This window comes from Halomonas sp. DP4Y7-1 (assembly GCF_019800705.1).
Classification (GTDB): Bacteria; Pseudomonadota; Gammaproteobacteria; order Pseudomonadales; family Halomonadaceae; genus Halomonas; species Halomonas litopenaei_A.
Genome location: NZ_JAHVKS010000004.1, coordinates 346,029 through 439,625, shown reverse-complemented (window position 1 = coordinate 439,625; position 93,597 = coordinate 346,029). Strand labels below are relative to the sequence as shown.

66 protein-coding genes and 1 pseudogene (1 of these 67 cut by a window edge) are annotated in these 93,597 nt (G+C 59.8%); 32 read left to right on the top strand and 35 right to left on the bottom strand.

Annotation, left to right across the window (positions count from 1 at the left end; genetic code table 11):
* Both KUV72_RS10805 and pyrC read right to left on the bottom strand, forming a co-directional pair.
* Window positions 1–8,231, bottom strand: an 8,231-nt coding sequence (locus KUV72_RS10805) for a retention module-containing protein (protein ID WP_222238329.1), incomplete at its 3' end; no start/stop codon positions are given.
* 517 nt (window positions 8,232–8,748) lie between these two features.
* On the bottom strand, window positions 8,749–9,789 hold the full coding sequence (gene pyrC / locus KUV72_RS10800; RefSeq protein ID WP_222238328.1) for a dihydroorotase: 1,041 nt from the start codon (window positions 9,787–9,789) through the stop codon (window positions 8,749–8,751).
* 302 nt (window positions 9,790–10,091) lie between these two features.
* Between pyrC and KUV72_RS10795 the strand changes: the two genes are divergently transcribed.
* Window positions 10,092–10,622: a hypothetical protein gene (locus KUV72_RS10795; RefSeq protein ID WP_315857883.1), complete on the top strand. Its 531-nt coding sequence runs from the start codon at window positions 10,092–10,094 to the stop codon at window positions 10,620–10,622.
* Between the two features lie 192 nt (window positions 10,623–10,814).
* Here the strand turns inward: KUV72_RS10795 and KUV72_RS10790 are convergent, their stop codons facing one another.
* The gene (locus KUV72_RS10790) at window positions 10,815–12,140 is read right to left on the bottom strand and encodes an NAD(P)/FAD-dependent oxidoreductase (RefSeq protein WP_222238327.1); all 1,326 of its coding nucleotides are present in this window, start codon (window positions 12,138–12,140) and stop codon (window positions 10,815–10,817) included.
* A 232-nt stretch (window positions 12,141–12,372) separates the two neighbouring features.
* Entirely contained in the window at window positions 12,373–12,834 is a 462-nt protein-coding gene (locus KUV72_RS10785) for a TerB family tellurite resistance protein (RefSeq protein ID WP_242520562.1), read from the bottom strand.
* Window positions 12,835–12,885: 51 nt separating this feature from the next.
* On the opposite strand from KUV72_RS10785, the gene KUV72_RS10780 reads away from it, so the two are divergent.
* On the top strand, window positions 12,886–13,353 hold the full coding sequence (locus KUV72_RS10780) for a DUF3592 domain-containing protein (protein ID WP_222238325.1): 468 nt from the start codon (window positions 12,886–12,888) through the stop codon (window positions 13,351–13,353).
* Window positions 13,354–13,390: 37 nt separating this feature from the next.
* Here the strand turns inward: KUV72_RS10780 and KUV72_RS10775 are convergent, their stop codons facing one another.
* Window positions 13,391–14,950, bottom strand: a complete 1,560-nt coding sequence (locus KUV72_RS10775; protein WP_315857882.1) for a DHA2 family efflux MFS transporter permease subunit — start codon at window positions 14,948–14,950, stop codon at window positions 13,391–13,393.
* Window positions 14,947–16,065, bottom strand: coding sequence for an HlyD family secretion protein (locus KUV72_RS10770; protein ID WP_222238323.1), 1,119 nt, complete (start codon window positions 16,063–16,065; stop codon window positions 14,947–14,949). The genes KUV72_RS10775 and KUV72_RS10770 overlap by 4 nt, the downstream gene beginning before the upstream one ends.
* A gap of 142 nt (window positions 16,066–16,207) precedes the next feature.
* Between KUV72_RS10770 and KUV72_RS10765 the strand changes: the two genes are divergently transcribed.
* Both KUV72_RS10765 and KUV72_RS10760 read left to right on the top strand, forming a co-directional pair.
* On the top strand, window positions 16,208–16,372 hold the full coding sequence (locus KUV72_RS10765) for a hypothetical protein (RefSeq protein WP_222238322.1): 165 nt from the start codon (window positions 16,208–16,210) through the stop codon (window positions 16,370–16,372).
* Window positions 16,373–16,492: 120 nt separating this feature from the next.
* Window positions 16,493–17,122 (top strand): TetR/AcrR family transcriptional regulator, encoded by a 630-nt coding sequence (locus tag KUV72_RS10760; protein WP_222238320.1) that lies wholly within the window; start codon window positions 16,493–16,495, stop codon window positions 17,120–17,122.
* Window positions 17,123–17,131: 9 nt separating this feature from the next.
* Here KUV72_RS10760 and KUV72_RS10755 read toward each other — a convergent pair whose 3' ends face one another.
* The 3 genes from KUV72_RS10755 to KUV72_RS10745 all read right to left on the bottom strand — a co-directional run bounded on the left by KUV72_RS10755 (window position 17,132) and on the right by KUV72_RS10745 (window position 20,128).
* Window positions 17,132–17,815, bottom strand: coding sequence for a lysozyme (locus tag KUV72_RS10755; RefSeq protein WP_222238319.1), 684 nt, complete (start codon window positions 17,813–17,815; stop codon window positions 17,132–17,134).
* Window positions 17,816–18,007: 192 nt separating this feature from the next.
* Window positions 18,008–19,273 (bottom strand): ArgE/DapE family deacylase, encoded by a 1,266-nt coding sequence (locus KUV72_RS10750; protein WP_222238318.1) that lies wholly within the window; start codon window positions 19,271–19,273, stop codon window positions 18,008–18,010.
* A 147-nt stretch (window positions 19,274–19,420) separates the two neighbouring features.
* The gene (locus KUV72_RS10745) at window positions 19,421–20,128 is read right to left on the bottom strand and encodes a GntR family transcriptional regulator (RefSeq protein ID WP_315857881.1); all 708 of its coding nucleotides are present in this window, start codon (window positions 20,126–20,128) and stop codon (window positions 19,421–19,423) included.
* Between the two features lie 194 nt (window positions 20,129–20,322).
* Between KUV72_RS10745 and KUV72_RS10740 the strand changes: the two genes are divergently transcribed.
* The 6 genes from KUV72_RS10740 (at window position 20,323) to KUV72_RS10715 (ending at window position 28,378) form a co-directional block, all read left to right on the top strand.
* Window positions 20,323–21,936, top strand: a complete 1,614-nt coding sequence (locus KUV72_RS10740; RefSeq protein ID WP_222238316.1) for an ABC transporter substrate-binding protein — start codon at window positions 20,323–20,325, stop codon at window positions 21,934–21,936.
* Between the two features lie 119 nt (window positions 21,937–22,055).
* Window positions 22,056–23,036, top strand: coding sequence for an ABC transporter permease (locus KUV72_RS10735; RefSeq protein WP_206938052.1), 981 nt, complete (start codon window positions 22,056–22,058; stop codon window positions 23,034–23,036).
* Window positions 23,033–23,866 carry an ABC transporter permease gene (locus KUV72_RS10730; protein WP_206938050.1) on the top strand — a complete coding sequence of 278 codons (834 nt, stop codon included), beginning with the start codon at window positions 23,033–23,035 and terminating at the stop codon, window positions 23,864–23,866. The genes KUV72_RS10735 and KUV72_RS10730 overlap by 4 nt, the downstream gene beginning before the upstream one ends.
* A gap of 3 nt (window positions 23,867–23,869) precedes the next feature.
* Window positions 23,870–25,594, top strand: a complete 1,725-nt coding sequence (locus tag KUV72_RS10725; protein WP_222238315.1) for an ABC transporter ATP-binding protein — start codon at window positions 23,870–23,872, stop codon at window positions 25,592–25,594.
* Complete coding sequence (locus tag KUV72_RS10720; protein WP_222238314.1) at window positions 25,591–27,099, top strand: FAD-binding oxidoreductase; 1,509 nt, start codon at window positions 25,591–25,593, stop codon at window positions 27,097–27,099. The genes KUV72_RS10725 and KUV72_RS10720 overlap by 4 nt, the downstream gene beginning before the upstream one ends.
* Window positions 27,100–27,259: 160 nt before the next feature.
* Entirely contained in the window at window positions 27,260–28,378 is a 1,119-nt protein-coding gene (locus tag KUV72_RS10715; RefSeq protein WP_222238312.1) for a pyridoxal phosphate-dependent aminotransferase, read from the top strand.
* A 186-nt stretch (window positions 28,379–28,564) separates the two neighbouring features.
* Here KUV72_RS10715 and KUV72_RS10710 read toward each other — a convergent pair whose 3' ends face one another.
* Complete coding sequence (locus KUV72_RS10710) at window positions 28,565–29,395, bottom strand: 2OG-Fe dioxygenase family protein (protein WP_261317441.1); 831 nt, start codon at window positions 29,393–29,395, stop codon at window positions 28,565–28,567.
* A gap of 346 nt (window positions 29,396–29,741) precedes the next feature.
* Between KUV72_RS10710 and KUV72_RS10705 the strand changes: the two genes are divergently transcribed.
* Entirely contained in the window at window positions 29,742–31,664 is a 1,923-nt protein-coding gene (locus tag KUV72_RS10705) for a putative bifunctional diguanylate cyclase/phosphodiesterase (protein WP_222238311.1), read from the top strand.
* Between the two features lie 207 nt (window positions 31,665–31,871).
* The gene (locus KUV72_RS10700) at window positions 31,872–32,675 is read left to right on the top strand and encodes a lipopolysaccharide biosynthesis protein (RefSeq protein ID WP_222238309.1); all 804 of its coding nucleotides are present in this window, start codon (window positions 31,872–31,874) and stop codon (window positions 32,673–32,675) included.
* Between the two features lie 181 nt (window positions 32,676–32,856).
* On the opposite strand, the gene KUV72_RS10695 is transcribed toward KUV72_RS10700, so the two are convergent.
* Window positions 32,857–34,200 carry a UDP-glucose dehydrogenase family protein gene (locus KUV72_RS10695; RefSeq protein ID WP_222238307.1) on the bottom strand — a complete coding sequence of 448 codons (1,344 nt, stop codon included), beginning with the start codon at window positions 34,198–34,200 and terminating at the stop codon, window positions 32,857–32,859.
* Window positions 34,201–34,498: 298 nt separating this feature from the next.
* The gene (locus tag KUV72_RS10690; RefSeq protein WP_222238306.1) at window positions 34,499–35,497 is read right to left on the bottom strand and encodes an NAD-dependent epimerase; all 999 of its coding nucleotides are present in this window, start codon (window positions 35,495–35,497) and stop codon (window positions 34,499–34,501) included.
* A 177-nt stretch (window positions 35,498–35,674) separates the two neighbouring features.
* Here KUV72_RS10690 and KUV72_RS20000 point away from each other — a divergent pair, with 177 nt between their 5' ends.
* A complete protein-coding gene (locus tag KUV72_RS20000; protein ID WP_222238305.1) occupies window positions 35,675–36,784 on the top strand; it encodes a glycosyltransferase in 1,110 nt (369 codons plus the stop codon).
* Window positions 36,785–36,788: 4 nt separating this feature from the next.
* On the top strand, window positions 36,789–37,523 hold the full coding sequence (locus KUV72_RS10680) for a lipopolysaccharide kinase InaA family protein (RefSeq protein WP_222238304.1): 735 nt from the start codon (window positions 36,789–36,791) through the stop codon (window positions 37,521–37,523).
* Between the two features lie 168 nt (window positions 37,524–37,691).
* Here KUV72_RS10680 and KUV72_RS10675 read toward each other — a convergent pair whose 3' ends face one another.
* Window positions 37,692–38,831, bottom strand: coding sequence for a glycosyltransferase (locus tag KUV72_RS10675; protein ID WP_222238302.1), 1,140 nt, complete (start codon window positions 38,829–38,831; stop codon window positions 37,692–37,694).
* A gap of 324 nt (window positions 38,832–39,155) precedes the next feature.
* On the opposite strand from KUV72_RS10675, the gene KUV72_RS10670 reads away from it, so the two are divergent.
* Window positions 39,156–40,343 carry a glycosyltransferase gene (locus KUV72_RS10670; RefSeq protein WP_222238301.1) on the top strand — a complete coding sequence of 396 codons (1,188 nt, stop codon included), beginning with the start codon at window positions 39,156–39,158 and terminating at the stop codon, window positions 40,341–40,343.
* Between the two features lie 127 nt (window positions 40,344–40,470).
* On the top strand, window positions 40,471–41,607 hold the full coding sequence (locus KUV72_RS10665; protein ID WP_222238299.1) for a PIG-L deacetylase family protein: 1,137 nt from the start codon (window positions 40,471–40,473) through the stop codon (window positions 41,605–41,607).
* Between the two features lie 57 nt (window positions 41,608–41,664).
* On the opposite strand, the gene KUV72_RS19995 is transcribed toward KUV72_RS10665, so the two are convergent.
* A complete protein-coding gene (locus tag KUV72_RS19995; protein WP_222238297.1) occupies window positions 41,665–43,044 on the bottom strand; it encodes an O-antigen ligase family protein in 1,380 nt (459 codons plus the stop codon).
* Window positions 43,041–44,315, bottom strand: a complete 1,275-nt coding sequence (locus tag KUV72_RS19990; RefSeq protein WP_315857880.1) for a sugar transferase — start codon at window positions 44,313–44,315, stop codon at window positions 43,041–43,043. The genes KUV72_RS19995 and KUV72_RS19990 overlap by 4 nt, the downstream gene beginning before the upstream one ends.
* 197 nt (window positions 44,316–44,512) lie before the next feature.
* On the opposite strand from KUV72_RS19990, the gene KUV72_RS20055 reads away from it, so the two are divergent.
* Window positions 44,513–44,740, top strand: a complete 228-nt coding sequence (locus KUV72_RS20055) for a helix-turn-helix domain-containing protein (protein ID WP_222238295.1) — start codon at window positions 44,513–44,515, stop codon at window positions 44,738–44,740.
* A gap of 1,114 nt (window positions 44,741–45,854) precedes the next feature.
* On the opposite strand, the gene KUV72_RS10645 is transcribed toward KUV72_RS20055, so the two are convergent.
* From KUV72_RS10645 to KUV72_RS19980, 8 genes and pseudogenes are all read right to left on the bottom strand, one after another.
* Window positions 45,855–46,961: a glycosyltransferase family 4 protein gene (locus KUV72_RS10645; protein ID WP_222238293.1), complete on the bottom strand. Its 1,107-nt coding sequence runs from the start codon at window positions 46,959–46,961 to the stop codon at window positions 45,855–45,857.
* A gap of 176 nt (window positions 46,962–47,137) precedes the next feature.
* Window positions 47,138–48,259 (bottom strand): annotated as a pseudogene (locus tag KUV72_RS10640) (IS3 family transposase).
* A gap of 549 nt (window positions 48,260–48,808) precedes the next feature.
* Window positions 48,809–50,011, bottom strand: a complete 1,203-nt coding sequence (locus KUV72_RS19985) for a glycosyltransferase (RefSeq protein ID WP_222238292.1) — start codon at window positions 50,009–50,011, stop codon at window positions 48,809–48,811.
* Between the two features lies 1 nt (window position 50,012).
* Complete coding sequence (locus tag KUV72_RS10630) at window positions 50,013–50,555, bottom strand: acyltransferase (RefSeq protein WP_222238291.1); 543 nt, start codon at window positions 50,553–50,555, stop codon at window positions 50,013–50,015.
* A gap of 964 nt (window positions 50,556–51,519) precedes the next feature.
* A complete protein-coding gene (locus tag KUV72_RS10625) occupies window positions 51,520–52,710 on the bottom strand; it encodes an O-antigen ligase family protein (protein ID WP_222238290.1) in 1,191 nt (396 codons plus the stop codon).
* 467 nt (window positions 52,711–53,177) lie between these two features.
* The gene (locus tag KUV72_RS10620; RefSeq protein ID WP_222238288.1) at window positions 53,178–54,770 is read right to left on the bottom strand and encodes a lipopolysaccharide biosynthesis protein; all 1,593 of its coding nucleotides are present in this window, start codon (window positions 54,768–54,770) and stop codon (window positions 53,178–53,180) included.
* A 37-nt stretch (window positions 54,771–54,807) separates the two neighbouring features.
* Complete coding sequence (locus KUV72_RS10615; protein WP_222238286.1) at window positions 54,808–56,256, bottom strand: MBL fold metallo-hydrolase; 1,449 nt, start codon at window positions 56,254–56,256, stop codon at window positions 54,808–54,810.
* 35 nt (window positions 56,257–56,291) lie between these two features.
* The gene (locus KUV72_RS19980; protein ID WP_315857879.1) at window positions 56,292–56,822 is read right to left on the bottom strand and encodes a prepilin-type N-terminal cleavage/methylation domain-containing protein; all 531 of its coding nucleotides are present in this window, start codon (window positions 56,820–56,822) and stop codon (window positions 56,292–56,294) included.
* Between the two features lie 228 nt (window positions 56,823–57,050).
* On the opposite strand from KUV72_RS19980, the gene pilB reads away from it, so the two are divergent.
* Entirely contained in the window at window positions 57,051–58,883 is a 1,833-nt protein-coding gene (gene pilB, locus KUV72_RS10605; RefSeq protein ID WP_315857878.1) for a type IV-A pilus assembly ATPase PilB, read from the top strand.
* Between the two features lie 429 nt (window positions 58,884–59,312).
* Complete coding sequence (locus KUV72_RS10600) at window positions 59,313–60,452, top strand: type II secretion system F family protein (protein ID WP_261317440.1); 1,140 nt, start codon at window positions 59,313–59,315, stop codon at window positions 60,450–60,452.
* A 108-nt stretch (window positions 60,453–60,560) separates the two neighbouring features.
* Here the strand turns inward: KUV72_RS10600 and KUV72_RS10595 are convergent, their stop codons facing one another.
* Window positions 60,561–61,079, bottom strand: coding sequence for a L,D-transpeptidase (locus tag KUV72_RS10595; RefSeq protein ID WP_222238284.1), 519 nt, complete (start codon window positions 61,077–61,079; stop codon window positions 60,561–60,563).
* Between the two features lie 178 nt (window positions 61,080–61,257).
* The gene (locus tag KUV72_RS10590) at window positions 61,258–61,920 is read right to left on the bottom strand and encodes a TetR/AcrR family transcriptional regulator (protein WP_222238283.1); all 663 of its coding nucleotides are present in this window, start codon (window positions 61,918–61,920) and stop codon (window positions 61,258–61,260) included.
* 313 nt (window positions 61,921–62,233) lie between these two features.
* Here KUV72_RS10590 and lexA point away from each other — a divergent pair, with 313 nt between their 5' ends.
* Both lexA and dinB read left to right on the top strand, forming a co-directional pair.
* Window positions 62,234–62,899, top strand: coding sequence for a transcriptional repressor LexA (gene lexA, locus KUV72_RS10585; RefSeq protein ID WP_222163118.1), 666 nt, complete (start codon window positions 62,234–62,236; stop codon window positions 62,897–62,899).
* A 135-nt stretch (window positions 62,900–63,034) separates the two neighbouring features.
* Entirely contained in the window at window positions 63,035–64,093 is a 1,059-nt protein-coding gene (gene dinB, locus KUV72_RS10580; RefSeq protein ID WP_222238282.1) for a DNA polymerase IV, read from the top strand.
* A 52-nt stretch (window positions 64,094–64,145) separates the two neighbouring features.
* Here the strand turns inward: dinB and KUV72_RS10575 are convergent, their stop codons facing one another.
* Complete coding sequence (locus tag KUV72_RS10575) at window positions 64,146–64,481, bottom strand: hypothetical protein (RefSeq protein ID WP_222238281.1); 336 nt, start codon at window positions 64,479–64,481, stop codon at window positions 64,146–64,148.
* Between the two features lie 358 nt (window positions 64,482–64,839).
* Window positions 64,840–65,142 (bottom strand): succinate dehydrogenase assembly factor 2, encoded by a 303-nt coding sequence (locus KUV72_RS10570; protein WP_206937970.1) that lies wholly within the window; start codon window positions 65,140–65,142, stop codon window positions 64,840–64,842.
* A 247-nt stretch (window positions 65,143–65,389) separates the two neighbouring features.
* Here KUV72_RS10570 and KUV72_RS10565 point away from each other — a divergent pair, with 247 nt between their 5' ends.
* The 3 genes from KUV72_RS10565 to lapB all read left to right on the top strand — a co-directional run bounded on the left by KUV72_RS10565 (window position 65,390) and on the right by lapB (window position 67,255).
* A complete protein-coding gene (locus KUV72_RS10565) occupies window positions 65,390–65,686 on the top strand; it encodes an integration host factor subunit beta (RefSeq protein ID WP_045994571.1) in 297 nt (98 codons plus the stop codon).
* An 84-nt stretch (window positions 65,687–65,770) separates the two neighbouring features.
* Window positions 65,771–66,076, top strand: a complete 306-nt coding sequence (locus KUV72_RS10560) for a lipopolysaccharide assembly LapA domain-containing protein (RefSeq protein ID WP_206937961.1) — start codon at window positions 65,771–65,773, stop codon at window positions 66,074–66,076.
* A complete protein-coding gene (gene lapB, locus KUV72_RS10555; RefSeq protein WP_222238280.1) occupies window positions 66,077–67,255 on the top strand; it encodes a lipopolysaccharide assembly protein LapB in 1,179 nt (392 codons plus the stop codon).
* A gap of 15 nt (window positions 67,256–67,270) precedes the next feature.
* On the opposite strand, the gene pyrF is transcribed toward lapB, so the two are convergent.
* Entirely contained in the window at window positions 67,271–67,969 is a 699-nt protein-coding gene (gene pyrF, locus KUV72_RS10550) for an orotidine-5'-phosphate decarboxylase (RefSeq protein ID WP_222238279.1), read from the bottom strand.
* Window positions 67,970–68,397: 428 nt separating this feature from the next.
* Here pyrF and KUV72_RS10545 point away from each other — a divergent pair, with 428 nt between their 5' ends.
* Window positions 68,398–68,778 (top strand): ComEA family DNA-binding protein, encoded by a 381-nt coding sequence (locus KUV72_RS10545; RefSeq protein ID WP_222238278.1) that lies wholly within the window; start codon window positions 68,398–68,400, stop codon window positions 68,776–68,778.
* A gap of 119 nt (window positions 68,779–68,897) precedes the next feature.
* Here KUV72_RS10545 and KUV72_RS10540 read toward each other — a convergent pair whose 3' ends face one another.
* On the bottom strand, window positions 68,898–69,659 hold the full coding sequence (locus KUV72_RS10540; protein ID WP_222238276.1) for an SDR family NAD(P)-dependent oxidoreductase: 762 nt from the start codon (window positions 69,657–69,659) through the stop codon (window positions 68,898–68,900).
* Between the two features lie 476 nt (window positions 69,660–70,135).
* On the opposite strand from KUV72_RS10540, the gene KUV72_RS10535 reads away from it, so the two are divergent.
* The 5 genes from KUV72_RS10535 to KUV72_RS10515 all read left to right on the top strand — a co-directional run bounded on the left by KUV72_RS10535 (window position 70,136) and on the right by KUV72_RS10515 (window position 75,325).
* Window positions 70,136–70,696 carry an FxsA family protein gene (locus KUV72_RS10535; protein ID WP_206937934.1) on the top strand — a complete coding sequence of 187 codons (561 nt, stop codon included), beginning with the start codon at window positions 70,136–70,138 and terminating at the stop codon, window positions 70,694–70,696.
* A gap of 534 nt (window positions 70,697–71,230) precedes the next feature.
* On the top strand, window positions 71,231–71,524 hold the full coding sequence (locus tag KUV72_RS10530) for a co-chaperone GroES (protein WP_045994577.1): 294 nt from the start codon (window positions 71,231–71,233) through the stop codon (window positions 71,522–71,524).
* A 68-nt stretch (window positions 71,525–71,592) separates the two neighbouring features.
* Complete coding sequence (groL, locus tag KUV72_RS10525; protein ID WP_206937932.1) at window positions 71,593–73,236, top strand: chaperonin GroEL; 1,644 nt, start codon at window positions 71,593–71,595, stop codon at window positions 73,234–73,236.
* A 309-nt stretch (window positions 73,237–73,545) separates the two neighbouring features.
* On the top strand, window positions 73,546–74,463 hold the full coding sequence (locus KUV72_RS10520; RefSeq protein WP_222238274.1) for a homocysteine S-methyltransferase family protein: 918 nt from the start codon (window positions 73,546–73,548) through the stop codon (window positions 74,461–74,463).
* Between the two features lie 121 nt (window positions 74,464–74,584).
* Window positions 74,585–75,325, top strand: a complete 741-nt coding sequence (locus KUV72_RS10515) for an RNA methyltransferase (protein ID WP_206937918.1) — start codon at window positions 74,585–74,587, stop codon at window positions 75,323–75,325.
* Between the two features lie 160 nt (window positions 75,326–75,485).
* Here KUV72_RS10515 and sodC read toward each other — a convergent pair whose 3' ends face one another.
* The 5 genes from sodC to KUV72_RS10490 form a co-directional block, all read right to left on the bottom strand.
* Complete coding sequence (gene sodC / locus KUV72_RS10510) at window positions 75,486–76,004, bottom strand: superoxide dismutase family protein (protein ID WP_222238273.1); 519 nt, start codon at window positions 76,002–76,004, stop codon at window positions 75,486–75,488.
* Window positions 76,005–76,420: 416 nt separating this feature from the next.
* The gene (locus KUV72_RS10505) at window positions 76,421–77,770 is read right to left on the bottom strand and encodes a Na+/H+ antiporter family protein (RefSeq protein ID WP_206937906.1); all 1,350 of its coding nucleotides are present in this window, start codon (window positions 77,768–77,770) and stop codon (window positions 76,421–76,423) included.
* Between the two features lie 480 nt (window positions 77,771–78,250).
* Entirely contained in the window at window positions 78,251–79,285 is a 1,035-nt protein-coding gene (locus tag KUV72_RS10500) for a histone deacetylase family protein (RefSeq protein WP_222163108.1), read from the bottom strand.
* Between the two features lie 431 nt (window positions 79,286–79,716).
* A complete protein-coding gene (locus tag KUV72_RS10495; protein WP_206939279.1) occupies window positions 79,717–79,905 on the bottom strand; it encodes a hypothetical protein in 189 nt (62 codons plus the stop codon).
* Between the two features lie 183 nt (window positions 79,906–80,088).
* Window positions 80,089–85,335 carry a hypothetical protein gene (locus KUV72_RS10490; protein ID WP_222238272.1) on the bottom strand — a complete coding sequence of 1,749 codons (5,247 nt, stop codon included), beginning with the start codon at window positions 85,333–85,335 and terminating at the stop codon, window positions 80,089–80,091.
* 691 nt (window positions 85,336–86,026) lie between these two features.
* On the opposite strand from KUV72_RS10490, the gene KUV72_RS10485 reads away from it, so the two are divergent.
* On the top strand, window positions 86,027–87,796 hold the full coding sequence (locus KUV72_RS10485) for a type I secretion system permease/ATPase (RefSeq protein WP_222238270.1): 1,770 nt from the start codon (window positions 86,027–86,029) through the stop codon (window positions 87,794–87,796).
* A gap of 173 nt (window positions 87,797–87,969) precedes the next feature.
* Window positions 87,970–89,226, top strand: coding sequence for an HlyD family type I secretion periplasmic adaptor subunit (locus KUV72_RS10480; RefSeq protein WP_222238268.1), 1,257 nt, complete (start codon window positions 87,970–87,972; stop codon window positions 89,224–89,226).
* A 308-nt stretch (window positions 89,227–89,534) separates the two neighbouring features.
* On the opposite strand, the gene KUV72_RS10475 is transcribed toward KUV72_RS10480, so the two are convergent.
* On the bottom strand, window positions 89,535–93,597 hold the final stretch of the coding sequence (locus KUV72_RS10475; RefSeq protein ID WP_222238266.1) for a carbohydrate-binding protein. Its footprint extends 10,301 nt past the window's final position; the window shows 4,063 of its 14,364 coding nt (coding positions 10,302–14,364); its start codon lies beyond the right edge, outside the window — the gene reads right to left on this strand; its stop codon occupies window positions 89,535–89,537.

Sequence of the window (93,597 nt, the reverse complement as noted above, 5' to 3'; positions counted from 1 at the left end):
GAGTCGCCGATCTGCAGCGTCGGCTGATCGTCGGCCACGCTGACCGAGACGCCTGCCTCGGTGCTGGTGCCGTCGGTGTCGGTGCCGACCACGGTGATTCCGCTGATGGTCAGTGCATCAACGCCATCGGCATGGGCCAGGCTGTCGGCCAGAGTCGCGGTCACGGTCACTACCGCGGACTGGCCAGCCGTGACCGAGCCATTGTTATTCAGCGTCAGGGTGATGGCCGGTTCGCCACCGGCTTCGGTACGCCCTTCCAGCTGACCGGCGGAGTTCAGCGTCCAGGTCAGGGTGCCATTAAGGCCATCGACGCTGATGGCACCGGTATCGCCAAAGCCGATGGTGGCAATGGCATCACTGCCCGCGGTAAAGGTCAGGCTGGCCACGTCTGTAGAGGAAGCGTCGCCTTCAGTGTCAGCATCATCCAGGGACACGGCGGCATTGGTGGTCGCCGGATCGCTGTCGGTAACGGTGACCGTCGGGCCAGTACCGTCGGTGATGGTGACGGTGTGGCTATCGGAGGCGGTGTCACCATCGCTATCAACGGTTTCGATAGTGAAGTCGATCGACGGAGTACCGGCGCTGTTCTGTACCTGGTTGGCACTGGCCTCGAAGGTCCAGTTGCCATCGCGGCCAACGGTCAACACGCCTTCGGCGGTATTGAAGGTCACGACGTCGGTGTCGGCGTCACCCAGTGTCAGCGTCTCGCTACCCACGCTGACGGTAACGGTGGCGCCATCGGCACCGGCATCGGTGGTCCAGCTGCCGTTGACGCTCTGGCCTTCCACGACTGTTTCGGGGGCATCGGTAATGGCGATTTCGGGCTGATCGTCCGCCACCGTCACGCCCACATTGGCGGACGTGCTGGTGCCGTCGGTGTCGGTGCCGACCACGGTGATCCCGCTGATGGTCAGTGCATCGACGCCATTGGCGTGGGCCAAGCTGTCGGCCAGCGTGGCCGTCACGGTCACTACCGCGGATTGGCCAGCGGCGACAGAGCCGTTGTTGTTCAGCGTCAGGGTGATGGCCGGTTCGCCACCGGCTTCGGTACGCCCTTCCAGCTGACCGGCGGAGTTCAGTGTCCAGATCAGGGTGCCATTAAGACCATCGACGCTGATGGCACCGGTATCGCCAAAGCCGATGCTGGCAATGGCATCACTGCCCGCGGTAAAGGTAAGGCTGGCCACGTCCGTAGAGGAAGCAGCGCCTTCGGTGTCGGCATCGTCCAAAGACACGGCGGCGTTGGTGGTCGCCGGATCGCTGTCGGTGACGGTGACCGTCGGGCCAGTACCGTCGGTGATGGTGACGGTGTGGCTGTCGGAGGCGGTATCACCATCGCTATCGACGGTCTCGATCGTGAAGTTGACCGACGGGCTCTCTGCCTGGTCGAGGTTGTTGTTCGCCTCGAAGGTCCAGCTGCCATCACGGCCAACGGTCAACACGCCTTCGGCGGTATTGAAGGTCACGACGTCGGTGTCGGCGTCGCCCAGTGTCAGTGTCTCGTTGCCCACGGTCACCGTAACAGTGGCGCCATCGGCACCGGCATCGGTGGTCCAGCTGCCGTTGACGCTCTGGCCTTCCACGACTGTCGCGGTACCCGGCTCAGTGGAGTCGCCGATCTGAAGCGACGGGCCATCATCGGTGATAGCAATACTGATACTGGCCTGACCACGGGTACCGTTATCGTCCGTCACCACCAGCCCCACCGTTTCAGTGAAGCCGCTATCGGTGGCGCCGTCCTGGCTATCGTTGTCGACGCGGGTATCCAGGGTGTAGCTGTAGCTCACCGTGCCGCCGGCAGCATCTCCGTCGAAGCCGGTCAGGGACAGGCTGCCATAGGCCGTATCGACTACCACCGGATTGGTCGCGGACAGCCCTTGCAGCTGGTTCAGCGTCAGTGACTGATCTCCTACCTGGACGCTGGCCACACCATCCACGCTGGTGAAGGTGAAGCTGCCGCCGAGGGTCAGCGCAGTGCTGTCTGCCGCGCTGCCATCCGCCAGGTTGGCTTCACTGACCTGGACGTCGCCACCATCGGCCGCCAAGCCGCTCAGGCTCACGCCATCATCGGTGGCGGTGACCGTGATGGTCAGCGTCGCCGGGGAGGTGTCGCCATCGGCATCGGTCAGGGTGTAGGCAAAGGTCTCGGTCAGCGTTTCATCGCCGCTAAGCGCCTGCACACGGGCATCGCTGTTGTTGAGCGTATAGCTCCAGCTGCCATCGCTGTTCAGGGTCAGGGTGCCAAACTCGCCTGTGGCGCTGGGGCTATCCAGGGCGACCGTCGCGGGCTGCGCAGTGGAACTGTCAGCACCGGTCGTGTCATTGGCCAGCACGTTGCCAGAGATGGCCTGTGCAGTGTCCTCGGCCACGCTGGCACTGTCATCGCTCGCCGACGGCGCATCATCCGTAATGGCAATACGAAGACTGCCGCTGGACGCGCTACCGTTATCATCCGTCACCACCAGCCCCACCGTTTCGGTGAAGCCGCTATCGGTGGCGCCGTCCTGACTATCGTTGTCGACGCGGGTATCCAGGGTGTAGCTGTAGCTCACCGTACCGCCGGCAGCATCTCCGTCGAAGCCGGTCAGGGACAGGCTGCCATAGGCCGTATCGACTACCACCGGATTGGTCGTGGACAGACCTTGCAGCTGGTTCAGCGTCAGTGACTGATCCCCTACCTGGACGCTGGCCACACCATCCACGCTGGTGAAGGTGAAGCTGCCGCCGCGGGTCAGCGCAGTGCTATCTGCCGCACTGCCATCCGCCAGGTTGGCTTCACTGACCTGGACGTCGCCACCTTCGGCCTTCAAGCCGCTCAGGCTCACGCCATCATCGGTGGCGGTGACCGTGATGGTCAAAGTCGCCGGGGAGGTGTCGCCGTCGGCATCGGTCAGGGTGTAGGCAAAGGTCTCGGTCAGCGTTTCGTCGCCGCTAAGCGCCTGCACACGGGCATCGCTGTTGTTGAGCGCATAGCTCCAGCTGCCATCGCTGTTCAGGGTCAGGGTGCCAAACTCGCCTGTGGCGCTGGGGCTATCCAGGGCGACCGTCGCGGGCTGCGCTGTGGAGCTGTCGGCACCGGTCGTGTCATTGGCCAGCACATTGCCAGAGATGGCCTGTGCAGTGTCCTCGGCCACGCTGGCACTGTCATTCACCGCCACCGGTACGTCGTCCTGCACCTGGATGGTCAGGTCGGTGGAGGCATCATCGCCGTCGCTGTCAGTGGCCGTGATGGCGAACTGATCCGCCAGGTCATCGCTTCCGGTGCCCTGGCTGGTGTGATCCTGGGTGCTGCCGTCGAGGGTGTAGCTCCAGCTGTAGTCGCCGGCGTCGGAGACGCTGACGGTCAGCGTGCCGAAGTCACCCACCACGGTGCCGCCAGCGGTGACGTTGACGCCGTTGATGACCAGTGAGGCCAGGCTGTCACCACCGGTGGTGATGGGCAGCGTGCCGCTGGTGGTCTGGCTACCGTCGCCCGCAGCGCTGCCGCCAGGCAGGCCCGCTTCGCTGACCGTGAACTGGCCGCCTTCGGTGCTCGGGGAGTCATCCGGCACGCTGATGGTCGGGGTGGAGTCTTCCGCCACCGTGACGCTGAACACCGCATCGCTGGTATCACCATCCGCATCGGTGATGGTGTAGTCGATCAGCGCCTCGCCTTCGAAGCCCGGTGCCGGGGTAAAGGTCACATCCCCCGCGGCATTGATCGATACGCTGCCCTGACTCGGGTCACGCAACGTTGCTGCGGTCAGCGTTCCCCCATCTACGCCCTGGGTATCATTGTCCAGCACGTTATAGGTGATCGGAGTGTCTTCCGCGGTATTGGCACTGTCATTCACCGCCACCGGCACATCGTCCTGCACCTGGATGGTCAGGTCGGTGGAGGCTTCGTCGCCGTCGCTGTCCGTCGCCGTGATGGCGAACTGATCCGCCAGGTCATCGCTGCCGGTGCCCTGGCTGGTGTGATCCTGGGTGCTGCCGTCGAGGGTGTAGCTCCAGCTGTAATCGCCGGCGTCGGAGACGCTGACGGTCAGCGTGCCGAAGTCGCCCACTACGGTGCCGCCAGCGGTGACGTTAATGCCGTTGATCACCAACGAGGCCAGGCTGTCACCACCGGTGGTGATGGGCAGCGTGCCGCTGGTGGTCTGGCTGCCGTCGCCCGCGGCGCTGCCGCCCGCCAGGCCCGCTTCGCTGACCGTGAACTGGCCGCCTTCGGTGCTCGGGGAGTCATCCGGCACGCTGATGGTCGGGGTGGAGTCTTCCGCCACCGTGACGCTGAACACCGCGTCGCTGGTGTCACCATCGGCATCGGTGATGGTGTAGTCGATCAGCGCTTCGCCTTCGAAGCCCGGCGCCGGGGTAAAGGTCACCTCACCGGTGTCGCTGTTGAAGGACACACTGCCCTGGCTGGGATTGCGCAGGGTCGCCGCAGAGACGCTCGCTCCATCTACGCCCTGGGTATCATTGTCCAGCACGTTATAGGTGATCGGGGTGTCTTCCGCGGTGTTGGCACTGTCATTCACCGCCACCGGCACGTCGTCCTGTACCTGGATGGTCAGGTCGGTAGAGGCTTCGTCGCCGTCGCTGTCCGTCGCCGTAATCGCGAACTGATCCGCCAGGTCATCGCTGCCGGTGCCCTGGCTGGTGTGATCCTGGGTGCTGCCGTCGAGGGTGTAGCTCCAGCTGTAGGCGCCGGCGTCAGAGACGCTAACGGTCAGCGTGCCGAAGTCGCCCACCACGGTGCCGCCAGCGGTGACGTTAACGCCGTTGATGACCAGTGAGGCCAGGCTGTCACCACCGGTGGTGATGGGTAGCGTGCCGCTGGTGGTCTGGCTGCCGTCGCCCGCGGCGCTGCCGCCCGCCAGGCCCGCTTCGCTGACCGTGAACTGGCCACCTTCGGTGTTCGGGGAGTCATCCGGCACGCTGATGGTCGGCGTGGAGTCTTCCGCCACGGTGACGCTGAGCACCGCGTCGCTGGTGTCACCATCGGCATCGGTGATGGTGTAGTCGATCAGCGCCTCGCCTTCGAAGCCCGGTGCCGGGGTAAACGTGACGTCACCTGCGGCATTGATCGATACGCTGCCCTGGCTCGGGTCACGCAACGTTGCTGCGGTCAGCGTTGCCCCATCCACGCCCTGGGTGTCATTGTCCAGCACGTTATAGGTGATCGGGGTGTCTTCCGCGGTATTGGCACTGTCATTCACCGCCACCGGTACGTCATCCTGCACCTGGATGGTCAGGTCGGTGGAGGCCTCGTCGCCGTCGCTGTCCGTCGCCGTAATCGCGAACTGATCTGCCAGGTCATCGCTGCCGGTGCCCTGGCTGGTGTGATCTTCGGTGCTGCCGTCGAGGGTGTAGCTCCAGCTGTAGTCGCCAGCGTCGGAGACGCTGACGGTCAGCGTGCCGAAGTCACCCACCACGGTGCCGCCAGCGGTGACGTTGACGCCGTTGATGACCAGTGAGGCCAGGCTGTCACCACCGGTGGTGATGGGCAGCGTGCCGCTGGTGGTCTGGCTGCCGTCGCCCGCGGCGCTGCCGCCAGGCAGGCCAGCTTCGCTGACCGTGAACTGGCCGCCTTCGGTGCTCGGGGAGTCATCCGGCACGCTGATGGTCGGCGTGGAGTCTTCCGCCACGGTGACGCTGAACACCGCATCGCTGGTGTCACCATCGGCGTCGGTGATGGTGTAGTCGATCAGCGCTTCGCCTTCGAAGCCCGGCGCCGGGGTAAAGGTCACCTCACCGGTTTCGCTGTTGAAGGACACACTGCCCTGGCTGGGATTGCGCAGGGTCGCCGCAGAAACGCTCGCTACATCCACGCCCTGGGTGTCATTGTCCAGCACGTTATAGGTGATCGGGGTGTCTTCCGCGGTGTTGGCGCTGTCATTCACCGCCACCGGGACGTCGTCCTGCACCTGGATGGTCAGGTCGGTGGAGGCTTCGTCGCCGTCGCTGTCAGTCGCCGTGATGGCGAACTGATCTGCCAGGTCATCGCTGCCGGTGCCCTGGCTGGTGTGATCCTGGGTGCTGCCGTCGAGGGTGTAGCTCCAGCTGTAATCGCCGGCGTCGGAGACGCTGACGGTCAGCGTGCCGAAGTCGCCCACTACGGTGCCGCCAGCGGTGACGTTAACGCCGTTGATCACCAACGAGGCCAGGCTGTCACCACCGGTGGTGATGGGCAGCGTGCCGCTGGTGGTCTGGCTGCCGTCGCCCGCGGCGCTGCCGCCCGCCAGGCCCGCTTCGCTGACCGTGAACTGGCCACCTTCGGTGCTCGGGGAGTCATCCGGCACGCTGATGGTCGGGGTGGAGTCTTCCGCCACGGTGACGCTGAATACCGCGTCGCTGGTGTCACCATCGGCATCGGTGATGGTGTAGTCGATCAGCGCTTCGCCTTCGAAGCCCGGCGCCGGGGTAAAGGTCACCTCACCGGTTTCGCTGTTGAAGGACACACTGCCCTGGCTGGGATTACGCAGGGTCGCCGCGGAGACGCTCGCTCCATCCACGCCCTGGGTGTCATTGTCCAGCACGTTATAGGTGATCGGGGTGTCTTCCGCGGTATTGGCACTGTCATTCACCGCCACCGGCACGTCGTCCTGCACCTGGATGGTCAGGGCGGTAGAGGCTTCGTCGCCGTCGCTGTCCGTCGCCGTAATCGCGAACTGATCCGCCAGGTCATCGCTGCCGATGCCCTGGCTGGTGTGATCCTGGGTGCTGCCGTCGAGGGTGTAGCTCCAGCTGTAGGCGCCGGCGTCGGAGACGCTGACGGTCAGCGTACCGAAGTCACCCACCACGGTGCCGCCAGCGGTGACGTTAACGCCGTTGATCACCAGCGAGGCCAGGCTGTCGCCACCGGTGGTGATGGGCAGCGTGCCGCTGGTGGTCTGGCTGCCGTCGCCCGCGGCGCTGCCGCCAGGCAGGCCCGCTTCGCTGACCGTGAACTGGCCGCCTTCGGTGTTCGGGGAGTCATCCGGCACGCTAATGGTCGGGGTAGAGTCTTCCGCCACGGTGACGCTGAACACCGCATCGCTGGTGTCACCATCGGCATCGGTGATGGTGTAGTCGATCAGCGCTTCGCCTTCGAAGCCCGGCGCCGGGGTAAAGGTCACATCCCCCGCGGCATTGATCGATACGCTGCCCTGGCTCGGGTCACGCAACGTCGCGGTGGTCAGTGTTGCACCGTCCGCGCCTTCAACGTCGTTAGCCAGCACGTTGTAGGTGATCGGGGTGTCTTCCTGGGTCTCGGCGGTATCGTCGAAGGCCTGAGGAGCATCATCGAGAATCGCGATATCGAGAAAGCCGCTGGTGGTGCTGCCATCGGTATCCGTGGCAGTGATCACGATGCTCTCTACAAGGCCGTCACCGGTGGCACCATCCGCGCTGTCATTATCGACCGGCGTGGTGAGCTCGAAGGTATAGCTGACGGTGCCACCCGTGGCACCTCCGGTATAACCGGTCAGCGTCAGGGTGCCATGAGGGGTATTGATGACCAGCGGATTACCGGCAAGTCCATTCAGTCGGTCCAGGCTGATCGGACCACTGGAGCCCACCGTGATGGAGGTCAAACCGTCGGGCGCACTGACGCCAAAGCTGCCACTGACGATACTGCCGGTAGCGGGCGAGCTACCTGAGGCAAGCCCGGACTCGCTGACGGTCTGCTCAGCGGATGCAAAGCCAACGGCTGCGCCGCCAGTGCCCACGGCACCGCCAGTGCCCCCCTGCGGGCCGTCCAAGCCTGTCAACGTGACCGGTTCATCAACGTCGTCTGAACCGCCGCCCTCCTGCTGAGGAAGCTCCTCGTCTACTCGCTGGTAGCCATACTCGAAAGACAGCGGCGTCACTTCCTCAACAATACGCAGCAGACGCACGAAATCATGCCCGCCTTCAACCCCAGCGCCACCAGCAGCCCCCGCAGCCGGTGCTTCCAGGATATCCAGCAGATCCCCATCGCTTTCTTCCAGCAGCGCCAGCACCCTGGCGACGTCAGGGTCCTCAAGTACCGGCGCTTGCTCGCCTTCGCCACTGCCTTCTGCGACATCTTGAGTCAGCAGAATCTGAGCATTGCTCTCCATCTCGACCAGGGGCGCACCGTCCACCTGTTCGAGCCTGACGCGCGCCCCATTGCCGGTGATCACTACCTCGCCCTCGCGAAGCTGGTCACCCTCTGCCAGGGCTCTCAGGTTACCTTCTGCGTCACGGGCCCAAGCTTGACCAACAAGCTGAACAACGGTGGCAATGATCATAGGGGCGTCTCTCTATAGCGTTTGGGGGCTGTATAATTTTTGGCGCACGCACACAGTTGTGCAGATACGACATTACATGCGCACGAGATATCTCAATACTGTACCAGAGGACAATGAGCTACCTCTTTTTCTACACCACCCCGTCTTCCCCTTTTTCTTCTCCTATGCTATTGCTTTTTCTCGCCTATTAGCGTGCTTACAAAAATATTCGTGTCATGAGAAAAGCCAGACTGCACAAAAACTCCCCCGACCTCTGGTACTAGCTTGTTGGCTTGCCCCACCGTCAGCGATGTCGCCTCCTGCATTTTTCATGTACAACGCAGCGCACCACGTACAACAATTTATGTCTCGTGATCCTGTTTCGGCTCGAATACCAGGCCTTAGCGAGAAAACTATGCGCATAAAAAAAGCGCGCCCCGAAGGGCGCGCCATTTTGGCCAAACCACGCGATGTACCGCGCGTTCAGTCGTTTTCTGATCACGTCATCGCCAGCACCATGCCAACGACAGCGAGAGGATCACTGCTCTCGCATCTTCCATCCAAGGGTTTCGCCGGCACGCAGCGGCACCAGGCTCTTCCCTTCGCCGAAGGGCAGCTCGGCAGGCACCTGCCACTCGGTCTTGTCCAGGGTAATGCGATCTGCGTTGCGTGGCAGCCCATAGAAATCCGGGCCGTGGTGACTGGCAAAACCCTCGAGGCGATCAAGCGCCCCGGCCTGCTCGAATGCCGTCGCGTACAGCTCAATCGCCGTCAACGCTGTGTAAGCGCCGGCACAACCGCAGTCGCTCTCCTTGTCGTGGCGAGCGTGAGGAGCGCTATCGGTGCCCAGGAAGAAGCTGGTGTCGCCAGAAGTCGCTGCCTCGATCAACGCCTCACGGTGACGCTCACGCTTGAGGATCGGCAGGCAGTAATAGTGAGGACGAATCCCGCCCACCAGCATGTGGTTGCGGTTATACAGCAAGTGATGGGCGGTGATGGTCGCCCCCACATTGGCCGGGGCCTGGGCCACAAAGCTCGCCGCATCGGCGGTAGTAATGTGCTCGAACACCACCTTGAGCTCAGGGTGGCGTGACAGCAGCGGCTTCATCACCCGGTCGATAAAGACCTTTTCCCGGTCAAAGATATCGATCTCGTGGTCCGTCACCTCGCCATGCACCAGCAGCGGCATGCCCAGGCGTGCCATGGTGGCCACCGCTTCGTCGCAATGCTTAAGATCGGTCACACCGGAATCAGAATTGGTGGTGGCTCCTGCCGGATACAGCTTGACCGCCTGTACCTTGCCGCTAGCCCAGGCCTGCTCGATATCTTCCGCCATGGTACGGTCGGTCAGATACAGCGTCATCAGCGGCTCGAACTGGCTACCTTGCGGCAACGCCGCCAAAATACGCTCGCGATAGGCCAGCGCCTGCTCCAGCACTGTCACCGGCGGCTTGAGGTTGGGCATGATGATGGCACGCCCCATTTGGCGCGCGGTGTCCGCTACCACTGACTCAAGCGCGACGCCATCGCGCAGGTGAAGGTGCCAGTCATCCGGGCGGGTCAAGGTAATGGAAGTCACTTGTTGTCCTGTCATCGAGTGGTTCAAGGTCGGGCGCAGTATACCGCAAAGCGATCGACCTCCGCTCATCGCCACAAAAGCACGATATTTCGCGTATCATGCGCAAGTGTCTCCTGCGAGCACTATCCTGACAGGCGAAAGGCGCCGGCAGGACAGGCCGACACAAGACGCGGAACAAGGCAGTGGCCATCCAGATGGCCATGGAGAGTGAACGAGGCATTGAGGGCCAATCAATAGGCCTCGCCTGTCACCCAGGAACCCCCTGCGCCCCGTTTTTACCGACTAGCCCTAGCGAGAGCTCAATGCCCAAGGTACGTCACTACGCCGACCTGGTCGCCACCCTGGCGGGACTGATGTGGTTGATGCTGTATTGGTCGATCAGCGTATCACTGCATATCGATAGCGCCGAGCCGGCACTGGCTGCCCTGCTGATACTGGGCACCATGATCCTGCTGAGCTTTGTGCACCGCCCGGTGCGCGTCATGCTGAGCCGCTATCACGTGCGCAAGCGGCGCACGGAGATGTGGATGCATATTCTGGCGCTACCGCTGAACCTGGCATTTCTGTTTGCCATCGTCATCGATCACCTGATCACGCCCTTGAGCGGCGCGCAGAAAATGCTGCTGTTCAACGTCCTGGCCACCGCCAGCTGGTTGGTCTTTCTCGTCACCCTGCTGATGAAACTGCTGGCCCGGTCCATCGCTGAACGCCGCGGAGAGCGCAGCGATGACGACGTTGACAGCAACCCTGACGTGAGCGCTGCAAGCGCCAGCGCACTGCCCCCCACTTCCGGCGAATCAACAGCCACCGAGCCGCAGAAAGACAACAGCTGAACCCGCCGCTCACCATGACAACGCCGCCTCACGCAGCCCTTGTGGGCTTTGCCTGGAAAGCGAGAGCGCCAGACGAAAGACCGCAAAGCGGTGAGAAGGAAGCGGTGAGAAGGAAGCGGTGAGAAGGAAACGGTGAAAAGGAAAAGGGCCACGAACATCGTGGCCCTTTTGCATTCTGAACAGGACAGCGTGTCAGAAACGATCGACCCTGAAGGGCGTCATATCGATATCCGCCGCCTCTCCCTCGATCAGCTGGGTCAGCAGCTTGCCGGTAACAGGTCCCAGCGTGAAGCCCTGATGCCCATGACCACAGGCCAGCCACAGGCCATCCTGTCCCGGCACCGGGCCAATCACTGGCTTCATGTCTGGCGTGCAGGGCCTGGCACCCTTCCAGGGCGTGGACTCCAGCCGCTGCCCCAGGGGGAAGAGTTCCCTCGCCTTGCGCTCCGCCGCCTCCAGCTGGTCAAGGTGCGCCGGCGCCTCCAGCCGCTCCAGCTCGGCCCCGGTGGTCAAGCGCACGCCCTGGCGCATCGGCGCCAGCAGATAGCCGACCTCGGCGTCCATGACCCAGTGACCGAGCGCCCGCTCGTCGGGCTGGGCATAGTGCATGTGGTACCCGCGCTTGACGAACAGCGGAATCCTCAAGCCCAAGGCCGTCATCCACTCCTGCGTCCAGGGCCCCAGCGCCATGACCAGACCGTCAGCGTCCAACTGGCGGCTGACTGCACCGCCACCCAGTGACACCCGCCAGGCTTGGCCAGTGCGCTCCACGGCGTCCACATTGGCCTGCACGATCTCGCCCCCGGACTCGACAAAGGACCGTGCATAAGCAGCGACCAGATCCCCCGGACTGGCCACCGTCCAGGGGTCCAGCCAGTGAATGGCCCCGGCCAGCCCTTTGCCGCTGTCGTTGCCAGCGCCGCTCGCCAGGCCGGGTTCCAGCTGGGCAAGCTCCGCTCTGTCGAGTCGCTTGAAGCGAATCCCGAAGCGCTGCGCATCGGCCTGAGCCTGGGCGTGCCGCGCCGTCAGTTCGGCCTCGCTGCGATACACCTCCAGCCAACCGTCGCGACGAATCAACTCCTCAGCGCCCGATGCCGCAATCATGGCGGCATGGGCGTCAAGACAGCCTGAAATCAAGGACGCATACTCAGGCACAATTCGCTCATACCGCGCCGGCGCTGAGTGCTGCCAGTACTTCAACAAGGTACCCGCGTTGGCCATCATCGCACCAGGGCGGTAGCGGATATCGATCTGCCGATTCGGTGCCACCCGCAGCAGCGTGCCGAGGTCACGAGGAAACGCATAGGGCCGAACCGCCTCGCGCTGGATGATGCCGGCATTGCCATAGGACGTCTCACGCCCCGGCTCGCGACGGTCCACCAGGGTCACCTGATGACCTCGCTGACTCAGATGCCAAGCAACGGACACGCCCACCATCCCAGCACCCACTACCACCATCTTGCGCGACATCTGCGTCTCCTTGTCTCGACTCGCACTGGCTGAATCAGAAAACTTCACTATCCCAAATAGCGTTCAACAGGATGATCCAGTGTACCTGTCAGGAAAGCCAGTCTCACCCACTACAATTTCTCCGACTGACGACAGCGCTATCGACAGCCCCCGCGAGCAACAGCCCCTGTGAGCGACAGACTTGTGAACGAAAGACCCTGAAAGCAAAAGACCAAGCGCGCTTGAGCTTATCCATGCCGTCGCTGCTCAGGTTCGGTTGATGCAGGCATCCGTCCGTTTATCACCGCGCCGCGGCGCGATTTTCCTCGGCGATGCGAGTGCGCACGAAATCTCCGTGGCTGACATGCAGCAACTCGGCCAGGGCACGGATGCGATGCTCTTCCAGGGCATCCTTCTCTCCATCGGCAAAGGCCAGCGCCCACATCTGCTGCACCAAGGCGACCCGCTCCTGATACCCGGTTCGGTCTCTCAGCTCACGCACAAAACGGTGATGGTCAACGGCCGTTTCCGCCTCCTGGCGGGCCAACGACATCAGCTCGTCCAACGCTGCCGGGTCCAGCTCGAAGCGCTGCTGCAGCTGCTCGCGCATCAGCGCGATCTCGCTGTCATCCATGCGATAGTCTGCCCGCACCACCTCACACAGCAGAACCGCCGTGGCCAAGGACAGGTCGACGTCTGCCTGGGCGTGTTCCGGCTGCGCCACATCGTTGATCCAATTCCTCAGGGAGGCCATCATCGTCATCGTTATCTCCTTGCCTGTACCACCATCTCAATGTCTTAGCAGGATACCGCCATGCCTCATCCGCTGCTGATCGTGTCACTCGCTGCCCTGATTGGCGCCATTGTTGCAAGCGTCGGGGCCTGGAAGGTGCGGGACGTCAACCGCTGGCCCAGCGCCCAGGTCACCGTCACCGACACCGGCGTCAGACTGGCCGAAGCACAGCGCCATCAGCGCGAGCGGGATGAACAGGCCAAGCGATATCTGGCACGCGTGGCCGTCGAAGGCCGTATCGAGGGTCGCCTTGTAACTTCCGACAACAGTGGCTTTGATGGCGTTCCCTCCTTCGAACGCCGCGAGGACGCCGAGGCCTATCTGGCCGCCTACCCCGTCGGCAGTCAAATAACGGTGCGCTACTCGCCTAGAGACCCGACCATCATCCACCTGGGCACGGCCAGCCTGCCCTGGGGACGCCTGGGCCTGGCGGGATTCCTGCTGATGGCAAGCCTAGGCGCCTTCGCGCTTTACACGACCAAGACCTGACCCTGGCAAGTCCCAGGCAATGATCGCAAGTGGCGGCTCAGGCTTCTGGCCGCCGAACCAGCAGGACCACCGGCGCGCAAAGCAGGTAGAGGGCACCCAGCCACAAGAAGATGTCATTGAACGCCAGTACCTGGGCTTCACGCGCCACCGTCTGCCCGACCAGCGCCAGCGCGCTCTGCTGCGGATCCGCCACATGACCGGCAAGCAAGCTCTCGTATCCCTGCAACCGCTCAAGCACGACACCACGCCCCTCATTTACTGCACCGATCAGCTGGCTCCAATGATAGTCCTCGCGGATGTCGCGAACGGTGTCCATCAACGCCAGACCGACCGCCCCACCAAGGTTGCGCATGACGTTGAACAGCCCGCTGGCATTGCCCACTTCTTCACGCGGCAAGGTTCCCAGCGCAATGCGCGAGGCCGGAATGATGCACAGGATCAGCCCCACCCCGCGCACGATCTGCGGCCAGAAGAACTGCTCGAACCCGGACTCTGACGTCAGGCAGGCGTTCATGATCGAGCCCACCCCCACCAGCACAAAGCCCACGAACATCAGCACGCGCAGGTCAACGCTGCCGGACAGCCGACCGGCCACGGGCGCGGTGAAGAACATCGCCACCCCGGTCACGAACATGACCTGACCAATCTGCAGGCTGGAAAATCCGCGCACATAGCCAAAAAACAGCGGCATCAGGTAGACCAACCCATACAGGGCGATGCCGATCACAAATCCCTGGCCGGCGCCCAGCGCAAAGTTGCGGTTGGCAAACGCGTGCAGGCCCACAACCGGATACCGATGACGCAGCGTGCGCACAAAGAAGCCGATGGCGGCCAGGCCGCAGGTCAGCGAGAGCATCAGGATCAGGTGATCATCGAACCAGTCATCCCCGGGGCCCTCTTCCAGCACGTACTCAAGGCACCCCAGAAACACCGCCATCAGCGCCAGCCCCAGCACATCCAGACGCCTGGCCGCGCTGCGGTCGCCCTTGTCGATATCCAAGAATCGCCACGCCGCCCAACTGACCAGCACACCTGGAATTACGTTAGCCAGAAACAGCCAATGCCAACTGGCGATCTCCGTGATGTAGCCCCCCACCGTGGGACCCACCGACGGCGCCATGGTCACCACCATGCCGATCACGGCCTGAACGGCGCCCATCATCCGACGCGGAAAGATCGAGAAGCTGATGGCGTGAGTGATCGGGATCATCGCCCCGCCAAGAAAGCCCTGCAGTGCCCGCAAGATGACCAGCTGTTCGATGCTGGTCGCCAGCGCGCATCCCAGGCTTGCCAGGGTGAAGCCGACGCTGGACAGCACAAAGGCCACCCGGGTCGAGAGAATCCGGGTCAGCATCCCGGACAGCGGAATCATGATGATCTCGGCAATCAGGTAGGACGTCTGGACCCAGGAGATCTCCTCACTGCTGGCGGCAACGCCGGCTTGAATTTCGTTCAGCGAGCTGGCCACGATCTGGATATCCAGAATCGCCATGAACATGCCGAATACCGCTGCAATAAAGCCAATACGCTGAGGCCAGGGGGGCAGTTCATCGGCGCCCGAAGGCGCCGCGGAGGCAAGCGCTGGGGACTGACTCACGCGCCTGGCCCTGCCAGCGTCGCCGCTACCGGCGGCGTCTGCTCACGCTCGGCCTGGTGCCGCGCGCCCAAGGGATCACCGTCCAGGGAGCGGGTGTCGACTTCAGGCACCACAGACAGCCCCGCACGCAGTACTCCCAGTGCCTGCTCAGGCCCGGTCAGTCGAATCTTGACCGGCACCCGCTGCACGATCTTGTTGAAGTTGCCGGTGGCATTGTCCTGGGGCAGCAGACTGAACTGGGACCCCGTCGCCGGCGCCAGGCTATCGACCACCCCCTCGAAGTGGACCTGGGGATAGGCATCGACCGAAAGTCGCACCGGCTGACCAATGCGCATGCGCTCCGTCTGGGTCTCCTTGAAGTTCGCCACCACGTAGGCCGACTCGACCGGCACCAGGTGCATCAGGGTCAGCGAGGGCTGCGCCAGATCCCCTACCTCCACGGTGATAGCACCGACAACGCCATCGCGCGGGGCCCGCAGCGTCGCCTTCGACAGCTGGTGCCGGGCGACCGCCACCGCCGCCTGTGCGGATACGACACGCGCCTGTGCCGCCTGCTCGTCGGCCAGTGCAACGTCCAGCTGTCGCCGGGCAGACGTCAGTGCTGCCCGGCGTGCTGCCAGGGTGGCCGCGGCCACGTTGACGCTGGCCTCATCGTCCTGCTGTTGCTGCTCCGAGGCGTACTGGCGTGACGCCAGCGAGCGCGAGCGCTCCAGATGACGAAGCGCCTGAGCATGCTGCGCCTCGGCAGAAACCACCTGGGCCTGCGCCTCTTCGATGGCCGCACGCTGTCGTTCGATCTGTCGGCTGGCCTGGACCTGCTGGGAACGAGCTACCTGCTGGTCCGCCAGGGCCTGGGCCAGCTGCTGCTTGACGTCGGTGTCATCCAGCTTCACCAGAACATCACCAGCGCGCACCTGCTGGTTATCCATCACCGGCAGCTCCCGGATCAACGCCGATAGTTCAGCGCGCAGACTGACCGCATCCGCATGCACATAGGCATTATCCGTCTCTTCCAGGTAACGGCCCGTCGACCACCAGCTCTTGCCCCACCAGATCAGCGCCACCAAGGCCATCAGCCCGGCCAGTGCCACGATTGCCTTCTTGCCACGCGTCATCTCGTCCCCCCACGTACCCTGCCTTACGCTTGTCTGGTTGCCGCCTATGTCGACCCACGCGCTTCTTCATCGAAGCACCGGGAGGGGGCAGTAAGGCGCGGCCCTCGACAGCGCAAATTCATGACCCGCATTAGTGTAGCGCATGCTACACTTTTACGTCGCGGTGCTTTTTGCGTCGATCACCCCGCTGCTGTCTCCGGTGGCTGGGCCATTCGCCAGCATCGGCATCGGTAACATCAACAACAGCAGCAACAAGGGCGAGGTCCGCAACACCGGGGCTTGTACCGCAGCACGAGACGGGAAATGAAGCGGGGCAATGAAGCGGAGGTAAGTGCGCCGGTGTAAGTCAGCAGGTCTAGGCAAGCAGGTAACGTAAGCAGAACCCAGCCATCGGACGGCGGGGGACCATCAGCAAGAGGACGAGCAGATGTCGGCCAACGACTCAGCCCATCAGGGCTTTACGCCACGCGGAGAAGCCCGCAGACAGCGCCTGCTGGCAGCCGCCAGGGAGGTCTTTCTCGAAAAGGGATACGCCGGTGCCAGCGTCAACGATATCGTGGCCCGAGCGGGGGGGTCGCTGAGCACGCTCTACAAGCTGTTCGGCAACAAGGAAGGGTTGTTCGTGGCGTCGATGGAGGCCCAGGCCTCCAGCGTGTGGAGTCGCCTGGGTCAGGCCGGGGAGCGACCGCCGGAAGAGGTGCTGACGGAACTCGCCCGAGACCTCATGGACCTGGCCCTGCCCGCCGCCAACATCCGCCTGATTCGTGGCATCGCTGCCGAGGCCGAACGCACCCCGGATCTCGGCGTACTGTTTCTCGACCACGGCCCCGACCGCACCCGCCGCGAACTGGCCGACTACCTCAACGCCCAGCATCAGCGGGGTCGACTGACGGTCAAGGACCCGCGCGCCGCCGCCGGCATCTTTACCGGCATGGTACTGGGCGAGTGGATGCTCGACTCCCTGGTGGGTCGCCCGCCCCAGCTCGATGCCCAGGCCAGGGACGAGCGCGCTCGCCTGTGCACCCAGCTGTTCCTCGGCGGGCTCGGCGGGCAGTAAATCCCGGGGTCAATCATTACCGATGGCCGGTCCATAATCCGCGGCGCTGAAGATCTTCCATTCGCCGGCACGTCGACGCTTGAGGCCAGCCAGCACCTGACCCCCTGCTCGATTCCACGCAAGCCAGGCGTCCTCAAGCGTGGCATAGGGTGTATCGGCAGTCGGGTCGCACAGCATGCTGGCCAGGGAGGACCGACTGAAGGCGCCCACGCCAATATTGAATGCCAGCAGCACCATGGCATCGAACTGATGCTGCCCGAGCCCCGCCGCCCCGACCCAGGGGCGACACGCTTCCAGCCGCGCCAGCACGCCCTGCTCGATGTCCTGGAGATCTCGACGCAGCAGCGAATCCGCCCAGTTCAGATCAATCCCCCGAGCAAACCGAGACCACTGCCCCTCCTCGATCAGGTGGCCGACGCCAATGGTGGCGCCGGGCTGCCACTCATCAAGCGTCTCACCGGTGAGGTCGTGATAGGGCAACAGGCGACAGCCTTCCGCGTCGATCAACCATCGCCGGCCACGCGGGCTCAGCCTGCTGGGGGGCGGCTGAATGTACGCCGCCAGCTCGTCATATAGCGATAGCGGCCCACTACGGCTGCCATCCTTATCATCACTACCGGCCTCATCGTGGCGACCGGTGTAGGCGACGTCCTGCTGCCCGCGCCCTTCACTACTCCCTGCCTGGGTGACCATGGCATCCTCCTGCGCACTTCGTTCCGTGAAGCCATGTCCCGCAGGGTGACAGTCGACGACGTCAGTCACCCCGACTCAGGACAAGGTTATGTGACGGCACGGCGCCGATATGTCCGGCGCCCGCCCCAGATCAACCCCACTGGCCTCGGCAGGGGCGTGCGCGCAGCGAGATCTCAGGTGGACGGATCTCGGCTAGGCAACGCCATCGGCCGCTTGCCCCCAGCGATACAGGAACAAGGCATAGGCCCGCAGGGTATGACGAATGGACGCAATCTCCACCCGCTCATCCACGCCATGGATGCGCTCGGCCACGGGGCCATAGCACGTGCCAGAGATACCATGGCGGTTCAACGCTCTAAGGTCGGTGGTGCAGGTCAATGCCACCGACGGCAATGCCTCACCGGTCAGAGCCCGATGACAGTCCGCCAGCAGCGCCACGCCCGGATGATCCAGGTTGACCTGGTGCCCCTCGGAGCGGAAGCCGTGAAAACTGACCTCCGGTGCCGAGATCCCAGACCCCATGCCCTCTCGTGCGGCGTCGACGCACTGGCGCACCTTGTCCATGATCTCCTCCGCTGCCATCCCCGGCGGAAAACCGATACGCCCTTCGAGGGTGGCATGACAGGGCACGCTGGAGGCCCAGTTGCCGCCCTCGATGCGGCCAATGTTCAAATTGAACGGGTGCTCGACCGCGTCATAGGGTGCCTCGCGCCCGGCGTTCAGCTCGGCTTCCAGCGCCTTGAGCGGCGCGATCACCGCCTGGATGGCCTCGATCGCATTACTGCCCGCAGAGGTGTCCAGCACGTGGGCCGGCACCCCTTCCAGCGTCACCTTGAACCACAGGGTCCCGACCTGGGCAGTGGTCAGCGTGGCGCCAAAGGGTTCGGGAATCAGGGCGAAATCCCCCCGTCCATCCCGCGCCAGGCAGGCCAGAGCCCCGTGACCGGTACACTCTTCCTCGATGACCGTCTGCAGCGTGAGCGGAAAGCGGATATCGAATCCTGCCCGCTGCATGGCGGTCACCGCGGTGACCATGGCGGCAATGCCCGCCTTCATGTCACCGGCGCCGCGTCCGTAGAGCCAACCATCCTGCTGCCACGGCTCCCACGGCGACCTAGTCCACATCGACACAGGCTCCGCGGGGACCACGTCCAGATGCCCGTTGAAGATCAGGTGCGGCCGATTCGATGTACCGTTGATCACCGACACCAGGTTATAGCGATCGTCAGCAGCGCCTGGCGGAGAATCCGGCAGCGGCACCCGCTCTACTGTCAGGCCCATGCCCAGCAAGTGCTGTTCCATCACCTGCAAGACACCGGTTTCAGCCCCCAGCACGCTGTATTCGCGCACCAGGTCCGACGCCAGGGCCAGGGTGTCGGGCATCAGTTCGTCACACACATCGAGCAGCCGCTGCTCGTTGGCGTCCAGCGCCTCAGCAGACAATAGGGGCGTTGTCATTGGCGGAAGTATCCAAGGTTGAGATGAGTGTCGAAGCGGCCAGGCCGGTGCCGATGATCCATCTCGCACACCAGTTATGCACTTTCGAGCAGGATGGGCACAAGCCTGTAGGACCGCGGAATTAGCAGGGATTGATCTACATCAATCTCACTGGTGGTTGTTTGGGTGGTTGGCGCTGTTATGGCCGTCGGCGAGACGCTCGATCACGGAATCACGCGCCACACCAATGTGATAGTCGACCTCTTCGCGGCAACGCTCAGGGTCGCCACTGCGCAGAGCATCCAGCAGGCGCCAGTGCGAGGCCGCGATGCTCTCCGGGGTGTCGTGGGTGCGGGTAATCAGCGTGATGCACAGCCGCAGCTCGAAGCTAAGGTCGTCAAAGGCACGCAGCAGGCGGGGATTGCCAGCAAGCTCGAAAACCCGCCGGTGGAAGGCAATATCTTCTTCGATCTTGGCACTTTCATCGTGACCCGAGGCGACATCACACAACCGTTCGATCTGCTGCTTGAGGCTCTGCTCGATGCCCTCATCAAAACGCAGCATCACCCGCTCGAAGGCATGTCGCTCAAGACCGATGCGCAGGTCGAAGACATCGTTGAGCTCCGCCACATCAAGACTACGCACAAAGAAGCCACGTCGTGGCCGTGACACCAGCAGCCCGCGGCTTTCCAGCAACCTGGCGGCCTCGCGCACCGGCGCACGACTGATGCCCAGCTCGCTAGCCAGTCCGGCTTCTGACAGCCGCTCCCCCGGCGCAAAGCGCGCCGCCAGAATCGACTCGGTCAGGTAATCCACCACCTGATCCACCAGGTTGCGTTGAATCACGAAGGGGGCGGGGTAGGCATCTGAAGGCATGGTCATCCTTTGCGTTGAAGCGTGGGCCTTGGCCCAGGAAGCTGGCACAGCGGGTACCGTACCGATCCAGTATGCACGGAGTCGCCCATCAACAACAGTCGATTGACGACTGTCGACAGTTTGGATTAGCGCTGCTAGGTTCTAGTACAGCCACTGACAACAATCGCTCATAACAACTGCTAACAAGGTGCCCCATGTCTGCGACGTCTCGCCGCTTCGCCGTTCCCCTCATCACCTCGACGCTGGTGTCCCTGGGACTGGCCGCCACCCTGCCCGCCTCCTCGGCCCTGGCCCAGGACACGACCGACAGCTCGTCGGCACAGCCCCAGCGCGGTGGTGTCATCGACACCATCATTCAGCCGGAGCCCCCCGGCCTGGTGCTGGGCATGATCCAGAACGCGCCCACGCGCACCGTGGCGGGGAACATCTACGAGGGGTTGCTGCGCTACTCCACCGATATGGAGCCGATGCCGCAGCTGGCCAAACGCTGGGACGTCAGCGAAGACGGCCTGACCTACACCTTCTACCTGCAGGAAAAAGCCAAGTGGCATGACGGCGAGGCCTTCACCGCAGACGATGTGGTGTTCTCTGCCGACGTCTTCCACCGGGAGCTCAATCCCAGCGCCCGCGCCGTGCTGGAGCACGTGGAGAGCATCGAGGCGACCGACGAGCACACCGTGGTGTTCACCCTGAAGAAACCCTTCGGCCCCTTCCTGATCTCCTTCGAGGCAGGCACCTTCACCATGGTGCCGGAGCACATCTACGCGGGCACCGACTTCCGCAATAACGACGCCAACAATCACCCCATCGGCACCGGCCCCTTCCAGTTCGACAGCTGGGACCGTGGCACCGTGATCAAGCTCACCCGCTTCGACGACTACTACGAAGAGGGCCTGCCCTACCTGGACGGGATCAACTGGCACATCATTCCCGACGGCGCCTCCCGTGCGGTCGCCTACGAGAACGGCACCGTGGATGTGCTGCCCTACGGAACGGTAGAGAACTTCGACGTGCCCCGGCTGACCGCCATGGACAACACCTGCGTGACGGACAAGGGCCACGAGTACTTCAGTCCCTTCGCCATGCTGTGGATGAACAACCGCGAAGGACCGACCGCCGACAAGCGCTTCCGCCAGGCAGTGATGTACGCCATGGACCGCGAGTTCGCCCGTGACGTACTGTGGAACGGTATGGGCGAAGTGCCGGCAGGCCCCTTCGGCTCCAACGCCAAGTTCAACGACCCAGATCTTGAAGGCTACGCCTACGACCCCGACAAGGCCGAGCAGCTGCTGGATGAGATGGGCTACGGCGGCGAAGAGATCACCCTGCTGCCGCTGCCCTATGGCGAGACCTGGAATCGCTGGGCCGAAGCCGTTCAGCAGAACCTCAAGGAAGTCGGCATCAATGTGCGCACCGAGGCGACCGATGTCGGTGGCTGGAACCAGCGCCTGGGCGAGCGCGACTACGACCTGGCCTTCACCTACCTGTATCAGTACGGCGATCCGGCGCTCGGCATCTCGCGCACCTACCTGTCGACCAACGCCGAGAAAGGCTCGCCCTGGAACAACGTGGAAGGCTACCAGAACCCCGAGGTCGATGAGCTGTTCAACAGCGCCGCCACCGCCTACCCGGACAGCGAGCGCGAACGCCTCTACCACGAAGTGCAACGCATCCTGCTGGAGGACGCTCCCCTGGGCTGGCTGCTCGAGCTCGGCTTCCCCACCATCTACCGCTGCAATGTCAATGATCTGGTGACATCGGCGGTGGGCGTCAATGACGGCTTCAAGGACGCCTGGATCGCCGACTGATCGCCGACGGATCACCCCCCACCGGGCCGACGACCTGCTCGTCGGCCCGGTGGTTGGCCAGATTCCCGACCAGATGACGGGGTCGCCCGCGGCCCCGAATGACTGCGCGAGAACCCATCATGCTTTACGCCCGACTTATTGTGTCGCGCCTGATCAAGGCAGCCGTCGTGCTGCTGATGATCGTCGTGTTCAACTTCGTGCTGATCCAGCTCGCCCCCGGCGACCCCGCCGCCATCCTCGCGGGTGAAGCCGGCGCCGCGGACGAGGCCTTCATCGCCCAGCTGCGCGAGCGCTTCGGCCTGGACCAGCCCATGTACGTCCAGCTGTGGCACTACGTGTCCGGCATCCTGACCCTGGACTTCGGTTACTCCTATCGCCAGCAGATGCCGGTACTGGATCTGATTATGGATCGCCTGCCAGCCACCCTGCTGCTCACCGGCACCGCCTTTGTGCTGTCGCTGGGCCTCGGTATCCTGGCCGGCTCCATGGCCGCCATGCGGGTCAAGAAGGCCTCGGGCTCCTTGATCATGGCCCTGGCGCTGCTGTTCTACGCCACACCGCTGTTCTGGGTAGCGCTGATGGCGGTGGTGCTGTTCTCGGTGTACCTGGACTGGCTGCCCGCCTACGGCATGTTCACCGTAGGTGCCAATCTGGAGGGGCTGGCCTACGCCCTCGATGTGGCCAAGCACCTGGTCCTGCCTGCCACCACGCTGGGCCTGTTCTTCATGGCCATCTACACCCGCATGACCCGGGCCTCGATGCTCGACGCCGCCCAGCAGGATTTCGTCAAGACCGCCCGGGCCAAGGGCCTGGCGCCGCGGGTTATCCAGCGTCGTCATATCCTGCGTAACGCGCTGCTGCCGATTATCACCCTGGCCGGGCTACAGGCCGGACAGATGGTCGGCGGCGCGATCCTCACCGAGACCGTGTTCGCCTGGCCCGGTATCGGCCGCCTGATGTACGAGGCACTGATGCAACGCGACTACAACCTGCTGCTGGGCATCTTCTTCTTTTCTGCCGCCCTGGTGATCCTGTTCAACATCCTTACCGATCTCGTCTATCGCCTGGCGGATCCACGTATCAAGGGGGCTGCCGCATGACGTTCTTTGCCCGTTTTGCCCAGAACCGAGGCGCCCTGGTGGGCCTGCTGATCCTGTGGGCGATCATCCTGATGGCGGTACTCGCCCCGCTACTGTTTCCGGAATCACCCTGGCGCATGGTCCAGCGTCCGTTTCTGCCGCCCATGGCCCAGGAAGGCTTTTGGCTCGGCACCGATACCATGGGGCGCAACGTTGCCGCCGGGCTGATGCACGGTGCCTGGGTGTCGCTGTTGATCGGCCTGGTCTCCACCGCAGTTGCCCTGGCCATCGGCGTGCCCCTGGGCGCCATTGCCGGCTACTACGGTGGCTGGGTCGACGATGCGCTGATGCGCTTCACCGAGTTCTTCCAGACCATTCCCAACTTCGCCCTGGCCATCGTCCTGGTGGCGATCATGCAGCCCAGCGTGACCTCCATCGTGCTGGCCATTGCCATCGTCAGCTGGCCACCGGTGGCGCGCCTGGTACGTGCGGAATTCATGTCCCTGCGCCAGCGCGAATACGTGGAGGCCGCGCGCCTGGTCGGCCAGAGCAACCTGCAGATCATGCTGCGCCAGATCCTGCCCAACACCCTGTCGCCCATCATCGTGCTGGCGTCGCTGATGGTCGCCACCGCGATCCTGCTCGAGTCGTCGCTGTCCTTCCTCGGTCTCGGGGATCCCAACGTGATGTCCTGGGGTTACATGATCGGCGCCGCACGCACGGTGATTCGCCAGGCCTGGTGGCTATCGTTCTTCCCTGGCCTGGCGATCCTGCTTACGGTGCTCGCCCTCAACCTGGTGGGCGAGGGACTGGACGACGCCCTCAACCCCAAACTGGCTCGGGAGCGCTGAACCATGGCGACCAACAACGATCACAGCGCGCCACCCATTCTGCGCATCGAAGGCCTCAGCGTTGCCCTGCCCCAAGGGGCCGACCGCGACTATGCGGTCGAAGACCTCAGCTATGACGTCAGCCCCGGAGAGATCCTCTGCGTGGTGGGGGAATCCGGCTCGGGCAAGTCCATGGCGGCCAATACCATCATGGGGCTGCTGCCCAAGGGCGTGCGTGCCACCGCAGGGCGCATCCTGTTCGAAGGCATCGACCTGTTGAGCCTGGACGACAAGCGTCACAGGGCCTTGCGCGGCAAGCAGATCGGCATGATCTTTCAGGAGCCGATGACCGCGCTCAACCCGCTGATGCGGATCGGCGACCAGATCGCCGAAGTGTTCGAGGCCCACGGAGAGCTGAAACCCGCGCAGCGCCAGGCCCGAGCCCTGGAGCTGCTGAAGGAAGTCGGCCTGCCGCAGCCGGAGCGCGCCATTCGCGCCTATCCCTTCGAGCTGTCCGGTGGCCAGCGCCAGCGCGTGATGATCGCCATGGCGCTGGCACTGGAGCCGCGGCTGCTGATCGCCGACGAGCCCACCACGGCCCTGGATGTGACCACCCAGGCACAGATTCTCTCACTGATCGCGGAGCTGCAGCAGCGACGCGGCATGGCGGTCATGTTCATCACCCATGACTTTGGCGTCGTGGCCGAGATCGCCAATCGCGTCTGCGTCATGCGTCAGGGACACATCGTCGAGCTGGGCCGCCGTGATGACGTCCTCGACCATCCGCAGCATGACTACACCCGAGCGCTGATCGAGGCCATACCCGCCGACGCCGCCCCACCCCGGCGCGAGTCGCAACCACCGGCGCCCATGCTGGAGGTGCGACAGCTGAATCGGGTCTTCCGCTCTCGCGGGGGCTTATTCAAGCCGTCTCGGGAAGTGCGCGCCCTGGACGACGTCAGCTTTACCCTGTCCCGGGGCGAAACCATCGGCATCGTCGGTGAATCCGGGTCCGGCAAGTCGACCCTGGGACGCTGCATCGTCCGGCTGGAACGTCCTGACAGTGGCGAAATCCTGATCGGAGGCGAAGACCTGTCGGCGCTAAGCGGCGATGCCCTGCGCCAACAGCGCCACCGGATACAGATGGTGTTCCAGGACCCTTATGCCTCCCTCAACCCGCGCACTCGGGTGGGCATGGCGATCGCCCAGGGGCCCATCGCCAACGGTGTGCCCAAGGCCGATGCCCTGAGCAAGGCCGACGAACTGCTTGACCTGGTCGGGCTCGGCGGTAGCGCAGACCGCTACCCCCACGAGTTCTCCGGCGGCCAGCGCCAGCGCATCGGCATCGCAAGGGCCCTGGCACTGGATCCCGAGCTGATCGTGGCCGACGAGGCCGTGTCTGCCCTCGACGTGTCCATCCAGGCTCAGGTGCTCGAACTGCTGGAGGACCTCAAGCAGCGCTTCTCGCTGTCGCTGCTGTTCATTACCCACGACCTGCGCGTGGCGGCGCAAATCTGCGATCGGATCATCGTCATGCAGCACGGCCGCATCGTCGAACAGGGCACCGCCTCGGAGGTCTTCCTGACCCCCAAGGAGGAGTACACCAAGGAGCTGCTGGCAGCGATCCCTGGACGCAAGAGCGAACACGGGAGCCGTCACGACAGTCATCTTGAACAAAAGAGCGAAAGAGGGAGCGACAGCCATAACGTAGGAAGTAGCGGCAGCCAGCAGGAGGCCTATTCATCATGACGGAAACGACATCTCCTCTCTCCGGCTCTTCCTTAGCCTCTTCTTCGGCCTCTGCGTCGCCTTCGTCCCCAGCGTCCTCCTCGGTGGGCGCGTCCGCCGAGGATAGAAACGCGCTGCTCGACACCCTGAGAGAGCGGCTCGGCAACAACCAGGTCCTGACCGGCGAAGACGTGACCCGCCGCCAGGTGGACTGGTTGAGCGGCGCCGCCTGCCGGGCTGCTGCCATCGTCCGGCCCGGCACGCCGCAGGAAGTGGCTGAGGTACTGACGCTGTGCCACCAGGTGCACCAGCCCGTCGTCACCCACGGCGGACTGACCGGCCTGGTCCACGGCGCCGAGGCAGAGCCGGACGAGCTGGTGCTGTCGCTGGAACGGCTAACCCGCATCGAGGACCTGGACCCACTGGCCGGGACCATCACCGTGCAGGCGGGCGTACCGCTGCAGCAGGTGCAGGAGGCGGCCAGAGAGGTCGGTATGCAGTTTCCTCTCGACCTGGGGGCCCGCGGCAGCTGCACCATTGGCGGTAACATCGCCACCAATGCGGGAGGCAACCGGGTCATCCGCTACGGCATGATGCGCCAACAAGTGCTGGGGCTCGAGGCCGTGCTGGCAGACGGTCAGGTCATCAGCGCCATGAGCCCGATGCTCAAGAACAACGCGGGCTACGATCTCAAGCAGCTGTTTATCGGAAGCGAGGGTACCCTGGGCGTCGTCACTCGCGCCGTGCTTCGTCTGCAGCCGGCGCTGTCGGATGCCCGCACAGCGCTGATCGCCTGTCCGGATTTTGCCTCCATGACCGCCCTGCTGGCGCACCTGCGAGACCGACTGGGCGGCGGCCTGGCGGCCTTCGAGGCGATGTGGCGCAATCATCTAACGCTGATAACCGCCAATGGCCGACATAGCGCACCGCTGGAGCTGGACGCGCCCTACTACGCGCTGGTGGAATCCCTGTCCGGCGATGGGCCGCACCACCAGACACAGTTTGAGAGCGCGCTGGAAAGCGCCTTCGAACAGGGCTGGGCCAGTGATGCGGTGATCGCCCAGTCCGACACCCAGCGGGAGCGGCTGTGGGCGATTCGCGACGACATCGAAGGCCTGGTGGAGGCGCTGTCTCCGCTGATGGCCTTCGATATCAGCCTGCCCATCGCCGCCATGCAGGACTACGTGGATGAGGTCGAGTCGGCGCTGACTACACGCTGGCCCCAGGCGCGCCTGGCGGTTTTCGGCCACCTGGGCGACGGCAACCTGCACCTGTCCGTGGGCGTCGGCAGCAACGATGCCGAGACTCGCCACGGGGTGGAAGCCTGCCTGTACCGACCACTGGCCGACCGGCTGGGCTCGATCTCGGCCGAACACGGTATCGGCCTGGAGAAGCGCGACTGGCTGTCGATCTCGCGCAGCCCAGAAGAACTGGCGCTGATGGCGACGTTAAAGCGCAGCCTCGACCCGCTGGGACTGCTCAACCGACACAAGGTCGTGCCATGGACAGCCGCCCAGGATCATTGACGACCTGGTTGATACATTAGCTACCGAGCTCTTATATACCGGGCTCTTAAATACACGGCTCTCGGATTTCCGGCTTTCAAGCATCCACGTTTATTGCCCAAAAGCTCATTGCTTCAAAAGCTTACTGCCACCGACCACAGGAACCTCTACAGGATACGTTATGGCCTCCGACACCCCCGCCTTCGCTGACCACCTCTACACCCCGGGACCGGACAACCCCTTCCCTGGCATCTGGGTGCTCAAGCGCCGGATCGGCAAGGAGATCCCTCATCGCCTCGGCTCCAACGAGGGGCTCGACATGCCACATCGCGCCCTGCGTGACGCCTTCGGCGATGCCATGGCCGAACACGTTTACTGCTATGGCGACGCGGAAGCCCTGGCCGTGCGTGAACGCCTGTGCCGCCTGCATGGTTTCGAGCTGGATACCCTGCTGGTAGATGCCGGCTGCGACAGCCTGCTGGCACTGGTACTGCGGGGCACCGCGCCCGCCGGAACTACCGTGGTCAGCTCCGCCGGGACCTACCCCACCTTTGGCTACTTTGCCCAGGGCCAGGGGTGTCGGCTGGTGGAAGTCGACTATCACGAAACCGCCGACGCCCTGGCACCGGACATCGATGCGCTGATAGAGGCCGCCCACCAGCATCAGGCTCGCCTGGTGTACCTGGCCAACCCTGACAACCCCACTGGCCACGTCCATCCCGTGGCGGAAGTCGAACGGCTGCGAGCAGAGCTGCCCAAGGACTGCTGGCTTCTGCTTGACGAGGCCTACCATGACTTTCGGGATGATGCGGCAGAACCCGCCTTTACTCGCGCCCTGCCGGGGGTGATTCGGTGCAGGACGCTGTCCAAGGCCCACGGCCTGGCGGGCCTGCGGGTCGGCTATGCCATCGCCGAACCCGACACCCTGGCGATGCTGATGAAGGTGCGCATCCACTATGCGGTGTCCACCTTGAGTCTGGCCGCCGCCGAGGTAGTGCTCGACCACCAGGACGAGACCGACGCACACATCCAGGCGGTGCTGGAGCGTCGTCGCCGCCTTGCAGAGCACTTCAAGGCACTGGGAGCCGACGTACTGGAAAGCGGCACCAACTTCATTGGAATACGCCTGGCCGACGCCGACACGGCGCGCCAGGTTCACGCCGACCTGTTGAATGAGGGCAAGCTGATCGCGCGACCCGCGCACCCGGCGCTGGGGCACGTACTGCGCATCACCGCAGTGGCCGACGCCCTGGAGCCGGGCCGCCTGGCCAGGCTCGAGCGGGCGATTCAAGCTCGATGAGCCTCTGCTGAAAGGCTTTGAGAAAGGGCTATCACCCACAGGATCATCGCCGACGGGCACAGGCCCATCGGCGATGACGTCAGGGGCTACCTCCTTGAGTGGTTGCCGCCCGCCGGTGCCAAACGGCTAACGCTCACGCAAAAGCGTGCGTTCAGCCAACAGCATCGGCTTGGGCGAACAGGTCGCTTAGCTGTCGTGTACCGCCACGTTGAGGGTGGCGTCGGGAAAGTGCCTGCGCAGCATGCGGTTCTGGAACTCGTCTACAAAGCAGGCGTTGATGATAATGATGAAGCGCTCGAACGGGGCGTCCTCGCGACACTGGCGAATGCTGTCCACGCTGTGGAACAGCTGATCATCGCGCAAGTGCAGTATCTCACCCGGGGCCAGGGTGATACGGCCCACCTCCTGCTGTCCGGTCTTGTCCAGGTACAGGGTGTTGACCGCGCCCTCGACGTTGTCACGGCTGAGCACCACGATACTCAGGTACTTGCAGCCGTCGGCGTGGATTCCCTGCCCCTGCAGCGGGTCGACGCAGCCATCCCCTCTCACCCCGGTGATCTGCATCAGGATGGGTGACCTGGCCGGCAACTCCCACAGCTCTGCCCACGCCTTGACGAAGGCCTTCACGTCCTCACGCTCGGTAAAGGCCGGCAGCAGCGGCTCGTAGTAACGCAGGCGATCAGCCATGCTGGCCGCATCATTGAAGCGACCTCCCTGAGCCATCGGGCATTCACCCAGTGTCTCGACCTCACCGCTATCGTTCAGGTGCAGCCAGGACATCCGCTTCCAACGCTGGTTGACGTAGGGGTCGCGGGGTAGATCCGCCACGAAGGCTTGCCACGCAGCCAGATCAATCCGCGCCAGCGTCGTCTTGCTCCAGGACTGAGAAGCCACTTCCTCGTGGACCGATGACTCCCAATAGCCAGGAGCAGGTGTCTCATACCACTCCTGTATCGCACCGGCGTCCTCCACCAGCGCCAGATGGCGGCCGACGTTCATCTCTTTGATTGATTTCATGACATTTTCCTCGTTTTTATGCGCATTCACGCGCATTTCATGGATGTTGCTTACGCAACAACGAGGATCATGTGGAGGCCCTTGGGGCCGGTCAAATGCCGGTTTGTACGCAAAATAGGAGACTAAACCCCTACCGCCTTGCTGGTATCGCCACCCATGCCGTCGGCATGGTAAAACTCACTTTTCATGTTCCTGATACCGTCCTAGGTCGCGCTTCGGGACGTTCTGTACGACACTTGCTACATATGCATGTCCATTACAACGTGTGCAGTTCGACGCAATATCTTCCGCCACTCGCTTCCGCCACTCTCTTCAGCCACTACGTCGTGATTGACCGCACAGGGGTATGACGCCATTGCACATCGGTGACAGACTTCCACCCTATCCTCGCGCCAAGCAGGACATCGCCGAGCAGGACAGTCGCAAGCAGGCTCGCGATCAGCGGCTGAGCCAGAGCGAAGCCGAGGCGCCGGCGCTACCATCACTTACGCTCAGTGAATGGCGTTTCCGCGAGCTGCTGATGAGCCTCTCGCGGGTGGCCGTGCAGGGGTACGATCGTGATCGTCGGGTCATCTACTGGAACAGCGCCAGTCAGGCGCTGTATGGCTACAGCGAGCAGGAAGCCCTTGGCCGGCGGCTGGAAGAGCTGCTGATTCCCGATGCCATGGTGTCTGCGGTTATCGATGCTCATCAGGCGTGGGTCTGCCACGGCACCGAAATCCCCCCGGAAGAACTGGAACTGAAGCATCGTTCCGGCGCCACCGTGCCGGTCTTTTCCCACCACGTGATGCTCGCCCAGGGCAGCGACAATCCGCTGATGTTCTGTATCGACATCGACCTGGCTGGCGAACGCCAGGCCCGCCGCGACCTGGACTACATGACCCGCTTTGACCGTTTGACGGGGCTGCCCAACCGCCACGCCTTCGAACATGACCTGGCGGGTATGCTCGATGAATGCCGACTGCATGACGACAGCCTGTTGATCCTGTTTATCGACCTGGATCGCTTCAACGAGATCAACGACACCCACGGCTACGAATACGGGGACAAGGTCATCAAGGAAGCGGCCCGGCGGCTAAAGTCCTTTCGCCGCAGCCACGACCTGCTGGCACGCTTTGGCACCGATGAATTCGTGCTGGCCATGCCGCGGGTCGATGTGGCCAATGACGCCACCCAGGTGGCCGACCGGCTTCTTGAGAGCATCGCCAGGCCCATGCGCATCCAGAACCGGGAGCTGCGCATCAACGCATCGGTCGGGATCAGCCTCTATCCCGACAATGGCAGCGCGGTACAGGAACTGGTCGGTAACGCCGATGCGGCCAAGACCAGGGCCAAGCAGGAAGGCCGCAACACCTACCGCTTCTTCAGCCCTGAGGCTCACGCTGCCATGGTGCGCCAGCACAAGATTGCCGCGAGCCTGCAGCGCCTGCTGGACCAGGATGGCAAGACTGACAAGGAGGGCGAGCTAAGCCTGGCCTATCAGCCCCAGGTGTCCGCCAGCAGCGGCTACATCGACTCCATGGAAGCGCTGCTGCGCTGGACCACCGCGGAAGGCGAGTGTATCTCCCCCGGGGAATTCATTCCGGTAGCCGAACGCAGCGAGCTGATCACGCGACTGGAGGACTGGGTGCTGCATCACGCCTGCCAGCAGCAACAGCGCTGGCGCCAGCAAGGGCTAAGGCAGGTCAGGGTCGACATCAATATCTCGGGCAGGCACGCGATGATGCCGGGCATGTTCGAGGAGTGCTCCCGCTGCGTAGCGAGCTATGGGCTTGGCCCCCAGGATATTGGCATCGAGCTGACCGAGAACGTGTTGATCGAGGCCGGCCAGAGCGTACTGGACAGCCTGCGCTGCCTGTATGACCAGGGCTACAAGATTGCCATTGATGACTTCGGGACAGGCTTCTCTTCCATGAGCTACCTGAAATTCCTGCCCGTCACTGCGCTGAAGATCGACCGCACCTTCGTGGCCGAGTGCACCCAGGACCCCAAGGACCGCGCCATCATGGAAGCCAGCATCTTTCTTGGCCACCGCCTGGGCCTTGAAGTCATCGCCGAAGGCGTCGAGACCGCCGAGCAGGAAGCCCTGCTACAGGAGATGCGCTGCGACCTGCTGCAAGGCTACTACTACCACCGCCCTACCGACGCCGCCAGCATCGCACGACTGCTGCGCGCAGGCCCATTGGGGCTGAGCGGTAAAACAAGCGGTGAGGCCCACGGCAGCAGGGTGGAAAGCACAGGGTCTCGCACGGGCACTAAATATAACTGAATGCCGTACGACTCTCCCCCTGCTCCTCAAACCTGCGTTATACCTTTACTTAGGCCTAAACGCGCTTGCGCCGGACGGCGGCTTCTGTATCCTCAGCTACTGACTTCCGCCTGATGTGTCGAGCAATCCAAAAGCCAGGCAGGAAGCAAGACACTTCGCCATCCGTCACGCTTTTCACAGCGATGTACCAGCAAGGACCACACGGCAATGACCAACACCCCCACCCAGCCCCCAGAGCACTACTTCCCCAGGCCGCCTGCGGATGATGAGATATCCCTGGTAGATGTCACGCTCATCCTGGTTCGCCGTTGGAAGATGATGGCGGTGATCTTTCTGGTCGTCGTGCTGGCAGCGCTAGCGTTCGCCCTGAGCAAGACCGATACCTACCGCTATGTGTCCATCTACAATGTGGCCGAACGCCAGCCGAGCGGAAGTTCAGGGGTGGGCGTTCTGGAAACACCTAAGAGCGTGGTATCAAAGATTGAAAATTACTACTTCGATGCGATCTCTGCCGACATTCTGGAAGCCAAGGGGCTGACCAGATTCTCCTTCGAAACGCAGGCAGAGGCACCTGACAACGTCGCTTTTCTCACCATCTCTTCTGAAGCTGATGAGGACAGCGCAGCCTTGGTCAAGGAATACCACCAAACCCTGCTAGACACCGTGAAGCAGGATCAAGATCAATTGCTTGCCAAGCGGAAAAACACTCTCGAACAACAGCTGCAAAGTACAGAAGAAAGCCTGGAAGCAGCAAAACAATCCACATCAGAAAGCGCTGCTGAACTAGTCGCAACCTACACTGCAAACATTGTAGATATCGAGCAAGACCTCGCTTATCTCGCAGAAGGCCATGTGCAGCGAGTCGCAGCTCAGAGTCGGGTACCCGTTGGTACCAGCAATGCTCTGATCATGGCTTTGGCGATTGTGCTGGGTGGCATGCTGGCCGTAATGGCCGCCTTCATAACAGAGTTCGCAGAGACTGTGCGCAAGGCCTCCCAGCAGCGCGACTGACAGGCTCATAAGCCAAAAGGCAATTAAGTCAAGGGGCCAGCAGCACCAACGAAAACCGCCCCGCAGGCCAGACCTGCGGGGCGGTTTTCTATTTTGCTTGGCCTGCTTCGGGGAGCAAGGTCAGGGGCTGCTATGCCTCAACCAGTCTCAGCCATCCTTGACCAGCCTCGGCCAATCTGCATCAACTCGCCTCAACCAGCGAGTTACCCCGCCCTACTGCGAAGTACATCAAGCCAGCCTGACGCACGATCTCAGGGTCGTAAAGATTGCGGCCATCGATCAATACGGGCATTGCCAGCTGTTCCTTCAACCAGCTGAAGTCCACGGAGCGAAACTCCTTCCACTCGGTGCAGATCACCAGGGCGTCGGCACCTTTCACTGCCTGGATACGATCCCCTGCCAGCATCAGGTCTTCACGCTCGCCGTAGATACGGCGGGCTTCGCGCATGGCCTCAGGATCATACGCCTGGACCTTGGCACCGGCTTGCCAAAGGGCCTCCATCAGGGTGCGGCTAGGCGCATCACGCATATCGTCAGTATTGGGCTTGAAGGAAAGCCCCCACACGGCGATGGTGCGCCCCTTCAGATCGCCATCAAAGGCACTGGCTAGCTTGGTAAATAGCGTCTGCTTCTGGCGGTTATTAACCGCCTCGACAGCGCCAAGCAGCTCGGCCTGGTAGCTGACCTCACGGGCGGTACGCTCCAGAGCCTGTACATCCTTGGGGAAGCAGGAACCGCCGTAGCCACAGCCGGGGTAGATAAAGTGGTAGCCAATGCGCGGATCGCTGCCGATGCCGCGGCGTACTTGCTCCACGTCTGCCCCCAGCCGCTCCGCCAGGTTGGCAATCTCGTTCATAAAGCTGATCTTGGTGGCCAACATGGCGTTGGCGGCGTACTTGGTCAGCTCCGCCGCGCGCACGTCCATAAACATCAGCTTTTCCTGCAGGCGGATATACGGGGAGTAACATTCCCGCATCAGCTGCTTGACCTTGTCGGAATCCGTACCTACGACGATACGCGCCCCGTGGGAAAAATCCTCGACGGCAGCGCCTTCCTTCAGAAACTCCGGGTTGGAACAAACGTCCACGTTCAACGCCACGCCGCGGGCGTCAAGCTGGGACTGCACCATGGCCTTGACCTTGTCGGCGGTGCCGACCGGTACGGTGGACTTGTCCACCACCACCTTGTCATCCTGCATATGCTCACCGATGGTCTTGGCCACCGCCAGCACATACTGAAGATCCGCACTGCCGTCTTCGTCCGGCGGCGTGCCGACAGCGATGAACTGCAGGGTGCCGTGGTCCACTGCCGTCTTGGCATCTGTCGTAAAGACCAGTCGCCCCGCCGCCACGTTGGCCTTGACCATCGGCTCGAGGCCTGGCTCGAAAATGGGGATCTCACCACCTTCCAAGCGAGCGATCTTGTTTGCGTCGACGTCCATGCACACGACATCATGGCCAACGTCTGCCAGGCAGGTCCCTGTGACCAGTCCCACGTAACCGGTGCCAAAAATGGTGATCTTCATTCCTTGCTACTCACTCACTGCTTGGTTGATCGGCCAAGGATAGCAACCTCGGCATAGATTTGGCATAGCAAAAGCCAGGCCTATATCAATGAGGGGACATACCTCGCGGTGCCGTCACGGCAACAGGCTCGGCAGGCACCAGTAAACCAGGCGCAACGCCAGGCCCCTTCACCCGTGCCGACCCCAGGAGACCAAGCCCCTTAAACTTAAGCTCCCGGGGAACATGCCCAATAGGCGAAGCGGTCAAGCCTCCAGCAACGTAGGGCATCATCAGCGCCGGAGTTTCTGCAGTCCTTCCCTAAACGCGATAGAAATCGCGATACCACTCAACGAAGTGACGTACGCCCTCTTCTACCTGCACCTGGGGCTTATAGCCCGTAGCCTGGTAGAGGGCATCGGTATCCGCCCAGGTACGGGGCACGTCGCCCGGCTGCATGTCCTTGTAATCACAAATGGCCTGCTTGCCCGTCGCCTTCTCAATGGCGCGCACAAAGTCCATCAGTGATACCGGGCTACCGTGACCGATGTTGTACAGGGCGTAGGGCGCAGATGCGGTGTCCGTAGTGACCTCGGTGCTGCCCCTTGGCGTCGGCACTACCTCCAGCACCCGCACAATCCCCTCGACGATATCGTCAATGTAGGTGAAGTCACGGGACATCTGGCCGTGGTTGTAGACCTGCATGGCTTCGCCGTTCAGCACCGCCCGGGTGAACTTGAACAGGGCCATGTCGGGACGCCCCCAGGGGCCGTAAACGGTAAAGAACCGCAGCCCAGTGGTGGGCAGGTCATACAGGTGCGAATAGGTGTGGGACATCAGCTCGTTGGCCTTCTTGGTGGCCGCATACAGGCTGATGGGGTGGTCTACATCGTCGTCAGTCGCAAAGGGGACCTTGTCGTTGGCGCCGTACACCGAACTGGACGAGGCATAGACCAGATGCTCTACCCGGCTGTGACGGCATCCTTCCAGGATATTGAGATGCCCCACCAGGTTGGCATCGGCATAGGCATGCGGGTTCTCCAGGGAGTAGCGAACCCCCGCTTGAGCCGCTAGGTGAATCACGCGCTGGAAGCCCTCTCGCTTGAAAAGTGCGGCCACTCCGGGGCGATCCGCTATGTCCAGCCTGTCGAACCTGAAATCTGTGCAGTTGCTCAGGTCCTCGAGACGGGCCTCCTTGAGCGCTACGTCGTAGTAATCGTTGAGATTGTCAATGCCAACAAGATCATGCCCTAACCCACTCAACTTCTTGACCACAGCGTGCCCGATAAACCCTGCAGCGCCAGTAACGAGAATCTTCATACACTCACCTAAAAAGTAGTCGGCAACATTGTACGCTGTGCTATGTCTTCTTGGCAGCCTTGGGACTCGAATGAAAGCAGCATCTGAGGCGCCCTTGCCTTCAGCTGCTCCACCTCAGATGTGCTAGCATTCGCGTCGACATCAGCACGCGAGACCCACCCGTTGCAGGAGCCAACCGTGAAATCACAGCGCATCGCCTTTGTCATTGAAGACCTTTATGGGGGCGGTGCCCAGAAGTCCCTGCTGTACACGGCGGACCAGCTGCGCCAGCGCGGCCACGCGGTCAAGGTTTTCACGCTACGCGACAAGGTGGAACATCGCCTGCCGCCGGGCCTCAATATCGACAACCTGGCAGTGGTCACGCGCTTTACCAAGGCGACCTCCACCACGCTGACCGAGAAATGGCAGGCCCGCAAGATAGCCAAGGCCCTGAACGCCTGGCAACCGGAAGTCGTGATTTCCTGCTCCTGCGACAAGATCACGCGACACCTGGACCGGGACAACCTGTACTTCTGGATCAAGTCCGACGTCAGCGCCAAGTTCAGCCAGCCGGAGGCACGGGAGAAGGCCTTCGACAAGGTGAGGCGCTTCTACGGTGGGCGCAAGGTCATCGCGGTGTCCCAGGGGGTCAAGGAAAACCTGGAGAACGTTGTCGGCCTCAAGGCCGAGACCATTATCCCCATCTACAACCCCTACGAGCGCAAGCCGTTTGTCGAGATGGCGGCGGAGACGCTGACCCTACCGGCAGGCATCCGCCAGGGGGAATACCTGCTGTCCGTAGCGGCCATTGAGCCCCGCAAACGCCAGGACAGACTGCTGCGGGCCTACCGCAAGGCACGTGATGAACACGGGCTCACCATGCCGTTGGTCCTGCTGGGCAAGGGCAAGCCGGAGAATGAGGCGACGGTGAAGGCACTGATTGACGAGCTATCCCTTGGTGAACACGTTCACCTACTCGGCTATACAGCAAACCCCTACCCCTTTATTCGCCACGCCCTGGCGATGGTGCTGACCTCTGACGCCGAGGGACTGCCACGGGTGTTGATTGAAGCGCTGTTGTTGCACACGCCGGTGATCAGCGTTGACTGCCCCAGCGGCCCAAAGGAGATCCTGACCCAGGAACTCAGCGACTTTCTGATCGACCGCGATGATGAAGATGGGCTAGCCAGCGCCATGGCCCGCATGGCCATGGCTCCCGTCACTATCGAGCCCCGTCATTACCAGCAGTTCCTGAAGGAGAACGTGCTGCCGAAGTTCGAATCCCTGCAAGTCATCAAGCAGGCGTAACCCCATGCAGCTGCTGGATATTCCCTTTAACGACCGGCGCCGCCGCTACCTGATGTTTCATACCCAGGGCCTGCCCGAGCGCCTGGCACTGTCTCAGACAACCACGACGGAAGCGTTCGAGGCAGTGGGCTCAAGTCGCTTCTTCGTCTCTGAGGACGGCAGGATTCTGGCCAAGGTGGTAGCGGACAAGTTCTCGAAGACGCTCGAGCCCTTCAAATGGTTGACGCGCGACTACCTCGAGAAACGCTGGCTGGCCCAGTCAGACGCGCGAAAGGAATACTTGAGCATGCGTATCCTGGAAAACGCCGGGCTGACCACACCCCGCTGCCATGGATGGGGCGTCAGCCTGAACCCCGGCAATCGCAACGCGTCGCTGCTATTGATGGAACGAGTGGAAGGAGCGGTATCTGGCGGCGATGCATTCGAGGCCTTTACACCGGGACAGCGAGCTGACTTTCTGGATCGGTTCAGCCGGGAGGTGGCTCAACTGGCAGAAGCCGGCTATGTGCACCGCGACCTGCACTTCAACAATCTGCTTATTGCCCCATCCGGAGCGCTGGTGTGGGTAGATGCCCATGTCCGCCGACTGCCACGACAAACACAGCGTAAATGGCGGGCCATCGCGTCGTCATTCACCGCGGGCAAGCTACGTGGGGAAGACAACCGAGCTGAAGTCAGCAGCCGTGTGGCGGATCACTTAAAGACCTTCGGGAGCGACCAAAGCCACGACAGCCCGTAGCATCTGCGGTATTACTTTTCGGTGGTTCCTCTCTTTTCTTGGTTCCTTTACTATTCCTTACTTTACTATGCCTGCCCTACCGTCAGCTCCTCTTTACGCTTACTCCTTCTCCCACCACTTCCGATGCAGCACCAGTGTCTCGCCAAACCTTCGCTGATTCACTGCCGCTCAGTTATCTATGAAGGCAGCTGCCACTCTCTCCGGCATAAAGTCCTGGAGCCAAGCGTCGCGGATGGCCGGCTTCGGGCTCGCCAATGCCTGGTTGATCCCCTCCGCCAGTGACGAAGCCTCTCGCTCTACCAGGCAGCTCTCTAGCTCACCCTTGAGAATCTGCCGCACACCGCCAGGGCAGTCCACTGACAGCACAGGCGTTCCACAGGCCAGTGCCTCAAAAAGCACAATGCCCATACCTTCAAAGCGAGAGCTCAATACGAAAAGTCTGGCCCGATGCATCCAAGGGTAGGGATTCTGCTGGTTACCGGCAAAGATGACTCGCTCAGCAATACCCAGTTCTTCCGCCAAGCGCTCCAGCGTTTCCCGCTCCTGCCCATCGCCCACCAGCACCAGCGGCATCTGGGTTTCTGATAAGGCATAAGCGCGCAGCAGCAAGTCATGGCCCTTAGCGGGTACCAGCCTGGCCACATTCAGCAGGTAGGGCTGCTCAGGTATCTGCGGATTGTGCTCGTGCATTGACCTGCGAATGGCACGAATGGGGCAAGGGTTCGGGATCACCGTCAAGGATCGAGGCCGAAACTTCCACAGTGCTTGCGCTTCACGCAGGCTATCGGCCACCCCTTCAGACACCGCGACGAGGTCACGGCGGTGATACAGACAGCGTGCAAACAGCATTCTGCGCCGGCTCGTCCCCTTCAGGTGAAAGATGTTCTCCAACACGTAGCGAGCCCGCTTGTCGCTGAAGCTCCACACCAGTTCGAAGGTTCCGATACCCCGAAACACGATGCGATCCACCTTGCCGTACTGTTTCTCGAAACGCTTCAGCCAGTGGCGAAACACGACACCACCCATGATCCCATTGCCCAGGAACAGCGCCCTTCCCAGCAACGGATTGAGAATCAAGCGAGCGATCACCTCAAGACCATAGCCAATCAGCGTCAGGCGGTTCCGCTGCTGCAGTGGCAGATGGTGCACCGTCACACCTTCGTGCTCCGGAGCCAGGGGGCGTTTCACCTTACGAAAACTGACCAGATGGCTTTCATGGCCAGCCTCATGGAAGGCGTCTGCCAGGTTGACGGCCACCCTCTCCATACCGCCCATCTTGAGCGATCTCACTACTACCAGCGTTCTCATGAAAGGCGCCTTGTCCACCTGCCAACGAAAAGAGGCTAATGAGAACACAGATCACTATGCGTGATCGAGCCTTCCTGCCGATCACTCACGGCACGCGGTAGTGTCAGCACCCGCTACACCGCCGCCTTCAACCAAACGCCGACTCGCTATATGTGAATTTGCTGAAACACGCGAAGGACTCATTCCACCGAGACGCGCCCCCCTGTGGGCTTGCTAGACTTTGCAGTAGGAACACTTTGTGGCGAGAACCAAACGAAACGTCTGGGCTGGGCCGCCGCATAGGTTCTGACACAAGGAAAGCCCTACCAGGCTAGGCGGTGAAAGATGGCAAATAAAAAGCGCGTTCTACTGGTGCTGCGACGCATGGGCATCGGCGGTATCGAACAGGCCACCAAGACCCTGGCGACCGCGCTGGAGAGCGCAGGACACGAGGCGCACCTGCTGGTGCTGAAAGGGGCCAGCGCCCTCCCCTCGGATGCCCCCTTCCAGACCCACCACCATGACGTGGATAGAGCCAGCCGCAAGGGGTTGGGTCGACTGTGTCACCTGGCCGACAAGCTGCTACTGACCCCACTTATCAAGCAGTCTGGCTTCATCTGGCGGGGCAAGCGCTGCTCTCAGGAATTCAAGCGCTACATCGGTGGCCTGGAGGACACCTACGGGCACTTTGACCTGATACTGATACGGGGTCAGGGCGCCTTCGAGAACCTGTGGGCCTTTGACGATGAGCGCACCTGGCGCGTGGTAGAAGCGGTCACCGGACGCTTCCCCGCCGATGTAAAGGGCCGCTGGCTGGCACGAGCGCTCTACCAGGATAAGAAGCTGCTGTTTGTCTCTCGCGGGGTCGAGAAGGAAGTAGGTCAATACCTGGAGCGCCAGGGCGTCACACCGCTGCGTGGCGAGATTCTTTACAACGCAGTCCCCATATCCACGATCAGGCGAATGGCTACCGCCGATAAGGATCTTCACCTACACAAACCCTATCTGCTGCACGTCGCACGTCTGGTGCCGGTGAAGAACCAACAGCGCCTGATTGCAGCCTACCATCAGGCCGTGAACCAGGGGCTTGAGCACGACCTCGTCATCATTGGCGATGGTTCCGAACGCCGACACCTGGAAGCCCAGGTGATGGCACTGGGGCTCGCCGCCAAGGTGCATTTCCTTGGCCAGAAGGACAACCCCTACCCGTGGATGAAGGATGCGACCGCCCTTGTGCTGAGTTCCAACTTTGAAGGCCTGGGCATTGTGCTGATAGAAGCCTTGGCGCTGGGCACCCAATGCGTTGCCTGCGATGTGCCAGGGGGTATTGGCGAGGTACTAACCGGACCTCAGGCACGTTTGCTTGCCGCGCCAACCGTCGAGGCGCTCGCCGATAAGATGCGCGAGGCAGTAACGGATCCGTTAACGATCGACGACTCGATGGTAAAAGCGTTTGAAGCCCCAAGGATCATCAGCGATCTTGTAGCATTGGCACCTGAGACAACGGACGTGCTCTATGCCCCATCAACGTGACCACCAGCTTCCCCTGAGACCTGACTGGGAATATACGGCCACAATCGATAGCGACGGGCACCTGACTGTAGACAGCACAGGACGACGGGCTCAACCGGGCTTACCGAGCATCAGCAGCACCACGTGGATGTTGGACGTCAGCTATCGCGCGAGTTCACGCTGGAAACTCCCCTCGGTAACAACCCACCAGGCCGGTGCCCCCCTGTTCACACAGTATCTGGAGTCGAACGAGGCAGGTAAGCGCCTTATCAACCTGACAGGCATAAACAGCCTGGAGGACATACGCCTTGACCTCTCCCAGATGCGTTTAGACACCCCTGCAAGGCTGCTAGGGTTCACGCAGCCTGATCTTGATAGTGGTCCGATCCTTATCATCGCGCCCCACCCCGATGATGCGGAGCTTGCCGCCTTCGGCCTCTACGCCCAGCACCCCGACAATACCTGGATTGTTACCCTTACCCCCGGTGAGAGGCTCAAGAAGCTCGACAAGCAGTACTGGCCCAACATGGATGAAAGCCTCGAGGAAGCATCACGACGCAAGGGCTTTATCCGAACCTGGAACAGCGCTACAACGCCTCTTTTGGCAGGCGTCCCTGCTCAGCAACTGGTGATGCTTGGCTACTTCAATGACACGTTGGCTGCACTTTATGCAGACCCCGACGTGCCGCAGCCTTCACACAGCGCGATAGATGTCACACCAGACACGTTTCGCCAATGGAATCACTTGGCACTACCAAGCGATGGCCACGCAACCAACGCAGGGCATTGCCTGCAGCAGGACCTAATTGCCCTGCTCAACCAAATAAAACCCACCACCGTTATCACACCGCACCCTGAGCTGGACCCTCACACGGATCACATAGCCGCCACCGAACACCTTCTTGCCGCTATGCAAGAAAGCGAGCACTCGCCAGAGACGATGTTGCTGTATGCCAACCACCTAAAGAGCACCCGAGGGTTCCCAAGAGGCCCGGCTCACGCCGCTGCCGGCGTATGGCCCACCCAGCTGGCAACATCCAGACTTGGCGAATGGCGGCTAATGAGCACACGGCTAGACCTGGAAACCCAGAAACAAAAAGCCCTGGCATTGCACTCCATGCATGATCTTGGAGGCAAGCCAGGGCTTGAAAGGCGCTGGAAACGACAGTTAATGCGATGGTTAAGCGGCGTCCCCATCCAACAGTGGAAAGAGTACGGCGGTCACGACTACTTTCAGACTCACGTGAAGGCTAATGAGGTGTTCTGTTCGATCCAACTGAAGTGATGACCGTCGCGGTATCCATACCAACTCACGCGACGGCTGGCTTAGGCTGAAACTAGCTTACGCGGCAGCTCGCTTACGTCCAAACGTAAAAACAGAGCTGCCGGTTTCAAGCTGCCAGCGCCAGATGAAGGTGACGACCACACCCATCACCACATTCTGAATGTACGAGCCTGTCCAGAAAAAACTATAGGACTCAAACAAACTCACAATAAAGTAGTAAACAAAAAACGCACAACCAAAGACGAACACTTCTGTTGGCATTACCCCAGCCTTCCAGGACTTGTAGCTTCCGAGGCCCGTCCACACCACGAGCACACTGATCACAGACAGGCCTAGCAAGCCATAGCTGACAAGAAAGTCCAGCATAGTATTATGCAGATGCCCATAATGCTGCTTAATAGCAGCGGGCAACCACTCAGTATGGTCTATAACAAGACCGCGCCCATCACCTCCCCATCCCAATATGGGTCGCTCCGAAAACCACTCCAACCCTGCCCGCCAAGTATGTAGACGTATTCCAATGCTGGTGTATGGCACCTCTTTCCAGTTACCTTGAATAGCATGAGCCATTACAGTATTTTCAGCAACGAGACGAGCTTTAAGTGTATCATTAAACGATATTCCCGCTATAACAGCCAAGGCCGCAACACTGACGATCGCAATAACAACCTGCCGTCGGGCGCTACGAGAAAACCTCCCTCTTAACGCTGCCACCACTAAAATAGAAAACGCCAAGCAAGCGACAACCACCATAGCTAGCCACACAGCGCGAGTTTGAGTAACCACGACACCAAGCAAGCATGTAGCAAAGGCAAAGACCCAAACCGTACCGGTTAACCAAGCTAAGCGTCCACCAGAAAAGCATCGTCTGACAAAAGAAAGCAATCCGATTAACGCCACACCAAAAAACATTGCTGTATGCTGGGCATTCCTAATATCAAGATCAATCCTTTGACCCTTTAACCCCCTCCCCCACTGCTCAAGCGAACCATCAAAGAAGAAACATGTCGCCAGGAAGCCTAACAAAGCAAGTGACAATGCAAGCTTAACGTTAAAATAACTGCCAGCAAGCCAAAACGCCACGCCAACAAACAAAAACCATTTTCCCAAACGATCAATTTCCGGATTGCTTGGCAGCCAATCAGGATGGTGATAGAAACCTGCTACCCAGCTTATCAACTGAGCAATTACAACTCCAAGCAGACACCAAAACACAGTGCTTGATCTAAGTTTACGTCCCCTCCAAAGAATGAAAACCAAAGCAGTCACTGCGATAATAGTGCCTGACTTCTGTCCGATATCTGGAATGTAAATCCGAAGAGCAGCATACGCAAAGGTTATAAATAGAAGTACCGCACCAAGCCAACGCGGAGAAAAACTGCTACCAAACGGAGTCGAAGAGTTTTCTTTATTATTCATTTCAACAGAAATGCTCACCTTGCCCCATTACCAGTGACAATAGTCTTTACTGTCTTAAACAGGACTAAAACATCTAGCCAAAGAGAGAAGTGCTTGATGTAGTAAAAATCGTACTGCAACTTTTCAATCATTCCCTCAACCTCAGCAGCATACCCCTGCTCGACCTGTGCCCATCCAGATATACCAGGCCTCACTACGTGACGGTAGCGAAAAAACGGCACATCTCTTTCATACCACTCTGAAAGCTCCATAGACTCCGGCCTAGGACCAATAAAACTCATTTCACCTTTAATTACATTAAATAACTGAGGAAGTTCGTCAACACGATATTTTCTAATGATGCGGCCCACCTTAGTAATTCGAGGATCATCTTCCCCAGCGGTAAACCCCTTCCCTTTTTTTCCAACATACATACTGCGAAATTTGTAGACCTTAAAAGATTTACCTCTATATCCCATACGTTCTTGTAGAAACAGTGCAGGCCCCTCGCTCTCGCGACGAATAAGAAATGCCGTTACTAGCATGATAGGAGTAACGATTGGAAGTAGCACAAATACGCCAAAAATATCTACGAGCCTTTTCACACTAGAGTAAAATGCCGAGGGCATAAGTGAGCCAAACTCATTTTCCGAGAGATGATCTATCCTAACTTTACCCGACATGGACTCTTGAATTTGGCGGACGTGGTACACAGGGATACGGCAGAGCGTGCATTCTGCCAAAAAGCGCTCCCATTCCGGCCCCAAACAATCACTACGAAGATCTGCAACAATTGCGTCATAACGAATTCCGTCAGGCTGGGGAGAGCTAAGCTTGCGAAGCTGAATTTTTGAATAGGATGTTAGGTTTAAAGCATTGCCTACCGGAACGACACCTATTTTCAAACGCCTGTATCTTCTTCCCAAAAAGTATCCTGAAAAAAACCATGCCAAACAAATGAGATATCCAGAAAATAGAACCTGTCGTGTGTATGCTTCTCTTGTAAAAAACAAAATAGCAACTACAACCAGAAAGGCAAGGCTAACCGTAGGCGCGACATACGAGGCAACGCGGGTTCCAGGAAAACGCGAAAAACGTCGCAGACAAAAAAGGATGACTGTAAATGCTAACGCCGTTGCCGCAACTGTATTTAGGCGGTTATCGGTTAAATGGTTCCAAAACCCCCATCCCCAACGCTCTAGTGAGGGTAGGAATATTACTAAGGGCAACCCAATTATAAACTGGAAAGGCAGTCCTAGTAAAAATCTTTCATACCACCGAGAATGGCGACGCTCATAGCTATAATTCACAAGCTGGTCCTGTATTATATAAGAAATATTTCAGACTTCTTGAGATAGAAGAAAGTCACAAGTTAAGCTCAAGAGCATAATATTTAAATGCTCGGCAACTATACTGTCACAATAAAGTCAGCTCTTAGCTCCAAATTCTGACCACAACACTGGACCAACCGGTAAGGTGTTGTGTCTATGGGCTACTCCAACCCTGCATGAAGGAGCGCACCACGATCCAGATTAGCCTTCGACAAGGCTTGAGCATCCGGAACATGGCGACTCTGCTTCAGCGATGTCCTTCAACAACTAGTCGAGAATCCGCCGAAACGGATCGACCGATGGCCGCTGCCGTGCATGCTATACGCAACGGCATCGCCCTGATCTGTGGGCCGCTTGTAGGCCACGGTGAAAGCTACATTCTAAAAGTGATTGCTTTGCTCTAGCAACTGTTGCGTCGACGCTTGCCTCTCAGCAGATCTACGGCTAAAGCATATAACTAACCCACAACTGCTAGATGCATAAGTCTGAAGCGAAACGATCTACGACGTCATCTACGTACTCCCCGATGGCAAGCTAGGAAAAGAGCTGATCCACAACTTGCAACAAGGAAAGTCCATCCAACCCCCGCGGCGTAGGCGAGTCACCACCCGTCAACAAATTCCTGACATGGTCAGCATTTTTCTTTGTGCTCCCCAGATGATAAACGCGAATTTCCTTGGCACTAGAAATGAGATTTTATCAAAGTTGAGGACAACGTATTCGCTGTTGTTACACGTATCGAAATTAAAACCGGCTTGCTGATCCTGACCAAAGTGAACAATGCGACCACCACCTCCAGCGTCGAAAGCTTTAGCGCAACACTAAATGCATGCCACTGGCAGCAAGGAAAAACGCGACGTATAAGTAAGGACTCGAGATGCCAATACATGCCCAGATCACCCATCACACCGGCATTGTCATCTATTTCTGTACCCATAAGTCAGTGCAGAGAGGTGCCAACGACAACACCTATGGGCACATACTGCAGTACTTACCTAAGGTATGGTCTTAACGATCTTAAGTCTATTAGACCATGAATAGTATCGCGCTGGAGATAAACATGCACTACGGGAACTTATTGACTTACAGTTCCAGATGAAATGGCTAGTGATCTAATAACAAAGTGCCATGAGCTCCCTACATCAACCCATAGATAGCGCTGCACTTATCTACTACTTTTTCTCAGAATTATTTAGTATTTCAACTGCTGACTAGACCATCGAATGATCTTTCCGTCTGCTTAGATTTTAATAAATTGGCTAAGAATAACGATCACCAGCATGCGATAGACACTATAAGCAACACAATAACTTAAATTAAGCACTACATTTTACAAGATCGTCAGACTTATGTGGAAAACTTGCTAGCATAACGAAGTTAAATTTAATAAAATCAAGAAACATACAGCACTGCAACAAAGAACCAAGAACCAAGAACCAAGAACCATTAGTACTATAAACGTATCAAAAAATTATAAGAGCAAGTATTTTGCAGCACAGATACTACTAAATATTTATTTTACACTTGCGCCGTTACTCTCGCGGCAATACGTAAATACTTATTTATTATTATAGTCTCGTCATATTTTTCTTCTGCCATCAATCTCGACATTTTCTTCATTTCAACCAAACTAGCATCGCTCAAAGAGATAACCCTACCGATCGCATCAACGATGCTAGACGTTGATTTCGTTTCAACTAAAAACCCGTTCAGGCCAATTCGGACTAAGTCACGACAACCAGGCATATCAGTTGTTATAATTATCTTTCCTGCAGCAGCAGCCTCAATAAGAGACCTAGGAGTTCCCTCAGGATAATACGAGGGCAATACAATGCAATCAACCTGATTCAGCAAACTAGCCATGTCCTCAACATGGCCCAAAAATTGAATACAACCATCTCGTACCGCCAAATCAATTGTATTTCTATCAACTGCCCTATTGCTATCATCAAACATCCCTGCTAGGTAAAACTCACATTCTGGAATTGAGCGAAAATGCCTAGCAGCTGAGATATATTCTTCCACACCCTTCGCCTTTATAAGGCGGGCAGCCATAAGAAAACGTAGGCCGTCATGCTTTTCACTAGATGGTGCAAAAAGGTTTAAATCTACGCCAGATCCAGGAAGGACGTCATATGAGTCATTTTTTAGCCAACAACTATCTTTAAATTCCCTCATATTATCACTATTTTGAAAAAAAACAAATTCAGCTCTTCTATATAATATCTTTGCCAAAAACCTATAAATTCTTCCGGATATTCCATCAAGTTGTGAGGCTGCGCCAACTCCAGACACGTTGACAACACAGGGTATTCGTAATACAGAGCAACAAAGGAGACTATATAGATTTGTCTTTGGGTTGAATGAAAAAACCAAACTTGGTTTCATTTTCAAGAAATTTAAAAACATCGAAAAAATAGTAAAGGCCTCTTTGAAGGGATTTTTACTTTCTGGTCTCATGTAGAATTTGCTAATTTTCACGTTGAGGTCATTTAATGCCTCTCCAGTATCTACATTAGGGAAGGAACAAATAACTCTATATTTCTTACCAAAGCTCAAAAGGGTACTCTTACGAAAATTTTTTAAATACCATTCACTATTTGCAACAAACATGACTTTTTTCATTGAGAGCTCTAGCTTACTTTTTAATAAAGATGGAACATTGACATACGGAAAAAAGTTCTAGTAACAAGTACCGGCCTAAGCCAGACACTAAATGTGCAGCAACCGGCACTGCTAAGCGTTAGCACGACCCGATTGTATCCAGTAGTAGACACCGATCTAAGCGTTCACTCGGGCCTCTAAAACTCTGGGCTGATCATCCCAAGCGCACTGTGCCGGCGCTGCCAACTGTAGCCTAGTTCAACGTGTTCGAACACCAGTCGTTGCATGGCCTCCCACGCTTCGAATCGCTCACAATGGATGGCCTCGACCTTAAGCCTGTGGAAGAAGCCCTTGGGGCAGGAGTTGTCGTAGCAGTTATACCCTTAGCACTCATGCTGCATTGGAGCTCGTGGCGGGTCAGCAGCGACCTGTGCCGCTTCGAACAATAGTGGCTACCATGGCCGCTATGTTCGATGACTCATTTGGGCATCTTGCGGCTCCACAGTGCTAGCTCGAGGGCGTCGACGGCCAGATCAGCCGTCATGCCCTCGCTCATCGCTTAGCTGATCACCTTGGATAAATATAGGTAATCACCACCTCTCGGTTGAGCCAGCCTTCACCTGTAGCCAAGTACGTGATGTCGCTCGGTTCAGTGTCTAAGCGCTAAGTCCTGCTCCAGTAGAGTCGGTCCGATGGTAAGGCCATGCCGTGAGTTCGTCGTGGCCTTGAGCTTGAGAGCGGCTTTGGCCCGCAGGTTTTGCCGACGGTGCACGGGATAGAGGCATATGACAAAGCCGCTATCGTTCAAATCATAGCTCAGCATGGGAACACATTAGCTCCTCTTACCCTACTCAGAGACTTGAGCCACGCGCTGATCGATGACCGCTTGTCGGCAGCGGTGAGAAGGCGGTTCACCTCCGCGAAGTCGCCAGGCGTAATAACCGCTGCGGGCGACACTGAGAAGCGCACACATCTGTTGAATGCTGGAGGCCTGACGATGCTGCTCGCTGAACGCGTACTCCACTTCAGACTTTTCGCGAAGTGCACCACGGCTGTTTTACGATTTCGAAATCTTCTGACTTTTCAACTAATTTACGCTTGAGCTTGGCGTTCTCTTACGCGAAGGCTTGTTCGCGAGCAGAGGCAGTCTGCTGTAGCTGAGTATTGGCCCGACTTTGTTAGAGTTGAATGGCTTTAAGACGCAGCTCTAGAGCAGCGGCACTGACCCTAACACGCTATGCGAGTATCAGGGCCTCGTTCCTATAGACCTAAGAGTAACGGGTACGCGTCTTCTGCATCGAAGCTGCTTGCTTTGCCATGGGCTCACCTCAGCCGAGGTCTCTGACGGTTATACAATATCCGCCGGGGAGCCTCAGCCATAGTTTTACGAACGGCACCATGTGGATCTGCCGAGCCATTTCCGCCTGCAGCGACCTTACGACTTCTCGTCTTACTCGAGCAAGCGACGAAATTCTTTAGCACATGAAACTGCAGGGGGCCTCGCCTAGCGCCTCTTTGGTCTCCCGCAGTTCAGATTCGTACTGCACACGGACGTTCTCCGGGCGAGACCAAAACCCGGCTCATACTGCACTGGGCCTCGTCCCTGCAATTTTACGGTGAGATCGTGCTAGCGAGCCACTTAAGCGACGGTGGCCTTACCCTTGGAGATATTCATGACAACAGCGACTTTGCGCTTAGACACCAACCGTTTGACGATAGGTTAACTAATCAATTCATCCTCTTGGGGGCTTTACTATAGACTGTACAGATCGAGAAGATTAAGGACACATCAAATAATTAGTAGCGTTCATCGGATGTCGAGATATTTAAGTCGAAGTCAAGTAGACCGTCCAGCTGCTACGACGTGCTCAAACGGATTGACAAAAATCCTGCCAAAAAGCCAGCCTTTTAATTTCCAGCTTTTCTGAAGAAAAATCTTTTGCTCGCTCGAAGTTATTGATAGCCTCAACTTTCATCTTCTTTTTATTGCGCGCAAGGTCTATCATTTTTTTAGCCAATGTTTGTGCGTCTCCGGGCCGAACCAACATATCACTAGGGACTAACTCTGGTATACCTGCTACTCTTGACCCAAGCACCGGCAGACCACGACTCATAGCTTCAATCACCGCTCTCGGCAACCCCTCTTTCAAACTGGGATGCACGTAAATATCACTTTGGTCGAGCCACTTATATACTTGTTCGCCGCTCGGTAAAGTACCATCAAAAAAGCAAAGATTATCGACACCATGTTTCCGCGCTTCCATCCGCCATACAGATGCATCACCACCGCCTAGCACGCGATACTGAATGTTTGGTAAAATATTCTTGACAATTACTAATGCTTGAATTACAACTTGAATTCCCTTAAAACGCCCGCTCAAACTTCCTATTTGGGAGAAAACTATCTTATCATCACACTTGAATTCTTCTATTTTGCTGACCCTCGACAACAAAATATCGTGACTTACTTTCTTAACATCCACATTAGAACAGCTTGCTGTATTGTCAGCCCTGGTGGGGTACCGTTTTTGCAAGAATTTTTCTGTAACATATAGCACATGATTGCATTGTTGGACAGCATGTCTCACACGCGTGTACATTACTGGTGCATACAGTTTAGGTACCAGTCCTCCATAGTTCCAATAAGAGTCCCAGGGACACTCTACTAGCTCTATAGCATAAGGCTTGTCTTGCTTTTTCGCTTCACGGACTGCGAGAAGTCCAAATTCACTGCCCAATCTAGCTATCACAGCATCATGTGAAGATACTAGTTGTGCAACTCTTACAGAAGCTTCCCCCCCCCCCCGAACAAAAGCTTTTAAATTAGCCACACTTTCCGCGAACTCAAACCGGACACTTTCACAAGAAGAAACAACTAGCGCCTCTTTTTCTTCGGCGCTAATATAATCTCCTGAGCATCTAGCAAAGACAGTAACTTGATCAAAGTGTTTTAAATACCTATTCCAAGAAACCGATGGAAGCCCACCAGTAGAATAAATTCGTCCATCGGCATCGCGGCGAAACACATGGTCGTGCGCGAACAAAACTCTAGTGCCATCCTTCTTAATCACGTCAAATATCCTTAATATTTCTTGCTGGAACTCCTGCAACTATACAATGCCCAAGCGTACCTTTGGTAACTACCGAGCCAGCAGCTACAATAGTTCTTTTTTTTATGGTAACACCAGCGAGAATACGGCTGCCACATCCAATCCAAACATCGTCTTCCACTACCACCCCTTTATACAATATTTTATTATACTTAATAGGTAAAGATCGATCTTCCCAGTCATGTTCAAACGTTAATATAGAACATGAATGTGCGATCGAAACATCATTTCCAATTTCCAGTCCGCCCTTAGCATCAATATAACAATTCCTGTGCATACTTACATTATCGCCTATACACAAGTCTTTCCATCCTGCTATTTTCACATACTTACCGATATAAACGTTTCTACCCACACGTTGAGCGAGTCTCAACAATAAAGAATACCGCAGCGCAACACCAATTTTTCCTGGAAGAAACTCAATGGCACTCCAGAGCCATGCCAAGGCACTTTCAGGCAGTAGCTTTAGCATAAGTGCTAGGAAGCGCAGCGGCAATTCAGCCACCCTAAACAGTCGTCTTCCTGTCATTAAATAGCTCCCATGTCTAATAAAAAAGAAGATTTATTAACGTCAGCACTTAAAATTTAAGACGGATCAGCAGCGAAGCTTTTTAAAAAGTTCCGTTATTTTTTTCACGCAAGACAATAGGTGTAAATTTTAGTTTATCTAAAAAACCATCCAGAAATTATCACTATATTTATATTGGGTGCTGCCTCCCGAACTTTAAGTCTATAATGTAGGATTCCATACAAGGGCATGAGTAGTTAACCTAAAGTCAAAGGCTGGACAAATGACCTTCCTCAGCATTAGTGGATATCGGTGTAAGCGATAATTCGGGCATCAAAAAATCTCTGGCCTGATTATCCCAATCGCATTGTGGTGGGTAATACACCTCTAGTTTTCACTCACCTTACTAGGCTAATAACCCGTTTACTCAGGGGACAAAGCCTAGAGTCTACGGTGGCCGCTCTTTGTCGTAGTACCAAAACGCTCGGCGGATCACCGCTCGGGCCTTACCTAGCGCCTCTTTAGTCTCCCGCAGTTCAGATTCGTACTGCTCGCGAACGTCCTTCCGGAGAGCCGCTGAACCCGTTTTCCACGCTGCGCTGGGCCTGGTCTATCTAACCCTAGATCTGGGAGACGGCGAGATCGTTCTGGTGAGCTACTTCAGCGACGGTGGCCTTACCCTTGAAGATATCCATAACAGCGGCTTTGCGCTTCGCTGTCCAACGTTTGACGGTAGATTTGTTGCCCATTTCATCCTCCTAATAGCAGCACTATAGCTCAGGAGGAGGCGCTTCAGCGGCTTTGCGCCTCGCCATCCAGCGTTTGACGCTGGGTTTGTTGCTCTCAATTCACCCTCCTGATGGCTACACTACAAATAGTCTTTTCAGATCGGGAGGGTTGGCGCTTTACATCCTGCTGAGAGTTCATCGATGTTGACATTTACAATCTTTGTCTAACTCACTCATCGCCTGCCAAACCGACAGCCACTCTCTAAACGACCTGATTGGCAACAATAAGCAGCCAGAGCAAGTATGAGCCAGAAATCTTTAACCAAGTAATAATCATTCGTCAAAGAGAAGGCTATCAGTGAGAGCACCATTCCTAAAGCAAAAGCACTGCCAGATAATGTTTGCCTGATGGCACTCAGCAGCAATACTGTAATAAAAGTCACGTAAGCGAGAAACCCTAAAACCCCGCTTTCGAAAAGAATCCTCGCAAAAGAATTGTGCGGATTGTTCTCCATCAAGCTAAGCAAATTTCCAGGCCCCACACCGAATAAAAAATGTTGCAAATCACTTGAATAGGAATGCCAACCAAGCATCAATGAGCTCAGCCGAGCCGCGGCGCCACCACCGCTGTCTGCAAATCTTCCAAATAATAACGTAAAGACATCTGCAGCAAATCCAGTCTCATATAGCAGGAAAGAAAAACACGCTAAGATAAAAATGGCTATACATATAGTTAGATTAGTAATAAAACGTTTCTCTAAAAAAGTCACTAGAATGAATAACGATATAGCAAGAATAGCACCGCGCGACAGAGAAAAAATCACACCCAACGATATTAAAAAGACACATATCCACGTTACTTGTTTTAACCTAAAGAGGTATAAACTTACAAAAAAAGAAAACAACATTGATAGCGAGTAATAATTCGGATTATTTAAAAATCCCATCACCCGCACATTACTTCCCCTAATATAAAGCAAGCCATCGAAATGACTATATCCTATAATTTTCATTCCCCATGCAAGCACATAGATGACAGATAGGAGCGAGGTTACTCTTACGAAAATAATAAGTGACGTGTTGTTTTCTCGTGATTCCAAATACTGAAAGAAAATAGCAAAAACAACCATTCCATACAATAGTATAAAAACCGTATTTAACGTTGTGGCTTCGTGCCGAACGGCAACAAAAAAAGATAAAACGTAAAAAAAGGCAAAGAGCAGCAAAATAAAAATCAATTTCACAAGATATCTATTTATCTTAACTTTTCTTGCTACAAAGGCAAATAGTGCAGACAGCAATAATACTTCCGTCACGCCGCTAGGAAGAACATCCCGCAAGTGAACCGCCACCACAAAAAGCAGTCCTACTGTAATCTGCCTAGTCATTTGTAGTACTCTAACACCCTCACCAAATTGCGTCATAATATCTCTAACTATAGTGTCATCAGCACAATTTAAACTCTACTCCATCCGGCCCATATCCGAAAACTCTCGAACAAGGCTACGTATTATGAACTTATTAAACCGGATGCATATACAACGTTTTTTTACTTCACTAAACCGAGAAAACCTTATCTTCAATTCATTGTAATAGTTTTTTCATCAGCTCGCTGACAGAGTTATATACCTTTCACTTTACTGTCAACTGTTAATGACATTGTCGCACATTCCTTTGTACTTTTAAGTTTTCATAATAGAGAAATTGCTTTCTTTACAGTGACTATCTGATCTAAAAACTTATAATCCAATTCATACTCATACACCTGTTTTAATTATGTCTTGGATCAAATTAAACATGCCTAACGCGCCCCCCCCCTACAAACCCGATAGATATCACCACAGTGGAGGCATGGCCAGCATGTACGTAACTTCAATCTATTGCATCACAATCAATCTTTTTTTATGACAAACCTAATTGAATCAATTTCTTCTTTTAGAGCGCCTTTTACACAGTAACATAGCGCAAAAAAAATCATATAATACACTAAACTGTGAAGTAGAAAGCTAGGTATTCCCTCATTTTCATTGATTCCGAAAAGAAAGACATACACGCTAGTGGCTATCGCCGCCAGGCAGAAATGCTTTACATGATGAATTAGCACATGCAAACAACTAAACGAAATAATTTTCCATACCATAACCATCATTAAAAAATAATTTAGCATCACAGCTACAACTACTCCTACAGCGACTCCCTCTACTCCCCACGTCGAACCCACAACAGCAAAAATAACTACAAACGATGCATACAAGACCTGAATCGTTGCGCGTTTATATACACGCCCTACAGCCATAACCAAATTATCACTATATTTATAGCCTATTCTAAAAGCCATAGCAAAAGACAGGATTTTTAAAATTGGTGCCATTTCTATCCAGCTTTCTCCAAAAAGGATCAGCACTATTTCATTCGAAAAAACATAGCAATAAAACGCAACAGATGAAAACAATAAAGATGATAGCAAGACTGATGAAACATAGAGCCTGGAGAGATTCTCATAGTCACTTTTCATCTCAGCCATAATCGGAAAGTAGACTTTGTCTACTACACTTCCAAACATGATCGCAGGGAATGTAACTATTTGATAAGCTCTGCCATATAACCCAAGTTGTTCGGCACCCAGAAGCTTTCCTATTACAATATTATCTCCTTGTCCTGCAGAAAAATTCGCCACCCTTGCTAACGAATAGCCTACGCCAAATGTCATCATGTTTATCGCACTTTTCACGTTAAATCCAAAACGTCTGGAGTCAAGTGCACATATAAGCAGCAAGGCGAGCATCACTACGGACTGTGTCAAATGTGCAAAAACAAGCGACCAGATGCCATAGCCATTAATAGACATGCCAATTGAAACGAATCCATATCCTAACAAATAACTTATGAAAATATAGGACGACAACCTCTTAAAGCGCAGTCTTCTTTGCATTAGTGACTGGCCAACAACTGATAGTGAGGCAACTGGTAGCATCAGAGCAAGCACTTTTAGCACATCCTCAAGCTGTGGCATCCCAAAGAAGTCCGCCAGCCCTGCAGACGAAAGGTAAATTGCTGATGCGCAAACCAGCCCCAATGATAACGAGATAACGTTAGCAGTGCCGATATCTACTACGCTAATATTTTTTTTCTGGACTAAAGCAGGCCCAACCCCAAGCTCCGAAAAAACCTTCAAGAAGGACACAATAATTACCGCCAAACTTACCACACCAAAATCTTCAGGAGATAGAAATCTCGCTAGAACTAATAGTGAGGCAACCTGCAGTATGTTCTGCCCTATTGTACCCATGAGCATCCAGAAAAAACCTACCTTTCCGCTTTTTTTCAAGCTTCTATTTACCAAAAAGAATATACCTCGACGTCCAAATCCTTGGGAAACCACTGATCGGCAATTTGCATGCTGTTTAATATTTTTAACAGTGGCATGCTTTTCAGGGTTCTTTACATTCGACCAAACTAAAGACTCATAGCTAATAGGCTTCAAGCCGGGTCACCTAGTTCCCGCAACCTCATTTATTAGCCTAAAAGAAAGTTTTTCTACTATTTAGTGCAATCATACTTTGTGCTCCCCTCCGCGCCCCCTCACTCCCATGCACCAACCTCACCTCCCCCACCGGTTCCTTGGTGCTTTGCACAAAGTTCTGCAGGTCTTGTTGGTCTGCATGGGCGGAAAAGCCGGAGATCGTCTTGATCGCGGCGTTGACGGCGACTTCTTTATCTTCGAGGCGGACGTGGCTGCCTGGTGTTGCCCTCTGGATGTCTCGCCCTGGGGTGCCTTCGGCTTGGTAGCCGACGAAAAGCACGGTGTGTCTAGGGTCTGGGAGCAGTCGTGCGAGGTAGTTGACGACGCGACCTCCGGTGGCCATGCCGCTGGCGGCGATCACGATGGCGCTGGTAGTCGTCTCGGCCAGCCGTTCTACCATGACGAGGTGGTCATCGTGGCTGTCGATGGTCACAAGGCCATCGAAGCTTAGGGGGTGGCGGCCGTCCTCGAGTCGCTGCTTCGCTTCACTGTCCCACCAGGGCTTTAGCTCGCGGTAGACCTTGGTAAACCTAGCAGCCAGTGGTGAGTCAACAACCACCATGGGTATCGGAGGCGCTTGGCTGGGCTCGGGGCCTGGGCTTTCTGCCTTGTGCTGGCCCGGCAGGTCGTGCAGCAGGGTCTCTATCTCATAGAGGAGCTCTTGCGTGCGGCCGATGCTGAAGGCCGGAATGACCACGCTACCGCCCTCGCGCTGTGCACGATAAATCATTTCCTTGAGCTGTGCGCGCCGCGTCCTGCGGCCTTCATGCCGACGATCCCCATAGGTGCTTTCCAGCACCAGGACGTCGGCTTTTTCCAATGGGGTGGGGTCCGGCAACAGCGGAGTGTCGGGCGGCCCCAGGTCCCCCGAAAAGACGTAGCGATTATCCAGACTGGCGCGCTGGTCCTCAACATCAATTTCAACGTATGCAGAACCGAGTATATGCCCCGCGTTCTGGAGACGCACCTTGACCTTGAGTTGGTCTTCGTCTATGCAACTTTTCCAGACACCATAAGGACTTGGCTCAAGATGCATCTCGACTCTATCAAGAAACCGCTCGATGAGTCTTCTATCTCTGGTAAAGCCAATTTTCAGTGCATCTTCAATTACCAGCGGTAGTAGCTTGGCACTGGGCGTGGTACAAATTATGGGGCCTGTGAAGCCGGCGGCGAGAAGATAAGGAAGGCGCCCGACATGGTCGATATGCACGTGGGTAACGACCAGCGCAACGACATCATCGACGGAAAATTCGATCTGGTGGCGCTCGAAGCTGCTCTGCCCTTTCAGTTCGCTGCCCTGAAACAGCCCGCAGTCGATCAGAATGGCCTGGTGTGGGGTGATCTGGAGCCGGTGACAGCTCCCGGTGACGCCGTCGGCGCCACCGTGATGCACAATCGCCGGAAAATCCGACGGTAAACGATTTTCTTCAGTGGATCTGTCGGACATTAGCGACCCTTTGGCGTTTGCTGCGTTATTGACGCTTAACTGCCGAGGGCGTCATCAACATCCATAACGGGAGGAATGATCAACTTCACCGCTTCCGTCTTGAATTTCTCTGAGGAGGGGGTTGCGTATAGCTCACCGTCCTTATCCGCCGTGCCGCCGGTTCCTTGTACGCCTGCCGTGTACTTCACACTGGAGTCCAGACAGGCAGACCAGGAATAGGCGTCCTTCAGCCCCGTGTTAGCCACGTCCACCTCCGCAAGAGTTCCGTCTATCGATAGCGCCGTTCGTGCGGCCGCGAGCTCCTCCTTGCAGGCATTCACCGCCGCTCGCTTTTGAAAGTTGGTGTACTGAGGTATCGCGATGGCGGACAGCAGGCCAATGATGGCCACGACCACCAGCAATTCGATCAAGGTAAAGCCACCCTGCCCTTGCCGCTGTGTCGGCTGTGTCTGCGTCGCGGCGCGTGGTTCGGCAGCCGAAGCCGTGGTGGTGGGCTTTTGCATGGCACTCGCAATACGGACTTCAGTGCACGCTGTCGCCGCGTGTGACGGATGGTGTGCGTCCATGACGACTCTCTCCTCAATGGGACTTGACGTATCGCCGGACCGGGAGGTGCGGCGGGGAATATCGGGATAGTACGCCGGACCTCGTGCCGCGCAGGCCTGAGCGCGCTGAAACCTTGATATGCGTCGGGTTGCTAGCGCAAAACACGCGCTGCGGCGCAATTGACCACTCGCTGAGGCGTAAACTGGCGCTATTGTCGACGCTGGATACTGGCTCGCAGAGGAACCATTGTGCCGTTTGATCAAACTGTGGGGGACAGACACGCCCAGGGGCCACACAGCGGCCTGGGGCAACGTCTGGTGGCCCTGGGCCTGCTGCCACCGCTGGAGGCGCTACGCGCCGAGCACGACGCCCTGGCCCAAGGCAGCACGCTGCTGCGCCATCTTGTCGAGACGGGACGCGTCGAACCCGGTCCCGCGACTCGCGCAGCGGCGGAGGAGTACAACCTCGACTTTACCGATTTGAGTACGGTGGTGGCGGAGCAGCTGCCGCCCCTCAGCCACTTCCCCCAGGCGTTACTGCGAGAACACCAGGTACTGCCCCTGGTCCTGGATGACGACCATCTGCACGTGGCCGTGCCCTACCCGTCCACGCTCGCTCGCTTGGGTGAGCTGCAGTTCGTGGTGGGCAAGCCACTAAAACCCGCCCTGGCGCCCATGGACAAGCTCTCCCTGCTACTGGACGCCTACCTGGGTGAGGCCAATGCCGAGGATATTGCCGATGCCATTGGCGAACTGGGCCCTGAGGCGCCACCAAGCCGCAGCCAATCCGTTGCAGCGCAGGGCCAGAGTCGCGGTGAGCGTTTCAACCGGGCGGAGCCGCGCCGGGTAGCAGCAGACGACAGTGAGCTCGACGAGGACCTTAGCAGCGGCCAGACGGCTAGCCTCACCAGCCAGGCAGACGATGCCCCGGTGGTGAAGTTCGTCAATACCATCCTGCGTGACGCGGTCAGAAAGCGCGCCTCGGATATCCATTTCGAGCCCTTCGAGGACCGCTTTCGCGTTCGCTTTCGCATTGATGGGCTGCTCCATGAAGTCGCTCAGCCGCCGTTCAACCTGCGCAGCCGCATCGCCTCACGCTTGAAGGTCATGGCGCGCATGGATATCTCCGAACGGCGCCTGCCGCAGGATGGCACCATCAAGGTCCAACTGGACGACGGCGAGGATATCGATTTTCGCGTCAACTCCCTGCCTACGGTCTACGGCGAGAAACTGGTGCTGCGCCTGCTGGCCTCCGCCACCGCCCGTATCGGGATTGAACAGCTCGGGTTTTCACCCAGCCAGCGCCAGCTGTTCGAGACGGCCCTGGCGAGCCCCCAGGGGATGATCCTGGTGACTGGCCCCACCGGCAGCGGCAAGACGGTCACTCTTTACACGGGCATCCACTTGCTCAACAGCACCGAGCGCAATATCTGCACCGCAGAAGATCCGGTGGAGATCAAGCTGCCTGGGATCAATCAGGTCAACGTGGCGCCACGTATCGGGCTGGACTTCGCCCACACCCTGAGGGCCTTTCTGCGCCAGGACCCGGACGTGGTGATGGTGGGGGAAGTTCGCGATCGGGAGACCGCCGAAATCGCGATCAAGGCAGCCCAGACCGGCCACCTGGTGCTATCGACGCTGCACACCAACTCCGCCGCCGACACGCTCTCCCGGCTCGCCAACATGGGGATCGAATCCTTCAATATTGCCAGCGCGGTCACCCTTATCGTGGCCCAGCGTCTGGCAAGGCGCTTGTGCCCCCACTGCAAGGTGCCGGTACAGCTACCCGAAGATGTGCTGATCCATCACGGGCTGAGTCCGCTACAGGCCCAGCAGGGCAGCTTCTATGACGCCGTCGGCTGCCGCCAGTGCACCCAGGGCTACAAGGGTCGTGTGGGGCTGTTCGAGGTCGTGCCGGTGGACGAGCACATGCGCCGACTGATTCTCAGCGGCGGCAGCGCCGACGAGTTCGACACCCTCGCCCGCAGCCAGGGCTTTCCCAATCTGCGCCGCAGTGGCCTGGAACGGGTGATGGAAGGCGTCACCAGTCTGACGGAGGTCTGCCGCATCACTACGGCGTAGCGGCTTTCCTCTTTCCTCTAACTCTTGATGCGAGATGCAGACCACGTGCCCTTCCGCGACCGTTCGTCCTCTCCCTCACCCTCGCCTGTGTATCGGGATCACCGCCAGTCCACTGGCGACGGTCCCGGTGCTGATCCTGGTTCTGGTGCTGGTCCTGGTTCTAGTTCTGGTGCTGGACATGGAGATGATCACAGCGGAACGGATCAGAGCACTCGCCTGATCGCCGGCCTGCCTACCGGCAGGGAGCGCGTCGCTTCACCTCCCCCTGCTGTCGACGCTTTTCATCACCCCATCGGCGGCCCGGGTGTCAGGCCTGATGTGCGCTCAGGTGCTCGAGCAGATACGGCTGGGCGGTCAAGGTCCGCGCAGCAACGGCAGCTCTGCTGGAAGTGGAAGGGAGAAGATCGCCAGGGCCTGGCCTGCACCGGCATGCTGCTGGCATCGAAGCGACCCGATGCGCAGCGTCAACTGCACCTGCTGGGCATCACGCCGCGTAAGCTCAAACCCGCCGGCAAATTGGCCCGATACCAACGACAGATCAAGCCCAGGGACCTGATGCTGTTCTCCCGCCAGCTAGCCACCCTGCTGACTGCCGGTGTGCCATTACTGGAGGCCTTTCGGGTGCTGGCTGACAGCCTGTCCAACCCCGCCATGCGGTTGATCGTGCAGGCCTTGGGCATGGATGTCAGTGCCGGTGCCAGCCTGGCGCAGGCGCTGTCCCGACAGGGAGCCGCCTTCGACAGCCTGTACGTCAATCTGGTTGCGGCAGGCGAACAGTCGGGCACCCTGGACCAGATGCTGGATCGCCTGGCCAATCACCTCGAAAAACGCGAGCTGCTGAAGGGGCGCGTGCGCAAGGCGCTCTGGTATCCCGCCACGGTGGTGGCAGTGGGTATGGCGGTCAGCGCGATCCTGCTGATCAAGGTGGTGCCCCAATTCGAGCAGATGTTCGACGGAGTGGGCGCGAGCCTGCCTGCCATGACCCAGTGGACCATTCTGCTGTCGGAGTTTGCCCAACGCTGGTGGCTGGCCACGCTGGGAAGTCTGTTCACCTTGATCGCGACGGTTCGTTGGCGGGTGGCGAAGTCCCAGGCGGCCCGTCTCAAGCTTCACGCCCTGTCGCTGCGGCTGCCGGTGGTGGGGACGATTCTGGATCACGCGGCGGTGGCGCGCTTCTGCCGCACCCTTGCCACCGCCTTTGCGGCGGGGGTACCGCTGGTAACCGCACTGAAAACCGCTGCCGGTGCCTGCGGCAACGATGTCTATCGCCGGGCGGTGTTGGCGCTGCAGGCCGATGTCGCCAGCGGCCAGCGGCTGCACCTGGCGATGCGGCGAACAAAGCGCTTTCCGTCGCTAGCCTTGCAGATGGTGGCGATCGGGGAAGAAGCCGGCGCCCTGGATAGCATGCTAAGCCGGGTAGCCGACCACTATGAGCGTGAGGTAGATGACCGGGTCGATACGCTGACCAGCCTGCTGGAGCCGCTGATCATCGTGGTGCTGGGGGTGGTGGTCGGCGGCCTGGTGCTGGCGATGTATCTGCCCATCTTCCAATTGGGCAATGTGGTGTAACGGGCTCTCATCCAGGCACGACGCGTCGAGGGTATCGTTAAGCCCAGTCTAAGCGCTGTCAGTTCAGGCCGGTAATGGCGGCCTGACAGACCTCTTGAGCGGGCACCCTTAATTGTGCAGCCACACCGGAGTCCCTGGGGGGGCCTGATCGAACAGCCTCAGCAGGTCGTCGTCCCGCAGTCGAATGCAGCCGTGGGAGTCGGCCACGCCCATAGGCTTGTCCGGTGGAGTGCCATGGAAGTAGATGTAGCGCCGCTGGGAGTCGACGTTACCGCCGCGATTGACGCCCCGTTCCAGGCCGCACAGCCATAAAATGCGCGTCAGTATCCAATCCCGATCGGGGTTGTCACGGCCCAGCTCGGCGTCGAACACCTCTCCGGTTGGCCGGCGCCCACGGAAGACGGTACCTACTGGCTCTCCGCCCCCAATAGCAGCGCGAATGTAGTGCCAGCCCAGCGGCGTCTGGCCGCTGCCCTCTTGCTGGCCAGTGCCGGCAACGCCGGTCGACACCAGGCACTGCCAATCCGGCTGCTTGCCCCGCCATAGGGTCAATTGCTGGGTGGAGGTGTCGACCTCCACCCACACGCTATCGGCGGGCGGCAATGCTTCAAGTCGCGGTGTCTGCATCGTCTCTCCCTGTTTGTGTCCGCTGCAGCTGTACCTGCCGTGTTGCCTGTTCGACGCGTCACCGCCCGGGTGGTTCCGATGCGGCTTTGGTGTCGGGCCTGGCTTTAGGTTCTGGCTTCGGGCTCTGGCTTCAGGCCTGAGAACTGGCCTGCGGCGGCTCCGGCTTCGGGCTCTGGCTTCAGGCCTGAGAACTGGCCTGCGGCGGCTCCGGCAAGGGAGCCTTCATGGCCGCAACCACCACCGGCCGCATCCGGCGTGCCAGGTCGCGCACCGACACGTGCTCTTCGTAGTCCTTCTCGGCGATGTCGCGCAGGGCATCGAGGCCAGACAGGGTAAAGATGACGGTACCCAGCACAAAATGCAGGCGCCAGAACCGTTCAGAATCCGGCAGCTCCGGGGTCGCCTTGCGTACCAACGCCACAAAGCGGGTAAACACGGTGCCGTACTGGTCCTGGATATAGCGGCGCAGGTGCCCCTGGGCCTGGCTATAGGCCAACCCCAGCAGGCGCATGAAGACCTTCAGGCTATGACGCTCCGCCGGGACTTCCAGCACTGTTCTGGCCATGGTCTCCAGCAGCACTTCCAGCGGGATGACCTTGCTGCCGTATCCACGCTCCAACTCATCGATGGCCGCGTGGAAGCGGTCGGAGAACGGGTCCAGGTAGCGCGAGAAGACCGCCTGGATCAGCGCCTTCTTGGAGCCAAAGTGGTAGTTGACGGCGGCCAGGTTGACCTTGGCCTTGCCGGTAATGTTGCGCAGCGACGTTTCCGCGAAACCTCGTTCAGCGAAGAGGACCTCGGCGGTGTCCAGAATGCGAGTCACGGTATCGGTCTGGGCCATTCGCGGGCTCCGTCCAGTCAGTCAGGGCAGTTGGAAACAATTGTTTGAATGTTAGCCGGAGTGTAAGGGAGGCGCTCTCTACGCACAATCAACCATCGCAGACGGCGTTTGAAACGTGTGCATCAGTCCGCTCATACCGGTGCCACGACGCCTCTCACCCAGCGCGCGAAATTCGAGGCAGATCACCGTTTTACTGGATAGGCATCCATACTGTACACTTCACCAAGGGTGCTGAAGGTACCCGCTGTCTGGCAGCACGCTGGGGTTACCCAGCCGCTGCCGTCCTGACTCACCGCCGCCCGTGGGAGGCCGCATGACACGTCCCCTGACCCCTCGCCAGCAGAACGTCTATGACTTTATCGTCAAGACCATGAACGAGCTGGGGTACCCGCCGACCCGTGCGGAGATCTCACGCGCACTGGGCTTTCGCTCCCCCAACGCCGCGGAAGAGCACCTGCGCGCGCTGGAACGCAAGGGCGCCATCCGGGTGATTCGCGGCACCTCGCGAGGCATTCGTCTGCCAGCCCAGGAAGCCGACACTACTGCCGCCAACGATGCGCCCCAGGACACCAGTCCCGTCCAGGGCCTGCCGATCATCGGTGAAGTCGCCGCGGGTAGCCCCATCCTGGCCGCAGAACATATCGATCGTTACTGCCCGCTGCCGCCTGACTACTTCACACCGCGTGCCGACTACCTGCTGCGCGTGCGCGGCCTGTCGATGAAGGACGTTGGCATTCTGGAGGGCGACCTGCTCGCCGTGCACCGTACTGAACGCATTCGCAACGGCCAGATCGTGGTGGCGCGCCTCGAGGACGAGGTGACCGTCAAGCGTTTCCAGCGCGACGGACATCACGTCACCCTGCAGGCGGAAAACCCGGACTTCGCTCCCATCACCCTGGACCTGCGGCGGGACAGCCTGGACATCGAGGGCGTTGGGGTCGGTGTTATTCGCGGTGGCAACGGCCAGGCCCTGGGTTAATAGAAAGGTTAATGCGAAGGTTGGTGCTGCGGTTAATGCTGGGGTCAACACTGAGATTGACGCTGAGCTAGGCCGAGACCCCGCCTCACCCTTTCGGATGGATGATTAGACGCCGCGCCGCTGCCAGGCCAGACCATGACGGAACCGGTACGCAAGATTCTTCACGCCGACTGCGACTGCTTTTACGCCGCCGTCGAGATGCGCGACAACCCGGCCCTGCGGGATGTCCCGCTGGCCGTGGGTGGCGCCCGTGAGGGGCGTGGCGTCATCACCACCTGCAACTACCCGGCGCGCAAGTTCGGCATCCATTCGGCCATGCCGACTTCCCGCGCCCTGCGCCTGTGTCCTCAACTCACGCTGGTGCCACCCAACTTCGACAAGTATCGCGAGGTCTCCGCCCAGATCCAGGCCATCTTCCACGAGCTGACGCCGCTGGTAGAGCCGCTATCACTGGACGAGGCCTATCTGGACGTTACCGATGTCGCAGGCTTCAAGGGCAGCGCTACCTGGATGGCCCGCTGGCTGAAGGAGCAGTGCCTGGCGCGCACCGGTATCACTGTGTCCGTCGGGGCTGCACCGTCGAAGTTTCTCGCCAAGATCGCTAGCGACTGGGACAAGCCAGACGGCCTGACGGTCATCCCCCCGGACCAGGTCGAGTCCTTTGTGCTGGCCTTGCCCGTGCGCAAGCTGCACGGCGTGGGCCCGGCTACCGGGGCGCGCCTGGATGCGCTGGGCATTACCACCTGCGAAGAGCTGCGCGCCCAGCCCATTGATCGCCTGCTGGACGAATTCGGCAAGTTCGGCCGCCGCCTGTACGAACTGGCCCGCGGCATCGACGAGCGGCCGGTCAAGGTAGAGCGCGAGCGCAAGTCGATCAGCGTCGAAAGCACCTACGGACGCGACCTGCCCGACTTGAGCGCCGCCCAGCTGGCACTGGTGGAGCTGTGCGAAAAGCTCAAGGCACGTATCGACCGCAACGGTCGGCCGCCCCTGGCTGGCGTGTTCGTGAAGGTACGCTTCGATGACTTCACCACCACCACCCTGGAGTCCCGCGGCCTGGAACCTGACCCCGCGACCTTTGCGCAGCTGCTGGACCAGGCCTGGCAACGGGCACAACGTCCGGTGCGCTTGCTTGGGGTTGGCGTCAGGCTGGTACCACAAGAGGCGCGTCAGCAGCTGACCCTGCCCTTCTAGGTGCCCGCTATCCCCGCTCATCATCATGCTGCAACGTGCGAACGCCGTCCTCTCACGAGTAGCGTTCCTCGTCGTATTGTTCGTCGTGTCGCTCGCTTGCCAGGCGCCCCTTGTTCGAGGCCTCCATTCCCAGCAGGTAACGCTTGAGCTGCCACCATTCACCGGGGTCCGCGGCGTCATGCCACAGCCAGTGGGTTCGGCCATGCCAGCGCAGCGCGATCAGGTAATGACCCACACTGATGCAATAGAGGTCGATGTCGTGCCAGGGAGCGTGACTGTCTTCTGAGGCAGTGACGGGCCCTCGCCCGTCCTGACAGACGCCAGGACGCCACTGCCAGTGTCCGGGAACAGGCACTGAGACGGACGCCAGCCCGGCGACAAACGTCATGACGCCTTGCCACCACCGGCACCATCGACCAGGAAATCGTCCAAGGCAGCCACAGGGGCTCAGGTACGACTGCAACCTCGACACAGGCGGTCTGGAAGACAGAGTGGAAGACAGCGGGGAAGACAGTGTGGAAGGCAGCGCGAAGGACGTCGCGGGGGAAATGGCGGAAGGCGACGCGGTCGGCGTGGTCTGCGGCCCAGGCAGGCAGCGCAACTGACCGAGGAGAGGATGGCGGGCGCTGCGAATCAGCACAGCACCGAGGAAGGCAACAGCATATCCCCCGAGCGGGGAAGGCAGGACGATGGCGACGATCAGACTGACCGCCACCACTACTGCACCATGGGCGAGATGCTGTCGGTCAGAGGCCCCGATTGTGGCCGTGACCCGTGGTCTCTGCATAGTCCACGATCATCTGCACGATGCGCCGGCGAGTCGGCTCTTCCGGCCATTCGCGACGCATTAGCCATATAAACAGGTCCTGATCCTCTTCGGTGATCAGGTCGCGATAGGCGGCCTTGTCGGCCTCATCAAGCTCATCGTAGCGGTGTTCCAGAAACGGCAGCAACAGAAGGTCCAGCTCCCACATGCCGCGACGGGAGTGCCAGTGCAGGCGCTTGCGCTCGGCCTCGAGCTGGGAGGCCGCGGAAGACGGTTGATCCAAGGGGAACCTCGTCTGGGATGTTAAGTGTGGCGCCAGTATAGCGCAGGCACCAACGGCGGGCAGCCGCACGGAGGCGAAAAAGGTGATGCCGGGCAAGGGCCTGCCACGAATGTCGATCAATGTAGTGCGTTGTTTTATCAACACTTGAAAAGTATGCTATCTAAAAACAAGGGACTGCGATCGACGCGGTCCTCGACACTGGCCTGACCAGCGCTCATCACCCAGATGGGACTCACGGAGATAACCGATGACAAAGTCCGAACTGATAGAGCAGATCTCCATGCGGCAGCCCGAGCTGTCGATCAAGGACGTTGAGGCTGCGGTGCGCCTCATTCTGGATGACATCACCGACACCCTGGCCGATGGCGGGCGCGTCGAAATTCGTGGCTTCGGCAGTTTCTCTCTGCACTATCGGGAGCCACGGGTCGGACGCAACCCCAAGACCGGCGAAGCGGTGGAGCTGGAAGGCAAGTTCGTGCCACACTTCAAGCCAGGGAAGGAGTTGCGCGAACAGGTCGATGCCAGCCGTGCGCTGGGATACTAGCGACCAACGTCTGGGCCCACTCGCGCCAGCGTTTTCCGTTATCTCTGGCTCAACCTCTCTTCGTCTCACTACGGGAAGTCACACATGCGTTGGCTAAAAGGCCTGATCATGGCCATCATTCTGCTGGCGGTACTGATCATCGGTATCCTGTTCGCGACCAATAACCAGCAGGCCCTGCCGCTGAACCTGATCTGGTTCGAGCTGCCCGAGGCATCCCTGTCCGTCTGGCTGCTGGCCTCCCTGGCCGTGGGCGTCCTGCTCGGCATGCTCGCCATGACCGGCGTCTACATCAGGCTGCGCACGCTGCTGACCCGCGCCCAGCGCCACAACCAGCAGCAGCGCAAGGAACTCGACCGCCTTCGAGTGCAGGAGATGAAGGAACTGCCCTGAATGCCGGATCTCCTGCTACTGGGCCTGCTGGTCGTCGCCCTCGCCATTGGCTGGGCGCTCGGCCGGCGGGAAAGCCGTCCGCAACAACGCCCTGCCCCCAGCCTGCATCGCGACTATTTCGTCGGCCTCAACTACCTGCTCAACGACCAGCAGGACAGGGCCATCGAAACGTTTATCTCCGCGCTTGAAGTAAACAGCGACACCATCGAGACCCATGTCACCCTGGGCAACCTGTTTCGCTCTCGCGGGGAGGCCGACCGAGCGGTCAAGATTCACCAGAATCTGCTCGCCCGGCCGTTCCTCGATGCCCACCAGGGCGCCTGGGTCCAGCTCGAGCTATCCCGCGACTTCCTGCATCTGGGTCTGCATGACCGTGCCGAACGGCTGCTCAAGGGCCTGGTCAAGGAGGACACCCACGCCGAGATTCGCCACCACGCCAAGCGGCTGCTGGTGGACCTGTTCGAGCGTGAAGGGGAATGGCAGAACGCCATCGAAGTTGCCGTACCGCAGCTGACCCGCCAACACGACGACCTGCGCCGCGCGGCAGCCCACTGGCATTGCGAGCTGGCGGAGATAGCTCGCACCTCCAATAGCCACGGGGTCGCCCGCAAGCACCTCAAGCAAGCGCTGTCCATCGACGAGCGCTGCATCCGCGCCAATCTCGTGCATGCCAAGCTGTGCCACGACACCGGCCAATACCGCCAGGCGCTGAAGTTTCTTGACCGCATTCCCCAGCAGGATGTGGTGTTCATCCCCACCATGCTGGAGCCGCTGGAGCGCACCTATCAGCTGCTGGACGATGCCGAAGGTCTGATCGAACACTTGCGGCGCCTGCTGGAGCTCAACCCCTGCACCAGCGTTATTGTGCTGCTGGCCCAGACGCTCAGGCAGGTACGCGGCAACGATGACGAAGCCATCGAGCTGATTACTGAGCAGCTAAGGAAGGAGCCGAGCCTGGGCGGCGTCGATTATCTGATGGGCCTTTACCAACGCAGCGGCGCTGACGCCGGTGACACCCGCTTTGATCTACTGCGGCAACACACGCAGCCGCTGCTGAAGGCGTTGCCGCGGCATCGCTGTCGACGCTGCGGGTTCTCGGGGGAGCACCTGCACTGGCAGTGCCCCCGTTGCCGCAACTGGGGCACCACCAAGCCAATCACCGGCATCGAGGGCGAATAGCGCTACAACAGAGCGTCAGCCCTTGAGCTCGTCCTCGATCGCCGCAAGAGCGGCCATCGGATCTTCTGCCTGGGTCACGGGCCGCCCCACCACCAGATGGGTACTGCCCGCGTCCATCGCCTGCCGGGGCGTCATGATCCGCCGCTGATCCCCCGCCTGGGCAAAACTCGGGCGAATGCCCGGCGTGACCTTCAGGAAATCATCGCCACATGCTGCCTTCAGACGGGCGGCCTCCTGGGCAGAACACACCACGCCATCCATGCCGCTGTCCTTGGCCAGCTTCGCCAGGTGCTCCACGTGCTCGTCCAGCGGCGACGACACGCCGGTGGTCGCCAGTTCATCGGCGGTCATGCTGGTCAGCACCGTCACGGCGATCAGGTGGGTCGACAGTCCGTTCTGTTCAAGACGCTCACGGGCCGCTTCCATCATGCGACGACCGCCACAGGCGTGCACGTTGACCATCCACACGCCCTGCTCTGCCGCCGCCTGCACCGCTGCGGCCACCGTGTTGGGAATATCGTGGAACTTGAGATCGAGAAATACCTCGAAGCCGCGACCGTGAAGGGCGTCGAGCACGCTTGGGCCGCTGCGGGTAAACAGTTCCTTGCCGACCTTCACGCGGCAGCGTTCCGAATCCAGCCGGTCTGCCATGCACAGGGCGGCGTCCATGGAGGGGTAGTCGAGGGCGATGATCAAGGGAGATGAGGGGGTCACGGCGGCCTCCGGCGAGAAGTGAACGAAGCGCTGGCGCCCTGCTGATCCGGGAGTACTGCCCTTGCGCGGGGGCAATACTGAGGCCTTGAGCCAGGCCCGCTACCGGCTAGCCCGCAGCAGGCAAAGGGCGCCAAATCGCCGCAGTATATCAGCCTTGGCGCCACCCGCGCTGCCGCTTGGCTGGCTCAGATCTTCATAGATGACTGATATTTTATTAAGAATATTCTTATAACAGAGTTTTCTTATCTAACCCTAAGGTGAGAGAAGACAGCCGACGGCCACCAGGACAACGCCAACGACTGTTCACTCGGGAGGGCTTGGCGCACACCTGAAGGATCGACGGCGCGGCCTTTCTGGCACAGGTGCTGCTGCTATTGCTGACACACAGCGCTTGGCCGCCCATTTCCAACAACAACAGGACGTCTCTCATGCCAACATTCAATGACTATCCGTCTGTCCATCACCGCGCGTCTATCCATCACCGCACGTCTACCACTCAACGCACTGCCCGTCGTCGCCGGCCCCATGGGATCACGCTCGTGACGCTGGCCTGGCTTAGTGTCGCCTGGCTCAGCCTGGCCCATCCGGCCTTCGCTGCAGAAGGCCCCAGCATTGCGCCCATCAACGTCAATGAGGCCAGTGTTGAGCTGCTGGCCGAGCTGCCGGGCATTGGGCCCACCAAGGCGCAAGCCATCGTCGAAGACCGCCAGGTCAATGGACCCTACACCAGCGCAGAGGACCTGACTCGCGTAAAAGGCATCGGCGCCAACACCGTGGCGCGGCTCAAGGACGAAATCAGTACCGACTGACGTTTCGGCGTCACGATCGGCGTCACCAAGAATAGCGTTCGCTGCGCAAGCACCCGCCACGGGACGTGGCGGGTGCTTGCAGGTCATCAGGCGCTAGCGCTAGATCGAAACGGCCACGCTTAAAGGCGCAGACCGCCGTCTACCTCGATCACGCGGCCATTGACGTAGTCATTGTCGAAGATAAAGGCCACGGTCTTGGCGATCTCGTCGGGAGCCCCCAAGCGGCGTACCGGTACTCCAGCCGTCAGCTTGTCCAGCATGTCTTCACGCATGGACGCGGTCATCTCGGTTTCGATAAACCCGGGAGCAACGGCAGCCACACGCAGGCCGTGGCGCGCCAGTTCACGCCCCCAGGTCACGGTCAAGGCAGCCACACCGGCCTTGGCGGCGGCGTAATTGCTCTGCCCCATGTTACCGGCCCGAGAGATGCTGGAGATATTGATGATAACGCCGTTACGGCCGTCTTCGATCATGGCAGCGGCGGCAGCCCGACCGCACAGGAACACGCCGGTAAGGTTGACGTCGATGACCGCCTGCCAGGCGTCCAGCCCAAGCGTCTTCTCTACCTTGCCATCGCGAGCCTTGACCAGCAGACCATCGCGCAGGATGCCGGCATTGTTGATCAGCCCATCCAGCGGGCCCATGCCCTGGCGAATGTCGGCGAAGACTTCCGTGACCGACGCTTCGTCCGCCACATTGGCGACAAACCCGCGGGCATCGATACCGGCGTCCACCAACTCGTTGACGGCCTTGTCGAGTTGATCATTATCAAAGTCGATCAGTGCAGGCCGGGCACCCAGCTTGCCCAGATGATGGGCCATGGAGAGTCCCAGGCCACGAGCACCACCGGTGATGGCAATGACGGCATTTTCCAACTGCATACGGTTTCCCCTGGTAAGCACCAGCCGTGCCATGGCTGACAGGCCGGTCGGTGGCTCGCCGACGCGTGCTCCACGGATCGGGGACCCGGAACGCTGCACAACGAGCAGTTATTGCGTTGCAGCATGCCAAGTTTCCCGGCGCGGCGCTACCTTCCGACACCTGGCTCGCGCCAAACGCTAGTTTGCAGGCGATGGCATACCCGCTATAAGCCATTGACGCACCAATCAATCCGTCCGAGTCGATAGTCGACCTCACGTCACTCACGCAAAAACGCAAACGACAACATTCCACTGTGATGCAGTGACAGCTGCGGGTCGCCGCAGACGCTCACAGCCACCGACGGACCACAACCACGCGGCGATGGGGACGCCGGTGTGAGCGACCGATAGGTACTGTGCATCAGCGCCAGAGGTTGATGCTTGAACTCTTCGCCTTTCACCCCCATCTTCTCAACAGACCACAACGCGGAGCTGACATGCCCTTCCTTCTTATCTTCACCATTTTTGCCCTGCTCGACTTCGCCGTGCTGTTTTCGGTCGGCAGTGAGATCGGTCTGCTGTCGACCCTCGCCCTGGTGCTGGCTACCGGCTTTATCGGCCTGCATCTGATCCGTCGTGAGGGTGTGGCGACCTTCGCCCGCGCCCAGGAGCGCATGGCCCGCGGCGAAATCCCCTCCTCGGAGCTGATGACCGGTGCTGCCTTGATCTTTGGCGGTGCTCTGCTGATGGCCCCAGGTTTTCTGTCTGATGCCCTTGGCTTCATGTGCCTGATCCCGGACGCTCGTCGCTTGCTGGGCAAGCTGCTGGCCAAGGTAGGCATTCGCATGAAGGGCTTCCAGATGGGTGGCTCTACCTTTGGCTACGGTGGCTCGCAAGGCCCTGACTTCGGCGCCGGTTCAGCCAATGGCTGGGAGCAAGCCTCTGGCCGCGACGCTGACACCAGCCAGCAGCAAGAACGGCAGCAACAGGGCTCCGACAACGGTGACGGCGACCCCATCGAAGGCGAGTTTATCAGCAAGGACGATCGCCGACGCTAAGCCGTCGGGAGACAGGGGCGGAGATAGGGGCGAGGACAGGGGCGTTAACGGCCCCTGTCTTCGCCCCTTTTCATAGCGCTATCCTCAGCACTATCTCCCGCACTATCGTCAGCCCTCTCGCTATTCCTGTCGTCCGCTCTCTTCCCCTGCTCATCATCCGCCTCATCCCTCCTGTCGTTTTCCTGTCGTCACCGCTGTCGCCACCCTCGTGGAAGGAGATTGCGCGTGGGCATGCCCAGGTTTGCGCCAAGGTTGTGCCGTGATGCGCTGACGGGGCACATGAGTGTGAAAAAAATTTCGTCCTCGCCCTTGAAAGCCCCTTCACCAGCCCCACTTACCAGATCAGCATCAAGCTTCGGTGAGGGGGTTGCTCCCTCGCCTTTGACAGGAGGGCCGACAAAGGCCTGCCACTTTCATCGGCAGCCTGGCCATGACCTCCAACTCTCGCCGCGATCTGCGTCACGACGAGAGTGAACAATGAACCGCCGCGGGTGGATGCCCCGGCCTAGCAAAACCATCAGGAGAACGTGAGCAATGAACATCCGTCCCTTGCACGATCGCGTCGTCATCCGTCGCGTTGAGGAAGAGCAGAAGACCGCAGGCGGCATCGTGCTTCCGGGCAACGCCCAGGAAAAACCGACTCGTGGCGAAGTGCTCGCCGTCGGTAACGGCCGGATTCTCGAGAGCGGCGACGTACGTCCTCTGGACGTGAAGGTCGGCGACACCGTGATCTTCAAGGATGGCTTTGGCGTCGAGAAGCAGAAGATCGACGGCGAGGAAGTCCTGATCATGAGCGAGTCCGACATCCTGGCAGTCGTCGAGGGCTGAGCCCACGCCACTGACTCGGTCGTTTCAACGTTCACTTTTGACGCTTAGATTCAAAGGAAGTACAGAAAATGGCAGCGAAACAAGTCAAGTTCTCTGATGATGCCCGCAAGCGCATGGCGCGTGGTGTTGACGTTCTGGCCAACGCCGTCAAGGCAACTCTGGGCCCGAAAGGCCGCAACGTGGTGCTGGAAAAGTCCTTCGGCGCACCGACCGTGACCAAGGACGGCGTCAGCGTCGCCAAGGAAATCGAACTGAAGGACAAGTTCGAGAACATGGGCGCGCAGATGGTCAAGGAAGTCGCTTCCAAGACCTCCGACGTTGCTGGTGACGGCACCACCACCGCTACCGTTCTGGCCCAGGCCATCGTCGCCGAAGGCCTGAAAGGCGTGACTGCCGGCATGAACCCGATGGACCTGAAGCGCGGTATCGACCAGGCGGTCGTTGCGGCGGTCAAGGAAATCCAGGCTCTGTCCGTGCCCTGCACCGACTCCAAGGCCATCGCTCAGGTTGGCACCATTTCCGCCAACGGCGACACTCGCATCGGCGAGATCATCGCTGAAGCGATGGAGAAAGTCGGTAAGGAAGGCGTCATCACTGTCGATGAAGGTCGCGGCTTCGAAGACGAGCTGGACGTGGTCGAAGGTATGCAGTTCGACCGCGGCTACCTGAGCCCGTACTTCGTGACCAACCAGGACACCATGGCGGTGGAACTGGAAGATCCGTTCATCCTGCTGGTGGACAAGAAGATCTCCAACATCCGCGAACTGCTGCCGACTCTGGAAGCCGTGGCCAAGGCTGGCAAGCCGCTGGTCATCATCGCTGAAGACATCGAAGGCGAAGCCCTGGCAACGCTGGTGGTCAACACCATGCGCGGCATCGTCAAGGTGGCAGCGGCCAAGGCACCTGGCTTCGGCGACCGTCGCAAGGCCATGCTGCAGGATATCGCTATCCTGACCAACGGCACTGTGATCTCCGAAGAAGTCGGCCTGAACCTCGAGCAGGCTACCCTGGACCACCTTGGCACCGCCAAGCGCGTGACCATGTCCAAGGAAAACACCACCATCATCGATGGTGCTGGCAACGACAGCGACATCGAAGCTCGCGTCAACCAGATCCGCGCTCAGATCGAAGAGACTTCCTCTGACTACGATCGCGAGAAGCTGCAGGAGCGTGTCGCCAAGCTGGCCGGCGGTGTTGCTGTCATCCGCGTCGGTGCTGCCACCGAAGTCGAGATGAAAGAGAAGAAGGCTCGCGTCGAAGACGCCCTGCACTCCACTCGTGCAGCCGTCGAAGAAGGCGTCGTGCCTGGCGGTGGTACTGCTCTGATCCGCATCCTGACCAAGATCGCTGGTCTCAAGGGTGACAACGAAGACCAGACCCACGGTATCGCCATCGCCCTGCGCGCCATGGAAGCACCGCTGCGTCAGATCGTCACCAACGCTGGCCAGGAAGCCTCCGTCATCGTCAACCGCATCAAGGACGGTGAAGGCAACTTCGGCTACAACGCCCAGACCGGCGAGTACGGCGACCTGTTCGACATGGGTGTGCTGGATCCGGCCAAGGTGACCCGTACTGCACTGCAGTCCGCTGGTTCCGTTGCTGGCCTGCTGATCACCACCGAAGCCATGATTGCCGACGATCCGGACGAGAAAGACGCTGCTCCGGACATGGGTGGCATGGGCGGAATGGGTGGCATGGGCGGCATGATGTAAGTGCCCCCACGGGCAGGCTAGCCTGCCCGGCCCCGCACCCAGAGGCAATGAACAGCAATGCTGCGACTTGCCTCTGGTGTGCCAGCCCTAGCGCACAAGCCCTAGAGCAAAAGCCCTGCCCCTGCGGCAGGGCTTTTTCGTGCCCGACGCTTAGGTGTCATTGCCATAGCCATTGCCGTCGCCATTGCCACCGCCATTGCCATCGCCCTCTTCATCGATCCGCCTCATATCCACGCTGAGGACATTTCACTTATCGAACGACCCCTGCCATGGTTCACTATGTCCCGGCTTTTTCGAGGTAGGCAAGCGATGGAACTGACGCTATTGGATGGCGGAATGGGGCGAGAGCTGAAGCGTATCGGCGCGCCCTTTTCACAACCCCTGTGGAGCGCCCAGGCGCTGATCGAGGCCCCTGATCGTGTGGTCGAGGCCCACCGCAACTTTCTTGATGCTGGCGCCCGTGTCGTCACGGTGAACAGCTACGCCTGCGTGCCCTTCCATCTCGGCGAAGAACGCTACCAAGAGCAGGGTATCGCCCTTGCCACCCAAGCCGCCCGGCTAGCTGCGCGATCCATCAGCGAATGGCAGGCCGATCAGACCGGCGAGGCCTCCAGCAGCCGCGCCCAGGTCGCCGGTTGCCTTCCCCCCGTCATGGGCAGCTACCGCCCGGACCTGTTTGACGCCAATCGTGCACGTTCGCTGCTGACAGACCTTTACCGCGCTCAAGAGCCCTTCGTGGACCTGTGGCTGGCCGAGACGCTGTCGAGCCTGGAAGAAATCGCTGTCGTCCAGGAGGTATTGGCGAATAGCGACGCACCACGCTGGTTTGCCCTGACCCTGCAGGACGATATCACCGACGTGGCGCGCCTGCGCTCCGGCGAGAGCGTGGCAGAAGCCGTCACACAACTCTGCCAAGGCGGTGTCGATGCCATCCTCTTCAACTGCTCAATTCCAGAGGTGATCGAGCAGGCTCTGATCGATGCCAGTGACGCCATGCGACGCCTGCGCTGCTCGCTGCCGCTGGGGGCCTACGCCAACAGCTTCGCGCCCATTGCCGCAGCCCATCAGGCCAATGCCACCCTGACCCAGGCCCGCCAGATCACTCCCCAGGGCTACCTGGACTACGCCATACGCTGGTTCGAACGCGGCGCTCGCCTTATCGGCGGCTGCTGCGGCATCAGCCCCAGCCATATCGCCGCCCTGGAGACATGGCGAAGGTCGATGTAGCGACTCAGGCAAAACCAGTCGGCCTAGATCCGTCAGACAAGGCGTGAAAGCCCGCTCATTCCCCGCCAGGCCGCTGGCGGCTACAATGGCGCTCCCTGTCTCTACTGCGATTTGCTGTCGAATGCTCTCCAATATCCGCATCGTTCTCGTTCAGACCTATCATCCCGGCAACATCGGCTCCGCCGCCCGCGCCATGAAGACCATGGGCCTGACGGACCTGGTGCTGGTCAATCCCCGTGCCTTTCCGGACGAGGAAGCCAGCCGCTTGGCAGCGGGCGCGCTGGATGTGATCGAGGGAGCAAGAGTGGTCGAGCGGCTGGAAGATGCCATTGGCGACTGCGTGCGGGTGGTCGGCGCCAGCGCGCGACTGCGAAGCCTGCCACTGCCCCACTACGATGAGCCGGACGAGTTGGCCAAGGACCTGGTGGAGGATGCTCGCAGCAGTCCCGTGGCGATGGTGTTCGGTCGCGAGCGCTACGGCCTGACCAACGACGAGATTCGCTTGTGCTCGCATCAGGTCAGCATTCCCGCCAATCCTGACTACGGCATCTTGAACCTGTCCCAGGCGGTACAGGTGCTGTCCTACGAAGTCAGGCGGGCATGGCGCAAGCACGCGGGTGAGTCTACGGCCGGTGCCAGCTCTATAGCGACACCGCCTACGCGTGAGCAGGTGGGGCACTTTCAGAGCCACTTGAGCCGCGTCATGCAACGCAGTGGCTTTATCACCCAGCCCCACGCGAAAACCGAAGAGCAGCTGCAGGCCCTGTTCGCCCGTGCTACTCCCTCGCGCAAGGAGCTATCGTTGCTGCGAGGCTGGCTGTCCTCCTTGGAAAGCCACCTTCCTTCCGACGACAACCGCTAGCGGCATTTGGCCGACTAGAACGACCCTTGGTTGGCTAGAACGGCCCTTGGTTGGCTAGAGCGGCTCTTCCCTAGGTAGAGCGGCTTTTGATCGACTAGAACGACAACATCGTTACCTAAACGCGGGTCGCGACACTATCGCGACCCGCTCGGGCTGACGCTTACCCGTCAATGACCCCACAGGCGACGCGAGCTCCGCCACCACCAAGGTGGGGTTCGTCGCTGTAGTTGTCGCCACCGGCATGAATCATGATCGCGCGGCCGCTCAGGTCAGACTCCTTCACCCTTGGGGCGAGGGTCGTCAGCTCGGCTTCGCCCTGCTGTCCTACGGACAGTGCGGGCAGATCCCCCAGGTGTCCATCGCCATAGGGGCCCTGATGGGTGCCGGTTTCCTCGGGGTCATAGTGACCACCGGCAGCGGCAGCAGCCACCACTTCCCCGTCCTTCTCTGCCGGGGAGCAATCCGGGTTGACGTGTACGTGCAGGCCGTGGATTCCGGTGTCCAGCCCTTCCAGGGCAGGCGTAATCAGCAGGCCATGATCGCTATCCTCGAAGGTGATGGTACCGACGCTGTCGCCCACGCCGTCAGTACTGACACGGTGCATCTCCACCTCGGTCGCGGCATGTGCTGCACCCGCCACCAGCAGGCTAGCGCCTAACCACCATGTTGCCTTGATCATCTAGAGGCTCCTTTCCATGTGAAGTGTCTTTCCATCGGGTACGACGTTCCTTCTGGAACACCCTGCCGTCAGGAACGTCTTTCTCTCCCTGTAGAGAGTTCAGCGCCGAGTCTTGCCGACCGTTGGCTGTGTTCGACGACTCGATCTCGCGACTCCCTGTCCCTTAGCCTGGACCAAAGTGACGGATCAGCACAACCCGTAAGCGATATCGTCAAACACCCTTTACAGCCACCCTTTCCCCCCTTGAAACGACAGTGCCCGTGCTGCGGGAGCACGGGCACTGTTTTGATCTATCGCGTGTGCGCTGTCGTTCGGGGCTACGTTAGCCGCTTAGGTTAGCCCTTACGTTAGCCGCTCAGCTTAGGCCGCTTACGCTGGCAAGGACGTCTGCGTGGGGCCGGAGCGGGCTCCTGAGATTACAGCGTCATCGCCGCGAGCCAGCCAAAGGCCACCAGCGGAATGTTGTAGTGCACGAAGGTCGGCACGACGCTATCCCAGATGTGGTCGTGCTGGCGGTCCACATTGAGCCCCGAGGTCGGACCCAAGGTGGAATCCGAGGCAGGTGAACCCGCATCACCCAACGCCGCAGCGGTACCCACCAGGGCCACCGTCGCCAGATCGGAGAAACCGAACTGCACCGCCAGCGGAACAAAGATGGCGGCAATGATGGGGATGGTGGAAAACGAGGAGCCTATGCCCAGGGTAATGAACAGACCGACCAGCAACATCAGCAGCGCCGCCAGGCCGCGGTTGTCACCGATGACCTCGACACTGGCACTGACCAGGCTCTCGATATCGCCGGTGGCCGTCATCACCGCAGCAAAACCCGAGGCGGAGATCATGATGAAGCCAATCAGCGCCATCATGCGCATGCCGCTGGTGAACAGGTCGTCCGCCTCGCGCCAGCGGAAGATGCCGCCCATGGACAGCAGCGAGAAACCGACCAAGCCGCCCAGGATCATGGAACCGGTGTAAAGCTGGATACCCAGCGCCGCGACGATGGCCACCACCGACATGATCAGCCCCAGCGCGCGGGGCTCCTCGGTGTCGCCCGCTTCATGGCCGTGGGCATGGTGGGTTAGCTCGGCCTCAGAATAGTCACGAGGCTTGCGATAGGACAGAAACACCGCCACCAGCAATCCCAGGAACATGCCGGCCACGGGCACGCCCATCGCCATGGGCACCATGGCACGGCCGATCTCGAGGCCAAGGCTCTCCCCGGCCTGATTGATGTTGGCCAGCAGAATATCGTTGAGGAAGATCGCGCCAAATCCCACCGGCAGCAGCATATAGGGCGCCGTCAGACCAAAGGTCAGGGCACAGGCCACGGCGCGACGGTCCATACGCAGCTGGTTCATGACCTTGAGCAGCGGCGGAATCAGGATCGGGATAAAGGCGATGTGCACGGGAATCAGGTTCTGGGACGATACCGCGACCAACAGGACGCTGCCCAGCAACAGATACTTGACCGTGGCCTGGCGAGATGCGCTGGATTCCTGCCCCAGCAAGGTGATCAGGCGTCGGGCCAGCAGGTCAGGCAGGCCTGAGCGAGAAATCGCCACCGCAAAGGCCCCCAGCGTGGCATAGGCCAGCGCCACCTTGGCACCTCCCCCTACGCCGTCATTGAAAGCCGCCAGGGTATCCTCGATGGACAGACCACCGACCAGGCCACCCACCAGGGCGCCGACCACCAGCGCCAGCACCACCGAGACCCGCGCCAGCGACAGGCCCACCATCACCAGAACGGCAATAATTACAGCGTTCATAGGAACATCCGAGTTGGGGTTACGAGGGTTGAGGGAGGGGAAAACCTCGGCGCAAAGCCAGGAATAGCGCAGGTTTCCCGCAAAAGTCGGCGCGAAGGATACCAGAAAAGCGCTGGCTGCGGGATGTCACCAAAGCATCACGCGGCGTTTACGGATTTGTCATATTGGCAGGACATACTACACTCGTGTTCAGGCAACATCGGGCAACGGATACTGCCCCATGAGCGTCACGGATGCGACGATGCAGGACGCATCGAGGGAGTTCAGGCACCGGGATAGTGCCTCAGGGAGGAAAGAAAGCAAAAAGATTGCTGCGCCACGTCCATCGGTCGTGGCGCTTTTCTTTTTTGTGGCGCTTTTCGTTTCTAGAGGACGTCAGCTCTAGAGGACGTCTGCGGCTCAGGCGACCGTGCTATGTCGCCGCAGCAAACTCATGGTCGCCGCAGCAACGTCGCCGCAGCAAACTCACGTCCAGCGCTCTCAGGTATCGGTGAACCCGCGCAGAAAGGCAGCGAGATTACGGCTCAGCGCCGGGGTCGGATAACCCCCCTCCTGCACCAGCACCGTGGGCAGGCCCAGCTCGCCCACCTGGCGGCCAATCGTCACAAAGTCCTGAGTATCGAGGCTCAGCCCCGCCAGGGGATCATCCTTGTGGGCATCCAGCCCCAGCGCCAGCACCAGTGCATCCGGGCTAAAGCTCGCCATGGCATCGAGCAGTTCGTCCAGCGCGGCCTGGAAGGCATCGATGCCACTGCCCACCGGCAACGGGACATTGAGATTGGCCCCTAGGCCAGGGCCGATGCCGGTCTCTTCTGCGCTACCCCAGTAGTAGGGGTAGAAGTCCGCAGGGTCAGCGTGCAGCGAACCGGTCCAGACGTCGCCGCGGTCGTAGAAGATGTCCTGGGTGCCGTTACCGTGATGAAGATCGATATCCAGGATGGCCACCTGGGACACATGCTCACGCAGCACGGTGGCCGCGAGAGCGGCGTTGTTGAGATAACAGAAGCCCCCGGCGCGATCTGGCCCCGCGTGATGCCCCGGCGGTCGACACAGTGCATACGCCGTGCCTGCGCCCGACACGATGCTTTCAGCCGCGGCCTGAGCCGTCGCGGCGCTGGCCAGAATGCCCTGAAAGCTTGTGGCGGTCAGCGGGCAGGCCATGTCGTGTAGATGCCAGCCTGCCTGACCTACCGGGTGTCGCGGATAATGCTTGCCACCACCGCAGGGATGCACGTTGGGCGCCACGAAGTCGGTGGCCTCAGGCAGCGTTTGCCAACGGGAATGAATCGTCTCGAGAAAATCCAGGTAACGCTCGGTATGGATTTCCTTGAGTCGCTCCCTCAACTTGGGACTGTCGACTTCTGCGGGTGCGGTCAGCGCCAGGCCGACCTCGGCGAGACCTTCGCTCAGCAACTCTGACCGACGCGGCCCTTCGGGCGAATCGCTCAACACGCCTCGCTTCAAGAACTGAGGGGGTGCGTGACGTTCCTGGTCAGGATGGTAAAACAGTTTCATCTACATCGGTCTCCGGTGATGACGCGACCTCGCTCCCCGTGTCTTGCGTACCCTGAGGCACCACTTCGGCACCCTCTCCACGAGTCGATACCTGAGCGAGTCTATTCCTGGCCACAGCAGCTCGGGCCACAGCAGTTCAGGCTACAGCAGTTCAGGCCAAAGCAAGTCAGGCCACAGCAAGTCAGGCCTGCTCCTGAGCGAGTCTACCCCATGATAGTGCCGGAAAACCCGACCTTGATACCACTCCCGGGACCATCATCACCGCCAAGCTGGCCGTAGCAGATCAGCTCGGCGTGGCCTGACCTGGCGTTTTTGCCACCGCCAGCAGGCCACCCCTTTGATTGACGTCGGTCAACCTTTGACATCCATCCCAAGGCGCTTGCCAGCCGTCGGCGCGACGGCTAGTCACGGCGCCTTGCTAGCAGTAGAGCCTAGCAACGGCCTTTCTTGGCTTGCCCCGGCGGACAGAAGTCGCCGCCGTGATGGCCGCCGTGGTCACGATGATCATCGTCAAGGATGATCAACGGCTCAGACGAAATGCGCGCCGGTTCGTAGCTACAGCCCGCAACGGTCATGATCAGCAGAAGCGGCATCAGCCATTTCGCAGCAGAAGTTACCATCGGCATACTCTTGATCCCCTATTGACCCTGATACTCTTGCCTCTGGTTATCGATTCACTGTGACAACCCTTAGAGGCGATATCGTCGTAGGGTATCGCAAAGTTCGTACAACCACCTCTGTCGCCGGGCAAGCACACCATGTGTCGCCATATGGAGACGCCACAACTTCGATCACTCCCGCCTTCACCAGATATCGCTCCCGGAATCGGGCAGGCCCTGCACCTCCACCATATCGTCTGAGGGCGGTGGTGCCTGTCGTTGCTGCTCAGCCTCCTGCTGTCTTGATTCTTGCCGCAGAAGCCTCTGTTGAAGTTCCTGCTGTGGCGACACGACTGGCTGCAGCGACTCGTCTGACCACAAGGTGACGTCCGCAACGAGCTGCTGGTCGGGCCTTTGTCCAGTCATTAGGGCAGTCGGGACCACGCCATCGCCGTCATACATCGGCTTGATGCCTTCGATCACGTACATGTTGTCGTTGTAGTCAAAGTTCCCGCCATTGAAGTCCTGGATGACCAGGTAGGTATCCGGGATGTCGTTGCCTTCCTCGTCCAGGGCCTGGAACAGACGAATGAAGTAGCCCCGCTCCAGATCAGGGCCATTGGCTGGGGGCGTGCCCTGGCCAGTGGGGTTGAGGGACGGGTCTGACGACAGTCCTGCAATCTCGAAGCCAAACAGCGTATCTCCCGTCCAGTCTTCTGGTATGTCAGAGCGCTGCAAGGTGACCTCCGGGAACTCGCCGCTACCGAAGACACGGGGCAGCAGCGACTGATTCTGGTCCGCCCCATGGGGCAGCAGTCTGCGATCATCGGACGTGTCCTCAAATGCATGTATCCCAAGCGTCGCACCGCCGGGGTTCTGCATCGAGGCCAACTGAGTGATGCGCACGCTGTCGACGCCGTCGGCAAAGGTCCAGTAACGCGACAGCACCTCCTCGTCAGTGACAGGACGATAGTAACCAAAGTCGTACAGGGGGGAGCCAGGCCCACCGCCACCGCCGGCGAGGGGCAGCCCGCCGATGCGGTTGCCAAGCCCGGCGACGCTCCAGATCTCATCCACGGTGGGTTCCCAGCCGCCCTCGTCCTGAGCCTGCCAGAAGCCCGCCAGCTCAAGGGACGTCACCGGCGAGTCGGCGTCGTTGGTCAACAGCGTCAGCCGGCCAAAGAAACGTCCATCATCGTCATTGCGCTCGGGCGCCTGGTAACTGTCGCGATCAAATAACACCGTGATGTCGATGGACTCGCCTGCTGCCAGCACGCGCCCTTGCAGCGCGTCGGCGTCGGCCAGCCTGAAGGGTCCATCGAGCATCGCATTCAGAATCTGCAGAGGTTCGCTGCCTTCATTGGTCATGCGTGCCAGGCCAGTTTCCCTGAAGTCCCGATCAGGGGCCGCAAAGTCATTGTTGTCCAGATAGTTGAACAGCAGTCGGTCGTGGAAGAACTGGCTCTCGGCGTTCACCAGGCTCACGTCGGCCCCCTCTGCCACACCGACCGGCGCTACCTCCACCGCCTCGACACGGGAGCTGCTGTCATCATCCGATATCAGGTGCCAGCGATACTCGGTGCCGGCCTCAAGCTCGACGTACCAGAACACCCCGCCAGAGCCATCGTCGGCCTGCAACGCGGGCGGCAATGGCTCCCCATTGAGGGAGACGTCAATCTCGTCCCCCAATTCGCCTACCGTTAGGTCCAGTCGATACATGCCTGACTCGCTGACCGTGAAAAACGCATCGGCGGTGCGCGGACTGGAGACCAGGCCGGACACGCCGTCATCCAGCGCGATACGCATTCCGTTGGTGGCGTCTGCTGGGTGGTTGATAGCCTCACGGATGGCTTCTCGTGACAGGTCCGGCACCCATAGCAGGTCGACGTCGACCGCACTCCCCCCCACTGAGGCCAACGCCAGCGCATGGCTTCCCGCCTCCAGGAATACCTCCACGTTCACGTACACCCAGTCATCGGCTGTCTCGCTGTCCGCCGCAAGCTGCAGCGGCGCCAACTCGACGCCATCGAGCGAGAACGGCAGCTGACGCGGCTCGCCATCCGCGGGAAGGTAGTAGCGAAATCCCAGCTCGTAGTGTCCGTCCTGTTCGACCCGAATCGCCCAGGTGATACGTTGCTCCTGGGCGTCTGACAGCGCGACATAGGCTTCGCCAGAAGCGTCGCGACCGCTGTCATCCGGCGTTGGCGCGACGCCCTGAAGAAGCGCCTCTTCCGCTTCATAGCTCGTATGCCCAAACACATCGCCCTGCCACACCTCGAGCTGGTCAATGTTCGGGCCCGCCCTGCCTAGGGATTGCAGGCGAACCTCGACCTCCCCCGCCGGCAGGTCGATCTGTACATCCTGGGTCATCCACAGGTTCCACCTTTCATCCAGGCTGGGAAGGCTCGGGGCAGCCGGAAAGCTCACCAGCCCATGGCTTTCGCCGTTGATGAATATCTCCAGGGGGCGTTCCTTGCCGCCGCCGTTGGCATAGCGGATGCGCAGCACGTTGTAGCCTGCTTCCTCTGGCGCCAGGGTGAAGCCAAAGGTGATCCAATCCTGGGCGCTGACGCCAAAGTCGGCATAGCCGCCACCGATACCGTCGCGATCATCGAGGTTGCCATCGTTGCCGTAGCTGCCCGGTCGCAGGCCTGGCGTGTCCTCTGCTATGCCCTGAAAGATCGCGACATCGCCGGTCGTTGACAGCGTGGCGCTGGTACCGTCATTCGGAGTGTCATCCTCGGCCTGGATGGTGGCTAGCTTCACAGGCTGCTCCGGCGGTTCAGGCAGCTCTGGCAGCACCGGATCCAGACGGACCAGCTGGCTTTCACCGGTGCGCCGATTCAAGGTCAATAGATACAACTGCCCGGTGGCCGGGTTTTCGACGATGTCCAGGGGGCTGTTGTAACGGATGACGCCGCCGTCACTGTCACGCAGCACATCGTCGCTGATGACCTTGCCGTCATCGTCCAGGCGTATCCAGCGTATATCATTGCCGCCGGAGAACTCGGTGAACAGCAGGCTGCCTTTCAGGGCATCGCCAAAGATGTCGCTGGTGAATTCTGTGGCCCCGTTGGGTGAGCGGTTGGGCCCCAGAGCGTAGGTGTCCTCCACTCGATAGTTGGGATCAGGCTGAGTGCCGGGAGCGTAGGTCGGCACCTCGTTGGCGTCTTCAAAGCGGGTCGGGTTACCACCGTCCAGTATGTACTCATCCCGCAACGGATTGCCGTGGCCGTAATAGCCCCCCTGGTCGACAGTAAACAGAAAATCGTCCTGGAGCCCCACGCTGATCAGCGACTCATCCTCTGCCGTCGCCGGGTCGTCCGGCACCCTGCCCCCTGCGGCGCCCCCATTGGTAGGCACGTACAGCCGGCCATCCGAGTGCCACACCAGGTCATAGGCGTTACGGATACCGGTGGCAAAGATCTTGGCCACCGCGTCCTCTGCGAAAGGATCGTAGAACGTCGACAGGACGTTACCATCGACGTCCTGGACGCTGGCGACGCCGCGCTCGTCGAAGACCAGATAGCGCCCGTCTCCCATGGAAATGGGATCATCCTTCAGGTTGTTATCGTCGTCGCGAAAGCGGGTCTGATCCTCGGGCAGGGGCTCGGTCGTGACGTCAAATCCGCCCTCGGGAGGCGTTCGGCTCGGGTCGATTTCCAGCACCGTGGCAGACAGCAGGCGCTCGGGCCGGTTGGCCCAGGCGCTGTCGACGCCGCCGGTACCCGTGTTGGAACCTTGGGTCAGGTACAACAGATACTCGGGGCCGGCGTCGGGGGAATCCGGGTCAAACTCTGGGTTCTTGCGAAACTCGATGCTGTTGCTGACATGATCCGCCGCAGAGCGCGGCAGGCTGGTCAGATACACCTCGACCTGCCCGCTGAAGCTGCCTTCCTCGTCCAGGGTGATCTTCAACAGCCGACCACTGAAGTCTGGCACCCTGCGCACCTGTCCCAACAGCGGCACCGGATAGTTATCGGTCACCCACAGCACCTGGGGATCGGAGGGGTCTTCTGCCACGCCGATAATGGCCCGGCGCACATTGTCCGTCACCGAATCAGGCTGCGCGAATGGGTCCCATCCCAGGTCCAGCACTTCACCTGGCCCCAGCGAGCCATCTTCCGGGTCTAATCCGTAGCGTCGGATCTGACCGCCCATGCTGACCACATACAGGGTGTCGCCTGCCCCGTTGAGCGTCAGTGAGGTAAAGGCAACAGCATCATCTGCAGCACCGTCGAGCTCGACGGTGCCCGCGAAGGCAACGTCGACGTCCGCGTCTCTCTCGGTCACCGGTCCAGTGACAAAGGTGTTGGTGTATTTAAGGAAGTCACGGGTTGGCGCATCGATATCGCTGTTGTCACCGCGATCCTGGAAACCATCGATGACCAGGGTATAGCTGGTATAGGGCTTGAGCGGGTCAACCGGGGACAGGGTCAGGGAATCGAAACCACCGGTGGTGTTGATATCAACGTCCACCTCGACGCCGGTGACCGTCTCGAACAGGCGCACAGATCCATCCGCCAGGCTTTCCAGCAGCACACCGCCCCTGCCTTCCACCACCTGAACGCCCACGAAGATGTCCGAGGCCGGATCCACCCCGGTAGGCAAACCGCCATCGTCCCGATCCAGCGCCACCTCCACCGCCTGGCTGCCGACGCCCGCCACGGCTCTAGCCCCGACAAACCGGGCATAGTCATCGACAGCATCACGATCATCACTTGGGGTGGGGTCCGGCAACGACTGAATCTCGACATATTGCAGCTTGACGTTGCGGGCATCCGCGCCAAGTGCGTCCAGGGTCAAGCGTCCGTCGGTGACCTCGACCACCCTGGTCACCAGCGTCGTGCGAAAGCCATCGGTGTCGTCGGTAACGTTGGCATCCAGCGGGAAGTCGCCGGGCCGCGCAGGCACAAACCCATCGATGAGCGAAGCGCCCTCTGCATTGACCTGATAAAAGGCATCAAAACGGCCGGAGACATCCCCCACCGCCAGGGTAACCTCATAGAAGCCCGGCGCCAGCTCGATCTCCCATCCCGCGTTGACGGCGATATCACCATCACGCGTCATCTGGGCGTAGCTGGCCTGGCGAGGGTCCAACCCGTCAAAGTCCCCCGAGCGGTCAACCAGCAAGGACGCATCCACATCGACCAGCGACATGGGAGTGGTGCCGTTGTCGACGCCATCGGCGATGCTGGCGCCGCTGACCCAGCCGTACTGGTGGGACACGCCCCCGACCTCGATCGCCTGTTCGCCAAACGCCTTGCCGCTATCTACAGCATAACCGTCCACTGCCGTAGAGACTTCAGGCTGAAAGTTGATGCGCCATACGCTCCGCTCGCTGATCGCCGCAGGGGCCGCCGAGGTCGATGGAAAAGCCTGACCCAGGTGTTCGACATCGTTAACCGCATTTTCGCGACCTACTTCGTTGACATCCTTTATATCGCTCACACCCAGCCCTCCCCATCTATAAACCTCGCAATGTGCAAAGTAGAGCGCCATTCACACAGAAAAATAAATAGCAATGATCCTACATCGATTACGACAAAAGCTCTTCAAAAACTACTTTCTTTACATCAACGAGCCATTCAAACATCGCCGCACCAAAACGCAAAAAGTCGCGTCAACCAATATTCACGAATGAGTGATCTTTATCTTTATAAAACAATAAGATGAAAAAACTAAACTGCATTAATGATCTTTTCCAATTTTCAAAAATGAGAAAAGTCGAAGCGCTAAAACAGACTAATTTATCACTACCAAATGTTAAATCTGTGCTTAAAACGACATATATGAAAGGAAATTCGGACCAGACTGTCGCCAAGTAATCACTAGATTCTTACTCGAATATATCCACATAATACTGCCGGGTAGACAGCGACCTCAGAAATACGTTTTCTGGAACGCGATACATTGTGATGTACGTCATTCTGCTAAAGCTGAGTTGTCGCTCTGCCATCGTTCGACTAAAGCTCTGCCGAGCGAACGGACTGAATCAACCTGCCGAACCAGAACGAACCAGAACGACGAGTCAGAACAACGAACCAGAACGACGAACCAAACCGACGAACCAGGCCCTACCATCGAGAGCCACAAGGCTTCTCGCCAGCGCCTCCATTCACGCTGCCAAGAGCTCATCGCCATGCGCTTATCCCCGTCTCAGGACAATGCTCTATCCCGCGAGGCGTCTGCCGTTGCCGCAGCGCTGCGCGGCTGTCGCAGGGGGCTCGTGGATGTGGCCATCTTCAGCATCGCCATCAATTTGCTGATGCTCGTCCCCTCTTTCTACATGATGCAGGTCTATGACCGGGTGCTCGCCAGTCGCAGCGTCGATACCTTGATCATGCTGACGCTTATCGTGATCTTCCTGTTCGGGATCATGGCCGGCCTGGACTGGGTGCGTTCGCGCCTGCTGGTGAGGCTCGGCAATCGTTTCGACGAACAGCTCCAGCAGCGGCTTCATCAATCGCTTTATCGGCAGGCACTCACCAATCCCAGCGCTGCCTCCATCCAGGGCCTGGATGACCTTGCCACGCTACGTCAGTTCTTTTCGAGCCCAGCGGTCCCGGCGTTCCTCCACACCCCCTGGATACCCGTCTATCTGGGTATCCTGACGCTGTTTCATCCGTACTACGGGCTCTTCGCCCTGTGTGCCGGAGCGCTGCTACTGGCCCTGGCGGTGCTCAACGAGGCCAGGACCCGCGAACTGCTCAAGCAGGCCGGGGCCAGACAGGTGTCCAATCGAGATACCACCGCGGCCAACCTGCGCAACAGCGAGGTGCTGCATGCCCTTGGCATGGTCGAAAGCATCCAGCATCGCTGGCAGGCGATACATCGGGAAGGCCTCACCCTGCAGTCCCTGGCCAGCGACCGCGCAGGCACCCTGACCCATCTGTCGAAGGCGCTGAGGCTGCTGTCCCAGTCCTTGATCCTGGGGCTCGGCGCCTGGCTGGTCCTGGTCGCAGAGTTGACCCCAGGGATGATGATCGCCGGTTCGATTCTGCTCGGCCGCGCGCTGGCGCCACTGGATCAGCTGATCAACGGCTGGAAGGCCTTCATCGCAGCACGCAATGCATCGGAACGTCTCAATACCTTGATAGGCGCGGCGACAGCGGGTGAGCCCATGGCGTTGCCCTGTCCCCGGGGCTCGCTGACCCTGGAGAACGTCAGCGCCGCTCCACCGGGATCACAGAACATCACCTTGAAGGCCATCAGCCTCACGCTCTCGCCCGGGGAACAGCTGGCCGTGGTGGGCCCCAGCGGTTCAGGCAAATCGACCCTGGCGCGGGTCGTGCTGGGCATCTGGCCCCGCCTGGATGGCTGCGTGCGCCTCGACGGCGCCGACATTCTCGGCTGGAAGCGCCAGGCATTGGGGCCTCACCTGGGCTATCTGCCCCAGGACGTCGAGCTGCTGGCGGGAACCATTGCCGATAACATCGCGCGCTTTGCCGCCGTCGACGCCGAGGCCGTGGTCAAGGCCGCGAACCTAGCCGGCGTGCACGAGCTCATTCTGTCCCTCGCTGACGGCTACGACACCGTCATCGGCCCACAGGGCCTAGGCCTTTCTGCCGGTCAGCGTCAGCGTATCGGACTGGCGCGGGCGCTTTACGGCCAGCCCTGCCTGGTCGTGCTGGATGAGCCTGACGCCAGCCTCGATGACGCTGGCGAACGCGCCCTGGCGCAGGCACTCGATGGGCTGCGCCGCCAGGGGACGACCACTCTGGTGATCACCCACCGTCAGTGCCTGCTGGATCGGGTAGACCGTATCCTGACGCTTCGCGACGGTCAGGTGGCCGCGCTGCGCGCCCGCCGCAGCGCCGACGATGGCCCGGTCGGGGCCAAGACCTTGCCCGGCAAGGTGATCAAACGGGTGACACCACACCGACCAGCATCGGCAGGAGGCCCGTCATGACCTTGCCTTCGCCTGGCTCATCCACCGAGACGTCCGCTAAGACCCCGGCCTCTTTAGACGCCGGCGGCTCTCCCGTGGTCCCACCGCCAGCCCTTTCATCAGCCCTATCGCCAGCCCTATCGCCAGCCCTATCACAAGGCCAGCCGCCGACAGCGCTGCAGGTTTATCGCCGCATGGGCTTTGCGCTGCTGATGATTGCCCTGGGCGGCTTCGTGCTGTGGGCAACCACGGCTCAGCTGGCGGTGGCCGTGGTAGCGCCCGGAGCGGTATCGGTGGAAAGCTTCACCAAGCGTGTTCAGCACCTGGAAGGGGGCATCGTCGCCGACATTCTCGTAAGGGATGGGGATCAGGTGCAGCATGGTGATCTGTTGATCCGCCTCGATGACACCCTGGCCCGGGCGGAAAGCCGCATCGCCGACACCGATTATCTGATCGCGCGTGCCAGTGAGATTCGACTGCTGGCGGAGCAGACAAATGCCGCCATGCTGACCTTTCCCGATGAATTGACGGCCGCCCGGCTGCAGCGCGTGCGTGAGGTGCTGGCGGTGCAGCAACACCTCTTTGAGGTACGTCGCCAGGCCCTTGCGGACACCCTGGCGGCCCTGGATCAACAGGTGATCCAACTGGAGGAGCAGATCCAGGGGCTTGAGCGTACACGGGGGATTACCGACCTGCGTATCGACTCCCTGGAGCGGGACATCGCCAGCCATCGCCGCCTGTTTGACGACGGCCTGATCAGCAGTCAGCGGCTGCGCGAGCTGGAGCGCGAGAGCCTTGAGTACCAGAGCGACAACGCCAGGCATGCAGCGGACATTGCCAGGCTGCAGGCTCAGATCAGCGAGCTGGTACTGAACAAGCAGGTGCGGCGACAGGAATTTCAGCAGCAGGTGGGCGAGGACCTACGGCGGGTTCAGGCCGAGGTGGCCGACGCCGAAGAGCGCCTGGTCGCGCTCAATCATCGGCTGACGCGCACGCACATTGTGGCGCCGGTGTCCGGCACGGTGGTCGGACTCGACGTGCACACGATCGGCGCGGTGGTCCGTGGAGGCGACATCCTGCTGGAGCTGGTTCCATCCAACGACCGCTTCGTGGTCGAAGCACGGGTCCCCAGCCAGGACGTGGATCATCTGCATGTCGGCCAGCACGCCGATATCCGCTTCAGTGCCTTCAATCAGCGTTTGACCAAGGTGGTCGCGGGCACCATCGGCCATGTCAGCGCCAACAGCTTTGACGATGAAACGAGTCGGCAGCGCTACTACAAGGTCATCGTCCAGGTGACAGACCCGATCACTAGCGTATTGCCTGAGGGCATGACGCTCGTCGCGGGCATGCCCGCAGAGGTCATGATTCGTACCGGAGAGCGCAGCTTTGCCAGCTACATGCTAAAACCGCTTAATGACATGCTAGCCAGGGCCATGCGCGAGGAATGAAGCCTGCGCAAGGAATGAAGCCTGCGCAAGCAATAGCACCGCCACCCAACCACCATGAGAAAGGCAAAAAAAACTGCGCGGATCAAGGTTCAGGGGGACGATCCGCGCAGGGCCAGCTCCCTGCCGGCACGGGACACCATGACATGTCCGACAGAAGCCTCCCTGATAGCCTCCGCCGATGACACCCCCCTGAGGGAGGATGCTGCGTTTCCCTGAGGGGTACCTCCCTTAGACCATGCATCTGGTCGTTTTACGTCATTCGGTGACGCCCGCCTCACCCACCGCGGGCGTCACCGGTCGTCGCTGGCTTACAGGCCGGCATCATCCTGCACGCCCTGCACGCCCACGTCGTCACTCATCGGCAGGTCATCCACATCGTCGCTGGAGGCATCGACGACAGGATCGTCCGCCGCCAGCAACAGGCTGCTGGTAGACAGGCTGGCCGCCGCCACGTCGGGATCCCGGGTGAGCTGGAACGAGGCCAGATCCTGGGAGCCGCCGTTGAAGGTCAGCCTGAGCACCTGCACCCCCGCTTCCAGATCCAGGGTCATCGCCGCCGTGTCGACGAAGACGCCCCAGTCACTGGTCACCGGCGTGGCCACGCTGCCCTGCTCGTAGACGCTACCGTCCTGTTCCAGCGAAGCGGTGATGCTGCGCCCGCCGTTGGGACCCGAGGTCACGAAGGACAGGGTGTGGCTGCCCGCCTGCTCCACGTTGATGGTGTACTCGAGCCACTCGCCGTTGTCGATCCAGCCCACAGCGTCGCCCTGCCCCACGATATCCACCGGCGTATCGCGGAAGTTGCTGCCGAACTGCTGCGGGGTCAGCTCGTTGTAGGCCTCACCCTGCTCACCCTCGTCGAACAGCACGGCGTCGAGGGACAGACCATCGTCAGCGTCCACCAGCCAGGCATTGCCTCCTGCATTGAAGGCCTGCTGGCCGTCCTTGGACAGCGAGAAGCCCTGCAGGTCCATGGACCCGCCGTTGAAGGTCAGGCGCAGCACCTGCTCGCCGGCCTCCAGCGTGACCTGGGTCGACGCGGTCTCGACAAAGTTGGTCCAGCTGCCGGTGGGATCCACCTCTACCGACCCTGCCGTCGCGTAAGGCGTGCCATCGCCCTTGGTGAAGCTGGCGGTAATGCTGCGTTGGCCGCCGGCCGTGGTGCCGAGGGAGGCCAGGAAGGCGAGATCATAGGTGCCTGCCTGCTCCACGTTCAGGGTGTACTCGACCCACTCGCCGTTCTCGATCCAGCCGATGACGCTGCCACCACCCGCCAGGTCCACCCCATCGCCACGGGGATTGGTACCCAGCTGTGCCTGACTCGAGTCGTTGTAGGCAACTCCCTGACCGCCTTCGTCGTAGTTGACCGCCTCCAGGTTGAAGTCCGACCCCACCTGCCATGGCGTGCCATCATCGGTAAACGCCGACTGGCCATCGTCCACCGGCTCCACCAGGTCCAGGCTGAAGGAAGCCAGGTCGAGCTGACCGCCATTGAAGGTCAGGCGCAGGACTTGTTCACCCTCTTCCAGGTCAAAGCTCAGGGGCCCGACGTCGGTGAAGGTGGTGAAGCTGCCGGTGTTGGGCAGTGCCACCGACTGATTTCCCGTGTAGAAGGCGCCATCCTGCTCGAACGCCGCGGTGATGGTCTTGCCACCGGCCACCGCCGAGGTCGAGAAGTTGAGCACATAGGTGCCCGCGGTCTCCACGTTCAGGGTGTATTCCACCCACTCGCCGTCGGCGACAAAGCCGATGGCCAGCGACGGGGTCGAGATGTCCACCGCCTCGTCGGAGCGGAAGGCATTGCCGCTATGGGCGCTGTCCGAGTCGTTGTAGGCCACCCCCTGGCCGCCGTTGTCGTAGAAGCGAGCTTCCAGATCCAGGCCATCGGCGCCCACCGCCCAGGCGGTCTGAGTGTCATTGAAGGCGGTCTGCGCGACCGGCGTCGGGTCATCAAGGAAGTTCGGCGTCCCGTCACCGTCATCATCATCGTACAGATCCACCCGGCCGTTGCCGTCGGCGTCCTCGACGCCGGTCGGATCGTACGGCGTGACGTTCTGCACCAGGAAGATGTTGTCGTTGTAGTCGTAGTTCACCCCCGCGTAGTCCTGGATCACGATGTACGTGTCCGCAATCACGTTGCCGTCGGCGTCCTTGGCCACGTACACCCGGATCAGGTGGCCGTCGTTCTCGTCCCAGTTGAGGTTGGCGCCAGGAATGCCGATGGCATCGATGGTGTCCTCGTACAGGTTGGCGTCGGGATCCGACCAGGAGATGTACCCAGGACGGTCGGAGATCTCGGCATAGAAGCCGAACGGATCATCCCGATCCAGGGTCGCCACCGCCAGATTGTCGCCATTGTTGAGGGTGCGCGGCAGCAGGGTCTGACCGTCGGCCTCGTCGTGGGCGATGATCTCGCTGATGTCGCGGCTGTCCACGTCATGGATGAACAGTCGGGCGATGTCGCCCTGGCCATGGTAGGCCGCGAGCTGGGTGATGGTGATCGGCGAGGCCCCATCAGCGCGCTGGAAGAACGGCGCCAGGATCTCGTCGCCGTTGGCTTCCACCAGGCCACCCTGGTTCATCTGCCCTTCGGCAACGTCGGTGGTGTAGCCAAAGGCATTGACGATCTCCTGCACCATCGGCTCCTGGCCACTCTCGGACTGGTTCTGGCTGATACCGGCCAGCTCGATCACCTTCTCGGCCTCATCGGCGTCGCTCGAGCTGATGATCAGACTGGCCTCGTACAGCGAGCCGTCATTGGGGTCATCGGCGATAAAGCGCACCGTGACCTCCACCGACTCACCGGGCTCCAGCACCACGGCGCTGAAGGCCTGGGTCAGCTCGAACAGGCTGGGGTCACTGACCGCCACAGCGTCGATGGTCAGCGCATCGAAGCCGTCATTGGAGAGCGTGATGGTGACCTCGTCATGCACTTCCTGGGCCGCGTTGACGGGGTTCTCGATACGCGACATCACCAGGCGATCGTTGGACGGCACGCCATCGTTGTTGGTGACGGTGAGCGAGCCGCCGGAGACCGGCTTGACGCCTTCGATCACGAACACGTTGTCGTTGTAGTCATAGTTGATGCCTGTGTAGTCCATGATCCCCAGGTAGGTATTGGGAATCACGTTGCCATCTTCGTCCAGGGCCCGGAACATGCGTACCGTATAGCCGCGCTCGATGCCATCGGCATCCGCCGGCGGCGTGCCGCCCCCAGGGGGGTTGAGCGAAGGATCGGTGGACAGTCCCGCCACCTCGATACCGAACACCTCATCGCCGGCCCAGCCATCGGGGATGGTCCCTCTGCCGAAGGTCGCGGTGGCGAAGTTGCCGTTGTTCACCAGCGGCAGCAGGGTCTGATTATTGTCTCCCTGGTGGTTGGAGAAGATGATGTCCTGGCCCTTGTTGCCCGGCGCATGAATGCCCAGCGTCGCCCCACCGTTGCCATGGAAGGCCGCCAGCTGGGTGATCTTGGCCTGGTCCACGCCATCGGCCAGGGACCAGTAACGCGACAGCACCTCGTCGTCGTTCACCGGCCGGTACAGGTCAAAGTCGTTGAGCACCGAATTCTCGCCACCTCCCACGGTGGTCAGTCCAGCGATGCGGTTGCCGAAGCCGAACACCTCCCAGATCTCGTTGACGTTGGGTTCCCAGCCGCCCTCGTCACGGGCCTGCCAGAAGCCGGCCATGGCGATCTCGGCCACCGGCGAGTCGGCGTCGTTGGTGACCAGCCGAATGCGGCCTTCAAACACCCCGTCACCGGCGTCATTGGCAGGCGGCGTGTAGGCGTCGCGGTCGAACAGTACCGTGACCGTCAGCGACTGCCCGGGGGCCAGGGTCAGCCCGTCGAACGCGCCCGGATCGGCCAGCACGAAGGGTCCGTCGATCTGTGCCTCGAGGATATCGAGCGGTTCACTGCCACTGTTGCTGATGGTGACCGTGGCACTGTCCTTGAACTCGCGGTCCGGGTTGGAGGCACCGTTGTTCTCCAGATAGCTGAAGTGCAGCCGGTTGGCATAGAAGGCCGCGTCGCCACTCTGCACCTCGATGTCGGCATTGGCGTTACCCGCCAGCGGCGTGACATCCAGGTAGTCCAGATCATCCGCACCGTCCACGGCGGACACCGCCCGCAGGTTGTACTCGACGCCGGCCTCGAGCTCGACATAGACGCCCTCCTCGCCGGCATCGCCCACCCCCGGATAGGCCAGACTGTCGACGGCCTGACCGTTGAGTGTCAGCGCCAGCGACCCGCCATTGTCGCCACCGGCGTTGGCCGCCAGGTCCAGACGATAGAGGCCATCGCTGTCTACGGTGAAGTAGAAGTCCGCGGTCAGTTCGTTGACGGTGCGGGCGCTGGCGCCATCCTCAAGC

Excerpts from the sequence above, each read along its gene's own strand:
- KUV72_RS10795 (WP_315857883.1), top strand. The coding sequence starts at position 10,092 with ATGCCCAAGGTACGTCACTACGCCGACCTGGTCGCCACCCTGGCGGGA.
- KUV72_RS10785 (WP_242520562.1), bottom strand. The coding sequence starts at position 12,834 with ATGACGATGATGGCCTCCCTGAGGAATTGGATCAACGATGTGGCGCAG.
- KUV72_RS10780 (WP_222238325.1), top strand. The coding sequence starts at position 12,886 with ATGCCTCATCCGCTGCTGATCGTGTCACTCGCTGCCCTGATTGGCGCC.
- KUV72_RS10770 (WP_222238323.1), bottom strand. The coding sequence starts at position 16,065 with ATGACGCGTGGCAAGAAGGCAATCGTGGCACTGGCCGGGCTGATGGCC.
- KUV72_RS10765 (WP_222238322.1), top strand. The coding sequence starts at position 16,208 with ATGCTACACTTTTACGTCGCGGTGCTTTTTGCGTCGATCACCCCGCTG.
- KUV72_RS10760 (WP_222238320.1), top strand. The coding sequence starts at position 16,493 with ATGTCGGCCAACGACTCAGCCCATCAGGGCTTTACGCCACGCGGAGAA.
- KUV72_RS10755 (WP_222238319.1), bottom strand. The coding sequence starts at position 17,815 with ATGGTCACCCAGGCAGGGAGTAGTGAAGGGCGCGGGCAGCAGGACGTC.
- KUV72_RS10750 (WP_222238318.1), bottom strand. The coding sequence starts at position 19,273 with ATGACAACGCCCCTATTGTCTGCTGAGGCGCTGGACGCCAACGAGCAG.
- KUV72_RS10745 (WP_315857881.1), bottom strand. The coding sequence starts at position 20,128 with ATGCCTTCAGATGCCTACCCCGCCCCCTTCGTGATTCAACGCAACCTG.
- KUV72_RS10740 (WP_222238316.1), top strand. The coding sequence starts at position 20,323 with ATGTCTGCGACGTCTCGCCGCTTCGCCGTTCCCCTCATCACCTCGACG.
- KUV72_RS10735 (WP_206938052.1), top strand. The coding sequence starts at position 22,056 with ATGCTTTACGCCCGACTTATTGTGTCGCGCCTGATCAAGGCAGCCGTC.
- KUV72_RS10730 (WP_206938050.1), top strand. The coding sequence starts at position 23,033 with ATGACGTTCTTTGCCCGTTTTGCCCAGAACCGAGGCGCCCTGGTGGGC.
- KUV72_RS10725 (WP_222238315.1), top strand. The coding sequence starts at position 23,870 with ATGGCGACCAACAACGATCACAGCGCGCCACCCATTCTGCGCATCGAA.
- KUV72_RS10720 (WP_222238314.1), top strand. The coding sequence starts at position 25,591 with ATGACGGAAACGACATCTCCTCTCTCCGGCTCTTCCTTAGCCTCTTCT.
- KUV72_RS10715 (WP_222238312.1), top strand. The coding sequence starts at position 27,260 with ATGGCCTCCGACACCCCCGCCTTCGCTGACCACCTCTACACCCCGGGA.
- KUV72_RS10710 (WP_261317441.1), bottom strand. The coding sequence starts at position 29,395 with ATGAAATCAATCAAAGAGATGAACGTCGGCCGCCATCTGGCGCTGGTG.
- KUV72_RS10705 (WP_222238311.1), top strand. The coding sequence starts at position 29,742 with ATGACGCCATTGCACATCGGTGACAGACTTCCACCCTATCCTCGCGCC.
- KUV72_RS10700 (WP_222238309.1), top strand. The coding sequence starts at position 31,872 with ATGACCAACACCCCCACCCAGCCCCCAGAGCACTACTTCCCCAGGCCG.
- KUV72_RS10695 (WP_222238307.1), bottom strand. The coding sequence starts at position 34,200 with ATGAAGATCACCATTTTTGGCACCGGTTACGTGGGACTGGTCACAGGG.
- KUV72_RS10690 (WP_222238306.1), bottom strand. The coding sequence starts at position 35,497 with ATGAAGATTCTCGTTACTGGCGCTGCAGGGTTTATCGGGCACGCTGTG.
- KUV72_RS10680 (WP_222238304.1), top strand. The coding sequence starts at position 36,789 with ATGCAGCTGCTGGATATTCCCTTTAACGACCGGCGCCGCCGCTACCTG.
- KUV72_RS10675 (WP_222238302.1), bottom strand. The coding sequence starts at position 38,831 with ATGAGAACGCTGGTAGTAGTGAGATCGCTCAAGATGGGCGGTATGGAG.
- KUV72_RS10670 (WP_222238301.1), top strand. The coding sequence starts at position 39,156 with ATGGCAAATAAAAAGCGCGTTCTACTGGTGCTGCGACGCATGGGCATC.
- KUV72_RS10665 (WP_222238299.1), top strand. The coding sequence starts at position 40,471 with ATGTTGGACGTCAGCTATCGCGCGAGTTCACGCTGGAAACTCCCCTCG.
- KUV72_RS20055 (WP_222238295.1), top strand. The coding sequence starts at position 44,513 with ATGAAGGAGCGCACCACGATCCAGATTAGCCTTCGACAAGGCTTGAGC.
- KUV72_RS10645 (WP_222238293.1), bottom strand. The coding sequence starts at position 46,961 with ATGAAAAAAGTCATGTTTGTTGCAAATAGTGAATGGTATTTAAAAAAT.
- KUV72_RS10625 (WP_222238290.1), bottom strand. The coding sequence starts at position 52,710 with ATGACGCAATTTGGTGAGGGTGTTAGAGTACTACAAATGACTAGGCAG.
- KUV72_RS10615 (WP_222238286.1), bottom strand. The coding sequence starts at position 56,256 with ATGTCCGACAGATCCACTGAAGAAAATCGTTTACCGTCGGATTTTCCG.
- KUV72_RS19980 (WP_315857879.1), bottom strand. The coding sequence starts at position 56,822 with ATGGACGCACACCATCCGTCACACGCGGCGACAGCGTGCACTGAAGTC.
- KUV72_RS10600 (WP_261317440.1), top strand. The coding sequence starts at position 59,313 with ATGCTGCTGGCATCGAAGCGACCCGATGCGCAGCGTCAACTGCACCTG.
- KUV72_RS10595 (WP_222238284.1), bottom strand. The coding sequence starts at position 61,079 with ATGCAGACACCGCGACTTGAAGCATTGCCGCCCGCCGATAGCGTGTGG.
- KUV72_RS10590 (WP_222238283.1), bottom strand. The coding sequence starts at position 61,920 with ATGGCCCAGACCGATACCGTGACTCGCATTCTGGACACCGCCGAGGTC.
- lexA (WP_222163118.1), top strand. The coding sequence starts at position 62,234 with ATGACACGTCCCCTGACCCCTCGCCAGCAGAACGTCTATGACTTTATC.
- dinB (WP_222238282.1), top strand. The coding sequence starts at position 63,035 with ATGACGGAACCGGTACGCAAGATTCTTCACGCCGACTGCGACTGCTTT.
- KUV72_RS10575 (WP_222238281.1), bottom strand. The coding sequence starts at position 64,481 with ATGACGTTTGTCGCCGGGCTGGCGTCCGTCTCAGTGCCTGTTCCCGGA.
- KUV72_RS10565 (WP_045994571.1), top strand. The coding sequence starts at position 65,390 with ATGACAAAGTCCGAACTGATAGAGCAGATCTCCATGCGGCAGCCCGAG.
- KUV72_RS10560 (WP_206937961.1), top strand. The coding sequence starts at position 65,771 with ATGCGTTGGCTAAAAGGCCTGATCATGGCCATCATTCTGCTGGCGGTA.
- lapB (WP_222238280.1), top strand. The coding sequence starts at position 66,077 with ATGCCGGATCTCCTGCTACTGGGCCTGCTGGTCGTCGCCCTCGCCATT.
- KUV72_RS10545 (WP_222238278.1), top strand. The coding sequence starts at position 68,398 with ATGCCAACATTCAATGACTATCCGTCTGTCCATCACCGCGCGTCTATC.
- KUV72_RS10540 (WP_222238276.1), bottom strand. The coding sequence starts at position 69,659 with ATGCAGTTGGAAAATGCCGTCATTGCCATCACCGGTGGTGCTCGTGGC.
- KUV72_RS10535 (WP_206937934.1), top strand. The coding sequence starts at position 70,136 with ATGCCCTTCCTTCTTATCTTCACCATTTTTGCCCTGCTCGACTTCGCC.
- KUV72_RS10530 (WP_045994577.1), top strand. The coding sequence starts at position 71,231 with ATGAACATCCGTCCCTTGCACGATCGCGTCGTCATCCGTCGCGTTGAG.
- groL (WP_206937932.1), top strand. The coding sequence starts at position 71,593 with ATGGCAGCGAAACAAGTCAAGTTCTCTGATGATGCCCGCAAGCGCATG.
- KUV72_RS10520 (WP_222238274.1), top strand. The coding sequence starts at position 73,546 with ATGGAACTGACGCTATTGGATGGCGGAATGGGGCGAGAGCTGAAGCGT.
- KUV72_RS10515 (WP_206937918.1), top strand. The coding sequence starts at position 74,585 with ATGCTCTCCAATATCCGCATCGTTCTCGTTCAGACCTATCATCCCGGC.
- sodC (WP_222238273.1), bottom strand. The coding sequence starts at position 76,004 with ATGATCAAGGCAACATGGTGGTTAGGCGCTAGCCTGCTGGTGGCGGGT.
- KUV72_RS10505 (WP_206937906.1), bottom strand. The coding sequence starts at position 77,770 with ATGAACGCTGTAATTATTGCCGTTCTGGTGATGGTGGGCCTGTCGCTG.
- KUV72_RS10500 (WP_222163108.1), bottom strand. The coding sequence starts at position 79,285 with ATGAAACTGTTTTACCATCCTGACCAGGAACGTCACGCACCCCCTCAG.
- KUV72_RS10495 (WP_206939279.1), bottom strand. The coding sequence starts at position 79,905 with ATGGTAACTTCTGCTGCGAAATGGCTGATGCCGCTTCTGCTGATCATG.
- KUV72_RS10485 (WP_222238270.1), top strand. The coding sequence starts at position 86,027 with ATGCGCTTATCCCCGTCTCAGGACAATGCTCTATCCCGCGAGGCGTCT.
- KUV72_RS10480 (WP_222238268.1), top strand. The coding sequence starts at position 87,970 with ATGGGCTTTGCGCTGCTGATGATTGCCCTGGGCGGCTTCGTGCTGTGG.